This window comes from Pseudidiomarina aquimaris, from assembly GCF_003987395.1.
GTDB lineage: Bacteria > Pseudomonadota > Gammaproteobacteria > Enterobacterales > Alteromonadaceae > Pseudidiomarina > Pseudidiomarina aquimaris.
In genome coordinates, this window is record NZ_PIPT01000010.1 from 1 (window position 1) to 110,797 (window position 110,797).

Below are 110,797 nucleotides of genomic sequence, written 5' to 3' on the forward strand. Positions count from 1 at the left end.
TCGTTTTGTTTCAGAATCGCTAAGATCTGACTGTCTGTGTATCGTGATTTGCGCATAGAAAACTCCTTCGTTTTAGTTTAACGGAATTTTCTACTTATAACTGCTCCGATTTTTCGGGGGGATTACATTTTCAAGGCTCAACGTGCGGCTTTCGGTGACGTAACCACCAGTTTTAGCATCAGCTTCTGATAAACCCACCGTGGCGACTTGTGGATCAGTAAAGATAACCTCGGGCATTGCACTGAGATCAAGATGCGCATCACCGCCCGTCATGTTAATAGCGGCTCGGCTGCCGCCTGCGGCGGCGACATAGACAAACTGCGGCTGATTCGCACAGTCGCCTGCCGCATATACTCTTGAGTTAGAGGTTTGCATGCGCTCGTTAATCGTTATTGTACCGCGTTCAGTTTGTACACCGATGGTTTTTAAATCGAGGTTTTCCGTATTGGGCGTACGGCCTGTGGCCACGAGCAGTTGTTCTGCTTTTAATGTTCCGGCATTGGTTTTGAGAATGAAGTGTTGTCCGTCGTAACGCACTTCGCTGGCTTCTGTATGCTCAAGCACATTGATGCCTTCGCGATCAAAAACAGTCGCTATTGCTTCACCAATGGCAGGCTCGTCTTTGGATAACACCCGACTGCGAGCCAAAACAGTAACTTCACTACCGAGACGCGCGAAGGCCTGTGCTAATTCAAGAGCAACGACCGAGGCTCCAATAATAGCGAGGCGTTTAGGAATGTTACTTAGCTCTAATGCGCTTGTCGAAGTAAGGTAAGGGGTTTCAGCTAAGCCGGGGATGGGGGGTTGTGCGGGTCGGGCCCCGGTGCCGATAAAAGCACGGTCAAAGTAAACCGTTTGCTCACCGCCATCGCGAAGTGATACGGAAAGAGTTTCATCGTTTATAAAGCGGGCTTCGCCGTTAATAACGGTAATGGCGGAATTCTCTCTAAGAATACTCTGGTATTTGGATTCACGGAGTTCTTCTACCCGAGCCTGTTGTTGCTCGAGGAGAGCTGATCGATTTACCTTAAGAGTATGAGTACTTAAGCCTTTATCAAAAGGGCTTTCTCGCCGCAGTTGGGCGATATGAGCCGCTCGGATCATGATTTTAGACGGGACACAGCCAATATTGACACAAGTTCCGCCAATAGTACCTCTCTCAATGAGCGTCACTCGGGCACCTCTCTCGGTCGCTTTGAGTGCCGCAGCCATCGCACTGCCGCCGCTACCAATGACAGCAATGTGTAAATTGTTATTACTCATAACGGTTACTCCTTGGTCTTTCAGTTTTACAGCAGCTATAAGGCATTGTGATGTTTCATGACTGATTTTTTGGTGCCGTTGCTTTCAGTGTTGATGGGTATCCTGCATTTGTCGTTGCTTCAGTGAGCTGCTTAACTGACGTTTTTTCGTCGTCGAATGTCACGGTTGCATCCCGCTCTTCAAAACGGACATCGACGGCGCTCACACCTGCAACTTGGCCAAGTGCAGCTTTGACAGTAATTGGGCAGGTGACGCATGTCATACCGGGTACTGATAGCGTAACCGTTTTCTCAACCGCCAATGTGGGCATGCTAAACAGTAAAAATAAAATGGTTGTTATCATTGTTTTTTTCATCGTGTATTGCCTCCTAGTAAAAGAAAGGAACAACATAGGGGTAAGCCAATGCTGTTAAAGTAAGCACCGCAACGAGCCAAAACATCACTTTGTAGCTCTTACGAGCATTTGGCGTTGCGCAGGTGTTATCAGGGTTGCAGTCATCAGCACGCCGGTATATTCGACGCCAGGCAAAGAATATGGCAATCAATGCAATGGCAATAAAAATGGGTCGATAAGGCTCAAGTGCTGTGAGGCTCCCAATCCAGGCCCCGGATACACCGAGTGCAAGTAATATGAGGGGACCCAGACAACACGCAGATGCCAGAGTCGCTGCGATCCCTCCCGCGAGAAGAGAGCCCCGACCAGATTTTGAATTTGACATAAGAGTAACTCCTTCGGGCATTTTGCTTTAATGTGTTAATCTTAGACCCGTACCTCACTACGGAAGCAATAGCTATGTTAAAAAAACGCAACGTAATGACAATTGGCACGCTGGCCAAAACAGCCGGCGTGGGCGTGGAAACGGTGCGCTATTATCAGCGCCGAGGGCTAATGAGCGAGCCGGAGAAGCCGTATGGGGGGATCCGACATTACGACGAACAAGCGCTTGCTCGGCTTCATTTTATTCGCGCGTCTCAATGGCTCGGATTTAGTCTGGATGAAATTGGTGAGCTATTAACTCTGCAAGATGGCGCTCATTGCGATGAAGCACGGGAGCTTGGAGAGCAAAAGCTCACCAGTGTTCGTCGAAAGATATCGCGCTTACAGCAAATTGAACGAGCGTTGAATGAGCTGGTGCAAAAATGCAGCTCCGGACACGGAGATGTCTATTGTCCACTGATGGCGTCGCTTAATGACGGGGTTGAGGACGCTACCACGGACAAACATAAGGTGCGTTAGTCTGTGTAGTAAAACTTTTGAGCGTAGTTCTTTAACTGAATTGCTTTATAGCTAACGCCAGCCATACACAAGAATCCCCATACCGGTTAGCACAAACGCCGCCCCAATCAAGTCGAAGCTGGATAAAGGCGATTTATCGACAATTCGCAGCCAGACTATGGCAGTTAACACGTAAATACCGCCGTAGGCTGCGTAAACGCGCCCGCTTTCCGCCGGATGAAGTGTTAATAAGTAAGCAAATAAGGCTAAGCTTATTGCTGCCGGAATGAGCAACCAAACGGAATGACCCTCTTTGAGCCATAGGTAGGGTAAATAGCAACCGACAATTTCTGCAATTGCGGTTGCGATAAATAACCCGAGTGTCTTTATTAAAAATATTGAGCTCATTACGAATCCTGGTGATTACCCGCAACACCCAGAAATATCGTCTTTTTCACCTGTCTTTACAGCTATCGCGTCTTTGATGATGCGAATAGCAGAGTGCAGTACAATGATGGCTATGACAGTTGCGATGAGTAAGTCAGGCCATGCCGCATGGAGCTGGGCGACGAGCATCGCAGAGACAATAACACCGACATTCATGATCATGTCATTGCGTGAACAAATCCAGCTGGCGCGAATGTTAATATCGCCGTTTCGGGAGCGATATAGAAGGGCAAAGCAAACGATGTTTACCAGTAATGCAAGCCCCGCTATTGAGAGCATGACAAAGGTTTCGGGCTGACTACCAAATGCCAGTTTAAGGATGACATCCAATAACACCGCCAGAGCTAATAATGTTTGCAGTATGCCGTTTAAAATAGCGGCATTGACTTTATATTTAATGGCTTTGCCAACAGCGTATAAGCTCACAGCATAAACCAAAGTATCGGCAAGCATATCCAGCGAATCAGCAATAAGACCACTGGATTCAGCCATCCAACCCGCAATGAACTCAACAAAGAACATGACGCCATTAAGGACTAGAACCGTCCATAACAACCTGCGTTGAGAGTTATCCATTTCGGCTTGCGCTGAACTTCCGCAACATGATGACATTGGAACAACCTAAAACGATTTCGATATACCTACAGTTTATCACACGTTAACACGAGTTTCAGCGCTGGTTTTATGGTGGATTATTAGATAAAGTGGCCGTTACGAAAATATATTGGTTGCTCATATTGGTCTTATTAACACACAGCTTTTTTACCTCTGCATCTGCTTCTTTCCATATTTAAGACTCGGGTCACCAAAGTGTCGATGTTGTGTTTGGAGAATATGATATCGAGCATCAATTTCATGCGCACATCTGGTGTATTACTGGCTCGTCTTGAACAAAAATAATGCACTCATTATCAGTTGTCCCGGCACGCTTCATCAGGATCTTCGAGTTCTACCGTTGTATGGCTTAGAGCATAGGGCGCAAGGACGTTATCGATGTGCTGTTTTAAGTCGCTACGGGCCTCGATATCAAGATTTTCAGTTAACACCAAATGAACGGTTAATACATGCTCCTCGCCGTCTAGTGACCAAAAATGCAAATGGTGTAGGTCAGCAACATGAGGTAGCTCCAGTAAAGCGTCAGCGACTTGTCTGTAGGTTTTTTTGTCCGGAGTTGCTTGTATGAAGAGTTTCAGCGTTGCCCACAGGTTGCGCAGCACATTCACTAAAATAAATAGAGTAAAGCCAATCGACAATATAGGGTCGAGAATTGGCCAGTCTACGAACAACAAAACAATACCAACGATAAGTACAGCAACCCAGCCGAGAACATCCTCCAGCAAGTGCCAGTTAATAACGCGTTCGTTTAACGTTTTGCCCTCTGACAATTTGTAAGCGGCAAATCCATTAACTGTAATGCCAACGACGGCTAAAGCGATCATGCCATCAGCGATGGGCATTTGAGGGTTCCAGAGTCTGGGAATCGCTTCCACAAGTACCCAGGCAGAGCCTGCGATTAAAACAACGGCATTAATAAATGCACCGGCAAGATTGAGTCGCTTATAACCGTAGGTAAAGTGTTGGTTAGCCTGTTTTTTGCCCAGCTTATTAAGTACCCACGCCAGGCCAAGCGACAAGCTATCGCCAAGATCATGAACGGCATCAGCTAAAATGGCGGTACTGTTGGTAAGAAAGCCACCAATAAACTCGATAATGGTGAAAACAAAGTTAAGAACAAATGCCCACCCTAATCGGTTGGACGGCATGTCCTTTGAGTGATCATGGTTATGGTGATGCCCCATAATACGTTCCTCTTTGTAGTAGAAGGGGCGGCAATAACCGCCCCCTTAAGTGCTGAACCCTAACGGCTCAGATCCTTAATTTTTTGTTTCGAAAACCAAGGATAGAGCACGGGTAAGATAACCAGTGTTAGCAATGTCGCAGACACCAAACCGCCAACAATGACGGTGGCCAATGGACGCTGAATTTCAGCGCCTGCGCCGGTTGCAAACAGCATGGGAATGAGTCCTAACGCTGAGGTTATTGCCGTCATTAATACCGGGCGTAGTCGAGACCATGCGCCATCAAACACGGCATCATTAACTGCATGCCCATCGGTTATTCTCTGGTTTATACTTTCGACCAGAACCACACCGTTTAGTACCGCCACACCAAACAGTGTGATGAAACCCACGGCGCTGGGCACCGATAAGTACTGTCCTGACACATAGAGTGCCACAATACCACCGATGACTGCCAACGGTACATTCACCAAAATCAACATGGCTTGACCCATGGTGCCGAAAGCAAAATAAAGCAGCAGGGCGATGAGTGCCAGCGATATGGGAACGACAATGGACAAGCGCTCCTGTGCTCGTTGTTGACTTTCGAACTGGCCACCAATGTCGACTGAGTAACCGGTTGGTAAATCCACCTTCTCGTCAATCGCCTTCCTAATATCGGCAACCACGCTGCCCATGTCACGACCCTGAACGTTCGATTGAATTACAACGCGACGCTGTACATCATCACGACGGATTTGCGGTGGTCCTGATTCAATTGCAACGTTGGCGACTTCGCCTAAGGTTACCCAGGCCCCCGAGGGAGTTAACAAGCGTAACGAGCGAATAGACTCCGGCGTATCGCGGAATTGCTTGGCCAACCGCACGTAAATATCATAGCGCTCATTACCGCGAATGATCTGGCCTGCCGAAGCGCCACCCAAGCCATTGTCGACAACGCTAAGTACATCGGAGACATTTAAGCCGTAGCGTGAGAGTTGTTGGCGTTTCGGCGAAACCACCAGTTGTGCTTCACCTTTTATTTGCTCCATCGCTACTGCAACGGCCCCGTCAACCTGCTTGACGGCACTTTCTATTTCCTGGCCTTTACGGGCCAACACGTCAAGCTCGGGTCCAAATAGTTTGATGGCTAGCTGCGATTTTACACCTGAGAGCAGTTCATCAACCCGTGTTGCAATAGGTTGTGAAAAATTAAACAACAAGCCTGGGTGATCATCTAGTTTTGCCTCCATTTTTTCTTGTAAGGCGTAGCGATCCGATGCTGTTGTCCATTCAGACTGCGGCTTAAGACCCACATATATCTCGATGTTGCTGATAGGCTCTGGATCGCCGCCCACTTCGGCTCGTCCAATGCGGCTGAGTGCGTAGGTGGTTTCCGGGAACGACATCAGAATTTTTTCAAGCTTCGGAGCCACCTCTAAGGCCGTTTCAAGGTTAGAGGAGGGGGCTAATGTCACGCGAATATTAATCGTGCCTTCTTCCAGTTCGGGCGCAAACTCTGTGCCGAGACGAGGCACTAACACCAAAGCGCCGACAAACAGCACACCGGCCAGGGCAATAACAGCCTTTTTACTGCGTAACGCCACCGATAATAGTCTTTTATAACCATTATCTAGTGGTTTAAGCAGCTTATTTTCACGAGGCTTAATACCCCGACTGAAAAAGTAACTGGCTAATGCCGGTACAACCATGATGGCCACAAAAACCGCGGAGATAATGGCCAGCATAATACTGATAGCCATGGGCTCAAATAATTTAGCTTCAACACCCTGAAAACTAAACAGTGGCATAAAGACCACCAAGATAATCATGGCGGCAAAGAATACCGGTCGTGCCACTTCGTTAGCCGCTTCCTTAACTCGCAGCTTGATACCATGACTATCGAGTTTGGCTGCCTGAGGATCCGGGTCGCGGTGCTCTGTGCGTTGCTCGGCGTCGTCTTGGTGTTCACTATCCGGACGACTTAAGTGCTTAAAGATATTTTCAACCATCACCACGGAGCCGTCGACCAGCATACCAATGGCAACAGCAATCCCGCCCAGCGACATCAGGTTAGCCGACATGCCCATCGCGGACATTACCATCAGGGCAATGGCGATAGAAACGGGAATGGACAGTAACACTAAAAAAGTAGCGCGTATGTTGAGCAAAAACAGTGCTAATACTGCGATAATAAACACAAAGGCAATGAGCAGTGAATACGCGACCGTAGATACGGCTTTTTGTATTAAATCGGCCTGATCATAATACGGCTCAAAGGTAACACCCTCGGGTAATGCTTGCTGAATAAGCGGAATGCGCTTTTTAATACCGTCGATGGTGGCTTTGGTATTCGAGCCCATGCGTTTGAGCACAATACCCGACACCACTTCGCCCAACTGGTTGACCTCGCCGTCGACTTTACGCGACATTGAGACCGCCCCCTGGCGAATTTCACTGCCGATTTCGACGTCGGCAACCTGTCCCAGTGTTACGGAAACGCCGTCAACGGTTTTGAGCGGTATTTGTCGTATTTGTTGCAGGCCTTTTTTACCGCTATCCAACCAGCCGGTGCCGCGAATAACCAACTGCTCCTGACCGCGGGGCATATACCAACCACCAACGTTACCGTTATTCTTGTTGACCGCGCCCATGACGTCTTGCTGGGTAAGGTCGTAAGACAGCAGCTTGGCGGGATTGAGGTTAACCTGATATTGCTTAACTTCACCGCCAAAGGACAAGACTTCGGTAATTCCCTCAACGGGCATCAGTAGCAGTTTAACCACATAGTCGTTAAGACTGCGTAGCTCCATGCTACTGACACCAGAGCCCGGCTCGGCAAGTAGCAGATACTGATAAACCTGGCCGAGACCGGAAGAGTTAGGGCCCATTTCGGGCGTGCCGACTCCCTCTGGAATCAACTCCTTTGCCGCTTGCAGCCGCTCGAATACCAGTTGCCGGGCAAAGTAGATATCGACACTCTCGTCAAATACCACGGTAATGCCCGATAAACCTGTTTTTGAGATTGACCGAACTTCTTTGACGTCGGGCAGGGCATACATCACCGACTCTATCGGATAGGTAATAAGCTGCTCGACTTCGGTCGCTGCTAATCCTGGTGCTTCCGTATTTACCGTTACCTGAACGTTGGTAACATCGGGAAAGGCATCCAGATTAAGTTTGGGAATAATAAAAAATGACGCAATGCTGATGCTGAATAAAGCCAATACCAATAACAGGCGATTGGCGGCAGCAAACTGAATAATGCGCTGAAACATACAACCTCCTGTTAGTGGTTATGTGGGTCAAAACCGCCTTTAGCGATTTGTGAGCGAACGAAAAACGCGCCGTTGTCTACGTATTTTGTGCCTTCGTTAACGCCTCGAATAACTTTCCACGGACCCTTTTCATCAACCAATTCGACTTTCTTCGGTTCAAACTTTCCGGGTTCGTGCTCAATGAATATCTGCCAGTCACCATCAGGGGCCCGCATTAAGGCTGAGTCCTTAACTGCAAGCACCGGTCCATCCGACTTGACTGAGAAATAAACATCCGCAAATAAACCAGGGTGTAATTGGTCCTTTTCGTTATTTACCGCAAGTCGTACCGTTCGGGTGCGGGTTTTATGGTCTATTGTGTGGCCTTCCTGAATGACTTTTGCCGCAAAGCGCTGATTGTCGACACTCACTGTAACAGGATCACCAAACTGCACACTAAGGTCAGCTGAGCCTGGTAGACGAGCATTAACCCACAAGGTTTCTTCTTGCAGCACTTCAACCAAGTGATTACCGGCATTAACTTGCTGGCCTTGCTTGAAGTTATCGCTAACCACAATCCCGCCAATTTCTGAGGTCAGTTGGTATTCGCCGATAGGGTAGTTAGCTTTACTTAAACGCTTAATGTCGCTGGCTGACATACCAAATGCTTTGAGTTGCGCTTGCGCTGAGGTAAAGGCGTTTTTCGCTTCGACAAAGCGTTTTTCACCCACCGTTGACTCACCGAGTGACTGCACGCGTTGCCATTCGTTAAGTGTGACCAAATACTGACTTTGCGCCTCCGCCATGGTGGCGCTGAAGAGGGTTGCCAGTGGCTCACCTTTTTCGACGTGATCGCCAATACTGACAAAACGTTTGAGAACGGTCGAATCGATGCGCGGACTCACGATATAGCTATTAAAGTCGTTAGCAACCACCTCGCCCGGGGCATAAACCGGATATTCAATGACTTGAGTTTGCAAGGTTCGCGTGGTGATATCTGCCATGGATAGCTGCTTGCTGGATAGCTCCACGCCTGAGCTTTCCTTATGTTCACCTTGCTCGTGTTTGCCTTCTTCCTTGTGGGTATCTTCTTTTTCGTCGTGTCCGTGTTCATCCTGCGCCATAACCGAAAAGCTCAGCGCAAGTGCTATTGCTGCGTATAAAGGTTTTACTGACATCGTTTACTCTCCAATCTCTGCGTTTGTTGGCTGGCTTAACGGCGATAACGTCAGTGCTTTACTGAGTTCGCCCGAACGGTACAACCATTCAATGGCGGCCAACCGATATTGTGTTTGCAGCGCTATCCCTGCAAATTGGCTATCGAGCTGCTGTTGCACAGCGGTGAGGTAGTCTGTGGTGGATAGGTCACCGGCGAGCCAGGACTGCTCAATCACCTGCATCGACTCATCCTGCCGAGATTGAAAGTCTCTTTGCCAGCTTTGCCACTGTTTTTTCACAAAACGATAATTGTTAAGAGACGATTTCAGTGCTGCTTGCCATTGTTGCCTTAGTGCAATCAAACGTTTTTCTTCAGCAACAGCTTCGCTATTGGCTGCGCGCACCGCATCGCTGTAGTTATTGCGAACCTGTAGTGGAATGCTGAATGATAAGCCAATTACTGTTTCGTTATCGCTCTCGCCCGCTTCGACGCCTACGGTTGGGTTGGCGGTGGTTAACGAGCGTTTCCAGTCGACATCGGCGCGCTTTAATTGCCATTGCAGGTAAGCGGCTTTTAACGCTGGATGTTGTTGCCAACGAGCCGTTAACGCAGGTTCAACGTTAAATAGCTCCTCATTAATGGAGAGTTGACCGACATCAGACGTTGTTAGCAGAGCGTTTAACTCTGCTTCAGCGGATTGCAGTTGTTGATAAGCCGCTGCCGTTTGTTGCAGTTGCCGACTTAGCGCGAGTACCGTCAGTTGTTCGTCGACGGCACCTAAGTCACCGGCTTTACGTCGTTCGGCAACCAGGCTTATCGCCTGTTTAACGATTTTCTCTTGCTGCTCAGCCAGTGCGTAACGCTGTTTTGCGTCCAGCCATTGCACATAGGCATTCAACAAAGTTTTAGCATGCGATGTCGCCGACTGGCGATAAATACTCACTGCCATAGCCGTCATGGCGTCACTCTGACTGGCCCTTGCTTCATTGCGAGTGCTCCAGTCCAGCGTCTGGCTTAGACCAACAGCGTAATTATTGATGTCACCCTCGCGCTCTAAGCGTGACGATAAGCTAGGGTTGTACAAAGGCTGATTTAATTGTTTGCCCTGTTGGATCAGCGCTTCAGCCTGCTGTTGAGCGGCTTCAACACTGGGGTGTTGCTGCACAGTTTTTTGCCATTGCTCGGGCAACTGTTGTGCATTGGCGTAGCTTGAACTTATTGCCAGACTTACGGCAACAAACAAGCGTTTGCTATGTGTCGAAAACGGACCCATAGATAGACTCCTCAGTCATATTACTGCGTAAAATAATGATTTTTTTGCGCTGCTATAGCAGCTTATTAGGCAGTTATGAGGAGATGGGAGGCCGGAACAGCGGAGATGATAGAGGGTTAGTGTAAAACTCAGTATACCCAGGACGTATTGTGCCCATTCGTGGTAACGCGAGAGTTTTTTCAGTCTTCATGGCATATAAATGAAATGAGCCATGGCAGTGACAGCAGTGATGGCAGTCAAAGCTGATTTCTCCACTTTTAGGGAGATTGCGCTTATCGATGTGGGATTCGTCATGCTCAAAATTGAGGTGTTGCTCAGAAGAGGACTGGTGAGATTGATGCACATCAGCAACCGCCTGACTGATTTGAGTCAGAACAGCAACAAGCACCAGTATTAAAAATCCTAGTCTAAGCATCATTACCTACAGTTCTAAATAAGCAGCTTAATGGTACATTAATTAAAAATAGTTCTCAACTAGTGGCGATTCACACAAATACTTCTGCTGTATACCTATGCACGAATCAAGAGCTTCAGGTAGAAGCGCGAGAAGAAGGTTTTGATTTTATATTTGGTACCGATGTGGCAAATAATGAATTGAGTTTTTTATTCGAGTCAAAATTCGAGCCTTACCAAGAATATTCAAGGACAGACATTAAAGGAATTGATCTCGTACTAAAACTCGGTGACTCATTTATTCGAGCCTTGGAAGTTAAGCTTACAGTTATTCCGGACAATACCACTGCAAACGACAGAGAGTCTGACTGGGGTACCGAGTTGGTGATTAGACCTGCAAGTACTTCTTACGCCGCGCTAGGTATTTTTGATTCGATAAAACCATTTAGAGCGAGACTAAAGGAAATCTTAGAGCCTACCTGTTCGACAATTCAACATTGGGATAATACTGTTGAAATGTTGAGTAAAAGGGAGGAAATCATTGGGTGTTTAAATAAAATATTTACAGAGTTTAAAGACTACCAAAAACCTTTTTTATTACATCCAATATGGAAGACATTGGGTAAGTCACCGATTATTGATAAGGGTAATGCATATGATATTTTTGTTTGGAGCGACTTTGCTATTTGCCGTACCTTTATTGATTGCGCATCAAGAGAGCGAGATGTGGGGAAAGTTACAAGGCTTTATAGATCAACGCTAAGGCTTGCAAGGATTCTTTACGAACTAACACAAACAGATAAGGTAAATATTCATAATATTTATACTCAAATGGCTTTCAACCTGCAGACTGACAAAGAATTTGCTCTGAATGGTAAAATGACTCGTAGATTTATGAATCATCCTCGACGTTATAATCCAATTATGAAATTATCTAGCATCACAAATGTGATTATGAATGGCGGGCACAAAGAGTTAAGTCCAGAACGTCGTTTTGATCAAAGCTTGTATTATACAGCACAGGAATTATTTAAAGACGATGCTTAAAATTGAATATTGTTGTTTATGCTTAAGAGAAAACGACAGAATTTGCTTCCTAAATCGATTAAGAGCAAGAATGTTGTGCGAAGGTCATGAAACTTGGAGGCAAAACCTTAACAAGTCACAATTTTGGCACAGAATCGGCACAAAAGCCTCAAAGTTAGTACTTGCTATCAATGTCAGGCTATAGAATTATGGCGCACTCCGACAGGAGTCGAACCTGTGACCTCTGCCTCCGGAGGGCAGCGCTCGTGAAAACTCACGAAGCGCTGAATTTGTCACGTAAGTTTAGTGTCGCTTACCACGGCAACTCTTCGCCATTACTGTGGCGGAAGCAACCGGTAGTCGCGAGCGTGAGCTCGTCGATACGCTTGACCAAGCGCGAGGCGGCTTCTTCGGCGCTGATGTCGCCACGGTTGTTGACCATGTCGGTTTGAACGTAGCCTGGGTGTAGCATCGCGACGGCGATTCCGGCGTCTTTGAGGTCATTGGCCAGTGAAACGCCTGCGGCATTGAGTGCGGCTTTGCTCATGCGGTAGCCATATTGACCACCAGAGCCATTGTCGGCCATCGAGCCCATGCGCGAAGTGATCAGAATCAACTTGCTTTCTTTCTTCAATAATGGCCGCAGCGTGCGGCTCAGCTCAAGTGGTGCTACTGCATTCACAGTCAACTGGCGTTGAATGCTGTCGGTGGCAAAGCTGTCGAAGTTGTCGCCTTCGAGAATGCCGGCGTTGTTGATCAGAATATCAATAGGATCGTCAGCAAGGCGCTCGGCTAATAACTCACGCGCCTTTGCGTCGGTTACATCAATGCCATCAATGATAGCGACGCCGAGCTTCTCTAGTTCGGCTGATGGCTTGCGGCAGACAGCGGTGACGTTTGCCCCGCGTTGTTTAAATTGCGTCGCTAGAGCTAAGCCAATTCCGCGGTTCGCTCCTGTAATCACAACATGTTCGCTCATAATTACTCCTTCGATGAGATTAAATTAGTAGCCCCCAGGAATGCCTCCGTGGGTCAATTTCTTAGGATCCAGTAAGGTCTCAAGTTCTGCTCGTGAGAGGTCGGTCATTTCTTCGGCGACGTCGATGACGGGGCGCTGCTCTTGATACGCTCGCTTGGCGATTTTCGCTGCTTCGTTGTAGCCAATCACGGAATTCAACGCGGTCACCAGTATTGGGTTGCGCGCGAGTGCTTCCTCGAGGCGATCATGTTTGACGTTGAAGTCGGCAATCGCGTCATCGGCGAGGCTGCGCATGGCATTAGCGCTGATTTCAATACTTTCAATCAGGTGATACGCAATCAGCGGCAACATCACGTTGAGTTGAAAGTTACCTTGTTGGGCAGCGGTTGCGACGGTCTGATAACTGCCGGCAAGGTGCGCGGCAACCATGGCCACGGCCTCTGGGATCACCGGGTTGACCTTACCCGGCATGATGCTGCTGCCGGGCTGCAACGCTTTTAGTTCAATCTCGCCAAGACCAGCAAGGGGGCCGCTGTTCATCCAGCGTAGGTCGTTACTGATTTTCATCAGAACTGCCCCACATGAATTCAGTGCACCAGCTAGTTGTAAGCTTAATTCTTGCCCGGAGATACCGGCAAAGGCATTGGTCGCCGGATGAAAGTACTGCTCGGTTCGCTCACTTAGATGTTGGCAGAATTGCTGTCGAAAGGCTTGTGGGGCATTAATGCCGCTGCCGACAGCGGTGCCGCCTTGGGGCAGGGCGCGCAGGCGTTCGCAGACTTCATTGATGTTGAGCTGGCAGTGATGCAGTTGGGTGCTCCAAGCGCGCAGCTCCTGCGCCATGGTAATGGGCATAGCGTCCATTAAATGCGTGCGTCCCGTTTTGACGACATCCTCTAAACTTTGCGCTTTTTCTTCGATGGTACGCTGCAAATGCACTATTGCAGGCAGCCATTCGTCGTGCAAAGCTAATACGCAGCTTACTTGAATACTGGTAGGAATGACGTCGTTACTACTTTGACTGCAGTTGACGTGGTCGTTCGGATGTACGGTCGGCCCCTTGGCGCGGTGAACCATTTCTGCCAAAACCTCGTTCATATTCATATTGGTACTGGTGCCAGAACCAGTCTGAAAGATATCAAGAGGGAATTGGTCTAGATTTGGGGCATGCGCGATGCTATCCGCTGCTTTTATTATAGCGGAGGCTTGCTCTTCAGTGAGTAAATCTAAGTCAGCATTCGCCTGTGCCGCAGCGGCTTTGATGTGCGCCAACGCGCTAACGGTTCGCGCGGGAAAACGTAAGTTACTGATGTGAAAGTTTTGTCGTGCACGTTCGGTCTGCGCTCGCCACAACGCTTCTGCTGGTACCTCAATTTCTCCCATGCTATCTTTTTCGATACGAGCTTTCTTCGACATACCTGTTTCCTCTTGGTCAGGATTTACATTGGTTCTCATAAGCATGGGGTGCAAATGCTAAACTTTCAAATCGCCCAGCGGCTTTTTCTTCGCAGTCTTCTGGTCGTTGTGGGTCTCACCACAATGGTAGGCCAGGCACGAGAAGTAGAAGTCGTTGTGACCGACGCCAACGGAAAAGGACTGCCGCAAGCTGTTGTCTCAATCGACTTTCCTGCGCGTCAAGCCGTGGCAAATCAAACAGTCATTGACCAAGTTGATCGCCTGTTCACCCCATTCATTTCGACTGTTCGGCCAGGAGCAACGGTGAACTTCCCGAATAGCGATAATATTCGTCATCAAGTGTATTCATTTTCTCCGGCCAAAACTTTTGAACTGCCTCTTTATAGTAATCGCGAAGCACCAGCGATCACTTTTCCTGAAGCAGGTATCGTGGTGCTGGGCTGCAATATTCATGACCATATGCGTGCCTACCTCTACGTGAGTCCGCATGCGCAGTCACGATTGACGGATGGCGAGGGTAGCGTTGTGCTAGAAGCTCCCAGTGAAGCAAGCACAGTGCATGTTTGGTATCCAGGTCTCGGAGATGAGGCCACTGCTGAGCGTCAGTTCGCTATTGACGCTTCTCAGCAACAATTAAGCGTGTCGTTGCCGGTGACGCCGCAGCAGCAAACACCGCCGCCACCATCGCCGCTACAACAACGTTTTAATAAGTTAAAAAATGATTCGAATTAGTTTTCGCGCACGCTTATTGCTCCTGTTTATCGGTTTGGCCGGAGGTGTGCTCTTGGTCACTTTGGTCGCGGTGACCTTTGCCACTGATAAACAAGCTGAACTCACTGTTGAGCGTGAATTGGCGGTGAGTGAGCGTGTTTTAGGCGAGCTACTTAAGCGTCGCGGCGAGCAGTTAGAGCAAGCGGCGCAAGTGTTAGCCGATGACTTTGGCTTTCGTGAGGCCGTGGCAAGCGGTGACCAAGCGACTCTCGTATCGGCGATGGTAAATCATGGCGACCGCATCGGTACGCAGCTAATGGCGCTTTATAGTGTGAATGGCGAAGAGCTGGCAAGTACCCATCAACTGTCACCGGGCACGGACTTTAGTTTGTTACGGGGTGTGCGTTTAATTGATGGCGAATTATTCCAATTGGTCACGGTTCCGGTGCGCGCTCCTGACGTTATCGCTTACGCGACGCTTGGCTTTGTTATTGACGATCAGTTGGCCGACGGTCTCAAGCAACTTACCAATACTGATTTGACATTTTTTGACAGTCAGGGCCAGCGCGCGCTTGCCTCTAGCTTAGCCGGGCCCATGCAACGTGAACTTCTCGAGGCGGTCTCGCAGGAACAGGTGAATCAGTGGTTAACTGAAAACGAGTTGGCGGGGCATTTATCGCGGTTTAATACGGTTGAGTTGTTGGTGAGTACGTCACGCAGTGATGCAACGCAAGCGTTTCAGACGCTGCGCACCCAATACTTGGGATTTGGCTTGGCAACGTTACTGGTAGCGTTAATGTTGGCTATCGCAACTGCGCGTTACTTTAGTCAGCCCCTCGCGCGGCTGACGCAAGCAGCGGACGCGTTGCGCCGCGGACGTTATGACGCGCCGCTGAATTTGCAACGAAAAGATGAATTCGGGCAGTTGGGTGCCACTTTTGACACCATGCGCGAGGCGATTTCCGAGCGCGAACAGCGAATTGTCTATCAGCTCGAGCATGATTTACTCACAGGATTACCGAATCGCGAATCATTCTATAAACAACTTAATGAGCGCTTAGCTCAAAAGCAAAGTGGCGTCGTGGTCGTGCTAAATATTATGCGGTTTCGCTCATTGAATGACCGCCTCGGACAAAGTTTCGGTGATCAAGTATTGCAGCAGGTGGCACAGCGCTTGCGCGACAGTTTTGCCGAAGGCTGCTTTATCGCCCGTCTTGCGAGCGATGAATTCGTGGTGCTTTGTGATAGTGATCAAGCAGAAGACATTAAGTCGTCACTCAAAGCATTACAACGAACCCAATGGCGCATTGGTGAAGCCAGCTATCGGATTGAGTTTCGTAGCGGCGCCGTACGCTTTCCTGAGTTTGGTGCTGAGGTTGATGTGCTCTTGCGTCGTGGGCAGCTTGCAGCGCAGCTTGCGCGCTCTGAGAAGCAACTCCTAGCTGATTATCAACAGGGCAGTGACGAGAGTTACCTGCGGCGTCTGCAGATCTTGCAAGCATTGCCTGATGCGATCGTCAATCGTAAGTTACAGCTTCATTATCAGCCGAAAATGGATTGTGGGACTGGGCAAGTGAATGGTGCCGAGGCTCTGATACGTTGGCAACATGAGCAGTTGGGCGTAATCCGTCCCGATGAGTTTATCCCACTTGCCGAACAATCGGGCGATATTTTGCGGGTAACGCGCTGGGTGTGCCAAGCTGCGCTCGATCAGCAGCAATATTGGCTAGAGCAAGGCATCGACATACAAATGGCGGTGAATCTCTCAGCACTTGATTTGCAAGCAGACGATTTTGCGGAGTTCATCGCCACCGAATTGCGCGCACGCCATTTGTCACCTACAAAATTGACACTCGAGGTAACCGAGAGCGCGGTTATGGCGGATCTTGAGAAAGCGCAGAAGCGACTCAAAGAGTTACGTGAACTCGGTTGCAAGATAGCGCTTGATGACTATGGCACGGGCTATGCGTCTTTGGCACAACTTAAGCATTTGCCACTCGATAAACTGAAACTCGACCAGAGCTTCATTCGCGGACTTGATAGCGATGCAAATGATCGAATTATCGTGCAGTCAACGTTATCACTTGCCCATGAGCTGAAACTGCAAACAGTTGCCGAGGGCGTCGAAGAGCAAGCTGCATGGCGGCTTTTACGGCAAATGGGCTGCGATACGCTGCAAGGCTATTACTTTAGTCGACCTTTGGCAGCGGTTGAGTTTGAACAGTGGCTCAAAAATGAGGCTCCGCGTTTTACGAACCAGAATAAGAAGGCAATAACGAATGAGTAAGAGACTCCTACAAAGCATGAGTTTTATCCTGCTGGCTGGCGTTGGGCTGGCAAGTCCAACGGTATTTGCCGACGGTGGTAAATTGCTCGCAACTGGCGCCGCGACTTCAATTGAAGGAAGCGGCGGAGGCGGCATTGTGCCGTGGGCAACCACCGCGAGTTACGCTGAAGAAGGTGAGTGGGGCGTGACAGTGAATGCAAATTTCGCTGATGTGGAAGATTTTCAGCTAGGTGTGCAGAGCCTTAACTTCACCTACGATAATCGTGTTGAAGTGAGTTTTGCCCAGCAACGCTTGGGCTTGAACACTATTGGCGGAGATCTAAAACAAGATATCTTCGGCGTTAAGGTGCGACTCGCGGGCGATTTAGTCTATGGCGATATGCCGCAGCTAAGCGTGGGATTACAACACAAACGCAATCAAACTTACGACTTGCCCGCTGCGGTTGGTGCGCAAGACGACAGCGGTACGGATTTTTACTTTAGTGCCGCGAAAGCCTGGCTTGCAGGCCCTTTGGATAGAATCTGGGTGGCCAACTACACGTTACGCGCAACCAAAGCGAATCAACTAGGTTTGTTAGGTTTTGGCGGCGATAAGAATGACAGTTATGACTACGTGAGCGAAGCCAGTCTGGGCATGTTCGTCAATCGCCATTGGTTGGTCGGTGTTGAATACCGCCAGAAGCCCGATAATTTAGGTTTCGCCAAAGAGTACGATTGGCGTGATGTGTTTGTTGGCTGGTTCCCGACAAAGTCTGTTGCCTTGGTGGTTGCTTATGTTGATCTCAAATCGATTGCCGGCTTACCTGATCAAACCGGTGCCTATGCGTCATTACAGGTGAGCTTTTAAGGAGTAGCGGCGATGAAATTACTACAAATCACTTTGATGAGCTTCGTTCTACTGCTTGCCAGTGAGAGCGCTCATGCGAGTTCTCTTTACCAAGAACTTGGTGAGAAAGAAGGCATTGATGACCTCATGGCGGCCTTTGTACTGGAAATTGCGAAAGACGAGCGGGTGATTGAGCATTTTGAAAATGCCGATATTGATCGCTTCCACCGCATGATTAGCCTGCATGTTTGCGAGTTGGTCGGCGGACCTTGTACATATGACGGCGCGAATATGATCGAAGTACATACGGGCATGGGCATCACACGCACTGAATTTAATGCGATTGTTGAAAACTTAATTAGTGCCATGGAACAACAGGAGGTTCCTGTTTCTGCGCAAAACCAATTGCTTGATATCCTGGCCGACTTCCATGGCGAAATTGTAGGTCGCTAGTGATGACGCTGGTTTCAACCGAATGGCTCGCGGCACATCTAGGTGATCCAAAGGTCAAAGTTTTTGACGCTAGCATGAAGAAGATCGTGGGTCGCACGCCGATTGAATACGATCATTTGCAAGTGATTCCTGGCGCGCGCGATCTTGCGTTGGAGCAGGAGTTGACGGATACAACTGCGTCGCTACCTAATGCGTTTCCTTCGCCTGAGCAGGTCACACAATGGTTGCGTCAAAATGACGTCCATCCAGACGACACCCTCGTTTTGTACGACAATCAAGGCATTTACTCCGCGCCTCGAGCATGGGTGGTATTGCAGGCCATGGGGCTGTCGAACGCTGTTATTTTGGACGGCGGTTTGCCAAAGTGGTTGGCGGAGCAGCGGCCCGTTGCCAATGACTACCAAGCAGCAATGGACACCGGAACGGTCACTGCGCAATTACAGCGACAGTGGCTTGCCGACTGCGATGAAGTGCTGCAGGCCTCAACAAGCGGTGAGGCTGTCATTGTGGATGCGCGCTCAGCAGATCGGTTTGCGGGCAGGAAAGAAGAGCCGCGAGCGGGAATGCGTGCGGGGCACATGCCGAATGCAAAAAATTTGCCCTTTGCTGAGGTGCTGCAGGGAAACGTATATGCCGATGTTCAACAACTTCAGCGGACCTTCGCCGAGCTCAGCGACCAACAGCCTTTGATTACCACCTGTGGCTCCGGTATCACCGCTTGCATTTTGCTGGTGGCGGCACGACTCGCTGGCTATCAGCAGGTGAAGCTCTATGATGGCTCATGGTCGGAGTGGGGAAGTCGCGACGATCTACCTATCGAGACAGGCGAGCACTAAAAAGCCCACCGAAGTGGGCTTTTCTGAGGAGTCTTTGCGTTCGGCGCTTAGACGTTAAAGCGGAACAAAATCACATCGCCGTCTTTAACAATGTAATCCTTACCTTCTTCACGACGTTTACCTGCTTCTTTCGCGCCTTGCTCACCCTTGTAGGTGATGTAATCGTCATAGGCGACCACAACAGCACGGATGAAGCCTTTCTCAAAGTCGGTGTGGATTTTACCTGCGGCCTGCGGAGCCGTTGCGCCGACAGGAATCGTCCAGGCACGTACTTCTTTAGGACCCGCAGTGAAGTAGGTTTGCAGGTTCAGAAGTTCGTAACCACCACGGATAACACGATTCAAACCAGGCTCCTCGATACCTAAATCAGCCATGAACTCAGCTTTCTCGTCGTCATCAAGCTCGGCGATTTCGCTCTCAATTTCCGCGCAAACAGGAACCACGATAGCGTCTTCTTTCGAGGCGATTTCGCGCACTTTGTCCAGATACGGGTTGTTTTCAAAGCCATCATCGTTGACGTTAGCAATGTACATGGTTGGCTTTAAGGTCAACAGGTTGTACGAACGAATGGTTGCCCGTTCGTCTTTGCTGAGCTCAACTGAGCGTGCCATGTCGCCGTTTTCTAGCGCTGGCAATAACTTCTCAAGCACGGCGATTTCAGCAACAGCTTGTTTGTCGCCACCTTTGGCCTTTTTGCCTAAACGATGAATCGCTTTTTCTACGCTATCAAGATCGGCAAGTGCCAGTTCAGTGTTAATGACTTCGATATCTTCTTGAGGATTAACCTGACCGGCAACGTGCACGATGTTGTCGTTTTCGAAGCAACGCACAACGTGACCAATGGCATCGGTTTCACGGATGTTCGCCAAGAACTGGTTTCCTAGGCCTTCGCCTTTTGAGGCACCTTTAACAAGGCCAGCGATATCAACGAATTCCATTGTCGTCGGTAACGTGCGTTGTGGATTGACGATTTCTGCGAGCTTATCTAAACGCGGATCTGGTACTGCGACCACGCCAGTATTCGGCTCAATGGTACAGAAAGGGAAGTTGGCAGCTTCAATGCCAGCTTTGGTTAAGGCGTTAAACAAGGTAGATTTACCAACGTTAGGTAAACCAACGATACCGCATTTGAATCCCATATTAACTCTCGCTCTGTGCTTTAAAACTATGCAGCTGTTGTTGTGCAGCACGCATATCTTGATCGAGCAACAATTCAATACTGTTGCAGGCGTGCGCAATGGTATCGTCCATCAAGTGTTGGTCTTGTGCAGGCGCTTTGCCGAGCACGTAGCCGGTCACTTTACTTTTGTGGCCGGGATGACCGATACCAATACGTAAGCGATGAAAATCAGGGCTACCAAGGGCTGCTATCATGTCCTTGATGCCATTATGACCGCCACTACCGCCGCCAGTTTTAAACTTGGCAACACCAGGAGGCAGATCTAATTCGTCATACGCCACCAGAATTTCTTCTGGTTTGATTTTGAAGAAATTCGCCAAAGCGCCAACCGCTTTACCACTCTTGTTCATAAACGTCATCGGTTCGAGCAGACGTAAGTCCCATGCACCTTTTTGTAAGCGCGCGGTATGTCCAAAGAATTTTGTTTCGGGTTGCATGCTCAGGTTATAGCGGCGGGCGAACTCTTCGACCAACCAGAAGCCTGCATTGTGGCGGGTTTGGGAATATTCGGGGCCTGGATTTCCCAGGCCCACGAGTAGACGAATTGTCGACATAATGCCTTATTCTTCGTCTTTTTTGTCTTCTTCTTCACTTTCTTTAGCAGTTGGTACTTCTGGAGAAACTTCTTCAGTCTCTTCAGTTTCTTCTTTCTCTACACGTGGTGCAGTGATAGAAACAACCGCTTGGTCATGGTCTTCACCTTTAGTTAACTCGACCAATTCAACGCCGTTTGGCAAGGCAAGGTCAGTTAAGTGTAAGGTGTCGCCAATCGCCATGCCTGCTACGTCAACTTCCAAGTACTCTGGTAAGTCTTTCGGCAAACAAGTGATTTCAACGTCATTCACGTGGTGTACAACTACACCGCCTTCGTCTTTCACGCCTTTCGCAGTCTTCTCGTTCAAGAAGTGCAATGGAACGTGGGTGTGTAGCTTCTGACCTTTTTCTACGCGTTGGAAGTCAAGGTGAGTTAACTTAGGCTTGTAAGGGTGACGTTGTACGTCTTTCAAGATAGCCTGATGCTTCTTGCCATCGATGACCAAAGTCAGGATGTGCGAATAGAAAGCTTCGTAGTCAGCCATGTTGTTCACTTTGTTGTGATCAAGGGTGATTGACACAGCTTCTTTGTTCGCACCGTACAAGATTGCAGGCACTTTGTCTGCGCGACGCAGGCGGCGGCTCGCACCTTTCCCTGTATCAGTACGCAGTTCTGCTTGAATAGTAAAATCGATATCCGACATGTGGAGTGTCTCCGTTAAATAAAAATAAGTCGGTGATTCGCGACCAAATCCCGACACTTTTCCTCGCTCATTTTCGAGGGCGCGGAATAGTACCACCCGCGCCCACAAAATTCAATCAATACTCGAACATTGCCGAGATAGATTCTTCGTTGCTCACACGACGCAGCGCTTCTGACAACATGCCGCTCAGCGTTAGCTGGTGAACCTTGTCTAGTGCTTTCATGTCGGGGCTCAACGGAATGCTATCGGTTACGACCACTTGGTCGATGTTCGATTCGCGGATGTTGGCAACCGCGTTACCTGAGAAGACCGGATGCGTCGCATAAGCAAACACGCGTTTTGCGCCATTTTGCTTCAATGCATCAGCGGCTTTACAGAGTGTGCCGCCGGTGTCGATCATGTCATCAACAATGATGCAGTCACGATCTTGCACGTCACCGATAATATGCATGACTTGTGATTCGTTGGCGCGTGGACGACGCTTGTCGATGATGGCCAAGTCGATGTCATTAAGTAACTTCGCAACGGCGCGTGCACGTACGACACCACCAATGTCAGGTGAAACCACAACAGGGTTGTTGAAGTCTTGCTTACGCAGATGTTCAAGCAATACTGGGCTACCAAATACGTTGTCGACCGGCACGTCGAAGAAGCCTTGGATTTGTTCTGCGTGCAAGTCGACCGTGAGCACGCGATCCACACCCACGCTTGATAAGAAGTCGGCCACTACTTTAGAGGTAATAGGTACCCGCGCAGAACGTACGCGACGGTCTTGGCGAGCGTAGCCGAAGTAAGGCATTACGGCGGTAATACGGCCCGCTGAAGCGCGACGTAACGCGTCAACCATAACAATCAATTCCATTAGGTTGTCATTGGTCGGTGCACAGGTCGATTGAATGATAAAAACGTCAGAACCACGGACATTTTCGTTGATTTTAACGCTGATTTCACCGTCGCTAAAACGGCCAACTTCGGCATCGCCGAGTTTGATATAGAGTCGGTCAGCAATCTTTTGGGCGAGTTCTGGCGTGGCGTTGCCAGCAAAGAGCTTCATGTCAGGCACACTAAACCTCAATCTTGGTTGGTCAGGTTGTCAGTTGAAGCCTGCCGCAGTTGCTGGCAGACCGGAGATTCATTTAAACCGCGTGCGACAAAGCCATTCCATTGAGCGGGCATCCGTGCGAGCGCTGCACGCGCTAATTCTTGGCTCTCGAAAGCGCCAAAAAGGCAGGCGCCAGTACCGGTAAGCCGAGTTGGCGCGTATTCTACCAACCAGTCGAGGGCCTTGGCAACTTCGGGATACAGTTGGCGGACCAGTGGCTCGAACACGTTTTGCGTTGTTTGCTGTTGCCAGGTTTCGCGCGCAAGAGGCACGCAGTCGCGTTTTAATTCCGAGTGTTGAAAGAGCTCCGCGGTACTTATGTGTACGCGTGGATCAATGACCAAATACCATGGACTGGTTGGCTGCACAGGATATAGCCGTTCGCCAACGCCCTCGGCAAAGGCCGCATGACCGCGCACAAAGACTGGTACATCGGCACCGAGTTGCAGGCCTAGCTCGGCCAGTTGGTCGGTCGTTAGATTGAGCTCCCACAGCTGGTTCAGGGCGAGGAGGGTGGTGGCTGCATCCGATGAGCCACCGCCGAGTCCACCGCCGTAGGGTAAGCGTTTGTCCAAAATAATGCGTACGCCTTGTGCAACACGCTGGTAACTTTGTAGTAACTGTGCCGCGCGCACAACGAGATTGTCTGGCGTATCTAGTTGCGCATCCGAACACTGGAATTCAATGTCGATAGAGCTGATGCGGGTAAAGCTCAATACGTCATGCAAGTCGAGAAATTGAAAGACGCTTTGTAACTCATGGTAGCCGTCCGCGCGCCGTCCGGTAATATGCAAAAACAGGTTGAGTTTTGCCGGCGCCGGTAAAACTAAAGTTTCCATTCTCTCACCCGTAATTTGATCCGCCAATCGTTACTGCGTAGTTCAACATTATGAGGTAGGAAAACCGTCCCCTGACTTTGCTCGTAGTCGTGGAGTTGCACCTGCCATTGTTGTTCGTTGCGCGAGACCTGATAACTGAGTAACGGCGCCAGTGGAAGTTCGGGCTGTTCAAGTAGTTGGTAGCGTTGCTGCTGTGCGCCTTGCGGTAATTTGCCCGTGACCACTTGCTGCAACAAGTTAATCGGTAGCTCAAAATTGAATAAGCGAGCCACCAGTGACTCGGCGTCATAACCATAAAAGGCTTGCTCGTCCTCGTCGTAGTAAGTTGCGCCTTGCGCGTCTTGCTCTAAGCGGGCAAGGGTGCCTTTTAACGGATGATAAAAGCGCAATTGCAACGTGTTCGGGCTCTGACGCCATTCAAGGTAAACCGAGTCACGTTCATCGGCATTGAGATTAAAGAGGGCGAGTTGGCCACGTAGCTGCCATTGCTCAAGGGCACCCACTTGTTGTTGGTGCCGTGCAACCGCATTACTATCGATTGCACTCATCGGAATTTCTTTGGGGGGTGTTGCGCAGCCCACTAAAATAAGGGAAAACAACAGCAATAAGCTAAGTTTCATGGACTTGTCCAAGGTCTGGTGTGCTTTTCATCATGCGGCCTTTAACGTACAATTAGCGGCGTTTTGCTGTGCCAGAGGCTCGCTTTTTTCCATTATGACTATTTTTGCACTCGGTGTTAACCATAAAACCGCTTCCGTTGACTTGCGCGAGCAGATCGCTTTCTCGCCTGAGCAACTCCATAGTGCGTTGCCTGCGCTCCGCGAGCAGACGGGTGTGCGCGAAGCTGTGATAGTTTCGACTTGTAATCGCACCGAGATATATTGTCATGCCGACGGTGTTAGCGGTCCCTCCAGCGATCTCTTATTAGGCTGGCTGGCGGGCTATCATGGCATTCCAGCAACCACCTTACAAAGTCACAGCTACTGCCATACCGATGCTGCAGCGATTGACCATTTGATGCGCGTGGCTAGCGGCCTCGACTCACTCATTTTGGGCGAGCCACAGATTCTTGGGCAAGTGAAACAGGCTTATCAGTTTGCTAAAAACCAAGCGAGCGTAGGCGGTATTTTAGAGCGTCTGTTTCAGCAAACCTTTCATATTGCGAAACGCGTGCGTAGTGAAACGGCAGTCGGCGAGAATGCCGTCTCGGTGGCTTTCGCTGCAGTGAATTTGGCGCGGCATATTTTTGCTGACTTAGAGCAGGCCTCAGTGCTGTTGGTAGGCGCTGGTGATACAGCAGAGTTAGTTGCCCAGCACTTAACAGAAATTGGTGTGCAAAAGTTGATGGTCGCGAATCGCACCTTGATGCGTGCGGAGACGGTCGCCAGCAAGTTTGAGGGGCAAGCACACACCCTTGGCGAATTGCCTGAATTGCTGCCCCAAGCTGATATTGTCATTTCTTCGACGGCAAGTACCTTACCTATTATTGGTAAGGGTTTAATTGAAAGCGCGTTAAAGCAGCGCAAACGTAAGCCGATGCTGCTGATTGATTTGGCGGTGCCACGTGACATCGAGGCGCAAGTTGACGAGCTTAGCGACGCCTACCTCTACAGCGTAGATGACTTGCAGGGCATTATTCAGGAGAATATGCGTAACCGCGAAGAAGCAGCGGCGCAAGCGCAAGCAATGATCTTGGAGCAAACCGAGCAATTCATGACCTGGTTGCGTGGTCTCGATCACGTCGATGTCTTACGCGATTACCGTCAGCACACTGAGCAACTTGCGCAGGAACAACTCCAACGTGCGCGCAACCAACTCGCGGCGGGGAAGCCTGCCGATGAAGTCATGGCGGAACTTACCCAACGTTTGACCAAGCAATTTTTGCATGCCCCAACAAGAACATTGCGTGAAGCCGGTGCCAAGGGTGATTACCAGACCCTCGCGGTATTTCAGCAACTCTATAACGATAACGATTAAGGTTTCTTAAGCTATGATGAATCCTTCGATTACCCGCAAACTCGAAGCTTTGCTCGAGCGCTACGAAGAAGTGCAGCACCTGCTCAGCGATGCCGGCATTATTGCGGACCAAGAGCGCTTCCGTGCGTTGTCGCGTGAGTACGCCCAGTTGGAAGAATTGGTGAAATGTTTCCGTGAATATCAGCAAGCGCAAGAAGACGCTGCTGCTGCGGAAGAAATGATCGCTGAAGATGACGCCGAAATGCGCGAAATGGGTCAGCTGGAATTAGAAACCGCACAAGAGAAACAAGAAACGCTTGCGCAAGAACTGCAAATCCTATTGTTACCGCGTGACCCGAACGACGATCGTCCTTGCTATCTGGAGATCCGTGCGGGCGCAGGTGGTGATGAAGCTGCGATTTTTGCCGGTGACTTATTCCGTATGTATAGCAAATATGCTGAGCAACATGGCTGGCGCGTGAGCATTGTCAACGCCAACGAAGGTGAACATGGCGGCTATAAAGAAGTTATCGCGCATGTTTCGGGCGATGGTGCCTACGGTCGCATGAAATTTGAATCGGGCGGGCACCGCGTGCAGCGCGTACCGGAAACCGAATCGCAAGGTCGTGTGCATACCTCTGCCTGTACGGTGGCGGTGTTGCCGGAAGTGCCGGAAGCCGAAGCCATCGAAATTAATCCAGCGGATTTGCGTGTCGATACGTTCCGTGCTTCAGGCGCGGGTGGTCAGCACGTTAACCGGACGGATTCTGCTATTCGTATTACGCACTTGCCATCGGGAATTGTGGTGGAATGTCAGGACGAACGTTCGCAGCATAAAAACCGCGCTAAGGCGATGTCAGTGTTGCAGGCGCGCTTACAGCAGGCTGCTGATGACAAGCGCTTAGCGGAAGAGCAAGCGACGCGGCGTAGTTTGGTCGCGAGTGGCGATCGCTCTGAGCGCATTCGTACCTATAACTACCCGCAAGGGCGCGTCAGCGACCACCGTATTAACCTTACACTTTACCGTTTAGATGAAGTGTTGAATGGTGCCCTTGATTTGATTCTCGATGCAATCGTGCAAGAGCACCAAGCTGATCAGCTTGCCGCCTTGGCCGAGCAGCAGGGTTAAACGTGCAACTACAGGTGTGGTTACGCGCTGCGCGTGAACGCTTGCAGGCGAGTGAAACGCCGCAGTTAGATGCCGAAGTACTTTTGGCGCACGTACTTGCCTGTTCTCGCACCTATTTGCATACCTGGCCCGATAAAGAGCTAACGCCCGAACAACTAAGCGCTGCCGAGCAATTTCTTGAGCAGCGCGAACGAGGTGTGCCAGTAGCGCATTTGCTGGGCGAACGTGAGTTTTGGTCATTACCGCTACAAGTGAATGCCAGTACGCTTATTCCACGCCCTGATACCGAGTGCCTCGTCGAGCAAGCGCTGAGTTTACCGCTACCGCCGCAGGCGCGAGTTCTTGATCTCGGCACTGGTACCGGCGCCATTGCGTTGGCGCTGCAGAGTGAGCGTCCGCAGTGGCAAGTTGTTGCGGTAGATCGCGCTGCCGATGCGGTTGCGCTAGCCAAGCGGAACGCTAGCAACTTGAACTTGTCGATTGACGTAAAGCAAAGCGATTGGTTTCAGGCAGTTAGCGGAGAGCGTTTTGATTTAATCGTCAGCAATCCACCCTATATCGCCGCCGACGATCCGCATTTACAGCAAGGTGATGTGCGTTTTGAGCCGCACACAGCATTGGTGGCCAGCGCGGAGGGGTTTGCTGATCTCGGCCACATTATTGCAACCGCACCCGCTTATTTGCAGCCTAATGGGTGGTTGCTGCTAGAACATGGCTGGGAGCAGGGCGCACAGTGCCGCCAGGCGCTTGAAGCAGAGGGTTATGTACAGGTTCAAAGCCTGCCTGATTATGCTAATCTGGAGCGCATGACGATTGGCCAGTGGAACCCTGCAAGCGAGAAAAGGAGCGAGAAGGATGTCGAATGAGTTTCTATTTGCCCATGAAAAGCCGCAAGAGAAAAGCTCTGCAACGAGTGAGCAGCGTCCGAAATGGAAGATTTTGATCGTTGATGACGAGAAGGAAGTACACGCTGTTACGCGACTGGCGCTCATGGATGTTACCTTTGAAGGTGCAGGGCTTGAATTTCTGAGTGCGCATTCGGTTGCAGAAGCAAAATCGCAGATTGATAGCCATGGCGACTTGGCTTTAGTTCTGCTTGATGTGGTGATGGAAACGGATGACGCGGGTTTACAGGTTGCCAATTATATTCGTCAGCAAAAAGGTAACCAGCAGGTACGAATTATCCTTCGTACCGGGCAGCCAGGACAGGCTCCCGAGCGTGCTGTTGTACTGAATTACGATATTAATGACTATAAAGCCAAAACCGAGCTGACCTCGCAAAAACTTTTCACTAGTGTAATGTCAGCACTGCGTTCGTATCGCGATATTATGCAGGTTGAACAGCAGCGACAACGACTCGAAGCGCGTTTAGAAAAAGTGCTAGCATTGCTGGAAAGTGACTTTCCAGCGGCCGCGACAGCGGTACAACAACAATTAGAACAAGAGGACTCAAAGTGATCCCATACATTGCCTTAAAACATCTGCATGTCACGTTCGTAGCTATAAGTGTGTTATTATTTGTGCTTCGTTTTTTTTGGCGCAGTATCGATGCCAAAGTAGCGCAACAGAAGTGGGTGAAGATCGTCCCCCATGTGATAGATACGTTTTTGCTGCTGACCATTGTCGGCTTATTGCTGCACTGGGGACAATGGCCATGGGAAACGCCTTGGCTGCTGAATAAACTCCTTGGCTTGGTCGGTTATATCGCCTTTGGCCTCGTTGCCATGAAAGCACAAACGGCGGCCTTCCGTTTCGGTGGCTTTATTATCGCCTTGGGCTGGATAGGTTTCTTGTTCCATGTAGCGTTTAGTAAACAAGCGCTTATTGGCTAATTATTTTTTAAAGGATGCTATGCAAAGTACTATGCAGTTTTCGTACTTAGAACATGTTGATCATGAACTTTTGCCGACCATTGAAATTTTGTGGGAGGTGAGTCGTGTGTTTCATGCCGATAGCGACCATTATGTCAGCTCTTTTTACCAGCAATTGGGTGGTTTGAAAGAGCACTCAGAGCTGAGTGAGCTTGAGGGTGTCGAGCGCTTACGCGAGCTCTGCCGCGTGTTTTATTGGCAGCTCGGTTTTAGTAAAGCACCCGAACAATTGCTAACCAACAAGCGCGTGTTAGTTGATCGTGCCATTCGACTACGTACCGGCGAACCGTTCACGCTGGCTCTGTTGCTGCAAGAGGCAGCAAGTTACTTTAGCCTGGAACTCGAGCTGATCGATTTCCCAGATTACCCGTTGCTGCGTTTTGATCATGACCAGCATAGTTACTTTGTGGACCCGAGCAGCGGTGATTTGTTGCTCGGTGAGCAAGTGCAAGAGCGCTTCGAAGATGCCACTGAGGGCAGCGAAGATTTCAGTTGGGACAAACTTGAGGCTGCGGAACAAAAACATATTCTGGTACGCTACTTGAGTGAATTGAAGCACGCATTTATCAGTGATCGGCGTTTTGCCGACGCACTGACCACGGTGCATATGCTGTTAGCGATTTTGCCTGACGACCCTTATGAAATCCGCGATCGTGGCTACATTTTAGAAGAGCTTGATTGCAATCACGTGGCGGTTGACGATTATCAATACTTTGTCGAACAATGCCCCGATGACCCAAGCGCTCAGCTATTGCGCTTGCAATTAGAGAATTGGACAACCCCGCAAACCGTTTTGCATTAATTATAATAACGATAAGAGGTGAACGTGGAAGCTGCTCCCTTGATTACCAATGATGGCATCATTTTCGGTCTGCTGGCCGTTATTCTAGGTGCCATTTTTTATACCCAACAAAGCACGAATTCGTTTTGGCAAAAGTTTTATCAGTGGGTACCAGCCCTGTTGCTATGTTACTTCGTGCCTTCGCTGCTAAATACTTTCGGTGTCGTCAACGGTAGTGAGACTGCTATCTATCCACTCGTGATGGATTATCTATTGCCGACCTGTTTGGTTCTGCTCACTTTGAGCCTCGATTTGAAAGCTATTTTCCGCCTAGGTCCTAAGCTGCTAATTCTCTTCCTTACGGGTACCTTAGGTATTGTCATTGGCGGTCCAATCGCGTTGCTGATTGTCTCTGCGATCTTCCCTGAAATGCTCGGTGGTGCTGGTCCTGATGCTGTATGGCGCGGGATGACCACGATTGCCGGTAGCTGGATCGGCGGTGGTGCAAACCAGGCGGCGATGAAAGAAGTTTATGAAGTCGGTGGTGAGATCTTCTCTGCCATGGTTACCGTCGATATCATTGTCGCTAACCTTTGGATGGCAGTGTTGCTCTACATGGCGGCCAATAGCAAAAAGATCGATGCGCGTATTGGCGCTGACACCAGCGGTATCGAGGCGATTAAAGAGCGCGTTGAAAAATACGAAGCCGAACATCGCCGTGAAGCGAAGTTACCTGATTTGGTGTTCATTCTTGCGGTCGGTTTTGGTGTTGCGGGGCTTGGCCATTTAGGCGCTGACCTTATTGCACCTTACATCAGCGAGAATATGCCCGTACTAAAAGATTTCAGTCTCGACAAGAAATTCTTCTGGCTCATTGTTATTGCGACCACGCTTGGGGTGGCCTTGTCGTTCACTAAAGCGCGTAAACTTGAAGGCGTTGGTGCTTCGAAAATCGGCTCGCTGTTTGTCTACATTTTGGTTGCGACCATCGGTTTACATATGGATGTAAGTGCCATTATGGAGGTGCCTAAGTACTTCTTGATTGGCGGTATTTGGATGCTTATTCACGCCGGACTGATGTTGTTGGTTGCGCGTCTATTGAAAGCGCCGGTGTTCTACATGGCCGTGGGTAGCCAAGCCAATGTCGGTGGTGCCGCATCGGCGCCGGTGGTGGCGTCGGCGTTCCATCCGTCGCTTGCGCCGGTAGGTGTGTTACTGGCCGTGCTCGGTTATGCACTTGGTACCTATATGGCCTATATTTGTGGACAAATTCTACGCGTTATCGCAACCGGATAAGGATCCAACGTGTTTAATACTGAAGTGATTAAAGTAGGTGACGTGCAAGTGGGAAACCACTTGCCGTTCGTTTTGTTTGGTGGCATGAATGTGCTTGAGTCGCGCGATATGGCGATGCGAGTTGCAGAGCATTATGTCGAAGTGACCCAGCGTTTGGGTATTCCTTACGTATTCAAAGCGTCTTTTGACAAAGCCAACCGTTCATCGATTCATTCCTATCGCGGCCCAGGCCTTGATAAAGGCCTAGAAATCTTTGCTGAAATCAAGCGTACCTTCAATGTGCCGGTGATCACCGACGTGCATGAACCACACCAAGCTGCGCCGGTCGCAGAAGTGGCTGATATTCTGCAGTTACCAGCATTCTTGGCACGCCAGACTGACTTAGTCGTAGCGATGGCAGAAACCGGCGCGGTGATCAACGTGAAGAAGCCACAGTTTTTGGCGCCACACGAGATGCGCCACATTTTGAAAAAATTCGCTGAGGCGAATAATCATCAAGTGATTCTATGCGAACGCGGCAGTTGCTTTGGTTACAACAACTTGGTCGTCGACATGCTCGGCATGGACGAAATGCGGCAAATGGCTCCGGTCATGTTTGATGCGACGCACGCTTTGCAGCGTCCAGGCGGTCGCGCAGATTCTGCTGATGGCCGTCGCGCACAAGCGGCAGTTTTAGCACGCTCGGGTATGGCGTTAGGGCTCGCGGGCCTGTTCATCGAAGCTCATCCTGACCCCGATCAAGCAAAATGCGATGGTCCTTGTGCTCTTCCACTGAGTAAACTTGAGCCGTATTTGCAGCAAATGCAGGCGGTTGATAACCTCGTCAAAGGTTTTGCGCCACTCGATACAGCTAATATCTGAGGTAAAAGCTGCTAGCATCACCTTGCACCCATTGCCAACATGCTTTAAATTAAAACGCATGTTTAAAATGGATGTTCCAAACGGTGGTGAAGATGGCTAAGCGCATCACAACCCAAGAAAAAATTCTTAATGCTGCCGAAGCCTTGTTCGCTGAGCAGGGCTTCGAGCAGACCTCCCTACGCCAAATTACCACTGAAGCCGATGTCAATTTAGCTTCGGTGAATTATCATTTCGGCTCAAAGAAAGCACTGATCCAAGCGGTCATGGCGCGTTACCTTGAAGTCTTTATGCCCAAGCTTGCAGAGCAGCTCGTGCAGCTAGCCGAACGGGGCAATTTCACGACACGAGACGTTTTTGACTGCTTCCGCGAGCCGTTATCTGAGCTTCGGCAGGTGCGTAAACATGGGCCAACTTTATTTCTCAGTTTGCTCGGTTTCGCCTATGCTGAAATACAAGGGCATTTACGCCGCTACACGATGGACCACTTCGGTGATGTCATGGCGTTATTGCTGGATACCTTGCATCAAGCGAATCCGCAATTAAGCCCTGTCGATATGTTCTGGCGCTTGCACTTTGTCTTAGGTGCAACCGTTTTTGCGCAGGTATCTGGACCGGCGCTACGAGAAATTGCCGCAGCAGATTTTGGTGAAGCCGTCGCTGCCGATCAAGTGATAGATCGACTCATTCCATTTCTTGCTGGCGGTGTCGACGCTGCAAGTCATTCGTCAACTGTGGAGTAAACAAAGCTATGGAAATCCTTATTCTTCTGATTGTCGCCGTGGTGTTGTTGTTTGCGGTGAAAGAGATCCGTCGTAGCCTGATAAGCCGGCCGATGTTTAGCTTTTTTAAGCGGGTATTACCGCCGTTGTCGAATACCGAACGTGAAGCGATGACCGCTGGTGATGTTTGGTGGGACGCCGAGTTATTCAGTGGACGTCCGGACTGGCACAACTTTCATAAAACCAAGCCGCCGCAGTTTAGCGAAGATGAACAGGCGTTTATCGACAACCAGCTCGAGCAGCTGTTGGCAATGTTGGATGACTTTAAAATTGTGCAACAAGACCGCGACCTGCCGAAAAAGGTGTGGGACTTTATTCGTAAAGAGAAGTTCTTTGCCATGATTATTGGTAAAGAGTTCGGTGGTTTGGATTTCTCGCCAGCCGCTAACTCCTATATTGTTTCGCGCATCGCTACGCGCTCTATCAGCGCAGCGGTGACGGTAATGGTACCGAACTCGCTCGGTCCTGGTGAACTCTTAACGCATTATGGTACCGACGAACAGAAAAACTATTGGTTACCCCGTTTAGCTGACGGCACCGATATTCCTTGTTTTGCACTCACCGCACCGGAAGCTGGTTCTGACGCAGGTGCGATTCCTGATACCGGTATTGTTTGTAAGGGCGAGCACGATGGCAAGGAAGTTGTCGGTATCCGTTTGAATTGGGACAAACGCTATATCACCTTGGCACCGGTTGCGACCGTGCTGGGCTTAGCGTTTAAGCTTTATGACCCAGAAGGATTGATGGGTGACAAAGAAGACCTCGGCATTACCTGTGCGTTGATCCCTACGGATCATCCGGGCGTGGAAACCGGTGAACGTCATTTCCCGTTGAACCAAGCCTTTATGAACGGTACCACCTACGGTAAAGATGTTTTCATTCCGCTCGACTGGATTATTGGTGGTAAGGACTACGCGGGCAAAGGCTGGCGTATGCTCATGGAATGCTTGTCAGCTGGGCGCGGTATTTCCTTGCCGGCATTGGCTACAGCGACCGGGCATGTCGCACAGCGTATGACGGGTGCCTACGCTTATGTACGTCAGCAGTTCGGCTTGCCAATCGGTAAGTTTGAAGGCGTGCAAGAGGCGATGGGACGCATCGGTGGTTATAACTACAGCATTGAGTCGATGCGGCGTTTAACCGTAGCAGCTTTGTGTGAGGGCAAGAGCCCATCGGTGATCACTGCGATGACCAAATACCACATGACGGAAATGGGCCGCCAAGTAATTGAAGACGCGATGGACATTCATGCCGGTAAAGGAATTCAGTTGGGTCCGAAGAACTATTTAGGCCACGGCTACATGGCGACACCGGTATCGATTACCGTCGAAGGAGCCAATATCCTCACTCGTAACCTGATGATCTTTGGACAAGGTGCGACCCGCTGTCACCCTTATGTTCTGAAGGAAATGGACGCGGCAGCGAACTCAGACGAAGAACAAGGTTTGCGTGACTTCGATGAACTGTTGATTAAGCACATTGGTTTCGCCGCAAGTAACTTCTTCGGTAGTTTATGGATGGGCTTAACCGGCGCGCGTTTCAACGCCAGTCCGATAAGCGGTCCTACCGCACGTTACTATCAGCATTTGACGCGTATGAGTCGGGCCCTAGCGCTTACCGCAGACGTTGCCATGCTGATCCTTGGCGGTGATTTGAAACGCAAAGAGATGCTTTCGGCGCGTTTAGGTGACGTTCTAAGTCACTTATATATGGCCTCGGCGGTATTAAAGCGCTATGAGGACGATGGCCGCCAAAATGGTGATATGGCTTACGTCGACTATGCGGTGCAACGTCATCTATTTGAAATTGGTGAAGCCTTCCGTGGTTTCTTTGCCAACTTCCCGAATCGCTTTATTGCGTGGACGTTACGTTTGGCAATTTTCCCATTGGGCATTCATTACGAAGCGCCTAACGATGAGCTGCTGCAAGATATCGCGGACGATATGATGGTGCCAGGCGTGACCCGCGATCGCCATACTTTCTTGTGCTATTGGAAAGATGATCCGAAAGACATGACAGGGCACATGGAGCTTGCGTTTGTTGGTATGAAGCAGCATGAAGACGTTTATAAGCGACTGCAAAAAGCCGAAAAACGTGGCGAAATTCCGCCTGATCTCGCTGGCGATGCGTTAATTAAAGCGGCGCGTAAGGCTGACGTGATTACGGCAGATGAAGCGAAAAGCTTGAAGAAAGTGGAGCAATTACGTTTAACTGCAATCGCGGTGGATCAATTTGCCCCTGGTAGTCTAGAAAAGAAAAAGTTCGCCTCCTCGTAAGAGCAGGCGAACTTTGCGTTCACTTCAGTAAGCTTTTAACCAATCGGCTTATAACGCATGCGGTGGGGTTCCATCGCTTGCTCGCCGTGGGTTTGCTTCATGTAAGCTTCATAGTCGGTGTAGTTACCTTCGTAGAAGTTCACTTGGCCTTCGTCACGGTAGTCAAGAATGTGCGTTGCAACGCGGTCTAAGAACCAACGGTCGTGCGAGATCACCATGGCTGAGCCTGGGAACTCGAGCAACGCTTCTTCTAGTGCTCGTAAGGTTTCAACGTCAAGGTCGTTGGTTGGCTCATCGAGCAGCAACAGGTTACCACCCGCTTTGAGAAGCTTGGCCAAATGAACACGGTTGCGCTCACCACCTGATAACTCACCAATGCGTTTTTGCTGGTCGTTACCACGGAAATTAAAGCGGCCCACATAAGCGCGGCTGTTAATTTCAAAAGTGCCAATCCGCAGTACGTCTTGACCATCCGAAATCTCTTGCCATACGGTGTTGCTGTCGTCCATGTCATCACGGAACTGGTCAACGCTCGCCAGCTGCACGGTCTCGCCAAGCTCAATTGTACCGGCGTCTGGTTGTTCTTTACCTGTCAGCATGCGGAAGAGGGTAGATTTACCTGCGCCGTTGGGACCGATGATACCGACAATCGCACCTTTTGGAATGCTGAAGCTTAAGTCGTCAATCAAAAGACGATCATCGTAAGACTTTTTCAAGCCATTCACTTCAACTACTTTGTCACCAAGGCGAGGACCTGGCGGAATGAAAAGCTCATTGGTTTCATTACGCTTCTGATAATCACCGCTTTGCAACTCTTCAAAACGTGACATACGCGCCTTGCTTTTTGCTTGGCGGCCTTTAGGGTTTTGGCGTACCCATTCAAGCTCTTGCTTAATGCTTTTCTGACGTGCTTTCTCAGATTTCTCTTCTTGTTCAAGGCGCTTTTCTTTCTGCTCGAGCCAAGATGAGTAGTTGCCTTCCCATGGAATACCGTAACCACGGTCGAGTTCAAGAATCCAACCGGCAACATTATCGAGGAAGTAGCGGTCGTGGGTAATGGCAACCACGGTACCGTCATAGTCATGCAAGAAGCGCTCTAGCCAAGCAACGGACTCGGCATCCAAGTGGTTAGTCGGCTCATCGAGAAGCAGCATGTCAGGTTTGCTAAGTAACAGGCGGCAAATGGCAACACGACGACGCTCACCACCGGAAAGTACACCAATTTTGGCATCCCACGGTGGCAGACGTAGTGAGTCCGCGGCACGCTCGAGAATATTTTCGAGATTATGGCCATCTTTCGCTTGGATGATAGCTTCGAGTTCACCTTGGCGTTTAGCTAAGGCGTCAAAGTCAGCGTTTTCATCCGCATAAGCGGCATAGACTTGGTCGATTTCGGCCAAAGCATCTTTCACTTCGGCAACGGCTTCTTCAACGGTTTCACGAACCGTCTTTTCTTCATCGAGCTGTGGCTCTTGCGGCAAATAACCAATTTCAATCCCTGCTAACGGACGGGCTTCACCATCGATCTCTTTGTCGATGCCCGCCATGATGCGTAACAGAGTCGACTTACCTGCACCGTTTAAGCCCAAGACGCCAATTTTTGCGCCGGGGAAAAAGGACAGTGAGATGTCTTTTAGAATAGTCTTTTTCGGCGGGACCACTTTACTAACCCGCGACATGGAATAGATATATTGTGCCATAACAGCAACGGTTCCTTTTTAAGGGTAAGACAATGGTCGCTATTTTAACCCTTAAGTTGGCGTGAACCCAAGTATATTGGTAAACTACCGCCACAATTGTTGTCCCGTTAGAAGTCAGGAGCCCCGATGTTAAAAAACAGCATGAATATTGCCGATTATGATGCAGATCTTTGGCAAGCGATGACCGGTGAAGTTGAACGCCAAGAGCAGCACATTGAACTTATCGCTTCAGAAAACTACACCAGTCCACGGGTGTTGCAAGCTCAGGGCTCGCAGCTGACAAATAAATATGCCGAAGGCTACCCACATAAGCGCTACTACGGTGGTTGTGAATACGTGGATGTAGTGGAAGATTTAGCTATCGAGCGTGCTAAGCAACTGTTCGGCGCGAAGTACGCAAACGTGCAGCCGCATGCTGGTTCACAGGCGAACTCGGCGGTTTTCTTGGCCTTGCTAGAAGCGGGTGACACAGTATTAGGAATGAGCCTCGCGCATGGTGGTCACTTGACCCATGGTTCGGGGGTTAACTTCTCAGGTAAATTGTACAACGCGGTACAGTACGGTCTTGATGAAAGCACTGGCGAAATTAACTACGCCGAAGTACGTGAGCTGGCACATGAGCACAAGCCTAAATTGATCGTTGCCGGTTTCTCGGCCTATTCAGGTATCGTCGACTGGGCTAAGTTCCGTGAAATCGCTGATGAAGTAGGTGCATACTTGTTGGTTGATATGGCCCACGTTGCTGGCTTGGTTGCCGCTGGCCTGTATCCAAGTCCTATCCCACATGCTGACGTGGTTACGACAACAACGCACAAGACCCTTGCGGGCCCACGCAGCGGCTTGATTTTGTCAGGTAAAGACGACGAAGCGCTGCACAAGAAGCTCAACAGCGGCGTCTTCCCTGGTAGCCAAGGCGGTCCTCTGTGCCATGTTGTTGCAGCGAAAGCGGTAGCCTTCAAAGAAGCCATGGAGCCTGAATTTAAAGCCTATCAGCAACAAGTGCTGGATAACGCCAACGCAATGGTCAAAGTGATGCAAGAGCGTGGTTACAAAATCGTCTCTGGCGGTACGCAGAACCATTTGTTCTTAGTCGACTTAATCGACAAAGATATCACTGGTAAAGACGCTGATGCAGCACTAGGTCGCGCCTTCATCACAGTTAACAAAAACTCTGTGCCGAATGACCCACGCTCACCGTTTGTAACCTCAGGTTTACGCTTAGGCACGCCAGCTATCACGCGTCGCGGTTTCAAGGTGGCAGAGGCTGAGCAAGTTGCCAACTGGATGTGTGATGTGTTGGATGACATTAATAACGAAGACACTATTGCCCGTGTCCGTGACGAAGTGAAAGCGCTGTGCAAGCGTTTCCCTGTCTACGGCTAAGGCACGCACCTAAATAGCCAAAGGAAATTTTATGCATTGTCCGTTTTGCGGTACTCAAGATACGAAAGTAATCGATTCGCGATTAGTGGCCGATGGCGCGTCAGTGCGTCGCCGTCGTGAATGTACTGACTGCAAAGAGCGCTTTACGACCTTTGAGACCGCAGAACTGATCATGCCGCGGGTGATTAAATCCGATGGCTCACGTGAACCTTTTAATGAAGACAAGCTGCGTGCAGGTTTACTGCGCGCACTTGAAAAGCGCCCGGTGAGCCTCGAGGCCATGGAACAAGCGATTCAGAACGTGAAGTCGGCACTGCGTGCCACTGGTGAACGAGAAATTACCAGTCAAGTCATTGGTGGCTTGGTCATGGATAATTTAAAAGCGCTGGATAAGGTTGCCTATATTCGTTTTGCATCGGTCTATCGAGCGTTTGATGATATTCGCGAATTCGGTGAAGAAATCGCCCGTCTTAATGACTAAGCGAGGAGCCACTCATGGCCCAGCTTAACAAGCCAACGAAACAACAAGATGAACACTTCATGCAGCAGGCGATTGAGCTTGCTGCGCGCGGTGCGTTTGGCACTACGCCCAATCCGCAAGTAGGTTGTGTGATCGTGGCCGCAAGCGGCGAAATTGTTGGGCAGGGCTGGCACGAACGCCCAGGCGAGCCGCATGCCGAAGTCTATGCCTTGCGTGAAGCTGGCGCCGCCGCGGCTGGTGCGACTGCCTATGTGACGCTTGAACCCTGTAGCCACCATGGCCGCACGCCGCCCTGTGCCGACGCGCTAGTAAAGGCCAAGGTTGCACGTGTGGTGGTTGCCATGCAAGATCCCAATCCGTTGGTCGCCGGCGAGGGTATCGCACGTTTGCGTGAAGCTGGAATGCAAGTCGATGTGGGTGTCATGGAAATCCAAGCGCGCGCGCTGAATCGCGGTTTTATCTCACGGATGGAACGCCAACGACCTTGGTTACGTTTAAAAATGGCCATGACGCTTGATGGACGTACGGCTTTAGCGAACGGCCAAAGCCAATGGATTACTGGGAGCGAAGCTCGTCAGGATGTGCACCGTTATCGTGCGCAAAGTGGGGCGATCTTAACCAGTGCACGGACCGTAATCATGGACCAAGCGCAAATGACGGCAAGGCACCCCAATACCGAAAAGCAGCCGCTGCGAGTAGTGTTAGATAGAAACGCACAACTGCAGCCGAGCGCCAATTTCTTTGCGTTGGAAAGCCCCGTGTTGCGAGTCATCGATGCGGCTTATCAGGTACCTGATGAAGCCCAGCAATGGCCGGCACACGTTACGACATTAGCATTACCAGTAAGTAATGAACGTTTGCCGTTACGTAGCTTGTTCGACAAGCTCGGTGAATTGGAGATTAACGAAGTTTGGACAGAATGCGGTGCTGAATTAGCAGGCGCTTTAGTTGCCGCCGATTTAGTCGATGAGTACGTAATTTATATGGCGCCCAAATTGTTTGGTGCGAGTGGTCGCGGCTTATTGCAGTTGCCAATTTTTGAACGGATAGCGCAGGCACCTGAACTGGTTTTCGAGAGTGTCACGATGCTTGACACTGATCTACGAATTATTGCTCGTCCGCAACACAGCGGCGGAGCAAGCAGAGGAGAATTAACGTCGTGAGTCAACTACATAGTGCGGCTGAAATTATTGAAGATATTCGCCAAGGCAAAATGGTCATCCTGATGGATGACGAAGACCGCGAGAATGAGGGCGACCTGATTATTGCGGCCGATTGCATCACGCCTGAAGCGATTAACTTTATGGCCCGTTATGGTCGCGGCTTGATTTGTTTAACCTTGACCGAAGAACGCTGCGCGCAACTCCGCTTACCATTAATGGTAAATCAAAATAATGCGCCTTATGCCACCAACTTCACTGTTTCGATTGAAGCGGCCGAAGGTGTGACCACCGGTATCTCTGCGGCGGATCGCGCGCGTACCGTGCAAGCTGCCGTTGCCAAAGACGCAAAACCTGATGACTTAGTGATGCCAGGCCATATCTTCCCGTTGAAAGCGAAAGAGGGCGGTGTTCTTAACCGTGCAGGCCATACCGAAGCAGGTTGTGACTTGGCCCGCCTAGCGGGCTTTGAACCGGCGGCGGTGATTGTCGAAGTGTTGAATGAAGATGGTACGATGGCCCGTCGCCCGGATTTAGAAAAATTCGCTGCGGAGCACGATTTAAAAATCGGTACGATTGCCGACCTCATTGAATATCGCTCGATGACTGAAAAAACCGTCGAACGTAAAGCACAGTGCAGTTTGCCGACGCGTTATGGTGAATTCGAACTGATCACCTTCCAAGATACCATTGATAAGCAGGTTCACTACGCACTTATTAACGGCGAAATTAAAGAAGATGAAGCAGTGAACGTACGCGTGCACTTGCAGGATACTTTCAATGATTTGTTCTCCACGGACCGAGCAAGCCAACGCAGTTGGCCTTTGGGTCATGCCATGGAATACATTGGGAGTCATGGTGGTGTGTTGGTCGTGATTGGACGCACGCAAACCACGGCCGATATTCTTGAGCAAGTGCAAAGCTTCGCTGCCGAAGATCGCGGTGAGAAAAAGCCAAGTGCCGCAGCATCAAACGCATCACGCAATGTGGGCATTGGCTCGCAAATTTTGGCAGATCTAGGTGTGCATAAGATGCACTTGATGAGTTCACCGAAACGTTATTCGGCGTTATCGGGCTTCGGTTTGGAAGTTATCGACTTTATCGAAGACAACGACTGAACCTGTTCGCACAAGCGCTCGTTAGCGGGCGCTGACCATCCTGCTGCGGTGCTCGCCGCAGCGACAAAACCATTTAGATAATCAATTTCTAATGGCCGCTGGTGCAGATAATCCTGCAGCATGGACGAGCGGTTGAGAGCGGTCTGCTTGACGACCTGCTGTGCTTGCTGAAGTAAATCATCAGGGTTTAATTCGACGCCGTGATGCGCCGCAAGTCGCGTGATTTCTTGCGCAACATCTTGCCACTCTTGTTGTGTTACGAGATGTGCGAGTTCGCCATTACAACATTCATGAATCACAGTGTAGGGATTGATCAGGCAATTAATTGCGAGTTTTTGCCAGCGGCGCTGGCGGATATCGGCCTGCCAATGGAGTGGCGGAAGGGCTTGCTCCAAGTCAGCAAAAAAATCGGGCTTCGCCGTTTGTCCGTGCAGACTGCCTAGCCAGCTTTGCCCTTGGCCACCATGAATGACTTCGTTTCCCTCGCGGTAGGCACCGTGAGTGGTCACCCAGTGCCAATCGTTGGGCCGCAGTAACTCCGCTTCGTTAGTGAGTATGCCGTTGTAGCTCAATATCAGCGTTGATTTGTGGAATACCGCTTGCGCCTGAAACTCAGCAAGGAGTGGAGCGACCTGGTAGGCCTTAACAGCCGCAAAAATAATGCTTGGCTGCTGAATTTCTTGGACGGCGTCAAATGACCACGTATGGTCAGCAAAGCGAATGTCGCAGGAGCCGGCGTGGCGCAGCTTTAGGGTGACGCGCTGCTGTTGTTTGGCAAGGTGCACAGCCATAAGACTACCGAGCGCACCTTGCCCAACCACGCACCACTGCCGCTTAGTTGTCACGTGCCATCTCCGTGTCGGCTGCAGGTGCCTGAATACGGTGCAAGGCCTTACGCAACACGACCAGCAGCAACAAGCCTGGGGTGACCATGACGGCAGTCAGGATAAAGAACAGTGACCAATCGCCATTCAGCCAATCGACGACAAAGCCACTGTAGGACGACAGCAACGTCCGCCCGAGATTGCCAAGCGACGCCAACAAGGCATACTGGGTTGCGGTAAAAGCACGGTTGCAAAGCAGGCTAATAAACGCCACAAAGGCAACTGTTGACCAAGCACCGGTGAAGCCATCAATGATCACTGCAGCTAGAAGCAAGTTGGTGTCCGGGCCAACCACCGCAATCCATGCAAACATTAGGTTACTCGCGGCCATTGCGATACCACCAATAAACAGACCGCGCATGGTCCCGAGGCGCACATTGACCATACTACCGATGATGGCGAAGACAATGGTGACCCACCAGGTGACCATTTTCGAATACACGGCAATGTCGTCGTTAGTAAAGCCTACTTCTTTGTAGAAAACGATACTCATGCGACCCAAAAACGCTTCGCCAATCTTGAATAAGAAAATGAAACTCAAGATGGCCACAGCTAAGCGCCACCCGGCGCGTTTAAAAAACTCTGCTATCGGATCGACGAGGGTGGTGCGGAACCAATCTTGCCAACGCGTGAAGGGCTTGAGTTGGGCACGGTACCGCTTCGATTCGCGTACCGCTAAAACAATGATAAGTTGCACCGCAAGCACACCCGCCATGACTTTATAGGCGGCCTGCCAATCCCAGGTTGCGCCATCCACTAAGAAAAATGGCAATGCCCCTAAACCGCTGTAGCCCGTCCACCAGCCGGCAGTTGCCATGGCGGCACCGGCGGATTGTAAATGGCTCTCATCTTGGCTAAAGGTTTCGATACGGAAAGCGTCGATGGCGATGTCTTGGGTTGCCGAAGCGATGGCGATGACGAGCGCGCCGAGTGCGACCCAAAAGGCATGCTCGGCAAGGTTGATACCGCTTAAGCCAAGAGTGCCAGCCATCAGCACTACCAAGCATAACGCCAGCCAGCTTCGCCGTTGACCAAGCCAGGTTTGCAGTAACGGCAATTTGACGCGGTCCACCAGCGGTGACCAAAGGGCGTTGACCGAGTAGGCGACGAATACCATGCCAAACAGACCAATTTCGCTGCGTGACACTCCAGCTTCTTGCAACCAGGCTGATAACATTGAACCGATGAGTACCCACGGAAAGCCACTCATGATGCCAAACAGGAAAATTACCCAAATGCGTGGCTCTAGGTAGACGCGGAAGTCCTTGTACCAAGATTGTTGTGCGTTATCAGCACTCATTGTTGTGGTAATACTTCAGCGCGGATAAGCATCGGTGGCTCTTCAGGGAAGTCACGCCAGCCGGTTTCGGCATGAAATGGCATGGACTTCACTTCTGCCAGTTTATCGAGTACCTCATAGCCCTCAGCAATGGTACCGAATACCGCGTAGCCCCAACCATCCTCAGGGTCGAGTGAGGGATTGTCGGCAACATTGAAAAAGAATTGACGTGTTGCCGTGTGTGGATCATTTTCGCGGGCCATGGCAATGCTAGCGTATTTGTTCTTTAAGCCGTTGCCTGATTCGTTGGGAATGGGCGCGCCGGCTTTTTTCGCCACGAGCTCTTCGTCATAGCCGCCGCCTTGCACCACAAAACCCGGCACGATGCGATGGAAAATAGTGCCGTTGTAGCTGCCGATATCGACATACTTTAGGAAATTCTCAACGGTTAAAGGGGCGCGGTGACGATTAAGCTCAACAATAATGTCGCCATGACTGGTTACCAGTTTAACGCGTGGAAATGGGTTGTCGGGCTGCACATCGGCGTGTGCGCTAGTGCTGAATGTGAAACTCGCCAACACCAGCAGCAAAGAGCTGAACAACGCTTTCATAATTCACCTTACTGTTTTTGAGTTAGTTCAAGCAGCTGTAGACCACGAATTTAGCGTTACTGGCTACTTGATTGACTTGTTTAAAGAGGCGTTTTAAAGGGTGATAATACGGTAGATGGCGGTTCGCTACCAGTCGCATTTCGCCGCCTTTACGCAATACCCGTTTGGCATCACGAAACATCTGCCGAGCGATATGTTCGGTAATGGCGTGTTCTTGGTGAAACGGTGGATTACACAGGACGAGGTCAACGCTAGCACTGGCAAACTGGCTTAAGCAATCATCCACACGCGTTTGGTATTGCTCTTTAACGCCAAGATTTAGTTCGATGTTCGAGGCGCATGAAGCGACCGCTAAATGGGACTCATCAACCCAAGTGATAGCGCTCGATGGCGACCGCTTGGCATAGACCAGCCCAAGTACGCCATTGCCACAGCCAAGATCGATAACTTCTTGCGCGCCCGCTGCGGGCAAATGTTCTAGGAGTAAACGTGCGCCAATATCAAGTTGATTACGTGCGAATACTCCGACGTGGTGTTGCAGGGTAAGCCCATGTTCGGCAAGTTGCCATTCGCTCATATATTTCTCAGGCACGAACGGTACATGGCGAATACGAGCCTTCAGTACTCGACACTTGCGTTGAATTAACGAAATGTCGACGTCTTCGCAATAGCGGGAAAAGAGTTCACGAACCGCAGGGGTAAAAAGCTTGCTCTTGGCCGCCGCAACGATAGGAGTTCCGGGGTTAAGCTCACCGCTTAACTTGGCTAGTTGATACTCCAATAAACTTTGACTCTTGGGCAGCTTGAGCCACACACTGTCAATGTTTGCTGAAAGTGGCGCAAGCGGACTTATTTGCTTTAATGCAGAGTCCAATTGATTTAACTTTAGATTGGCAAGTTGGCCTTGTTGGCTCACAAACGAATCGTTCATGGTGGTGACCTGGCAGTGCGCAAAGGGCATTAACAACGCGCCCCATTGATCATTGAGCACTAATGGCTGATAGGAACTCGCAACCGCAGCTGCCTGTTCGGCGATAGCAATGTGCAGGAGCTCATCGGCGGCATCCCACGCTTGCAGTGGATCGTTGGTACGTTGAGGAAAACGCCGTAACTGCCAGCGCCCAGCTGGGCTCATAAGTAACGTCGGGGCACTGGTAGGGGTTGTTGAATTAGCCATTGGTCGGACATTTCTCTTGTTAACATTCGTGCTATGATAGCGAAAAACGTGCAGTGACTATAGGTTTTAAACAGTGAAAAAATACGCAGAAATTACAGGTTGGGGTAAATGTTTGCCGCCTGCCGTTATGACCAACGAAGACTTGGCAACCTTTTTAGACACCTCGGATGAATGGATTCGTACCCGCACGGGTATCGAAGAACGCCGTGTGAGTGCGGTCGGTACGTCAAAGCTCGCAACTGTAGCTGGCCGCAACGCCTTGGCGGCAGCTGGACTCGATGCCAATGATCTTGATCTAATTTTGGTTGGCACCTGCACACCTGACGAAATTATTCCCAATGTCGCGTCGGCAGTACAACGGGACCTTGGCGCCAAGTATGCTGCTGCTTTTGACTTAAACGCAGCCTGTAGCAGCTTTCTTTACGGTATGCACTACGCGACTCAAGCAATCAAAACCGGTGTGCACAAAAAGGTGCTGATTATTGGCGCCGAACGCTTAACGCGAATTCTCGATTGGACCAAACGCGAAAGTGCCGTACTGTTTGGTGACGGCGCGGGGGCGATGGTACTGGAAGCGTCGGACGAAGAGTGTGGTTTGCTTGCTTCGCATGTGACCTGTGACGCGGATGCTCGCGACGTTCTCGCACTTGAATTTGGTATGAGTTTCGACCGTTTTGGCTTTGACGGCATTATGCCGTTCAATTTCGTTGGCCAAGAAATTTTTAAACGCGCCGTGAAAGGCATGAACTTGGCTGTCGAGAAAGTGTTTGCGGAAACAGGCCTCACTACTGCCGATATCGACTCGTTGATTCCGCACCAAGCTAATAAGCGTCTGATCGACTATCTAGCGAAGATGTGTAAAGTGCCGGAAGAAAAGACCGTAATCAATATTCAGAAGTATGGCAACACCTCTTCGGCAACGTTGCCCATTGCGTTCTGTGAAGCAGTGGAGCAGGGGATTGTTAAGCCCGGTGATACCATAGTTTCAGCAGTTTTCGGTGGCGGACTCACCTGTGGTGCCGGAATTATTAAATGGGGCCAGCGCGTGACGCCATTGCAACCGAATGACGAGCAACTCCCAAGTGATGGTCAGACTGCACTTGATCTGATTTTACCTATGCACCAGAAAACCAAAGCAGCCTGGGAGCGCCGCGAACATGAGTGAGCACATTTTAGTTGAACAGCGTGATGGTATCGTTTGGATCACTTTGAACCGACCTGAGAAAAAGAATGCGCTTACGCAACAGATGTACCTCGACTTGAGTGCTGCACTCGAACGTGCCGAGCGTGATAGCAGTGTCGCTGCAGTTGTGTTTCAAGGGGCTGGTGGCAATTTTTCTGCGGGTAATGACTTGCATGACTTTTTAGCTGCGGACGAGCTTGATGAAAACTCACCGCCGTTTGAGTTCCTGTTTACCCTGAGCCGCCTGAGTGTTCCAGTCATCGCCAGCGTTGAGGGTGTAGCCATCGGCATCGGCACTACCATCCTACTGCATTGTGATTTAGTACTCGCCAGTGACAACGCACAATTTGCACTGCCGTTTATTCATTTGGGCCTCGTCCCTGAAGCCGCTTCAAGTCAGTTATTGCCGCTACTTTGTGGTCACTTACGGGCCGCAGAGTTGCTACTTTTAGGCGATACTATTGATGCGACCACAGCGCTTACCTATGGCTTGCTCAATAAAGTCGTTGCTCAAGATCAGTTGGCCGCAACAACCTCGGCGCTAGCGGATCAGTTCGCACAAAAACCGGTAAGCGGGCTACGGGCAACCAAAAACCTGTTAAAGCAACCCACGGAAGCCGTTGCCGACCGGATCTCGCGTGAAGCCAAGGTATTTATCAAGGCGTTGCACTCTGATGCAGCACGTGAAGCTATTGCGCAACGTTTGCACAAAAAGAAATAATTTCCGCAAAACGGTTGTTTTCTAAGCAAGCGCACCCACTTTACTTGCGAGGCGCATGAGGATAGTGGATAATGCGCGCCGTTATGGTGGCCCTGTTGGTCCCCCCGCAACACGAACTGGCGAACCCGGTCAGGCCCGGAAGGGAGCAGCCGTAGTCAGGGATGTGGGTGCCGGGGTGTGGCTGGCAGGGCCGCCACCCTTCCTAAAAGCGAAGAGCGATGTTTGCTATTTGCTATTCGATGTTTGTTGAAAGCTTAAAAGCAAATGCGTTGTTTGCTATTTGCTGTTCGTTGTTTGTTGAAAGCCAAGACTAGATCGTTTTTAATCACCATCGAACAGCGAACAGCGAACAGCGAACAGCGAAGGGAACCATGCCTAAGAATAAAGATGCTGTGTATTACAGCGACTATCTCAAACTCGATACCTTACTTGCCGCACAACAGCCGCACAGCCCAAAATACGGCGCCGAAGCACACGATGAAATGCTTTTTATCATTGTGCATCAAGTTTATGAATTGTGGTTCAAGCAAGTACTGCACGAGCTGCGTGCGATTCATGCCGATTTCAGCAAACCGCAGCTAGACGATAAAGCACTCTATCTGGTTGCGCATCGTTTGCGCCGAGTCCTTACCATTCAGGATTTGATGAATGATCAAGTGGCCGTTATTGAGACCATGACGCCGCAGGAGTTTCTCGAGTTTCGTGACTACTTGGTGCCAGCATCGGGATTCCAAAGTATTCAATTTAAAGAGCTTGAAATTCGCTTAGGCCTTACGCGAAAAACGCGTATTGCTTTTGATCAGCAGTCGTTTTACAACCGCCTCAATGACCACGATCGCAGCTATCTAGAAGAGCTTGAGCAACAACCAACCTTGTTTGATTGCGTGGATGCTTGGTTGGCACGTATGCCATTTCTTGAATTCAAAGATTTTAAGTTTTGGGATATGTATCAGAAGGCGGTGAATGAGGCACTGGACCATGATGAAGCGATCATTCGTGAGAATGCGGTCGATGACGATCAACTTGCTACCGAGCTCAAAGGTATTCAAGCAAACCGTGATAATTTTGCGGCCTTATTTGATAACGATCGTTATAAAGTGTTGCAAGAAAACGATGCAGTCCGTTTGTCGCAGCGTGCCATGTTGAGTGCATTATTCATTACACAGTACCGCGAAGAACCAGCGTTTAATCTAGCGTGGCAGGTGATTACGTCACTCGCTGAAGTCGATGAGAAATTGACGATTTGGCGTTATAAACACGCAATGATGGTGCAGCGTATGCTAGGTACGAAGATTGGTACCGGGGGGAGTTCCGGGCACGATTATTTGCGTCGTACAACCGAGCAAAATAGGGTATTTAAAGACTTCTTTGCGATGTCGACCTATCTGTTACCGAAAAGTGCATTGCCGATACTTCCAGAGCGGGTAAGGGAGGCTTTAGGCTTTTCGTCTTTATCGGCGCTGGAAAAAGGTCACGGCGCGACTTAGTGCCAGCATTTGTTGCTCGATACGTAACGCCAGCCACTCTTGCTGTGCGTTACCTTGTCCTCGTTCAAGCTGGCGTAGATTGTATGCCAGCTCATCACAATACTGCTCTGGCGCGCTGTGGGTTGTCTTAAACAGCTGCCCATCGAACCAGTCCTGAAACTGTTCCTCGCTCACGTTTAATCTTTCTATTTGTTGCCGAAGTTGCTCGATTTGCTGTTCAAGCTTTTGGAATACAGTCGGTTCTTTTGCCATGTGACACCTTGGTAACTTTGCGCGCTAAGCGTAGCCCAGAGCGTAGTCTAGAACAACAGAAAGAATGCAAATTGACCGCACTGAACTTTTTTTAGTCAATTTCGTCAAAGTTGTAGGATTAAAGCTCAAGGATTTCGGAAATAAAATGAAGCTTTGTTAATAACCTGTAATTGCATGTTTATGCAGCTTTAGGCTAGGAATAATCTCATTTCACAGGTTGACAGGCTTTGCCAGATCGTGGGAGTATTGAGCAGATTATTGCTCTCAATATCGTGAGCAATAGCTGCAAGTGTTGATTAAACTCTTTTCGTCACTCAAATAACTGGGAAGTTGACGGCCTTAGTTGTTGTCAGCAGAAAGTTAAATCAAATTGGTTGGGAACTATGACCAAAGTAATCAATAAAAGCAAAGTTGCAGCGGCCCTCGTTGGTGCGCTCGCAATGGCAGGCGGCTCTATCGCTGCTGCACAATCTGTATCTACGCTGCAAAGCGAAGAAGCGAAAACGCATCAAGCTGATGTACGTTCACAAGAAAAAATCAACTCGTTGTTCGAGCAATCAAACGAATTGCTTTACGAATACCGTGGGATTGTAGATCAGTACGAACAACTGAAAGTCTACAACGATCACGTACAACGTTTGGTTGATGGTCAGAACGAGCAACTGGCTTCTCTACAGCGCCAGATCGATGGCATCGAAGACACCAAGCAAGGTGTTGTTCCTTTGATGTACAAAATGATCGACGCTTTGGAGCAGTTTGTTAAGTTGGATATTCCAATTCATCGTGACCGTCGTCTTGAGCGCGTTCAACGTCTTCGTGATGTAATGGAAAACCCGAACGTAACGACCTCTGAGCAGTTCCGTCAAATTACCGAAGCTTATCAAGCTGAAATGGACTACGGTTCAGGCTTGATCGCTTATGAAGGTAAGCTGAACTTCGAAGGTGAAGAAATCTCTGTTGACTTCTTCCACCTTGGTCGTGCTGCGCTGATGGCGCAATCGCTGGATCTGAAAAACGGCTGGATTTACAACCAAGACGCAGGTCAGTGGGAAGTCCTTGACGACGCCTACCTTGCGCCTTTAACGAAAGCCATCCGTATGGCGCGTAAGCAAAGCGCACCAGATCTTCTTCAATTGCCAATCTATGCAGCGGAGCGTGCAGAATGAACAAACTAGTGAAATCTTTGCTGGTAGCTACAGCATTCTCTCTAACGGTAGGCGCGAGCTCTGCATATGCGCAAGAGCAAGAAGTCTCCGAAGCAAAATCACTTGAGCAATTGCTTGAGTTGGTAAAAGAAAACCGTGCAGCTTCTCAGCGTATCAATGCTGAGCGTGAAGCTGAGTTCACTTCTGAGCGTGCCGACAAACAAGCTTTGTTGAATCGTGCAAAGAAACAACTTGCCGATGAGCGTGCACGCGGTGAGCGTTTGCAAACACAATTCTCTGAAAACGAAATTGCACTTGCAAACAAAGAAACCGAATTGCAAAACCAACTAGGTACTCTTGGTGAGATCGTTGGTGTTGCACGTGGTGCAGCGAGTGACACAATCGGTCGTATCGCTACTTCAATCGTGAGCTCGCAGTATCCAGGTCGTGAAGACGTACTGGAAAGCATTGCGGAAGCGCGTGAAGTACCTACTATCAAAGAACTTGAAGAACTTTGGTTAGCTTGGTTAACCGAAATGAAAGAGTCGGGCAAAGTTGTTACTTTCCCAACTGAAGTTACTTTGTTAGACGGTTCTACTGAACAGCGTGACGTAACGCGTATCGGCGTATTCAACCTGTTGTCTGACGGCGAATACTTCGTATACAACGACCAAGCTGAAGAAATTCAACCGTTGGGTAAACAGCCTGAAGGTTACATTCTTTCTGCTGCTGAATCGTTCTTAAGCAACGAATCAGGCTACGAAGGTGTGTACATTGACCCTGCACGTGGCCAAATCTTGAACCTTGCTACTCAGAAAGCAACGCTTGAAGAGCAGTATCACCAAGGTGGCACCGTAGGTTACGTTATCACTGTCGTTCTTATCCTCGGTATCCTGATTGCTATCTGGAAAATCGTTACCTTGGGTTCAGAAGGCGCGAAAATCCGTGCTCAGTTGAAGAACACTGGTAACCCTTCAGAGAAGAACTCTCTGGGTCGTATCTTGAAAGTCTACCATGACAACAAGAATGACGACGTTGAGAACCTAGAGTTGAAACTTGATGAAGCCATCATGCGTGAAACACCACGTATCGATTCTGGTGTAAACATCATCAAGATCTTCGCGGCCATCGCACCACTACTCGGTCTATTGGGTACGGTAATCGGTATGATCGGTACCTTCCAATCAATTACCTTGTACGGTACGGGTGACCCGAAAATCATGGCAGGCGACATCTCAATGGCGTTGGTAACAACGGCTATGGGTCTTATCGCTGCATTGCCATTAATTCTGATCCACGCAGTTGTTGCGGGTCGTGCTAAGAAGATCGTTCACACGTTGGACGAACAAGCTGCCGGTATTGTAGCCGCGCACGCGGAGAAGGAGTAATCCTATGCTTTACCTGATGGGCCTTTGGGAAACTATCAGGGATTTTCTGAGCACCGGTGGCGACGTTTTATATTTCGTCATGGGAGCGCTCTTTCTCATGTGGGTACTCATGATTGAGCGCTTCTGGTTCCTTACCGCTGTGTTCCCGAAGATGAAGAAAGACATCATCGCTAAATGGGACGCGCGGAAGGACACCACCTCTTGGTACGCTCACAGGATCCGTGAAGCATGGATTTCCGAAGCAGCTGATAAACTGAATGCACGTATGTTGTTGATCAAAACAACCATTGCCATGTGTCCTCTTATCGGACTATTGGGTACGGTAACCGGTATGATTACCGTATTCGAAACTATGGCAACGCAGGGTACTGGTAACCCGCGTTTGATGGCCGACGGTATCTCGATGGCGACGATCCCGACAATGGCTGGAATGGTTGCAGCACTGTCCGGCATGTTCTTTGCGACTCGTTTAGAGTCAAAAGTGAAACGTGCTCGTGATAAGTTGGTCGACAGTTTGCCACATCATTAAGAGAGAAGAATTATGGCACGTAAACGTATTCGTGAAGAGGAAGATGCAGCGATCGACATGACGCCGATGCTTGACATCGTATTCATCATGTTGATCTTCTTCATCGTAACCACCTCTTTCGTTAAAGAAGCTGGTATTGACGTGAACAAGCCAGAAGCTAATCAGGCGCAGAAGAAGCCTTCTGCCAACATCTTCATCGCTATTCGCGCGAATGGCGAAGTATGGATGGATAAGCGGATGGTTGATGTTGAGCGTGTAGGCGCGAACATCGAACGTCTATTGGCAGAACAGCCAACTGATATCGTAGTGATTCAGGCGGACAAAGAAGCCAAACATGGTGTTGTCGTTGAAGTCATGGATCAAATCAAGGAAGCGGGTATTGACAAGATATCCATAGCCGCAGAGGACGATTAATATGGTGCGCTTTATAGTATCAATACTATTAGGTGCTGCAGCTACGTTCCTTCTGTTCGCGTTCATGGCGTTCTTGATCAGCGGGGGCGAAGGGCGAAATGCACCGCCTCCACCGTCATCAGTCATTGAGATTGTGACTCAGCCGCCGGATTCGGAAGTGGATCAGCGTCGTCGTACGCCGCCACCACCTCCGCCGCCGCCGGCACAGCCGCCAGAAACGCCGCCAAACGAGCCTGATACATCAGATGCTGATGGTATGAATCTCGACCTTGGCTTCGATGTGGATGTAGGTGGTACCGACACAGGCTTCGATGCCAGCGGTGCAATGATGCGAGACGGTGAAGCCGTACCTGTGGTACGTATTAACCCGCGCTATCCGCCTGCTGCAGCTCGAGATGGCGTTGAAGGTTGGGTAATGTTGCGCTTTACCATCGATAAGACCGGTGGTGTGACTGACGTCGAAGTTATCGACTCAAACCCTCGTCGGGTATTCGACCAAGAAGCACGTCGTGCACTCTTGCGTTGGAAGTACAATCCGAAGATGGTTGATGGCAAGCCTGTAGAGCAGCCTGGCCAGACAGTCCAGCTCGACTTCAGCCTGGATCAGGAGTAATGATTATGATGCACAAAAAACTCTCTATGCTGCTTAGCGCGAGTGTATTGTGTGGTGCTTTAGCGGCGGGCGTGCCTGTCGCTAATGCGCAAGACATCAATTACAACTTGCCATCGGCAGAAGAAATCCAACAGCGTAAAGATAATCGTCGTAACTTAACGGTATCTGAGCGTGTTGGGCGTCGTATCATGAGTGCTTTTGAACTCTACAGCGAGCAGGAAGACATTAAAGGCGCTATCGCAGAACTCGAAGATACCGAGCCACGCGAAGCATTTGACCAAGCTTACGTTGATCGTTTTCTTGGCAACCTTTATGCAGCTGACGACCGCATTGATGACGCTTACATGCGTGTAACGCGTGCAGCAGATGCAGACGTACTCGGTTGGTCAGATCAAGCGTCGGCGCTGAAACTAGCGGCGGACTTGAGCCTGCAGGTCGAGGACTACGAAGCAGCACTGAAGTACTACGGTAAGTGGTTGCAGTTCACTGGCGAATATAATGCTGACGTATTTTTGCGAATCGCGAACTCATACTACGAGTTGAAGCAATTCGACAAAGTCATTCGCCCAGCGGATATGGCGATTCAATACTACGAAGAGCCAAACAAGAACCCTTACGTCTTGAAAGTTGCTTCGTACTACGAACGCAAAATGTATAGTGATGCGATCGATGTACTTGAAGCTGGCTTAGAAGTCATTCCAGGTGAGAAAAACTGGTGGAACCAACTGGGTATGATTTACATGTTAGAAGAGAAGCTTGATAAAGCACTTCAAACATTGGAAATCGCATACTTAGCTGGATACTTCGATAAAGAAAGCCAGTTCAAAGCACTTGTACAGTTGTATTCAAATAACGGTATTCCTTATGATTCAGCACGCTTGATGGTGAAACATTTGAATGCTGGTGACATCGAGAAGACGTCGCGTAACTACCAAAACGCGGCAAACAACTTCGAGATGGCACGTGAATACAGTCGTGCAGCGGAAGTCTATGCATTAGCTGCAGAGCTTGCTGAAGAGCGAGAAGACCGCGCTGACCTTTATCGTAAAAAAGGTACTGCCCACTTGCGTGCGGAAGAATACCCGCAAGCAGCTCAGGCATACTTGAATGCGATTGAGCAGGGTTATGACGAACCAGGTCCGGTGTATATGTCACTCACTGAAGCGTATTTCTATCAGAACAAATTCAGCGAAGCGCTGAGATATGTTAAAGAAGCGCAGAAGTTTGAAAGCCAACGCCGTAACGCGCGTAGCTGGGAATCTTACATTCGCAGCAAAGCGAGCAACTTAGGCGTGTCGCTTTAAGCACTTCATAGCTAACTACGCAAAAAAGTTGTAAAGCCCCGCTAGCCAAGCGGGGCTTTTTTTTGTAAAACAGCTATAATTAAACTATGTCGTAAGGCATAAAACAAACAGAGGACTACATTATGAGCAACATGAAGAAATCAATGGCGGTCACCGTAGGTGCATTATTAGCAGGTGGTCTTTCTATGCAAGCTACAGCTAATCCTTTTAGCTACTCAGACATGCCTTCAGGCTATCAGCAAGAACAAAGCAAAGAGCGTGAAGCGAAATGCGGCGAAGGTAAGTGTGGTGAGAAGCACAAGGAAGAAATGAAAGAGCACAAAGAAGAAATGAAAGAAAAAGCCAAAGAAGGCAAATGTGGTGAAGGGAAGTGCGGTGAAGGGAAATGCGGCGAAGACCACAAAGCCAAAATGAAAGAAAAAGCCAAGGAAAAAGCCAAAGAAGGTAAGTGTGGCGAAGGAAAATGCGGCGAAGGTAAGTGCGGTGGTGCATAAGTAATGCAGAACACCGTAGGACTCGGATTACGTCGTGAGTTTCTGGACGAGGTCCTAACGCAGGCTCCCAATGTTGGTTTTTGGGAGCTTGCGCCAGAAAACTGGTTCCCGCGGGGAAATGAAGCTTACCGAACGCTTGATCGCATTCGCGAGCAAGCACCATTAACAAGCCATGGGCTGTCGTTGTCAATTGGTAGCCCAGATGCGCTTGATATTGAGTTCATAAAAAAGGTTAAAACCTTTCTCGATCGCTTCGATATTGCCATTTACAGTGAACATTTGAGCTATTGCTCGGCTGGTGGGCACCTTTACGATTTGTTACCGATACCTTTTACCGATGAGGCAGTCGCACACGTGGTAGAGCGTATTCGCCAAGTGCAGGACATTATTGAGCGACCTTTGGTACTCGAAAATGTTTCGTATTATGCGAGCTTTGCTAATGAGTTGAGTGAGCTCGACTTTATTAATGCGGTGCTCGCGCAAGCGGACTGCAAGTTACTACTCGACGTCAATAACGTTTTCGTTAACAGCGTCAATCACCGTTATGATCCATACGACTTTATTGCGGGTTTACCAAGTAAGCGGATCATCTATGGCCATATAGCGGGGCATACCGAAGAGTATGATGACCTGTTCGTCGATACCCACGGTGCAGATGTAAAACAAGAAGTGTGGGACTTACTCGATTTTGCGTATCAACAGCACGGTTTATTTCCTACAGTACTTGAACGCGATTTTAATATTCCACCGCTACCGACCTTGCTTGCTGAGATGAATAAGATTACCACCCATCAACAACGAGTCGTAGGCGCACGTGAACAAAGATTTCAAAAGCATTCAGCATGAATTGGGCGCTTGGCTGCGCGGCCAAGACAGCTCACGTCATCCATTCGATAACGTCGAACCTCGCCGCTTAGCTATCTATAAACGTCTCATTCATAACAATATTCAGCAGTTCTTACGGGCAGGGTTCCCGGTTTTACAAACTGTCCTGAGCGATACGCAATGGCAGCTATTGTGTGCTAAGTTCATCGCTCAACATCAAGCACACTCTCCACTTTTTTCAGATATTGGTGCAGAATTTGTTGATTTTCTCGCCACTCTAGATGAGCCGCAACGGCTTCAAAACGAATTACCGCCTTGGTTATTTGAGCTTGCGCACTATGAGCGCGTTGAGGTTGACGTGTTGCATGCTCACTTCGATGACAGCCTGCAAGAAGTTGAGACGATTACGGAAACAACCGTCCTTTATCTTAATAGCACTGCACAAGTAGCCATTTATAATTATCCGGTTGCTAGCATTAGTCGCACACAACTGCCAGATGAGGTGCTCGCTGAGCCTTATTGCGTTTTGGTTTATCGTGAACCGGGCGCAGAGCAGGTAAGGTTTATGCAATTAAATCATATGACTGCTGGTGTACTCGCTGAATTACAGACTAATCCGCTTACTTTTTCGCAACTCTTTGAAGATCTATTGGTCCAATACCCAGAGCAAGAACCACAAGCCTTGGCGTCGGGGCTCTTGCAGCTCGTGCAGGATTTTTGTGAGCGCTTTGTGTTGTTCACGCGACCGTAATCGAGTATGATCCGCCCCGCTAAAATTAGCTGCAGTTATGAGGAATTCCCATATGGCTAACAATGAAAGATTCCACGATCCATCATGTAAACCGTGGATTGGCTGGTTGGCGGTCCTAGTTGTTGTAGGTGTACCGTGTTTACCAGCAGTTTTGCAGTGGTTTAAACACCTGTCTGCTTAAACATTCATCTCAATAAGGCAACTTATGTCTCGCAAACTTTTGTTGGTCGAAGACAAACCAGCGACTCGCGCACAGCTTCTAGATATATTAGCGGAAACCCCGTTTGTGGTGACCTGCGCTGAAGACGGTTTAGATGGACTTAACCGCGCTAAAGCAGACACTTTTGACGTCGTCTTAGCAGATCACAAAATGCCGTTATTAGACGGGATGAATCTGTTGCGCAACTTGCGTAGTTTAGATGCTTACAAGCAAACACCATTGCTGTTAATGTCGACTCAAGATGTAAAAAACATTGAGGACAGTGCGCGCCGCAGTGGTGCTGACTTGTGTCTGCCAAAGCCCATTGAAAGACAGCGCTTGTTAGAGCTGCTCGCTGATTTGTGGCAAACCATGCATCCACAGACGCATCCAGATCAACGTTCAGCGGCCTCATGAGTGATTTAATTAAGAACTCAATTAGGGCGATTCACGACTACCCTAAAGCGGGTATTGTTTTTCGGGATATAACGCCGCTGCTCGCCGACGGTGCTGCCTTCAAGGCAACAATCGATGCTTTCGTGCAGCGCTACAGCGACAAAAACCTAACCAAAATTGTCGGGATGGAAGCCCGTGGCTTTATTTTTGGTACCGCACTGGCTTACGCCCTCGGTATTGGTTTTGTGCCTCTGCGCAAGCCCGGAAAACTCCCGTCCAAGACGCTTTCACAAAGCTACGCACTTGAGTACGGTGAAGACGCTTTAGAAATGCATGTCGATGCCTTAAGTGCTGATGATCATGTGCTGGTCATTGATGATTTGCTGGCGACGGGAGGGACCGTGTTGGCAGCAATCAAACTCATTAAACAGACCGACGCAAGCGTTGAAGAATGCGCGTTTGTGATCACTTTGAAGGACTTGCCAGGTGCGCAACGCCTGCAAGAAGCATCGATTCCGTACTATACCCTGTGTGAATTTTGAGGTAACGTAAGGGCATCTTAATGTCACCGATTACCCGAGTTCGACAAGGAATCTAAGCATGAGTTATCAGGTGCTCGCCCGTAAGTGGCGCCCGCATACTTTTAAAGAAGTGGTTGGCCAACAGCACGTTCTAAAACCCGTTATGAACGCGCTCACCTCAGGTCGACTGCACCATGCTTGGCTGCTTACCGGAACGCGTGGCGTCGGTAAGACAACCATTGCCCGAATTCTCGCCAAAAGTCTTAACTGTGAACAGGGCATCACTGCCGAACCTTGTGGTCAATGTGGTGCTTGTAAGGCAATTGACGAGGGGCGTTTTGTCGATTTGTTGGAAATCGATGCGGCGTCTCGTACTAAAGTCGAAGATACCCGTGAACTGCTGGATAACGTGCAATACAAGCCGACTCACGGGCGCTACAAAGTTTACCTCATTGACGAAGTTCACATGCTGTCACGGCATAGTTTTAATGCGCTGCTCAAAACGCTAGAAGAGCCGCCGGAACATGTGAAATTTTTGCTGGCGACGACCGATCCGCAAAAACTGCCCATTACGGTGTTATCGCGCTGCTTGCAGTTCAATTTGAAGGCCTTGGATCGCCAAGAGATTGCCAATCATCTCGGCTACGTGTTGCAACAAGAAGCGATCCCTTTCGATGAAGCAGCGTTGGTTGCAATTGCTCGTGCCGCGCGTGGCAGTATGCGTGATGCCTTGAGTCTTACCGACCAAGCGATTGCGCAGGGCGAACAACAGGTCACCATGGCCGGCGTGCAGCAAATGTTGGGTGCCGTACCTAGCTTTGAACTAGCGACCTTACTCGAGCAAATAGTCGCGGGACAGGGCGCTGATTTATTGACGACGTTAGCGCGGATAGCCGGACAGGTTCCTGATCTGAGTAACTTGTTGGGTGAAATGCAGAACTATGTGCATCAACTAGCCCTATATCAAGCGGTGCCAGAAGTGGCGGAAACCCTTGGATTGTCGGTTGAAGACCAACATTTGGCGCAACAGTTGCCGGCCGAGTTACTGCAAGTTTATTACGATATCCTCATTCAAGGTCGACGTGACCTCGACTACGCTGCTGAGGTTCGAAGCGGCGTTGAGATGACTTTGTTGCGCATGATGGCGTTTCGTCCCGAGCGTATTGAGCTTATGGAGCGCACGCCCGTAGATACGACAACGGTAACGACGACTAAGGCCGCACCTGCGAGTGCAGCTAAAGCCGCTCCCGAATCGGCACAGGGAACAGAACCTGCGCCCGCAACAGAGCCTGAGGTACCGCAGGAACAATTGTCCGAACCGGATCTGCCGCCTGAACCTGAATTTACAGCAGAGCCAGAGCTGCACGCGGAGCCACAAGTTGACCATGCTCCAGAGCCGCAGCCACAGCAACCGTCTGAGCCAGCTGCAACCACTGAAAACTCGCAGGATAGCTTGGCCTCGTTGTTGGAGACGCGGGCGATGCTGCAGCAAAAAAAAAATTCTGAGAAGCTGAAGGGCAACGAGGCTGCTGCGTCGGTTGTTAAGCCAACGCCCGTAGCTGCGCAGCCAGAACCCGAACCAGAACCAGAACCAGAGGTGTCGCCGAAGCCAGAAGCGCCAGAAGCACCAGCTCACGCGAGTGCAAAGCCAACACAAATGCAGGCGCCTCAGGCTGAAGCAGCATCACTGGAATCCCTAGCCATACCTGATGACACGCGCAGTGCAGCAGAAATCGACCGTTGGTCGGCTCTCATTGATAATCTTGAATTGACTGGCTTAGCACGGCAGTTGGCGCGCAATAGCGTACTAGAGAAACAAAACGAAAGTTACGTGCTGTGGGTGCGCGAGGAATGGCAGCACTTACTCAATGAATCGGTTGCGCAAGCAATTACGCAAGCATTGCAGGAAAATTTAGACCTGAAGTTAGCTGAAATTGCCTTGAAAAATACACCGCAGCCCACACCTTTTGAAATTCAGCAAGCCATTGACGCCAAGCGACTCACTGACGCCAAACAAAAATTGGCTGCAGATCCGCTAGCCCAAGCGCTACAACAGAACTTTGGTGCTGAGCTGTTAGACGACTCAGTACAACCGCTTTAAGAAACCAGACGAGGTAGATATGTTTAAAGGTGGAATGGGAAATATGATGAAGCAGGCGCAGCAAATGCAAGAGCGCATGCAAAAGGCCCAAGAAGAAATCGCGAACCTTGAAGTCACCGGCGAAGCGGGGGCTGGTATGGTGAAAGTAACCATGCTCGGTAACCATAACGTACGTCGTGTGCACATCGATCCAAGCTTGATGGAAGATGAAGACCAAGAAATGCTGGAAGACTTAATCGCGGCAGCGATTAACGATGCTGTGCGTCGTGTAGAGCAGACAACCAAAGAACGTATGGCTGAAGTGACTGGCGGTATGAACTTGCCACCAGGTATGAAGTTACCGTTTTAAAGGCTCAAGCAATGCGACTTAGTCCCGCAATCAGTGAACTTATAAGAGCATTGCGCATGCTCCCGGGCGTTGGGCCGAAGTCGGCGCAGCGGATGGCGTTCCAAATATTGGAGCGCCAACGTGAGGGTGGTCTACAACTGTCCCAAGCCTTGGCTCAGGCAGTTGAACGCGTAGGCCATTGTGAGGTGTGTCGCACGCTTACCGAAGCTCAAGTATGTGAGCTATGCAGCGACGACGCGCGGCGCAATAGCGGTCTGCTGTGTATCGTTGAGACGCCTGCCGATGTGTTGGCGATAGAGCAAACCGGTCAATATGCTGGTTGCTACTTTGTCCTCATGGGGCATCTTTCGCCGCTTGACGGCATTGGGCCGGAAGATATTGGTCTCGATCGTTTAGCAGAACGTCTCGCCGCCGACACGATTAGTGAGATTATTTTAGCAACCAACCCAACCATTGAGGGTGAGGCAACCGCGCACTACATCGCTGAATTAGCCCGCCAGCACAATGTTTCCACGTCACGTATCGCTCATGGAGTGCCGGTCGGCGGAGAACTGGAGTATGTCGATCAAGCTACACTAGGACATGCCTTCAGTGGACGTAAACGCGTCGAATTTGATTAAATTTTTCCTTGAAAACCCGCCAGGTGTCCCCATCTCTGTCTGAGTGTTAGCAACAATAGTGCAGGAGAGATCACTATGGCGGAGACCCGTCAAGCCGAAACCCATGGCTTTCAGACCGAAGTGAAGCAATTGCTTCATTTGATGATTCATTCGCTTTATTCAAACAAGGAAATCTTCCTACGCGAGTTGGTATCGAATGCCTCAGATGCCGCTGATAAATTGCGTTTTAAGGCACTGAGCGACAGCAATTTAATAGCTGATGATGCTGAACTGCGTGTCCGCGTGAGTGCCGATAAAGACGCCGGCACCATTACGATTAGTGACAACGGCATCGGCATGTCACGTGACGATGTTATGAGTAATCTCGGTACCATCGCCAAATCCGGCACCGCCGAGTTCTTTAGCCAGCTGTCAGGTGATCAAGCGAAAGATAGTCGTTTGATTGGTCAGTTCGGCGTAGGTTTTTATTCTGCATTTATCGTTGCCGATAGCGTGACAGTGCGCACCCGCGTTGCTGGAGCCGCAGCCAACGAAGCTGTGGAATGGCATTCCAAAGGCGAAGGCGAATTTGATATTCGTGTCATCGAGAAGGCCCAGCGCGGTACCGATATTATTTTGCATGTCCGTGAAGATGCGAACGAATTCCTCGACGAATTCCGTCTGCGCGGTATTATCACCAAGTATTCCGACCATCTCAGCATTCCAGTGGAAATGCCTGAGCGTGATGACGACGGCAAGCTAACTGAATGGAAAGCCGTGAACTCAGGTCAAGCGCTATGGACGCGGGAAAAAGCTGAGATTAGCGATGAAGAATACCAAGAGTTCTACAAAACCATTGCGCATGACTTTGAAGATCCACTGCTGTGGAGCCACAATAAAGTTGAGGGTACGCAGGAATACACCAGCCTACTGTACATTCCGAAGCGTGCGCCGTGGGATTTATGGAATCGCGAACAACAGCACGGCATTAAACTCTATGTGAAGCGCGTGTTTATCATGGATGATGCACAGCAGCTGATGCCGACTTATTTGCGTTTCGTGCGTGGTTTGATGGACTCGAATGATTTGCCATTGAACGTGTCACGGGAGATCTTACAAGACAACAAGATCACGCGTGCAATGCGCAGTGGCAGCACCAAGAAAGTCTTGGGTATGCTAAGCAAACTCGCAAAAGACGATCCTGAGCAGTATCAAGAGTTTTGGAATACCTTCGGTACGGTGTTGAAAGAAGGCCCAGCTGAAGACCACGCAAACCAGGAGAAAATTGCGGCGTTGCTGCGTTTTACCTCAACACATGAGGACAAAGCGGAAGCGACGGTAAGCTTAGATGCTTACCTAGAGCGCATGGCTGAGAAGCAAGATAAGATCTATTACATCGTTGCTGATAGCTATGAAGCTGCGCGTGATAATCCTGCACTCGAGATTTTCCGGAAAAAGGGTATCGAAGTCTTGCTGCTGTCAGAACGTATCGACGAGTGGTTGATGAGCCATCTTAGCGAATACAAAGAGAAGCAGTTCCAAAGCGTTACCCGTGGTGATCTCGACTTGGGCGACCTTGATGATGCAGAGGATAAAAAGCAGCAAGAAGAGCTGGAAAAATCCTTTGAGGATCAGGTCAAACGTTTTGAAAAAGCGCTTGGTGATAAAGTGAAGTCAGTGCGTGTTACTCACCGTTTGACGCAATCGCCAGCCTGTATTGTCACGGACGAGAATGACATGAGCACGCAAATGGCTAAGCTGATGGAAGCTGCCGGGCAAAAAGTGCCAGAAACTAAGTACATCTTTGAACTGAACCCTGAGCATAGCCTAGTGCAGCAGGTGGCCGCTTTGGATAATGACGAGAAGTTTGCCGAGTGGGCGAATCTCTTGCTTGACCAAGCAACCCTTGCCGAGCGTGGTAGCTTAAAAGACCCGGCTCAGTTTGTGACGCGTTTGAATCGACTGATGATGGAATTAAGCGCCGGCAAATTAAGCTAAAACATGGAGCATTGTCGACGAAAGTCGGCAATGCTCGGACTTGTATTGCACGCCGCTAGGCGGTAAAGTTCGACCTTAATCCAACGCACACCAACAAAACTAGGAAAGAGGGTTGTAAATGCGCATTATCCTGTTGGGCGCACCTGGCGCCGGGAAAGGTACTCAAGCGCAGTTCTTGATGAAAACTTTTGGGATTCCGCAAATCTCAACGGGTGACATGTTACGAGCTGCAATTAAGGCCGGTACTGAGTTAGGGCAACAAGCAAAAGCTGTCATGGACGCGGGTAAGCTGGTGTCTGATGATATTATGATTGGCCTAGTGAAAGAGCGTATTGCGCAACCTGATTGCCAAAACGGCTTCCTTCTTGATGGCTTTCCGCGCACCATCCCGCAAGCCGATGCGATGCAAGAAGCTGGCATCGATGTTGATGTAGTGCTGGAATTCGCTGTTCCTGATGACGTGATTGTCGATCGTATGAGCGGTCGTCGCGTGCACCCAGGTTCAGGTCGTGTTTACCACGTGGAGCACAACCCACCGAAGCAGGAAGGTAAAGACGACGTTACTGGCGAAGACTTGATTATTCGTGATGATGATAGAGAAGCAACAGTGCGTAAGCGCTTAGCTATTTATCATGAACAAACCGAGCCATTAGTGGCGTATTATCGTACACTAGCAGAGCAGGGCAAAACGGCGTTCCACAAAGTTGATGGTACCCGTAATGTTGAAACGATTAGTAAAGAGCTAGGTGAGTTGCTGGGTTAAGCAGCGCGTCAGCAAAGAATGTTTCGAAGCCCACCTTGTGTGGGCTTTTTTGTAGTCGACTTAAAAGGAGAATAACAATGGCTGTCGAATTACAAATTAGTATGATGTATGCAGGTCTTCTGACGCTGCTCTATTTCGCCTTGTCAGTGGCTGTCATTCGATTACGCTGGCGCGATCGCGTGGGTATCGGTACTGGCGATTCCAAAGACCTTGAAGTTGCCACACGTATTCACGCTAATTTCGCTGAATATGTGCCATTGATGCTATTGCTATTGGTGCTCATGGAACTGAGCGGGGCACCGGTGATGTTATTGCACGCAATGGGCGGCTTGTTATTTGTCGCGCGTATTTGTCATGCCTTAGGCCTGCGCATGAGCATTGGGCCATCGTGGGCACGCACGGTGGGTGTTCTTGGCACCTTTATTGTCTTGTTATTGCAAGCGGGTTACTTGTTGGGCTACGCATTCGGGATGGCAGTATGACCACGGACTCAATGCAGGGGATCCAGCGTTTCGGTAACAGTAACGGCCCCAGCTTGGTGTTGTTGCATAGCTCGCAAAGCAATACCAGCCAGTGGCGAGCTTTGATCCAGCAGTTGCAAGCCGACTACGACATCATTGGTGTTGATTTAATTGGCTATGGTAAAGCACCGAAAGCTGAGGTTGAACAAGTTGAAGCGTTTCGCTTTAGCGATGAAGTTCCACGCATTGTGGCGGGTGTTAAAGCTTTGCTTGGCAGCAAACCGGTGACGCTTATCGGCCATTCCTACGGTGGTGCTCTAGCACTGAAGTTAGCGCTGGAAAACTTGCTAAATGTGCAAGCGGTTGCGGTGTTTGAACCGGTCGCTTTTCACGTACTCGAAGCAAATGAACCGGCACGACAGGAAATTGAAGCCATTGCGACGCAAATGGACGCGACCGATCCGGTCGGCAGCACTGCAACCTTTGTTGATTATTGGAACCAACCAGGCTTTTTTGCAGCATTGCCCGCAAAAGTACAACAGTTGATGGCCAGCCAAGCAGAAAAAGTGGCGATGGATTTTGCCGCGTTAATGGGCGAGCCGCACAAGTTAGTGGATTACAGCAAGTTGGCGCAACCGGTGTTATTGCTAACCGGAAGCAAAACCCAACACAGCGCTCAACGCGTGGCTGAGCAGTTGCAGCGGGTGTTGCCTGATGTTCGTACTAAACAGCTTGATTGTGGCCACATGGGGCCACTGACGCATCCGCAGCTCGTCAATCCAGAGTTATGTGGCTTTATTTCCACGTATGCGAGTACGGCGGAGGCGGTCCGTGACTGATGCCTACGTTGCCGGCGGCAAAGCCGCACGGGAACAGTTCGCCTTATGGCGCTCGCAACCGCAATTCGTCTATTTAGACAGTGCGGCGAGTTGCCAAGTGCCAGAGACGGTGTTGCAGGCTTACCTCGATTATTATCAACACGGCCATGCAAATGCGCACCGCGGTAGCTACCCGCTGGCGCAACAGGCGACCGCACAACTCGAGCAAGCGCGTCAAGAGTTAGCAAACTGGATCGGAGCTCAGGCCAACGAAGTCGCATTTACCGCTGGTGCAACGCACAGCCTGAACATGCTCGCACAAGGCTTACAGCTAGACTGGCAGGCCGGCGATGAAATTGTGTTGTCACGGGCCGAACACCACTCGAACTTTTTACCCTGGCTACGCCTGGCAGAAAAACACGGGCTAACGATCCGTTGGCTTGATTTGGATCCTTGCACTGGGAACCTTGCGGCTGATTGGCAAGACGTCGTGACAGAGCGCTGTAAGCTCGTCGCCGTAACTTTAGCGAGTAATGTCACCGGACAAGTTTTACCGGTGGCGGAAATCGCAAAGCGAGCGCGAGCGCAGGGGGCTTTGACCATTGTTGATGCGGCGCAAGCGGTTGGTTCTCTAACACTCGATGTCGTCGCCTTAGGTTGCGATGCACTGACTTTTTCAGCGCACAAAATGTACGGAGTTACTGGCTGCGGCGTGTTGTATTTGACCACCCAACTCCAGGCGCAGCTTGAGCCATGGCTGGTCGGTGGCGGGATGGTGACGGAGGTTACTGAAGCCAGCTCGCAATGGGTAAGTGGTGTGCAGCAATTCGAAGCAGGGACACCGAATACCGCCGCGATTATTGCCTGTGCTGCAGCGGCGCGTTGGCTCAACGAGCAACGTGAGGCGGGCTTAAGTTGTTATTTACAAAGGCTCACGCATAACCTGCGCGAGCAGTTATCCCAACGGCAATGGTTGCAGTTAGTGCCGCCACAGTCGGACAGCACAAGCTTACCCTTGATAAGTTTTTTTAGCTCTGAAGTACATGCTTTTGACTTGGCGAGTTATCTTGCTGAACATTCGATTGCCGTGCGGGCCGGTAGCCATTGTGCACAGCCATTATTGCAGTTTTGGCAGCACACAGCGGTGGTCAGAGTGTCGCTTGCAGCCTATAATACCGCCGCTGATTGTGAGCGCTTATGCGCCGTACTCGATGAAGCCTATCAGCTTTTTACTGAAGCAGAATAAAAACCTACCGAAGAGAAATTTCCATGAGTAAGCTGTCATGAGCCGAACTGCGCAATTACCTCGCCCCGATCACTGGTGGCGCGAATCGAAAAAGCTTGCCCGTTTAACGGGGCCGATTTTGGTTGCGCAACTGACCCAAATGTTGATGGGGGTGGTTGATACCGTCATGGCGGGTCGTGTCAGTGCAACTGATTTGGCGGCTGTCTCGGTGGGTGGGAGTATTTGGTTTCCTTCGACCTTATTGGTGTTTGGCATGGGGCTTGCCCTCGCGCCCATCATTTCGCATTTCGATGGTGCGAATAAGCGCCATAAAGTCGCCAATATGGTGCAACAAGGCTTTTATGCAGCGTTGATTGGTAGCTTGCTGTGTGTCGCGGTGATTTTCTCTGCGCCGCTGATCCTTAACGCCATGGCGGTAGAAGATAACTTCCGCACCATTACCCTTGATTACTTAGGCTATTTGATTTGGGCGGTACCGGCTCTGGTGCTGTATATGGTGCTGCGTAACTTTTGTGAAGGCTTGTCGCACACGGTGCCCTCGCTGGTGATTGGCATCATCGGTTTATTAGTTAATATTCCCGCAAACTACATCCTTATTTATGGCAAGTTTGGCACGCCAGCAATGGGAGGAGCGGGTTGTGGATTAGCCACCGCAATCGTATTGTGGGTAATGGCTCTCGGCTTGCTGGTCTATGTGTTGTGGGCCAAGCGTTTTAAAGCCATTGGGGTGTTTCAACAATGGTTTAAGCCTGATTGGGACGATATTTGGTACATCGTACGTCTCGGCTTTCCAATTGCCACCGCAATGTTCTTTGAAGTTAGCTTATTTGCCGCCGCCGCGCTCGTCATCGCCCCTCTAGGTGCGACCATGGTTGCGAGCCACCAAATAGCGCTGAATATTTCATCGTTAGTTTATATGGTGCCATTGAGCCTCTCGATGGCGGTTACGCTGCGCGTCGGTTTTGCGCTGGGCGCCGGCAACCCTGCCAATGCCATGCTCAGCCATAAGTTGGCCACAATTTATGGGATGACCTTCGCTGCAGTCAATGGCTTGATCATGTGGTTGGCCGGCGGTTGGTTGGCGAGTTTGTATACGCCAGATCAGGGGGTTATAAACTTAGCTGCAACATTAATGGGCTTGGCTGCAATCTTTACTCTTTCAGATACCTTCCAAGCCGTGGCCATGGGGACCTTGCGCGGTTACAAAGACACCAAAGCGGTAATGTTTATCACTTTTGTGTCGTATTGGCCGTTTGGGTTAACCATCGGTATTTTACTGTCGCGGACAGATATCATCGTGCCGGCAATGGGCGCGGCGGGTATGTGGATTGGCTTTATTATCGGTTTGTCGATTGCCGCAGTGTTGCTCACTTGGCGTTTACGCAAAGTCAGCCAGCGCTACGACCGCAATCTATTAGCTGGAAACCTCAAAGAAAGCGCTGCCGATTAACGGCGGCGCTGTTCTAACACGGCAAGCACATCACTTAAATCCAGCCCTTCACTATGTAGCACCACGAGCAGGTGATACAGCAGATCGGCACTTTCGTTGAGTAGTTCCTCACGGTCATGCGTGGCAGCAGCCAACGCGACTTCTACACCTTCTTCACCCACTTTTTGCGCTGCACGCTTGGTACCTGCGGCGAGTAACTGTTCGGTATAGCTTTTGCTGTCAGCGTTGGCAACGCGCTGTTGTACGACGCGCATCAGCTGGGCCAAGGTCGGTTGTTCGCTAAACTGTTCACTGCTAAAACAGCTCTCGCTACCGAGGTGGCAGGTGGGGCCAGCGGGCAGAGCACGAATCAGCAAGCTATCCGCGTCACAGTCACTATGCACGCTGATTAACTTTAGGGTATTCCCTGAACTCTCACCTTTGCACCATAAGCGTTCTTTGCTGCGGCTGTAAAAAGTGACCAACTCACTCATTAACGTTTGTTCAAGCGCCGCAGGATTCATATAGCCCTGCATGAGCACCGTGCCATTATGTGCATGCTGCACAATGGCCGGCAGCAAATCATTTTGCTTAGCAAAATCGAGTTGGCTTAGGTTTTCTAGTGTGACTCGCATTATGTTGTCCTTCTCAGTAACGCATTGGAATGCCAGCAGCTTGTAGCTGTTGCTTTAATTCGGCAATAACTACGGTGTTTTTATGAAAAACCGAGGCCGCCAAGGCTCCATCGACGTTGGCTTGCTCGAACACCTGCTGGAAATGGTCGGCATGACCGGCACCACCTGAGGCAATCAGAGGCACTGGGCAGATCTTACGCATGGTCTGCAGTTGGGCAATATCATAACCTTTGCGGACACCGTCCTGATTCATGCAGTTCAAAACGATTTCGCCCGCTCCGCGAGCTACGACTTCTTGCAGCCATTCGGCGGTTTGCCAACGGGTGCGCTGGCTTTTACTTTCATCGCCAGTGAACTGATACACCAAATAACGGCCACTTTCGGCGTCAAAGAAACTGTCGATACCAATAACAATGCACTGTTGACCGAACTCATCGACCAAACGATTAATTAATTCAGGTTCGCGCAACGCTGGTGAATTGACGGATATCTTATCAGCCCCCATGGCCAACAGCTCGCGTGCTTGATCAATGGAGCTAATACCACCGGCCACAGTAAAAGGAATATCAATACGACGCGCGATGCGCTCAACCCAAGATTTGTCGACAACGCGCGCATCTGACGACGCGGTGATGTCGTAAAATACCAGTTCGTCGGCACCGGCCGCTGCGTAGCGCTCAGCTAGGGGCTCGATGTCACCGATGATCTCATGGTTGCGAAATTGCACACCTTTGACGACTTGGCCATCGCGCACATCGAGGCAAGGAATTATGCGTTTTGCCAGCATGCGAACGCCTCCTCTAAGGTGAATTTACCAGTCAATAATGCTTTCCCCAAAATTGCACTGTCACAACCAAAAGCGCGCAAGTGCTTGAGGTCTTCAAGCTGCGCGGCGCCACCAGAGGCTTGAATAACCAGTTGCGGATAGCGTTGTTTGAGGTTTTGATACAGCTCAAGATTGTAGCCGCCGAGCATACCGTCTTTGGCAATATCGGTGCATAAGACGTGACGCAATCCGTACGGCAAAAAGCGTTCAATCGCTTGCTCGAGGGTTAGCTCCGAGGTTTCCTGCCAGCCGTGCGTTGCCACATAGGCATTGCCATCGTCAGCAATGCTGACGTCAAGTGACAGCACAATGGCATCACTGCCAAACTCTTCAAGCCAAGCAGCCACCAGCTCAGGTTGTTTGACCGCTAATGAGCCGATAACGACGCGCTGGATACCGCAGGCAAAAAGCTGTTCGAGGTCCTGGCGCTGGCGGATACCGCCGCCTACTTGTAGCTTCATGGGCAGTTGTCCAGCGAGGCGCTTTAGGGTGGCCACTTGACGCTGTGAGGGGTCGCGGGCGCCATCTAAATCGACGACATGTAACCACTCGGCTCCAGCCTTTGCATATTTTTGGGCGATCGGCAGAGGGTCGCTGGCAAAGGTTGTTTGGCGAGCAAAATCGCCTTGCTGCAAACGTACGACTTCGCCGTTAATCAGATCAAGCGCGGGTATCAGCATCGCTCAACTCCATAAAGTTTTTCAAAATTTGTGCTCCGACTGCGCCTGAACGTTCTGGATGGAACTGTGCACCAAAGTAATTGTTCGAGTGAATCATCGAGGCGAAGCGTTGTCCGTAGTCGGTACTCGCAATGGTGTACTTGTCGGGAGCAACCGCAAAACTGTGGACAAAATAGCAATAGGCTGGCGCCGAAATACCACGCAAAAGTGGGTTTTCGCCGACTTCAGAGACGGTGTTCCAGCCCATGTGCGGTAGCGGTTGTCCGGTATTCTCCAGTGCTACGGTGCGGGCAGGGATCAGACCTAAACAATCCACATCGCCCTCGGCTGACCACTCTGTCATAAGCTGCATGCCAAGACAGATACCTAAGACCGGTTGCTGCAGTTCGCGCAAGGTAACGACCAAGTCTAAAGCTTGTAGGTTGCGCATCGCGGCTTTGGCCGTGCCAACGCCGGGCAATACCACGCGCTCTGCACTGCGGATCTGGGCTGCATCGGCGGTAATAAGCGGCTTCACACCCAGCCGCTCAAAGGCAAACTTTACCGAAGACAGGTTGGCACAAGAGGTATCGACAATGACTAAACTCATGCCAACATCCCTTTGCTCGATGGCAGTGCGCCATCGCCCGTGCGCGCGACAGCTTGACGTAGTGCCCGGCCAAAGACTTTAAACAGGCTCTCCACTTGGTGGTGACTGTTGCCCTCGGTGGTGCTGACGTGCAGCGAAACCGCCATGGCATCGGCAATCGAGCGGAAAAAGTGTGCAACCATCTCGGTCGATAGCTCACCGACTTGTGGACGGCTAAAATCTGCAGAGAATTGCAGATACGGGCGACCTGACAGGTCGATCAAACACTCCGCACGACACTCATCCATCGGCAGTGCAAAACCAAACCGGCCAATCCCTCGCTTATCACCCAAGGCTTGGCGCAGCGCTTGACCGAGTGCTAAGGCAGTGTCTTCGACGGTGTGGTGTTCGTCGATATGTAAGTCACCTTTTACCGCAATCTGCATGCTAATGCCGGCGTGTGTCGCGATTTGTTCTAACATGTGGTCGAAAAAGCCAACACCGGTGCTAATAGCAATAGGGCCTTGGGCATCAAGATCGACATCGATCTGGATCGCAGTTTCCTTGGTGGTGCGGTTCACGCTTGCGGTACGTGGACGATCCAAGAGTTGGTGTTGAATCGCTTGCCAATTCAGCTGCTCACGGTCGTAGCGTAAACCTCGGACTCCCATGTTTTCGGCGAGTTGAATGTCGGTCTCGCGATCGCCAATCACATAGGAATCGGTAAAGTCGATTTTCCCTTGTTGCAGGTAGTCTTTGACGAGGCCTAAATTCGGTTTGCGGCAGCTACAGTTGTCTTCCGGAAAGTGCGGACAAATCAACACTTCATCGAAGCGAACGCCCTGAGACTCAAACACTGCCATCATCAGATCGTGCGGCGCGTCAAAGTCGGCTTGTGGAAAACTGTCCGTGCCTAAGCCATCTTGATTGGAGACCATAACTAAGCGGTAGCCTTTTCCTTGCAAGGCTAATAAGGCAGGGATCACCCCAGGCTCAAAGACAAGCTTACTGATGCTGTCGAGTTGCTTATCCACCGGTGGCTCTTCAACCAATGTGCCGTCGCGGTCGATAAATAAAATACGTTGTGCACTCATGCGGGGAGTACCTCCAATAAACGGTCCATTTCGGCAGCATTACCGATACTAATACGAATACATTGGCCAAGGCCACGTTGACTTGATTGATTACGGATCAAGACACCTGCGTGTTGGCAATGCGTGACGAGCGCGGCTGCATCGGGCACATTGACCAAGACGAAATTGGTGACGCTCGGCCAAATCGCTTTTGCCCAGCTACGGTTTGTTAAGTCAGCCAGCAAACGCTCGCGTTGCTTCAGTGTTTGGGCAAGTTGCGCTTGCATTTCAGCTATCGCTGGCTCGGATAACGCTTGCGTTGCGCCTGCGATGGTTGGCTCTGGCAATGGATACGGAGCAATAACTTTGCGCAGTATTTCAATTAATTCAGGTTGGGCCAGCGCAAAACCGCAACGTAGTGCCGCCAAACCGAAAGCTTTCGATAAGGTTCGTAGCACGACCAATTGTGGGTAGCGTGCGAGCCATTCGGCGATGCGGCGTTGACTCGATTCGGTGGCAACGAACTCAATATAGGCTTGATCGAGCACCACTAAGGCGTCTTGGCCCACGGCTTCAAGCAGTTGCTCAATACGCGCGGCGTCGACCTCGTTGCCGAGTGGATTCGATGGGCTGCAAACAAAGATCAGCTTAACGCGCGTTTGGCTGGTATCGCGGACTCGACCCACCATCGCTTCGACGTCGAGTTGTAAACTACCGTCAGCGGCTTTCTGCAAAGGGCAGTCCACGACATCAGCACCATGGGTCGCCGCGCTAATGGCATACATGCCATAGGTGGGGGTGGTGATCATCACCGCATCCTCACGCGGCTCACAGAAACTGCGTATTAATAGTTCGATGGCCTCGTCGCTGCCCCGGCAACTTAGAACTTGCCCGAGTGCTATACCCGCATAATCAGCGTAAGCTTGATTCAACGCATTGCTTTGAAAACTCGGATAGCGGTTCCAGTCATTTTGTTGCGGAAAGGCCGGCGTTTGTGGCGCTTCGTTGGCATTGAGCCAGACGGAGCCTCCACTCATGCTGCGTCGCGCCGACTGATAAGGCGTGATGTCTGCTAAGTGCGCGCGCTGAAGTTGACCAATAAAGCTGTTTTGTGTGCTCATGAGTTCGACTCCTGTAAGCGCACCGTGACCGCTCGTGCGTGTGCATCGAGGCCCTCAGCTTCGGCCAGTGCGACGATGGCGTCGGCAAGTCCGACTAAGCCTTCGCGTGTCGCTTTTTGACTGGTGTAGCGACGGAAAAAGTCGAGCAAGCCAAGACTGCTGACGGTGTCAGCAAAACCGTAGGTCGGTAACACGTGATTGGTGCCGGTGGCGTAATCACCGCCTGATTCAGGAGTGAAGGCACCAATAAACAGCGAACCTGCATTCGTTAATTGCTCGGCCAGTTGTTCTGCATCTGCAGTTTGCACGGATAAGTGCTCGGGCGCATAAGCTTGACTGATAGCCACGGATTCTGCGAGGTCGCGCACTTGAATCAGTGCACTGTTAGAAAGCGCCTGTGCAGCTGTACTGGCGCGTGAAAGCTGCGCCAATTGCAGCTCTAACTGTTGCTGGACTGCAGTTAACTGTGCGGCAGAATCGGTTAATAGAACCACTTGTGAATCGGCGCCGTGTTCAGCTTGCGAGAGTAAATCAGCGGCAACATAGGCTGGATTCGCATCGGCGTCAGCAATCACCATTAACTCTGAAGGACCCGCCGGCATATCAATCGCTGCCCCTGCAGGATCTTGTGATACGGCCTGCTTAGCAGCGGTGACGAAGCTGTTGCCGGGGCCGAAGATCTTATTCACTTTGCCGATAGTTTCGGTGCCGTAGGCGAGGGCGGCAATGGCTTGTGCGCCTCCACAGCGGTAGATTTCGGTGATCCCACACTTCTGTGCCGCGTAAAGCAACGCTGGTGCCAGTTCACCTTGCTGATTCGGCGGGCTAACCAACACCACGCGCGGGCAGCCAGCTAATTGTGCGGGCACACCCAACATCAGCGCCGTAGAAGGCAATACCGCAGTGCCACCCGGAATGTACAAGCCCACAGCGCTCATTGGCGTGTAGCGCAGTTGACACTCAATTCCTGGTGCCGTTTCTAAGCAAATATTTTGCGGTTGCTGTGCCGCGTGAAATTTCTGAATGGTGCTGTAAGCCGTGTCGATGGCACTTTTCGTGCGGGCATCTAGTTTAGCTAGTTGTGCCTCGATGCGCTCGCGAGGGTAACGCAATTCGGTTAAGTCGGCACAATCAAACTGCTGGGTATAGCGCACGACGGCGGCATCACCTTCAGTGCGCACGGCAGTGATGATACTCGCCACGGTCGCATTTAATTCGCTCGACACCCGTTGCGTTGGGCGCTGCAATAACTGCGTTTGTTCAGCACTGCTTAACTCGGCCCAATTGAAGCAACGCTCTTGTAAACGAACATCGGTCGCTGACATGGTGATTACCCCATCATTTTTTCGATCGGTAGCACGAGAATCGAGCTACAACCAATCGCTTTAAGTTCTTCCATTGTTTCCCAAAAGAGGGTTTCGGTGCTGACCATGTGCACCGCAACAAGCTCATCGGTGTGGCTTAGTGGCAGAATCGTTGGATCCTCTGCTCCTGGCAGCAACGCCGCAACTTGTTCGAGCGCCTTGCGCGGTGCGTGCAGCATGATGTACTTGCTCTCGCGTGCCATCTGCACGCCATCTAAACGCGGCAACAACTGATCAATCATGGCTTGTTTTGCTGCGTTCAGTGACTCAGGACGCTGGATCAACTGCGCCTGACTGGTAAAGATCACATCTTTTTCGACCAAGCCATTCGCTTCGAGCGTGGCTCCTGTTGAGACGAGGTCACAAATAGCGTCGGCTAGACCAAGACGTGGCGCAACTTCAACGCTACCGGTCAAAATTGCAGTTGAAGCATTGACCCCTTGTTTCTTCAGGTAATTTTGCAAAAGGTAAGGGTAGGTCGTAGCAATACGCTTGCCGGCGAGATCTTGCACGCCTTGATAAGCGTCTTCTTTCGGTACTGCCAGAGATAGACGGCATTGGCCGAATTCCAACGCACGCAGGCGCTTTACTTCAGCGGGTAACGAGGTTGCGAGACGCTCGAGACGGACTTCTTCCAGTACGTTTTCACCGACCAAACCCAAATCAACCACGCCATCCATTACTAAGCCGGGAATGTCGTCATCACGAACGCGCAACAGATCGATAGGTTGGTTGTTGCTGTGCGCTAATAAACGTGATTCGTGCAGGGTAAATTTAACTCCACAGGCTTCCAGTAACTTAATCGACTCTTTGCTCAGTCGACCTGACTTTTGAATCGCTATCGTTAAACGTTTTGAGTTGGTATCTACAACCATGAATAAATCTCCTATAAAAAAACCCCGAAAGGTTGCCTTTCGGGGTTTTAAAGTGATGAAGGCAACCACCAACGTGTTAGCCTTCCGCGTTTACAACGAGGCTAACTCAAATGTCCGAAATGATGGTGGTGCCAAGTTGTATAACGCATAATAATTTCCCAATTGCTTTGCAATATTCAAAGTTGGAGCCAATTGTATAGATATGATTTGGTCGTTTCAACCTTGCTTTTGAAGGTTTTTGTTATTTCTTGTATGGCAACTTGTATAACTTTTATGGCGCCATTTTCCTCGACGGTTACATAGCCATTCAGCCCTTATTACGCTAATCTAGCCGGTAAAGTTCATCAGTGCTGTAGACACATCTTCATGACCCAAGTGACTTCCTATTTTAAGCCTGATAGTGCGCTCGCCAAGGCACTACCTGGTTTTGCCCCGCGTCCCGCGCAAACAGAGATGGCGGCGGCGATTGCCAAAACCTTGAAGAGTAAAGGGCAGTTGGTGGTTGAGGCCGAAACAGGAACAGGTAAAACCTACGCCTACCTCGTCCCGATCTTGAAGAGTTCGGGCCGAGCGATGATCTCGACCGGAACCAAGGCACTGCAGGAGCAACTTTTTCACCGCGATTTACCTGCCTTACGTGATGCGATTGCACCTGAAAAGCAAGTAAGCTTGTTAAAAGGTCGCAGTAACTATCTTTGCATCCATCGCCTCGAACAAGCGCAAGCGCAAGGCAATGATCTGTCACTGGTGGTGCAGAAACAGGTTATTGAGGTGAAGCGGTGGGCGCTGCACACAGAAGATGGCGACGTGGGCGGCCTAAGCAGCTTGCCTGAAGATGCCGAAGTGCTACCTCATGTAACCAGTACCGTGGATAACTGCCTCGGGCGTGACTGCCCCAGTTATGACGATTGCTACCTCGTCAAGGCACGCAAACGTGCCCTTGAGGCAGATATCGTAGTCGTCAATCATCATCTGTTTTTTGCCGATATGGCGCTCAAGGACGTCGGCTTTGGCGAATTAATCCCCCACGCCGACGCCTTGGTTTTTGATGAGGCACATCAGTTGCCAGATATTGCCAGTCAGTATTTTGGTGAAGCCCTCGGTAGCCGTCAGTTAAGCGAGATGGCACAAGACGCGAAGACGATTTATCTCACCGAGCTTAAAGATTTACGGCAACTCGATAAAGCCGCAGATAAACTCCTAGGTAGTTTGCGCGACTGGCGATTGGCGTTTCCACTGGATCCGCAACGTGGCAATTGGCGTCAGTTGGCACAGGATGACAAGATCGAAGCGGCAGCAGGGCAGCTTAGCGAAAGTCTCGAGTTCTTTCGCGAGGTGGTCAAAGGAGCATTGGGCCGGAGCCAGGACCTGGATACGCTGTATGAACGTTGCGTACAGTTCATCCATATTTGGCAGTTGCTACAAGACACCCAACGCACCGGATATAGCTTTTGGTTTGAGACGACTCCGCGGCATGTGGTCTTGCACCAAACACCGCTGCAAGTCGCTGACAAGTTTGGTAGTTATGTTCGTGCTTCTGAGGCTGCCTGGGTGTTTACTTCGGCGACACTAGCGATTGGCGATGACTTTGGTCATTTTACCCGCCTGCTTGGCTTGGAGACTGCGGAGACGTTGTGTTTGCCGAGTCCTTTTGCTTTTAGTGAGCAAGGGATCCTGTGCGTGCCACGCTTCTTACCGCAGCCGCAGCAACGTGAAATGCTTGATACCTTGCTCCAGATAACCACACAGGTGCTCGATGCCAACCCGCGCGGCGGCACCTTCGTGCTATTTACCAGTCATCGCATGCTGCAGCTCGTAGCGCGACAATTGGAAAACCTCACTGACCGGCCCTTGTTTGTTCAGGGCTCGACCAATAAGCGCGAACTGCTCGCAGATTTCATCGCTGCGGGGAATGGTGTGTTGCTCGGCACGTCTTCGTTTTGGGAAGGCGTCGATGTGCGTGGCTCAGCGCTCACCTGTGTGATCATCGATAAGTTGCCGTTTGGTTCGCCGGATGATCCTTTGTTGCAGGCGCGAATTGAAGACTGCCGCATGCGTGGAGCAGAGCCGTTTACTCAGGTACAATTACCGCCAGCCGTGATTGCTTTGAAACAAGGGGCAGGACGCTTGATTCGTGACCGCGGTGACCGTGGAGTGCTGATTGTTTGTGACCAACGCCTGGTTACCAAGCCCTATGGACAACTTTTTGTGGCGAGCTTGCCGCCTTTAAAGCGCACGCGCGACTTAACTCAAGCGCTCGAGTTTTTAACAGAAATAAACGGAGAAACATCTGCATGACCGCTGTCTTGCTTGCCATCGACACTGCGACTGAGCAGTGCTCAGTTGCCTTAAAAGTAGGCGATAAACTTTATCAACGTGCAGCAATCACCCCGCGAGAACACTCGCAGCGGGTGCTGGGATTTGTTGACGAAGTGCTTGCTGAAGCCGGCGTGACCCTCGGCGACGTTGAAGGCATCGTGTGTGGTTACGGACCAGGTAGTTTTACCGGCGTGCGGATTGGTGTGGCAATTTGCCAAGGCTTAGCTTTTAGTCACACTTTACCGGTTTATCCCGTCTCTACTTTAGCAGCGTTGGCACAACAGGCGGTGCGTTTGCATGGCGCGCAAAGCGTGCTAAGTGCCATTGATGCACGAATGAACGAAGTTTATCTTGCCGCTTACACAATGCAGGGTGAAAAATTGCTCGAGACTGTTGCGCCGCAAATGGCGCCGTTAGCTGCAGTGTCTGAACAACCTTGGTGGCAAACGCTGACCGCCAGCGGAAATGATGCTGAACTTAGTCAGCAGCAGGCTATCCAAGTAACAGGAGCCGGAACAGGTTGGCAAGCTTATGGTGAGGCATTAAACCCGAACCAACAGGTACACGTATTCGATGATGTGACCTTGCCATTGGCGGTTGATATGCTGACCCTGGCCCAAGACGTACAGCCGGTAGCAGCAGAACAACTCGAGCCATTGTATGTGCGCAATGAAGTTACCTGGCAAAAGTTACCCGGGCGTAGCTAAAAGGAGTACGAATGATGTTGAAATATTGGCTGGCAGCACTTGCAGCGTTAACCCTAAGTGCATGTTCGGCAGTGCCTGATGAGTTGGCAGTTGCTGAAAATACCAATTCGGTGAATTACACCACAGCGCTCGAGAACCCAGAAATGACGGAAGGACAAACAGCGCGTTGGGGCGGTGTCATTGCCGAAGTCCGTAACAATGATCGCGGTACTATCATTGAAGTGGTGAATTACGAACTCAATTCTTACGGTCGTCCAATTCCGTCCGATAGCAGTGATGGTCGTTTCCGTGCTCTGATTGACGGTTTCATAGACCCCATGGTTTATGAAAAAGGCCGCAGCGTAACTTTTACGGGTACCGTGGGCGCACCTATCGAAGACAAAATCGATGAATTCCCGTATTTATTTCCGACCTTGAATGTAAGTGGTAAGTACTTGTGGAAAGAAATCGAGAAAAACACAGCCGAAGTCGATTATAGCTCCCTTTGGTATCGTCACTACTGGTATTCACCGCCGTATCGCGTGTACTACCCTGTACCCGTGCGGACACAGCCCAAAACGGATAACGACGGCGGTAACTAAAAATGACGGAACATTTTGCACAGGCTCGGCACTCTGCCGAGCCTGTTTCATTTCAGCTAAACTGGGGCCAAGTGTCGGGGCTACGTTGGGGCGCTGCGAACGGCAAAGTGATTCTTGCCCTGCACGGCTGGCTTGATAACGCACACAGTTTTCTACCCATTGCTGAAGCCTTTGTTGCCAGCGACTTAGCGCAAGACTATCAACTGGTCGCTTTAGACTGGCCAGGGCACGGCCACTCAGATCATCGGCCGGCGGGCAACTATTATCCATTTCTTGATTACGTCTACGATGCAATCCAAATCTGTGAACAACAGCGCTGGCAGCAGGTTGCTTTACTAGCTCATTCGATGGGTGCTTTTGTCGGTAATCTATGGGCTGGCATCGAACCCGAGCGTATTACGCACTTATTGTCGATTGAAGCCTTTGGCCTGTTAAGTAGCCCAGAAAGCGCTATTCTTGAAGATATTCGGCAGGGGTTTCGCAGTCGCCTAAAACAACAAGGCAAACGGCGTCCACATTATCCTGATTTCTCGTCCGCTGTAGCGGCGCGTGCGCAAGCGGGAGATTTTTCTGCAGAACTCGCCAGTGTGCTGGTTGAGCGCGGGATCGAACAACTTGCAGAAGACGATTTTCGCTTTCGCGCCGACGGTCAACTGCGGACGAAGTCAGCGCTGCGGCTATCGCCATTGCAAATTCGCACTGTACTCGAAGCGATTCGTTGCCCATTTACGTTAATTCTTGGAACACAAGGGCATAAAGACCGGCTACAGATCGCTCTCAATGAATGGCGGCATGCCGTGCCACATTTAGAAGTGGTTGAAGTTGCAGGCGGTCATCATGTTCATATGGAACAACCAGATGCGGTGTGGCGCCTGTTTACTGCGTTGTTGGCAGGGCAAAACGGCTAGTCTAAACTGGTCGGATATGCGATGATTGGCAAAAACTAGAATGAGTCAGGAGCACAAGCGCGTGGAAAAAATTTGGTTAAAACGCTATCCGGCAGGGGTCCCTGAAGAAATTGACCCAAATCATTTTAATTCGCTGGTCGACATTTTTGAGCAGAGTGTTACAGCTTATGGTGATCGTCCCGCATACGTGAATATGGATCATGAGATGTCCTTTCACGAGTTGGATGAAGAGTCGAAAAAGTTTGCTGCTTACTTGCAGGCGAAAGGCCTGAAGAAAGGCGACGCAGTTGCTGTAATGATGCCGAATCTTTTGCAGTATCCAGTGGCTTTATTTGGGATTTTGCGCGCTGGTATGACAGTTGTGAATGTCAACCCACTCTACACACCGCGCGAATTAAAGCATCAATTAAGCGATGCCAAAGTTAAAGGCATTGTGATTTTAGAGAACTTCGCTCATACACTGGAAAAAGTCACAGCGGATCTTAACGAACTCAAACACATCATCTTGACCGGAATCGGCGATTTATTGCCAGCGCCGAAACGCTGGATCGTTAATTTCGTCGTGAAGTATGTAAAACGCATGGTGCCGAGCTATTCGCTGAAAGGTGCGGTAGCGTTTAATGACGTCCTAGCAAAAGGCGCGAAAGCCAAGTATGAACGTCCGAATATGACGGGCGATGATTTGGCCTTTTTGCAGTACACGGGGGGCACCACCGGGCTCGCGAAAGGGGCAATGCTTTCGCATCGTAATATGGTAGCTAACCTCGAGCAGGTTTCAGCGGTTGTTGCGCCGCTCGTCAACGACGGCGAAGAAACGATTATCACTGCGCTGCCGCTCTATCATATCTTTGCGTTGACGGCGAATTGCCTGACGTTCATGAAGCATGGTGGTAAAAACATTCTCATCACTAATCCGCGTGATATGGCTGGCTTTGTCAAAGAACTTAGTAAGCATCCATTTTCGATCATTTGTGGAGTTAACACGCTGTTTAACGGCTTGTTGAATACTTCCGGTTTTAAAGATTTGGATTTCTCCAATCTCAAGATCGCTTTGGGCGGTGGAATGGCGGTGCAACGCTCAGTTGCCGAACATTGGGAACGCGTTACCAAATCACGCCTGTTGGAAGGTTATGGCCTGACCGAGTGCTCGCCAGTGGTTACGGTAAACCCTACGGATATCGAACATTACAACGGTAGTATCGGTGTACCTTTACCTTCAACGTTGGTGCGCGTGGTCGATGTCGACACTGGCGAAGAAGTCGCGCAGGGTGAAGAAGGTGAGTTGCAGGTTCAAGGCCCGCAAGTAATGGTTGGTTATTTGAATCGCCCTGATGAAACCGACAAAGTCATGAAAGACGGCTGGTTCATGACCGGCGATATCGGCAAAATGGACGAAAACGGCTTCTTCAAGATCGTTGACCGCAAAAAAGATATGATTTTGGTCTCGGGCTTTAATGTTTACCCGAACGAAATCGAAGATGTCTTGGTTGCTCATCCGAAAGTGCTTGAGGCTGCCGCGGTAGGCGTGCCACATGATTCTTCAGGTGAAGCAGTGAAAGTCTTCATCGTGCGCAAAGACGACTCACTAACGGAACGTGAATTGATTGATTTTGCACGTGAAAACATGACCGGATATAAAGTACCGAAGTTCGTTGAATTCCGTGATGAACTACCCAAAACAAATGTTGGTAAAATCTTACGTCGCGAACTGCGTGACGAGGAAGAAGCCAAAGCTGGGGCGAGCAAAGACGCGTGAGTCAGTCGTACCAGTTAATCACCGATTCCGCTGCCTTGTTGGCCTTCTGCCAACAAGCGCAGCAGGCACAATTTCTCGCTGTTGATACCGAATTTGTCCGCACCCGCACCTATTATGCCAAACTAGGCCTCGTCCAGGTGCAGGCTGATGAAGTGATCGCCTTGATCGATCCGATTGCACTACAGGCCAATCGCACGGACGATGGTTTAACCCCGCTCTGGGATTTATTTGCAGATCCCCAAAAAACGCTGGTGATTCACGCTGGCGGAGAGGATTACGAGATCTTAAATCTGCATATGGGCACGTTGCCGAATGCGATCTTTGATACGCAAATTGCTTCAGCAATGTTGGGCGAGGGCGACGCCTTAGGTTACGCTGCGATGATTGAGCAGCGACTTGGGGTTGAATTGGATAAGTCGCAGTCGCGCACAGATTGGATGCAGCGGCCGCTGGCGCCTGAGCAACTCGACTATGCTGCGGCAGATGTACTTTACCTTTCGCAAGTTTACCCGCAATTGCTAAAGCAAGCTGAAGAACAAGGCAAGCTCGATCTCATTCTGCAAGAGAGTGCTTGGCAGGCGGAAAAACGCGCGCAGCAAATCCCCGATACTTGGTTATTTTTGCATTTTGGTAACGCCTGGCAGTGTAATCCTGAGCAGCTGAGTGTGCTACGTGAGCTGGTTGCATGGCGGGTTGAGCGCGCGCGAAACGCAGATTTACCGCTAGGGTTCATTGCGAAAGATCACGTACTACTCGACATCGCACGCCGTATGCCCAGTAGTAAAAGCCAATTGCACGGTATCAAGGAGTTATCGTCAGTAACGGTGCGCTATGCGGGTGAGCAAATGCTTGAAGCGATTCGTCGTGGCCAAGACAACGGACCACTCGAACTGAAGCTTCAGCGCATTAATGATATCCGCGGCTATAAGGTTCTGTTCAACAAAATCAAAGCGCTGGCGCAAGATGTTGCCAACGAGTTGGCTATTCCTGCTGCTTTGGTTGCCTCGCGTCGGCAAATTAACGATGTTTTGCATTGGTGTGTGCAAATTCCATCGCAAGCACAACACGAATTACCGCTACCTGACTTGTTTGCAAGCTGGCGTGGCGCTAAGCTAAGAGCATCGATTGAAGCCCTGATTAACGAGAGCGATTAACACATGTTGTGTGCGGTCTATCGCAGTCCCAAGCGTGCGGACACCTATTTGTATTTGGCGCATCCAGCCGACTTTTCCGTATTGCCTGAAACCTTAGCGAAAAGCTTTGGGAAGCCGCAACACGTAATGACCATCGCGCTGACCGAACAGCGAACTTTAGCCCGCTTGAGTGTGTCAGAGCTTAAGGAACATCTGAAAGATCCGGGCTTTTACCTACAGATCCCACCCCCGCCAGAAAATTTATTAAAAAAGGAGTTGGCAAAATGAGAAAGCTCATCAGTGTAGTGGTCCTAATGACCGCCTTTGTCGTGGCACCTAAAACTGCACTCGCAGCGGATGCAGCGGGGTTTGCCGACTATGTCGAAAAAATCAAAGCGGAAGCAATCGATAAGGGCTATAGCGAGGACACCTTAGCCAAGGCGTTTGCGAATGCAAAATTCTATGAACGCTCGGTCAGTGCTGACAAAAATCAACCCGAATTTAAGCTAACACTCGATACTTACTTGCCACGTGCGGTACCTGAGTGGAAAGCCAAACAAGCCGTTGAGAAATATAACGAACACAAAGAGTTACTTGAAGAAGTAGGTGCCAAGTACGGCGTGCAGCCACGCTTCATCGTTGCGCTGTGGGGAATTGAGACGAACTTTGGCGGCTACACCGGCGGTTTTGACGTAGTGTCAGCGCTAACGACTATGGCCTACGAAGGTCGTCGTGAAGAATTCTTTAAGAACCAATTATGGCAAGCGCTTACCATCATTGAAGAGGGCCATATTGACGTTGAGCAAATGAAAGGCTCTTGGGCAGGCGCGATGGGGCAAACCCAATTTATGCCAAGTTCGTTTATGGCTTACGCAGTGGACTACGATGGCGATGGTCGTAAAGACATTTGGAATTCAATGGGCGACGTTTTCGCTTCAGCGGCAAACTACCTGAAAAATGCTGGCTGGCGTGACGATGTGACTTGGGGGCGCCAAGTACAGTTACCGGCAGATTTCGACACCTCGTTGGCTGAACTGAAGAACAAAAAGACCTTGGCTGAATGGCAAGCTCTCGGCATACGTACGATGGAAGGGGAAGATCTTCCGCGCCGCGCTGATATCAAAGCTGGCTTAGTGATCCCGGATGATAAGGAAGGTCGCGTTTATTTAGCTTATGCGAATTACGACGCGTTAATGCGTTGGAACCGTTCGCATTACTTTGTCGCGGCAGTAGGTTACTTGTCTGACCGAATTCGCTTCCCGCGTTAATCTTGCCTTGAATGATGCTTCAGCGTCCGTCGAAAATCGTTTGTGTGGGCCGCAATTATGCGGCTCATGCGGCTGAATTGAATAATCCCATTCCCAGTGAACCGCTGTTATTTATAAAACCTCCCAGTAGCTGGGCGGTTCTGCCAAAGATTGCAATTCCTACGCAGCAAGGTGCCTGCCACCATGAGCTTGAAATCGCTGTTCGTATCGCCCAGCCGTTACGTCGTGCGACCTTGCGAGAGGCTCGTGAGGCTATTGATGCCGCAGCGTTAGCACTCGATCTCACCTTACGAGACGTGCAAGATAAGCTTAAGCAACAAGGCCAGCCGTGGGAGCGAGCGAAAGCTTTCGACGGTGCCTGTGTCATGGCACCGTGGATGGAATTTTCAAACCTCGACGTGCAACTGGAGCAGGTACAGCAGAGCACCTTTGTGTTGCGTCGCAATGGTGTTGAGCAGCAACGAGGCGACGCACGTCAGATGCTGATGCCGATTGCCGAGTTGGTGGCCCATATAAGTCATGTCTTTAGCCTAGAAGCAGGTGATGTGATTTTGACTGGAACCCCTGCTGGCGTGGGGCCTCTCACTCCGAGAGATATGCTTGAGCTAGAGTGGCAAATCGGTTCGCACTCCGAAAAGTGGTCAGGACAGGTCATTAAAAATGACTGAAACACCGTTTTGGGAGCGGAAAAGCTTCGATGAGATGAGCCATGAAGAGTGGGAGTCGCTGTGCGACGGCTGCGGTAAATGTTGTTTGCACAAGCTTATCGATACAGATGATGTCGATGAAACGATTCACTATACCGATGTCAGTTGTGTCCTTCTCGATACGGAAACTGCACGCTGTAGTAACTACGCAGAGCGAACCAAGCATGTTCCGGATTGTGTCGTTATCACGCCCGAGAATGTTCACGATCTTGGCTATATGCCGCCTTCATGTGCCTATCGACGCTTGGCGGAAGGTCGCGGCCTAGCCAGTTGGCATCCGCTACGCAACGGTGGTTCACAAGCGGCCATGATCGCTGCCGGTATCAGTGCGGCGCAGTGCGTGCAAAACGAAGACGAGGTCCATGAGGACCTCGAATTACGTATCGTGACTTGGCCGTTAAACGACAGCGATTAAATCGAACGGAATTTTATTAAGCGACTGAAGAGCACGACGATACCGACCCCTGCATAGCTAGCGAAGATAATTCGCATCCATTCCGGCATACTCAAACCAGCAAACTCCCAGCTAATATCACCACACAAGCCGGTGGCACTGAAAACTTCAGGAAACCAGCGGTGCAAGGCTAACCATTTCGGGAAGTTCGGAAAGGTGTCGCACACGGCGAAAAACGCATTAGCCGATTGTTGCGTTGCGACGTGTTCATTGGCGATTAAAAAGCCCCAAATCGCTGCGGTCAGCCAGCCGGCGAAGCCAACTAAACGGACGAGTCCTAACTTCGGTGCAATTAACGGTAAAATCGCGGCAACGCCGATCATCAAGATGGCAAAACGCTGATAAATACACTTCACACAGGGCTCAAGACCCATTTCGTATTGCATGTAGAGGGCGGTGGCAAATAATCCAAACGCCGTGGCAGCAAGTAATGCCCAGGCCGCACGTTGTTCGGGTAACTTAGCTAGAAAGCGCATGTTCTGACTCGTTCTTTTTCAGGCTTTAAACAAAGGGTTGCGTCAAAATAGCTAAGCTGAGGCCAGAAGTCGATAGATTTCTGTAAACAGAGTGCGACAAAACTTGTCCGACCATTGGAAACCCTGATAAAATCCAAGCTTGTTTTGATTTTAAAGCAATGTGAGTAACGTGGCCATTTCGGCGGCGTACAGACAAGAATAGGCCAATGAATGATCATTAAGGCACAAAGCCCAGCTGGGTTTGCAGAAGAATATATCGTTAAATCGATTTGGAATGGGCATTTCGCCCCGGGCACGATTTTGCCTGCAGAGCGCGAGTTATCAGAACTTATTGGCGTCACCCGAACGACCTTACGTGAAGTCTTGCAACGCTTGGCGCGCGACGGTTGGTTGACTATTCAGCATGGCAAACCTACGCGGGTGAATAACTTCTGGGAAACTTCTGGCCTTAATATTCTCGAAACATTGGCACGCCTTGACGAAGACGGCATGCCACAGCTTGTGGACCAGCTATTGTCAGCACGTACCAACATCAGTGCTATCTATATTCGCGGCGCTGTGCGCAATGCCCCCGATCGCGTCGCTGAGTTGTTAGAGGAAGCTGAAGGGTTAGAAGACTCGGCTGATGCATTTGCTGATTACGACTACCGCTTAAACCACGACCTTGCAATGGCCTCTGGAAATCCGATTTACGTGTTGGTGCTAAATGGCTTCAAAGGTTTGTACTCACGTATCGGTAACTTCTATTTCTCAAACCCTGAAGCACGCAAGCTTGCGCGCAAATACTACGCTGACTTGAAAGCTGTTGCGACCGAAGAAAAACGTGACGAAGCAGCGCTGCTTGTGCGTGATTATGGCTACGCTTCAGGCCGCATCTGGCATAGCATGCGCGGAGACATTCCAGCCAACCTCGTAGAATGATGTAGATAAAGAACCACCTCTGTAAAATGGTGGTTCTTTGATTGCGACTTTCTACTACTCGGGAGTCACGATACACCGACTGCCCTCTGCATTACACTCCATTGTCGTTTGTGAACCGATTAAGAATATAAGCAGACTTTGCATTCTCATGTAATTATAACTGCCAGCTCCCCCTGTAAATGAATATATGGTATCGCTTACGTCATCTTCGGAATCTGGTATTAAGTTACCGTCAGAATCAACAGATGAATTCGACAAATAGGACATCGCCAGATAATCATCTTCTCGAAGAATGAGTGAATTAGTTACAAATTGAGCGATTGAGCCGTCATCAAATTTAAAAATGATTCTTAACTGGAAGAGCTCAGCGGCATCGTCTAAACCCAAACTCTTTGTAATTGTATTTAGTAGCTTATTCAAGAAGTTGGATGTTTTATAAATGACCGAATTATCGAATTCATAAGTATAAAAGTAGTCGTACAGGTCGTGTTGTGCAGCAGGGGTATTTACAACGTCGTAAGCAGACTCAATAACTGTAGCTGGAACGTTTACTGGTATAACCGCGGTTCCTCCTCCGTATTCTGCTGCTAGAGCTAGATCTGACGAAGCCAATTCACTTTTTAATGATTGGAAATCGTTAAATAATTCCATTTCGGTTGTCGTTGGAGTCACATTTTGCCCACCCACGATTTGAAGAGATGGTAATCCCGGCTCATAATTTCTGAGGACTACGTAGGAGCTTACTGAGTTAGAATGAAAGTCAACAACACGAAAATTCTGATAATCGGTCATGCTTGAGTCGACTGCGTTAACTATACTCTGTTCTCTTTGATAGCTACTGCATCCATTACAAACCACTGTTTCCTCGGTAGATGCGTAGACGTTATCGCTGAATAGTCCGAGTGCTGCGCTTATGGAAATTGCGGTCGATAAAATTATTTTTCTTAATGACATATTAAACCTTTTTTGTCTTGAAAATTGATAGAAAATAAACTTTAATAACAAAAAAGCAAAAAAAAACAAGGGGTTATTAGCGTGCCTGTAGCGATTGCAAGCGAAAGAAGAGCGATGTTTGGAGTGATTCTTGCACCTTTGGCAATAGTCATTTTTGTAATACTCAACTATAAGGTTTTTGGTTATTTTCCGCCATTTATCCGTACGTTTGAAAATTACCCTTACTTATTGGTTGGAACACTTAGTATTGGATTTGGAATAATTGAAGGTACGGTTTGGTATTTGTTTGCAAAGTCTGAAGCAAATAACAATGGCGCATCAGGCAAGCTGATACAGAGGGTAGTAATATCTTATGTCGCGGTAACTTTAGCTGCTTTCAGTTGGTTTGGAGCAATTTTATTCATTGGTACGTCGGGCGTAAAATTTGGTCAGGAGTTTTGGAAATTTAGCATTGATTCTTTCATGCTCTACACATGGGCGATTTTATTTTTAATAAGGTGGGGCATCCAAATTTTCATGTCCTTCGTCATGATAAAGTTTGGTAGGAGTGGCTCTTGGGTTCGACTCATTGGTTTTCTTTGTCTCGGTACAGCGATCACCTATCTCAGTATCTTTTTGATGCCTATAGGCGCATATATTGGAACACCTTTACTGCTGCTAGCACTATGTAGATATTTTATGCTAGATAAGAAAAAACTATCTGCTTGCAACAACTCTGTTTCCTACTAACCCATAAAAAAGCCCGCTTTACGAAGCGGGCTTTTCTTTTCAGCAAAAAATATTGCTACGCGATTTAAGCGAAGTTTTTCGCTACGAAGTCCCAGTTCACCAAGTTCCAGAATGCGCTCAAGTAGTTAGGGCGCGCATTGCGGTAATCGATGTAGTAAGCGTGTTCCCACACATCTACCGTCATGATTGGTGTTACTGATTCATCAGTCAGAGGAGTTTCAGCGTTGCTGGTGTTGACGATAGCAACAGAGCCATCAGCTTTTTTCACCAACCAAGTCCAACCAGAACCGAAGTTACCGGCTGCTTGTGCGTTGAACTCTTCTTTGAATTTGTCGAAAGAACCGAACGCAGAGTTGATAGCGTCAGCTAGTGCACCAGTTGGCTCGCCACCGCCATTTGGGCTTAAGCAATGCCAGTAGAACGTGTGGTTCCAAACTTGCGCAGCGTTGTTGAATACGCCACCTGAAGAAGACTTGATGATCTCTTCAAGTGATTTGCTTTCCATGTCGGTGCCTTTCACAGCATCGTTAAGCTTGGTTACGTAAGCGTTGTGGTGCTTACCGTAATGGTACTCAAGCGTCTCTGCAGAGATATGCGGTTCTAGTGCATTTTTTTCATAAGGTAATGCTGGTAATTCAAATGCCATGTCTAGACTCTCCATTCATTGTTCTTGTGAATTTATTGAATTCGCTCTCATTTTACCATTGAAAACGAATCTTGCAGACTCAATATACTCAGATTGAGGCAGAAAAGATTATTTCAAGGGTAGTAGGCAATTATTTAATTGTCATTACAAAGGCCAATCGTCGGGTTGATATACTGCATTTGCCTGGTTGACTATGTTAAACTTGCTGTCTTGAAAACATGATCCGGCATTGCCGAGAATGCCTATTGAAGTGAGGATGAAAGCATGGAAACTGTAGAGAAAATTAAGCAGCAGATCGCTGAAAACCCGATTCTGTTGTATATGAAAGGCTCACCAAAATTACCAAGCTGTGGTTTTTCATCACAGGCTTCACAAGCATTGATGAGCTGCGGCCAGGCATTTGCCTATGTCGACATTCTACAGAATCCTGATATCCGCGCAGAACTGCCTAACTATGCAGACTGGCCGACATTCCCGCAATTGTGGGTAGAGGGTGAGCTTATTGGTGGTTGTGATATCATTCTTGAAATGTTCCAGAAGGGTGAACTGCAAGAACTTATTAATGAAGTTGCAGAGCGTCATCCTGCACCTTCTGAAGAGTAAAACTTTTAACGTTAAATTCTTTTAGTTAAAGCAACAAAAATGGAGAGTTAACATGGGTGTATTAGTAGGCCGTAAAGCTCCTAATTTCACTGCAGCAGCAGTTTTGGGAACTGGTGAAATCGTTGAAGACTTCAACTTGCATGAGCAAATCAAAGGTAAGAAAGCGGTTGTTTTCTTTTATCCACTTGATTTCACTTTCGTGTGCCCATCTGAGTTGATCGCGTTTGATCACCGCTTAGAAGAGTTCAAAAAGCGTGGCGTAGAAGTAATCGGTGTTTCTATCGATTCACAATTCACGCACAACGCATGGCGTAACACTGCTGAAGCTGACGGCGGTATCGGTGAAGTGAAATACCCACTGGTTGCTGACGTGAAGCACACTATCTGTAAGTCTTACGACGTTGAGCACCCAGAAGCAGGCGTTGCTTTCCGTGCGTCATTCTTGATCGACGAAGACGGCGTTGTTCGTCACCAAATCGTGAACGACCTACCATTAGGCCGTAACATCGACGAAATGATTCGTTTGGTTGACGCGTTGAACTTCCACCAGAAGCACGGCGACGTATGCCCAGCTGGTTGGAAAGAAGGCGACGAAGGTATGAAAGCTGACGCTAAAGGCGTAGCTGATTATCTTTCTAAAAACGCAGGTAAGCTGTAAAGACGAAGAGCGTTGTTAGCTATTTGCTATTCGCTGTTTGTTTGAATAATGAAGGGCCGCCCAGATGGGCGGCCTTTTTTGTTGGCTAAAACAAAATAATGGTGTACATTGTACATTATCTATTAAAGGGAAATGGTTATGTGTCACGGAATGACATTTATTGAGACTTCGGTGTTTACGAGGCAGATCAAAGAACTAGCATCGGATGATGATCTCAGGCGGTTACAAGAAGTGCTTATTGCTTTGCCAACTGCTGGGGCTGTAATCCCGGGTACGGGTGGGCTTCGGAAAATTAGAGTGGCGTTAGGCGCTCGAGGTAAGCGGGGAGGCGTTAGAGTTATCTATTACCTCGCGGATCGCGACTTTGTTTATCTGCTTTTAGCGTACGCGAAATGTGTGAAAGAAAACTTAAACGAAGCGGAGAAATCCGTCCTCAAGTCGCTGGCAAAACAATTGAAGGAGGCCCATCGGTGAATATGTTTGATGATTTAAAATCTTCGTTGGAAGAGGCTGTCGAAATAAGCAAAGGTGACGTTAAGGCTTCGCGTCAGGCAAACTATAAAATAGCTGATGTAAAAGCGATTCGCAGTCAATTACAGGTTTCGCAAGTTGATTTTGCGCATGCGCTGGGAATGAGTGTTGATACGGTTAAAAGTTGGGAGTCGAAGCGGCGTAATCCCACAGGGCTTGCCGCTAAGGTACTTTTGACTATTGAGGAGGAGCCTATTCTTTATCACGCGTTAGCTCAGCAATCATTGGATAAAGCGTAGGTGACGGCGGCGTTGGCGTGTAATTCGGTGGTGTCGTAGAGTGGTACTGTTGTATCTGTGGGCTTGATGAGCATGCCGATTTCGGTGCAGCCGAGAATGACCGCTTGCGCGCCTTGTTGATGCAAGTCGTCGATGATGTCGAGATAGGCTTGCTTTGACGCTGGTTTGGTCACGCCCAAGCATAATTCTTTGAAAATCACTTCATGTACTGTATTTCTTTGGCTTTCGTTGGGCGCGAGCACGTTGACGCCTTGTGCTTCGAGGCGTTCGCGGTAAAAAGCTTGTTCCATGGTGAATTTGGTGCCGAGTAGTCCAACGGTGGTAATGCCATCGGCTTTTAATGCGTCAGCGGCTGCATCGACGATATGCAATAGCGGAATAGTTACAGCTTTCTGTACCTCTGGAGCGACTTTGTGCATGGTATTGGTACAAATAAGCATAAAGTCGGCGCCGGCGGCCTCGAGTGATTGAGCTGCTTTAACCAAGATATCTGCGGTGCCTTGCCAATCGCCTTGATGTTGAAGTGGCTCGATTTCAGCGAAGTCGACACTGTTGAGAAGAACCTTTGCGGAGTGCAAGCCTCCCAAACGGTCACGAACCCCCTCATTGAGAAGTCGATAGTAAGTTTGTGTGGACTCCCAACTCATACCACCGATTAAACCGATTGTTTTCATCTTGCTCAAATACCTTGTTCTGGTTACATTGCCTCAGCTTAGGGCGCACTTGTTGCGATTGCAATCGCCATCAAAATAAGGAGAGTTCATTGTTAGTTCCATTGCAAAGAGACGACTACGCGTTGGTGTCAGGCTGGTTAGCGGACCCTGAAGATCACTTCAAGGTGTGTGGTAATGCTTTTAGTTACCCATTGAAACGTGAGGTGTTTGAACTCTTTTTTGTCGAAAGCGGGGGTGATCCTGATGTGCGCTTGTGTTTCAAATACTGTGTCGATGGTAAGGCGGTGGGAATGGTGCATTTCACGCGCATCGACCGCAAAAACGACTTTGGTCATATCGGCGTGGCGATGGTGAACCCTCAGCTACGCTCGGCAGGGCATGGAAAAGCGATGTTTAGTGCCATACTCAAGCTGGGTTTTGAAGAGCTGAACTTTCATCGTATTGACTTAAATGTATTTGAGTCAAATGACCGAGCTCTGCGCTTCTATCGTGAGGCCTTTGGTTTTCAAGTCGAGGGACTCGCGCGCGACACCATCAAAAAGGATGGCGAATATCAGGGCTGGTATACCTTGAGCCTACTCAAGCCTGAATGGGACGCTCGACAATGACGGATGTGAGCCTGCGTAGATTTCGCGATACTGATGCGGACGCACTGCGCAGCCTATTAACCGAAACCGTGCGACAGATAAACCAGCGTGATTACACAGCGGCGCAAATTGCCGCGTGGGCACCGGAAGATTACGATCGCCAAGCATGGCTTAAACGCTTGCAGCAAAACCAACCAATTATTGCCGAAGTAGACGGTGTGATCGCAGGCTTTGCCGATGTGCAAGCTGACGGCTATATCGACCATTTCTTCTGCAGCGCAGCTAAGCGAGGTCAAGGCGTTGGACGCGCGCTGATGGAACATCTACTCGCCCATGAGTATCCACGTTTTTATGCCAACGTAAGCATCACCGCACGGCCTTTCTTTGAGCGTTTCGGCTTTCGCTTAGTGCGGGAACAGCAAGTTCTGATTCGTGGCGAAACGTTAACCAACTACCTCATGGAAAAATTACTCTGACCAAATCGCATATTCGTTGCCACTTGGGCAAGTGAAATGAAAACGGCGGCCGCCGGGGAATTCAAATATGGGTTTGATCACGGTGCCGCCAGCTTGTTCTACCTGTTGTTGGGCTTGCTCGAGCTCAGTGCTGTACAGCACTACCAGTGCGCTGCCGTTGGCGGTCGTGGCTTTAAGTTCGGAGCGGTAAAAGCCGCCATCAAGACCAGCGCCTTGAATCGCTGCGTAATCAGGACCGTAGTCGACAAAATTCCAGTTAAAGGCGTCACTGAAGAACTTTTTCGTAGCTTCGATGTTTGTTGCTGGTAGCTCAACGTAATTAATTGATACACTAGCCATCCGGTTGTATTCCTTTTAGCGTTCGTTAATAGCCTGAGTATAGCCGTGGACTTCGATTAATTGCAGCACACACAGAGGTTTTATGCCTGAGTCGGCAGGAAAACGCTTAAATAAGTTTATCAGCGAAAGTGGTTTTTGCTCGCGACGCGAAGCGGATCGCTTTATTGAACAGGGTGCCGTTACTATTAATGGCAAGCCTGGGGTACTGGGCGATCAAGTGATGCCTGGTGACGAGGTAAAGGTTAATGGCCGTAATATCAAGCCTACCGATAAAGAGAAATTTGTCTTTATTGCGCTGAACAAACCCGTCGGTATTGTCAGTACCACAGACTCTGCTGAGCCCAAAAACATGGTCGATTTTGTCGGCCATAAAAGCCGCATTTTTCCGATCGGACGTCTTGATAAAGACTCATCGGGTCTGATTTTTCTGACCAGTAACGGTGATCTCGTCAATAAAATCTTGCGCGCCGGCAATAAGCACGAAAAAGAGTATGTGGTGACGGTGGATCGGCCTATTACGCCTGAGTTTATTAAAGGTATGGCCGGTGGCGTACCGATTTTGGGCACCAAAACGAAAAAGTGTAAGGTGCGCCAAGAGTCGCAATTTACCTTCCGAATGATATTGATCGAAGGCATGAACCGACAGATCCGTCGCATGTGTGAATACTTTGGCTATGAGGTGCGTAAGCTCGAGCGCGTGCGAATCATGAATGTGACGCTAGGGCGCTTGCAACCTGGCCAGTGGCGCAATCTGACGGATAGAGAGATGGCTGAATTGATGAAGTCGATTGAGAACTCGTCGTCGGAAGCGCCAGAAGGGCATCGGCGCCGCAAGCCACCACAGCGTGTTAAAGAAAAAGTCGGCCAAGGTGGTCTGAAACCTGCGCCCCGTGGTAAACGAGCTGAAGGCAAGGCGGGCGAGTCGCCGTGGTCACAGTCGCGCCATGCGAAAAAGCCAGAAGAAACAGGCGCAAGGCGCCGTAAGTTAAAGCTTAATAAGCCCGCCGACGATTAATGAAAAGGGCGTTTTATAACGCCCATGCGCGAAATCGTTTCGCTTTGATCTTATCGTTGTTGATCAGGGCGAGTGCGTGATTCACTTTTGTTGATTTCACCGCGACGTAGGCCCATTGTGCCTGCACTTTGATCTTGCCGATGTCATCCACATTGAGTTTTTTGTCACGGGTTAACGCGCCGACGATATCGCCCGGGCGTAGCTTGTGTTTTTTCCCGCCATTGATTTGCAATGTTACAAAATCAGCCGTTAATGGCGGCACTGACGTGTTCAAGGTTGGTAGTTCTAACAGTTTGATAGGCGCTGCGAGGGTATCTTCCAGCAAACGCATCTTGTAATCGTCTTTTGCACCGATAAGCGTAACCGCAAGACCTTCGGCACCCGCGCGACCAGTTCGACCGATACGATGCGTGTGGGTGGCAATATCGTGTGCCATACCTACGTTGATCACCAGATCTAATTCGGCAATATCAAGACCGCGGGCAGCGACATCGGTAGCGACAAGAATACGGCCACTTCCATTACTAAATTGCACCATGGTCTGATCGCGGTCTTTTTGTTCCATATCACCGTGCAGGGGCAGCGTACTAAAGCCTTTACTTTTAAGAGCAGCGGCAATGTTTTGGGTTTCAACTTTGGTGTTGCAGAACACCATGCAGTTGCCTGGCCGCAGATCCAACAAAAGTGTGCGCACAGCTTGCGCCGGCGCAACGTCACCGAGTTCATAAAAGCGTTGCTGAATGGACGTTTGCGTTCGGCTCGCTGCCACCTTGATGATTTCGGCGTTGTTGCACACTTCTTTGGTTAATTGCCGAATACCTTGCGGGTAGGTAGCACTAAACAGCAGCGTCTGCCGCTCGCTTGGCGTTTTTGCGATAATACCGGCAAGCTCATCCTGAAAGCCCATTTCAAGCATACGATCGGCCTCATCAAGCACCAGTGCGTTCACTTGTGACAGACTCAAGCGCTCAGCTTGTATATGATCGAGTACTCGACCTGGCGTACCGACAAGTACATGGGCACCATGTTCCAGCGACGCGGCTTGAACTTTTGTGGGCGCACCACCGCACAAGGTTAATACTTTGACATTGCCCATGACCCTTGCCAGCTTACGAATCGCCTCTGCGACTTGCTCAGCGAGTTCGCGTGTAGGGCACAGTACCAGCGCTTGCGGCGCAAAAGATTCGGTATCGAGTTTACTCAATAAGCCCAAAGCAAAAGCTACCGTTTTGCCTGAGCCAGTCTCTGCTTGCACAACCACATCTTCACCACGCAATATTTTCGGCAAACTATAGGCTTGCACCTGCGTCATCTCGGTGAGGCCTGCCTCCGCAACCCCATTTTGAAGGGCTGGAAGAAGGCTAAGTTCGGTAAATGGTTTGGCGGTCGACATGGCAAAGCAACTCTTGCTAAAAAATGAGCGCGGAGTATAGCAGAGCCATGCCAAAAGTATTCATTTTAATCGCATTGCCGGCTGACAATCATTATTAGTTGAGTACTACTCCAAGGCCCGCATGCGCAGTTCCGATGTTAAACGGAGATCACAACTTTGCCCATCGCATCACCACTTGCCAGTCGTTGATGTGCTTCGTTCGCTTGCTCGAGCGTATACGAAGTACTATCCAGCACTGGTTTCAATTCACCGTTATCAACCAAGGTGGCGAGCTTTTGTAGAATTTCGGTATGTGCTTCACGGCCGATATTGTGAATCATTGGTATCAGCATGAAGACGACGTGTAATGACAAGCCTTTGACGTGCGCTAAGGTAAGATCGAGTTCCACCATGGAAACGGTGGAGGCTATGTGACCATTGAGTTTTGCGGCGGCAAAGGAGTTCGCCATATTCGCGCCACCCACTGAGTCGAAAATAACATCGAAGCCCTTACCGCCGGTATGCGCAGCGACATAGTCATCAACCTGTTCTGTTTTATAGTCAATGGCTGTTGCGCCAAGCTTTCGAATCAAATCCAATTTTTGGCTGCCATGTCCTGTTGAAAAAACCTCCGCTCCAAAATGATTTGCTAGTTGTAGGGCAATATGTCCCACACCGCCAGAGCCACCGTGCACTAAGACTTTTTGGCCGGCAGTGACGCCTGCACGGGTAAGTCCTTCGTAAGCGGTAATACCAACAAGTGGTAGAGCTGCTGCTTCACGCATCGACAGTGAACGCGGTTTGTGCGCAATTAGATTCACATCAGCGACAATGTATTGGGCGAGGGTACCTGGTAAATCGCCTAAGCCGCCGGCACAGCCGTAAACTTCATCACCGACTTGGTAGCCCTTAACATCGCTTCCTACCGCTTCGACCACGCCAGCAAAATCCATGCCTAGCAAGGCGGGGGTATTCGGCGCAAAAGGTAGGTCTGGACCAGCGTCACGAATTTTCAAATCGACCGTGTTGACGCTCGAGGCCTCGATCTTTACCAGCACATGCCCAGGTTTTGGTAGTGGCGTATCGAGCTCAGCCAAAACCATTTCTGCACCATTGCTATAATCTTTAACAACCATTGCTTTCATAGGGTTCTCCTTAAAATGAAACTTTGTTCAGTCGAAGGAAAGTATAAGAGCTATCATTTGCGATGATAATTGCTATCATTATGGAATTACTTTTTAGATTTTGTTGATAATGAACATCGAACACCTTGAGCTATTGGTTCGCATCGCGAGCACTCACAATATCAGTCAAGCCGGTGCCGAGCTGGGCCTCTCACCAGCGGTCGCAAGTGCTCATATCGCGCGTTTGGAGAAGGACCTTGGCGTCCGACTCCTGCACCGAACAACACGTAAGGTTGCTTTAACGCAAGATGGCGCAGCATTTCTTCAGTATGCCGAGCAAATTATTGCCAGTATTAATGCGGCTAAAGCCGCGGTGGGAATTGGAAATTTACTGCCGAGTGGGCGCATTAGGTTAGCGGCACCAGCCTCGTTTGGGCGGATGCATATTGTACCAGCGCTGCCCGATTTTCTCGCTCAGTATCCCGATATCTCGATCGATTTAAAACTGTCCGACACCATGGTCGACTTGGTCGAAGGCGGTTTTGATCTCGCGATTCGCAATGCGGAATTACCGGATTCGAGTTTCGTGGCGCGCAAAATTGCCACTGATAGACGTGTGGTATGTGCTGCACCTGCGTACCTAGAACGATTTGGGACTCCACAGCAGCCAAGCGATCTCACTGAACATAATTGCATTACATTGGGCGGACATGATCACTGGAACTTCAACGAGCAAGGCAAAGTGACGACCGTTAAGGTTCACGGCAATCTCAGTACCGATAATGGCGAGGCCTTGCGCGATGCTTGCAAGAGAGGCATCGGACTCACCATCAATTCACGCTGGAGTGCCTATCAAGATCTCGCCAGTGGTGCGTTGGTCGAGTTACTGCGTGACACTCCTCTAGCGAGTCGAACCGCAATTTGGGCGGTGTACCCTAGTTCAAGACAATTGGCGCCCAAAGTACGGGTGCTGATCGATTATTTGTTGCACTATTTTGGTGAGACGCCCTATTGGGATTCTGAAGTATCTTGATTTTTGTAGACGGTTAGTCTAATTTGTGCGCATGACTTCTATTCAGCCTATAAAACGACGTCGTGGACGTCCGCCCAAAGATGCGAGCGGGCACAATGAAATTCGGCAGCAACTCGTTCGAGCGGGTGTTGAGCTGCTGACTGAGGCCGGCTATTCGAGTACCGGCTTAGATGCCATTTTAAAACGCGTACAGATCCCGAAAGGCTCGTTTTATCATTACTTCAAGAGTAAAGAAGCCTTTGGTGAGGCACTCATCGCCAATTACAACAGCTTCTTTAAAGCCAAAATTTCCAAGCACCTCAAAGCAACTCAGGAGCCCTTGCATGGGTTCTTTGCGTTTGTTGACGACGCAGTTGCGGGACTTGAGAAGTATCATTTTCGTCGCGGGTGTTTAGTTGGCAATTTAGGGCAAGAGCTAAATACGTTGCCAGTACATTATCGGCAACTACTCATTGAGGTGTTCGGCGAATGGCAAAGCCTCGTTGCTGATTACTTAGCGACCGAGCAGAAACTTGGGCATATTTCCGCAAACCGTGATTGCCAGCGAGAAGCTGCACTATTTTGGACAGGTTGGGAGGGGGCAATCCTCCACGCAAAGCTTCAGCAGAGCGCCGAGCCTATGCGGCAATTTAGTGATTATTTTGCTGCTACCTTACAAACCTAATTTTTATTTTAATTAAATTAGACGATCGGTCTAATAAAGGAGATCCACTTATGAAAGCTATCATTATCGAGAAACAGGACGATCAACAGACTACGACCTTGCGAGAGGTTGGTGACGAACTACTTAGTGCTGGCGATACGCTGATTGAGGTAGAGTATTCTGGTTTGAATTACAAAGATGCCTTGGCGATTTGTCACAAACCAGGCGTTATTCGCAAATGGCCAATGATTCCAGGGATTGATTTAGCGGGTACCGTAAAAAGTTCTGATGACAGCTCTTTTAAGCCAGGTGACAAAGTGCTGCTCAATGGTTATGGCGTCGGCGAAGTCCATACCGGTGGACTTGCTCAGCAAGCAAACGTTAAGAGTGAGTGGCTCGTACGGTTACCAAAAGGAATAGATGCAGAACAGGCCATGGCGATTGGCACGGCAGGTTATACGGCAATGCTATGTGTATTGGCACTTGAAGAGCAGGGCATCACCCCCGAAACCGGAGAAGTTTTGGTAACCGGAGCCGCCGGAGGCGTCGGTTCTGTTGCGATAGCGATACTCGCCAAGCTAGGCTACTCAATTACCGCCGTTTCTGGGCGTCAGGAATTGAAAGATTATTTGCAGCGACTTGGTGCAAAAACAATCGTATCGCGTAGTGACTTTGAAGGAAAAGTGAAGCCCCTAGATAAAGCCCGTTTTGCCGGTGTGGTTGATGTTGCTGGCTCTACCGTCTTGGCAAACGCTATAGCGCAAACTGAGTATGGTGGCGTCGTAACAGCTTGTGGGCTTGCTGCTGGTATGGATCTGCCGACTTCCGTTGCACCTTTCATATTACGTGGGGTAAAGCTCATCGGTATCGATAGCGTCATGGCGCCCATGAGCAAACGTGTAGAAGCATGGCAGCGTTTAGCGCGAGATCTTGATCTATCATTGCTCAAAGAAATGACGCATGTTATTGGCATGGGCGACGTAAAGGAAACAGCTCAACATCTTCTTGCTGGCCAACTTCGCGGTCGTACGGTGGTCGATGTCAATCGCGATTGAACTAGAGTGTAAAGCGTGGCTTAAAAAAATCGATAAAAGCACTAATGCGTGAGGAAAGCGCTGTATTTCGATAGTAAACCGCGTTTACCTGTTCGCGAGGATTATTTTCCATGCGGTTGGTGTCGGTGAGCACGGGAACCAGCTTGCCGGCACGGATGTCGTCAGCGATCATAAAGTTAGATAGGCACGCTAGCCCCGTCCCTTCGAGGGTCAGTCTGCGTATCAACTCACCGCTACTGACAGCGATATCCGGTGGAAGATACAGGCCTCCATCGAGGGGCCAGGTATTGAGTTGTTCAGTTTGCATGAAACCGATTTTAGTGTGATTTTTGAGATCGCTACTTTTTTGTGGTTTGCCATTTTTGCTCAAATAGTGCGGGCTTGCGACAATGTGCAATTTAGAGCGTCCTAAGGGAGTTGCGTGTAACGAAGAGTCTTCAAGTGCGCCAATTCGAATTGCAACGTCGACTTTACGCTGAATAAGATCGATAAAGCCTTCAGAGGCGGCAAGCTCGAGCTTAATATCTGGGTAAATTTCCCGGAATTCGCGCACATGCGGCGCTACCTGATGGATCAAGAATGGTGTTGCGGCATCAATACGTAGCAATCCCTGAGGTTTTTGTTTGCCCTCGATCAGCTTATGTTCAGCGAATTCAAGCTGTTCAAGAGCAGGACGCACTAAGGTGAGGTAGGTTTGCCCCTCATTGGTGAGTTCAATCCGACGTGTTGTGCGAGTAAAAAGATCCTCGCCTAAGCTTTTTTCGAGTCGCTTGATGGCACGTGAACATTGTGCCACTTCAATCTCAAGTAGGTGAGCAGCTTCCGTGAAGCTTCCCGCATCGGCAACTGCAAGAAAGATTTCAATATCACTTGACTTAGCGCGCATCAGGTCGCCTTTTATTGTTAAAAATGCAAAAGTGTTTTCTAAATACTAGCGTTTTTCGCATTAAAAACAAAACGCAAAATAGCCTCCACTAACTCAGGAGGACTATTTATGCCTATTGCATTATTCGCATTAACGCTGAGTGCCTTTGCCATTGGCACGACAGAATTTGTAATCGTGGGCCTCGTCCCAACCATTGCCGAGAGTCTCGGTGTCTCATTGCCATCCGCAGGACTGTTAGTAAGCCTTTATGCCGTCGGGGTTGCCGTTGGAGCGCCAGTTTTAACTGCACTTACCGGCAAATGGAATCGCAAAGCAGTATTATTATGGTTAATGGCGTTGTTCATAGGCGGTAATCTACTTGCTTGGCAAGCTCCAACGTATGAAACCTTAATTGTCGCGCGATTGCTCACCGGACTTGCTCACGGCGTTTTCTTTTCGATTGGCTCAACAATCGCAACTAGTCTTGTTGCGAAAGAGAAAGAAGCCAGTGCGATTGCCATTATGTTTACAGGACTAACTGTCGCGTTGGTAACTGGCGTACCTTTAGGAACTTGGATTGGGCAGAGTTTTGATTGGCGGACTACGTTCCTAGCGGTCAGTTTGCTTGGAATTATTGCTTGGATTGGAAGTGCTTTTTTGATTCCGGGCAACCTCAAACAAGCTCAGCCGGCGAGGCTACGCGATCAAGTTCAAGTTTTGACCCACCCTCGACTTTTACTGGTTTATGGCATCACCGCGTTGGGCTATGGCGGCACATTCACAACTTTTACATACTTAGCGTCAATTCTAGAAGATATTTCGGGCTTTAGCGCTGGTGCGGTAAGTCTTCTTATTCTGGCATATGGACTATCGGTTGCTGTCGGTAATATCTACGGTGGTAAGCTCGCTGACAAGTTGGGGCCGATTAAAGCACTGACAATTATCTTTGGTGGGTTGGCTCTTATCTTGGCAGTATTTTACTTCTCTGCACATAACTCGTGGACAGCACTACTGACGATACTGGTGTGGGGAGGCTTTGCCTTTGGAAACGTACCTGGTTTGCAAGTCTATGTAGTGCAATTGGCTGAAAAGTATACGCCAAAGGCGGTTGACGTTGCGTCTGGGCTAAATATCGCCGCATTCAATGTTGGCATTGCCATTGGCGCCTGGCTCGGGGGGCATATTGTGGCCGGTCTCGCACTTATGGATACAGCATGGATAGGAGCCATGATTGTCTTAGTGGCGCTGGTTTTGACGAGGCTCTCTGGGCGACTTGAGCAACAGAAAGTCGCTGCCGGGACTACTTAATTAGCACCTTAAAATTTAGATCGACCGAAGGTGATGTGCTTCGGTCGATTTGACGTGCCAGCGGTTTTAAAACTGTAGTGCTTAGCTAAAATGTCGTAATCTAATGTCATGTAACGCATTCATATGGCGAAGGAATAGCGATGATAGGTGTTTTGATCGAGTTTGATGTAGTGGAAGGTAAAGAGCAGGCGTTCATCGACGCTTGGGAGCGCACCACAGAGATAATTTATCAACGATTTGGCAGTCTTGGCTCGCGTCTACACAAAGAAGCTTCTGGGCTTTACGTGGCTTATGCACAATGGCCGAACAAAGAGCAATATCAAGCCGAGCATATTTGGTCTGAGGCTGATGCGGCTGTGCGTGCTGAAATGCGCAACACTCTTGTTGCAGGCAAGCCAAAGTCGGTCCGTGTGCTCGGTGTGGTATCTGACTTATTGAAGTCGGATGTGGCGCGCCTCTCCTAACAGGTATCTACGCGCCGTTGCTGGGCTAGCGGGCTTGTGCGCACCCAACGGAATAAATACATGATCACCAATTTGGTTATGGCACTGGTAGTAGCCAAAACGAGTAGTGGCCAACCATCCGCAAAGCCCATCGTTAGCGCAAACGCAATCGTTGATACATCCATTAGTAAAATGAATTGGCTCATTCGAATATTAACCGCGCCGGTGCTGCCGGAGTTATAAATCAATTTGATTTGGTGGTAATAGCCCTGGGCGATCATCACCGAGATCACAATAATCAGCGTGGTTGAAATGTAACGCCCCTGGTCTGCAATCGTCTTCCCCAAACATAAGCCAATCGTTGCCAGGCCAATCAGCGTTAAGGCTACTGTGAAGGTGACGAACGAAGTCTTTGTCTTGCGGTCACGCCATATTTCAAAAAGAATCATGCCGACGAGCAAGGCGGCTGTTAAGCGCGGCCATACAATGTAATGGTTAAATGGAGAAATCGAGTAGCCGTAAACAAAAAATGAGAGATAGGCGAGGAAACTAACGGAAAACTGATTTAGCGATAATAGCAAAGTCGCTTCGCCGGTTGAGGTGTTTTGTTGTTTTCGGTCCCAGATTGTTTTCAGCTGAGCATATACGCCAATAAGGCTAACGACGATAAGGATGGAATTGAGTAAGCCGGTAAAAGTGTAGAGGTTCATCAAAGTAGATCGTTGTTAATTTGTCGACAATATACCGTTTAAATAATCAAATAGTTAATCAATAAGTCTTATTGTTGGTATAATTGTCGACAATACGCGGTCCGCTTTGCATGTCATTAAGGCGTGCCAGTGAAACTATCCGCAGTTAGGACCCATCACCTCTTTTAACTGCGATAACACCTTATGCATGGTGTTGCGATCATAACTGTAATGGTCACCTTCAAGGGCAATGTGTAAGGTCGGCTTGGAATAACCTTGTTGCTTGAGGTGTTCTTCGATTTGCAAAGCCATGTCGTACGAAGGCCATATCTGGTCTTGCTTACTTGAAACCAACGTGACCGATCCTTGAATCTGCTCAACCGGAATCCGGGCTGCGTCGATGTCGGCGGGTGAAGCTTCAGCCAGGGCATCGTTGAAGGCGTCGACGTACTCGCCGGTGATCATGCCCGAAAGCATGTCAAAGGAGACTAACGGCGCGTCGATATAGGCTAAGGGCTCACCGTTTAAACGCCACCCTGATTGGCTGGACGGGCTTTTCACCGCATTCCAAGCAACGTGGCTAGGGAAGGCTGCGACGATATGATTGGCGGTATCAAAGTGACTACCTAGCAGTAACGCCAGCTCGGCGCCTTTGGAAAAGCCGAGAAGAACAACGCATTCATCTTTAACTGCCGGGTCAGCTGCCAGTAGGGCAATCCTCTCATTAATCGCCTCTAACGAAAGCTCTCGCGGTTTATCGGGCGTATTTTCTGTGCCGAAATAGCCAAGTGAAGCGACGGAAAAACCGTAATCATGATAACGCTCGAGCAAGGGCTTCATTTGTGGTGCAGCAAAATAATTTCCACCGTCGCTGCCACCAAGCAACACCACCAACGGGTGCGCTTGCTCATCGTTGATATAGAGCTTGTGTAAATCGGGAGCTGGCGCCTGACTGCAGGCCGCAAGAAGTCCCACCAAGAGGGTTGGTGTAATTAACTTTTTCATGGTTGTTCCTCAGTTTTAAGAGTTTTAAGAGTTTTTAGGGGAATGCACTACATCTTTAAGTGCCGTTTTAGTTCGCGGGCGCCGTTACGACTGGTGAGCACCTCTAAGTCCGAATGTATAAAGCGCAGCAGCAAACGACCATTGAGCCAACGTTCGACTTCGCTAAGCCGATAACGATTGACAATGGCACCACGATGAACCCGCAAGAAATGGGGCGGTAGTTGGTCAGCTAACTGTTTGAGTGTGTGCTCGAGCGGGTAGACCTGTGAACCGCTGTGCGCAAGTTGTATACCGTCTTGGGTGACAATGGCATCAATGGCTTCGACTTTAAGCGGGCGCGCACGTTGGCCAACGTGACTGATGAGTTCTTGCTGCGTCTGTTGAAGTTGTTTTACATGAAGCTTTTGTGCGGCGCGCTCGAGGGCTAGCTGCAAACGATTACCGTCGAGGGGTTTAAGAACATAGTCGGCGGCGGCTTCAGCAAAGGCATCGACGGCATAGCGGCTGTGTGCGGTGGTAAAAATGACCTCGCCGGTAAAACCTTGTGCGTTCAGCGTCGTGAGCACTTCGATACCGTTCATGCCTGGCATATTGATGTCAAGCAGAACGACGGCGGTGGCAGACTTATTTAGGGTCTCTAGTAGTGCTTGCCCAGAATTTAATTCGGCGACGATCTGCCACTCCGAGAGGCTGGCCAGCAGCTGTCGCAGTTTCAGGCGAGCCGCTTGTTCATCGTCGACAATCACAATGCGTTTAGTCATGCTCGGCCTCCAGTGCAATAGAAATCACCGCCCCGTGGTTATTCATGAGCTGGTACTCTGCATTGCCGAGCAAACGTAAACGTTGCAGCGTTGTGGTTAAACCGACACCTATGCCAGAGCGGTGCTCCTGAGTGCGAAGTATCTCGTCGGGAAAACCCGGTCCGTTATCGCTCACGCGGAGGTAAAGCTTATCTTCACTTGTCGTACAGTTGATAGCTATGGTGATAGGAAGTTGCCGCGCATGCTTAATCGAGTTTTCAATAAGTGGTTGCAGTAAAAACGGCGGCAACTGCCAGTTCAATGCGTCGTCATCAACATTGAGCCCAATGCGGAGATCATCCCCCAAGCGGGCCTGCTCAATGTTAAGCCATTTTTGCAGTACCAATAGTTCATGCTTCAAGCTGATGGTTGCTTGGTTGTCGGTATCCAAGCTATGCCGCAGCACACTGGCAAGATCTTGGGTCAGTTGCTCAGCTTTCTGTGGATCAGCCACAATAAAGGCCGAGAGCGTGTTTAGACTGTTGAACAAGAAGTGCGGGTGCAGAGTTTGCTTTAACTGATTAAGCTCTGCTTGCTTACGTAATAAGCGTTCCGCTTGCAGGGTCTTGTAGGTGATGTAAGCACGATAAATGACGTAGGTTCCAACCGCCCAAGGTAGTGACATGAAAAAGGTATCGAGCCAGCCCAGTTGCATCGACGGATAGATCAACGACAGGGTAAAGCCCCAGAAACGGTATCCAAAATAAAAACAAAGCAACCACACCGGTAGCGCCTGCACGGTTTTATGCAATTTGAGCTTTTTTAGTGAGAAGAGGGCGACTGACAAGGGCAGCCAAAATAGCAACACAATTGCGATGCCGCCGGCAAGCAAGGCTTCGCTTATGCCGCTTTGACCACGCTGCCACCAGTCGACAAAGGTGATGCTGGCACTAAGAAAAGCGAGACCACCAAGGGCAATAAAATATTCTTTTCGAGTCAGTTGTTGCATAAAGCTTCGCAGTTGTCCGAATCAATAGTGCCATTATTGAAAGGACAACCGGAACTGTCACTTACTTTCTGCGTGAATGGTCGAAATAAGTGAGTGAGTGGTAGCTGCTAAAGAGCAACTTGACTTTAAAAGATGATTTTACAATACTTGAAGTACGACTCACCCCTCACGGCAGACATTTCAATGGTTGCAGTTTGGGGCGGAAAAACCGCCACTTAGGCGGTTTTTTCATTTTTGCATAAGGAAAGTGCATGAAACCAATCATTTATGTCGATGGATACAACCTATTTTATGGTTGTTTGAAAAACTCGCCCTACAAATGGCTCGATTTGTATAAGTTATTTGCTCAGCAGATACTGTACGCTCAAGATCCTCTCGCAAAGCTATACCCCTCATATATTCAAATAATAAAAGGGTCCTACTCACTTGAGCGCGCTCGTTTGCCTCTTTTCAGGAATCCCCCCGACAAAAATCAAAGTGTCGAAGTGTGGAAGCTAGAGGAGAAGGAAACCGATGTGAATATTGCGCTTACTTCCTACCGAGACGTTGTCAGAGGGGCGGCCGAGGTGGTCGTTTTTGTCTCCAATGATACTGATCTGACGCCAGCGCTGGCAGCAATAAGAGAGGACTTTGGTGAAAAGCTAAAGATAGGCGTCATTATTCCGGTACGAAAGGGAGATTCGGGGCGTCCCGCCAACGCTAGATTGAGTCTTTATGCTGACTGGACGAGAAAATATATCACTCCGGAAGAATTGCTTGCAGCACAATTACCTTCACTAATTCCAACAGGCAAAAAGCCGATTAACAAACCAGGCTACTGGTGAAATCCTATCTTTTTGCAGTAAAGACCTGAATCGTATCGAGTGCTGGGCCTTTGGTGTCGGTCGTGCCGCCAATGACAAAGATCTCGTTACCGAATGTCACCGCGGTATTGTGGCGACTCGCTTGGTACGGCAAATCAGCCGTTGACCATTGCTGCGTAGCGAAATCAAATACCAGCGCTTGATCGAGCTTACTGTAATTGCCGAACACGTAGAGCTTGTCGCCATGCACCGCAACGGAGTGAGCGCTGGTTGCTGATGGCATGTCAGGCATGGCTTGCCACGTATCGGTCGCAGGGGTGTAACAGTCGAAGCGAGCAAACGTATTTTTGTGGTTGTAGCCGCCCACGGCACAAAGCTGGTCACCGTAGGTAAAAACTTTGGTGTCGCGCGCATCGGGTAAGTCAGCGCGGCGGTTGAGTTGCTCATTTGCGAAATCATAAGCAGTCACCAACGACATTGCATGAAATTCACCGTTCCCACTGGCATCGGTCTCGAGTTTGGAGCCACCCACCACAAAGATGTGTTCGCCTAGGCGCGCCGCGCTGTTGAGTCGGCGGGGCAGGAGCATCTTTGTGCGACTAACTTTGCGTGTACGGGTATTAAAAATCTCAATCGTTGGTTCGATTCGATAATGCCCTTCATGCACACCCACACCACCAAAAATGTAAATTAACTCATTACCATCCCACACGGCTGAACCATAGCGCCGTGGCAGCATGCGGACGGGCAGCACGGTTGAGATCTTGGTGACGGGATCAATACGTTCGATATTACCGATAAAGCCATTTTCACTTGCGCCACCAAACACGTAAATCGCCTCGTTATCTGCCACCGCAGCATGGCCGAAGCGTGCATAGTTTAGCGTTGCTGATTCTGGTTCAGGCGCTGGCGCTTCGGGTGCGCTGGCACAGCCAACTGCAACAAGCACAACAACAACAACACTGAAGAGCGATTTGATTGACGTTAGCGGGGGAGGCATGGTGATTCCTTATTAGTTTTTACGCTTTCCTTATTAACCTCAAGCCTATACAGGCTCACTTTTAATGTAAACATAAAGTTGAAAAATGGGAGCGCGATGATTACCCTTAACTGGAGTGGTAATGAAAGGCACCGATGTTAAAGCAAAGCAGGTCTGGAGGTGAAAATGAGTAACGACTATTTTGTACGGAAATCTTCAGGTCGTTTGCTTGGCGGTGTCTGCGCTGGCATAGCTAGCTATTTTAAGGTCGATAAACTCGTCGTACGATTGCTCACCCTGCTTTTATGTTTCTTTGCGCCGGCATTAGTTATTTCGTGCTATGCCGTTGCTTGGCTGCTGATCCCCCTAGAGCCAAAATGGGACTTTGAAAAGCGTGTTTTCTACCGCCTCCGCAAAGACAGCGCTAAGGTTCCACTTTTCAAATCGTCAGACAGCGTGTTTCTCGGTGTTTGCAAAGGTCTTGCCTATAAACTCAATGTCAATCAGAACGGCCTACGGGTCGTATTTTTGGTAAGCTCACTTTGCTTAGGTCTCGGTGCTATTGTCTATTTTGTTTTTGCCCTATGTATGCCGTACCGGAGTGATTACGAGATTAAGCTTATGAAACGTATTGAAACCTTACGGTCGTGACTTTGTGAGTTTCGAGTCTATGCTGGTATTCACAATGTCTTTGCTAGTCTGATTCAAAATATACCCGACAAACCCACCATAAACGTCGACTAATGCATGCAACGTAATTACCACCCACAGCGACTCGGTCAAAATGAAAATTACACCGAGAACCAAGCCAATTACGCCGGTGCGCAGCACGTTCGTCCACCCTTGGTAAAGGTGGCAAATGCCAAATAGCAGACTGCTGACGACGAGACTTGCGGACACGCCGACTTCATGACTCATTACACCGATTAGAAAACCTCGAAACAGTAGTTCCTCGCAGACGCCCGCAGATATCGACAAACCTGCTGTAAACCACTGAAGCTCGCGTTTATTAGTTGGCAACATCCAGTCGTGGCTTTGTGCCGCTTGGCGGTATTGGTCGCACAGCTCGGCGTTTTTTGAGAGCGAGGTTGCCGAGTAAAGAAAGTAAATCGCGATGGCTCCCACGAATCCGATTCCGAGCCAATTAGCGAGGTGACCTTGCCATTTAAGTCCTAGGGTCGTAGCTGAAACTTCACCGTATGCAACCAAAGCCAGTAAAAGCAAGGTTGGCAACCACATAAAAAGCATCGCTTCTTGATAGGCTCGCACGCGTGTTTTCGTTCCGGAGAGTACCGCATTTTTTACGCGGTCGGCTTCCCATAGACTATAAAGTGGCATGGCAATAATACTGGCTAACATAAGCCATTCAGTTGCTTGAAAGATCATAAATACTCCGCACTAAGTAGGTTTGGTCGTGTGTTAAGCCTATTTACTTGTAGTTAATAAATAAATGTATTAAAAATATATAAAAACTAAACTAAAGGTTTATAAGTGCTGCATCCCAGAGATCTGAGCATATTCTGTAAAGTTGCTGAAACCGGAAACATGTCGCGTGTTGCCGAAGCTGAGGCGAAGACGGTTATGGCGATCAGCAAGGTTATTGGCAGGCTTGAGGCCGAGCTCAACCAAGCTCTGTTCATTCGTACGCGGCGGCAATTGGTTCTCACCGAGTTCGGCATTGGATTTAAAAAGAAAGCCGAAGACTTTTTGGAGCATTACCAAGAGCTTAAGAACTGGGGGGAGCGTCACGAATCCACAGTACGGGGTGAGCTTCGGGTAGTATGTCAATCCAATGAGGTTATCACCGAGACCATAGTTCCATGGCTTGCCGAATTTTGCGAGCAGTACCCCGAACTTGGCATTGCGATTGACGTAAAAGAGTCGCTTATTGACGTTATTGATGATGATTTTGATGTTTTCTGGGCGGTAGGACCTTACTTGGGGCAGCGCTATCCAGGCTTAAAGCGCCGTACATTGTGGTCGTCGCCTTATGGGATTTACGCATCGCCAGCCTATTTAAAAAAGATGGGTACTCCAGAAACGCTGGCTGATCTCGAAGCGTACAACGTCATTGGCTATTTGCATAACCAGCCAAGCAACGTATTAGTGGCAAAGGATGAAAATGGACAGCCACACTATGTAACGCCGCAAAGCCAAATCAAAACCGTCGCCGGTCACATAGAGCTTGCCGAGGCCGGGCTTGGGCTTATCAATGCTCCCGCTACAACCCAAGCAATTCGTGACCTAGTGGATGACGGACACCTTTGCCCTGTACTCGAAGAACATTGGTGGGAGGGGGCAGAGGTCTACGCTTACTACCACCCCTCACGCCCGGTGCAGGCAAAGGTGCGAGCCTTTCTTGATTTCTTTGTCGCCAAGCGTGAGGAATGGGCGCTCTAAGCTAAAGCTCGATTTGATGTGACTCAGACCAAACGCGCACTTGTTCAAGAATACTCAAAGCACTGGCGCCAAAGTCGGTGAGTTGATAAGTGACTGCGATCGGGCGTTCATTCAATACGGTGCGCGTAACCATTCCACGGCTTTCCAATTCTTTCAGGCGCTGGTCAATCATTTTCTTGCTGGCGCCACCGAGCATCCGTGCCAGGTCATTGAATCGAACTGGCTCGTCTTTCAAATGATAGAGAATCGATCCCGTCCATTTACTGCCAATTAAGCGCATTCCTTTTTCGATCGCGCACGGCTCCAAGCATGGTTTCTCGACCGTTTTTCTTCCCTTACTATCTGTCTTTATTGAACTTTCCACTTCGAACTCGCTTTTGCTTAACAGGTTACCAAAAGTATACTAGTTGATTTTGGTTTTTTAGGCAATACCATACTCTCTATTGACTTTATTTTGCTTTAAGGAACCAACGATGAAGAACGTTTTAATAATTAATGCCCACCACTACTACCCCTTCGCCGAGGGAAATTTAAACCAAGCCATGGTTGAGCTTGCCGAGCGGGAGTTAGAGGACAAAGGCTATACTGTGAAAACCGTTAAGCCTTCGGAGGGATACGATGTTGAACAGGCGCTAGCCGATCATACTTGGGCTGATATTGTGATCTTGCAGTCGCCGGTAAACTGGATGGGCGTACCTTGGTCATTCAAAAAGTATATGGATGATGTTTATACCGCTGGCATGGGCGGGGCAATGTGTAATGGTGACGGGCGTTCAGAAGACGCACCGAAGAAAAATTATGGTCGCGGAGGTACCTTAAGTGACACCAAGTACATGCTCTCGTTGACGGCCAATGCACCGGCTGAGAGTTTTAATGATCCCGATGAGTTCTTTGAGGGCAAAAGTGTCGATGATCTTATGTTCCCGATGCACATGAATTTCAAGTTTTTCGACATGCAGCCTATGCCGACTTTCATGGCTTATGACGTTATGAAAAATGCCGAGCCCGAGAAAGACTTCGAACGCTTTAAGCAACACCTTCACGAGAACTTCTAAGGAGCGAATGACATGTCAAACTATACTCAGAAAATTCATCCGGGTGCAGAGTTTCCGGTTATAAATCTACCGACGCTTGACGGCACTGAAGTAGAAATCGGCAAACCGGGTCAGGGATTTGATTGGCGTCTCGTTGTTGTATATCGCGGTCGACATTGTCCAATGTGTACAAAGTATTTGAACCAATTGACGCGTTTTGTTGATCAATTAAAGGACATCAAAGTTGACCTTATTGCAGTTTCAGGTGACAGCAAAGCCCAATTGGAAAGTCACATGGCAAGTCTTGAGATTAACTTCCCAATTGCCTACGGGCTTTCGACCGAGCAGATGAAAGCGTTAGGTGCTTATATCTCGGATCCGCGCTCTCCTGAAGAAACGGACCATCCGTTTGCTGAGCCAGCGCTTTATGTCATTAACGAAGACGGCCGAGTTCAGGTTGTCGATATATCGAATAATCCATTCGTTCGACCCGATTTGGCAACCTTAACGCGCGGTCTGGGGTGGATTAAGGACCCAAGCAATAATTATCCTATACGTGGCATGCACAACTGATACTCAGCTTTGCCACCTTCCGTCGACTTAAAGCTGCCACTTCTGCCGAGCAAGGAAGCATCGGCGCTGCTGGCAACGACGGTAAACTGACTTGAGGCAATCCCGTTTTTGAATGCGCCACTATGCTGCAAAACAAGGATCGCTGGCGCGTGGTCGGCGTTAAGCGTAAGGGTTTCAAAGCCGACGAAGATGGCATCGCCATGAGCGTCATAGCAGAGCTGATAACGCACTTCACTGCTACCAGTGAGGTCACCAGTGTAGCTTTGTTGGACAACGGCGGTGCTTAATTTAGCACCATCGCTTAATTCTTTATCGACGTTTTCTTGCCAGTCAGTGATTTGAAAGGTTCCGCTGAGTTCCATCTTCTATCTTCTTGGTTATGGGTACGTTGTGTTGCAACCCTACCACAGCGCTGACATAGTTCAGAAATTCTGGTTGGTCGACTGGAACTTGGCTGACGGCAAGATCCTTATCCAGCAAAATGTCCCTCCCCAAACTATTGGCCCTATTAGCAAGGTTTATGCGTAAGAGATGAAAGGCGAGGAACGGAGGCGGAATCGATTGGATCTAATAACTTATTGTTTTATCGTGGATAAAAAATATTAAGGTTCAAGCGTGTTACTTACCTTGTTACTAAAACTTCAGCTTTAATTTTTCAGTAGACCTAATGCTCGCCCAGCAATTGGGAGATAGCTAATAATGGGCTATAACTTTTGTAAAGTAGAGTGGCCAATAAATTTGGCCACTTAGCTAGAGGTGAGCAGCTATACCTGTCACTTTGGTTAAAGTGAATTTGTTATTTATCAACACTTTTCCATGGCCCAAAAGCAATGAAATACAGAAGCACTATGTTTGCAAAAGGGACGACGATTAATAAACCCAATGGGCCAGGATAGCCAATTCGTTGGCAGATACGCCATGCGGGAACAATAAAAATAGCTCCCACAATCAGCATCCATAGAAAGCCCATACCTGCGAACATTTCGTGATTCATCATTATCTGCTCCTTATTTGACATGCGTAAAAATGACGTTAGACTAAAGTTTATTAAATTGCAAAAAGCAGGGTGCTCGTGCTAATTCGAATTCTGTTATTAATGACAGTGCTATTGGTGTCGATGTCGTTTTCGCAAACGGCAGATGCTCACGCATGCCATGATGACGGGCAAATGCAGCACAGCATGATGCAGGAAGCAGACGCAAGCGATTGTGAACATGAGGCGCAAAAGAATAACTCGTGCTGTGCTGACATGACCATTCGGCATTGCTCCGGCGGCTCGGTTTTGTTTGTCGGACAGTCTTCTTCGGTTAATGCCACTGCAGTTAATCTCTCTGCCAAAGTCGATGCGCCCGTTGACACCTCCATTCGTGCTAAACACACGTCTAATTTGTTCCGCCCTCCAATAATTATCGGTTAATAAGTTACTAAAAATTCAGCACACGCTCGGCGTGTTCCCTTAAAACTTATTAATCGGTGAATAATTATGTCTATC

123 protein-coding genes, 1 tRNA gene, 1 other RNA gene and 1 pseudogene (1 of these 126 cut by a window edge) are annotated in these 110,797 nt (G+C 49.5%); 77 read left to right on the top strand and 49 right to left on the bottom strand.

The features are described 5' to 3' along the window. Positions 1-90 precede the first annotated feature (90 nt). The 3 genes from merA to merT are packed head-to-tail and all read right to left on the bottom strand — an operon-like array spanning position 91 to position 2,003. Complete coding sequence (gene merA, locus CWE21_RS11820; RefSeq protein WP_476704269.1) at positions 91-1,329, bottom strand: mercury(II) reductase; 1,239 nt, start codon at positions 1,327-1,329, stop codon at positions 91-93. Further along, complete coding sequence (gene merP / locus CWE21_RS11825) at positions 1,319-1,618, bottom strand: mercury resistance system periplasmic binding protein MerP (protein ID WP_126834662.1); 300 nt, start codon at positions 1,616-1,618, stop codon at positions 1,319-1,321. Before merP ends, merA begins: the two co-directional genes overlap by 11 nt. 13 nt (positions 1,619-1,631) lie before the next feature. Further along, a complete protein-coding gene (merT, locus tag CWE21_RS11830; RefSeq protein ID WP_445936691.1) occupies positions 1,632-2,003 on the bottom strand; it encodes a mercuric ion transporter MerT in 372 nt (123 codons plus the stop codon). A 53-nt stretch (positions 2,004-2,056) separates the two neighbouring features. On the opposite strand from merT, the gene merR reads away from it, so the two are divergent. Next, positions 2,057-2,500 (top strand): Hg(II)-responsive transcriptional regulator, encoded by a 444-nt coding sequence (gene merR / locus CWE21_RS11835; protein ID WP_092857846.1) that lies wholly within the window; start codon positions 2,057-2,059, stop codon positions 2,498-2,500. Between the two features lie 51 nt (positions 2,501-2,551). On the opposite strand, the gene CWE21_RS11840 is transcribed toward merR, so the two are convergent. From CWE21_RS11840 to CWE21_RS11865, 6 genes are all read right to left on the bottom strand, one after another. Continuing rightward, entirely contained in the window at positions 2,552-2,887 is a 336-nt protein-coding gene (locus tag CWE21_RS11840; RefSeq protein WP_126834663.1) for a YnfA family protein, read from the bottom strand. A 15-nt stretch (positions 2,888-2,902) separates the two neighbouring features. Then, positions 2,903-3,538 (bottom strand): cation efflux transmembrane domain-containing protein, encoded by a 636-nt coding sequence (locus tag CWE21_RS11845; protein WP_034734464.1) that lies wholly within the window; start codon positions 3,536-3,538, stop codon positions 2,903-2,905. 299 nt (positions 3,539-3,837) lie between these two features. Continuing rightward, positions 3,838-4,725, bottom strand: a complete 888-nt coding sequence (locus CWE21_RS11850) for a cation diffusion facilitator family transporter (RefSeq protein WP_092857844.1) — start codon at positions 4,723-4,725, stop codon at positions 3,838-3,840. A gap of 59 nt (positions 4,726-4,784) precedes the next feature. Next, a complete protein-coding gene (locus CWE21_RS11855) occupies positions 4,785-7,982 on the bottom strand; it encodes an efflux RND transporter permease subunit (protein ID WP_092842010.1) in 3,198 nt (1,065 codons plus the stop codon). Between the two features lie 11 nt (positions 7,983-7,993). After that, positions 7,994-9,139: an efflux RND transporter periplasmic adaptor subunit gene (locus CWE21_RS11860; RefSeq protein WP_055437779.1), complete on the bottom strand. Its 1,146-nt coding sequence runs from the start codon at positions 9,137-9,139 to the stop codon at positions 7,994-7,996. A 3-nt stretch (positions 9,140-9,142) separates the two neighbouring features. Next, the gene (locus tag CWE21_RS11865; RefSeq protein ID WP_006956205.1) at positions 9,143-10,393 is read right to left on the bottom strand and encodes a TolC family protein; all 1,251 of its coding nucleotides are present in this window, start codon (positions 10,391-10,393) and stop codon (positions 9,143-9,145) included. 211 nt (positions 10,394-10,604) lie between these two features. Between CWE21_RS11865 and CWE21_RS11870 the strand changes: the two genes are divergently transcribed. Continuing rightward, positions 10,605-10,790 (top strand): hypothetical protein, encoded by a 186-nt coding sequence (locus tag CWE21_RS11870; protein WP_034733748.1) that lies wholly within the window; start codon positions 10,605-10,607, stop codon positions 10,788-10,790. Between the two features lie 80 nt (positions 10,791-10,870). Then, positions 10,871-11,833: a HindVP family restriction endonuclease gene (locus tag CWE21_RS11875; protein WP_157980884.1), complete on the top strand. Its 963-nt coding sequence runs from the start codon at positions 10,871-10,873 to the stop codon at positions 11,831-11,833. A gap of 189 nt (positions 11,834-12,022) precedes the next feature. On the opposite strand, the gene CWE21_RS13385 is transcribed toward CWE21_RS11875, so the two are convergent. From CWE21_RS13385 to CWE21_RS11885, 3 genes are all read right to left on the bottom strand, one after another. Continuing rightward, a tRNA-Ser gene (locus tag CWE21_RS13385) sits at positions 12,023-12,097 on the bottom strand. A gap of 28 nt (positions 12,098-12,125) precedes the next feature. Next, entirely contained in the window at positions 12,126-12,791 is a 666-nt protein-coding gene (locus CWE21_RS11880; RefSeq protein WP_126834664.1) for an SDR family oxidoreductase, read from the bottom strand. Between the two features lie 24 nt (positions 12,792-12,815). Further along, the gene (locus CWE21_RS11885; protein ID WP_126834665.1) at positions 12,816-14,207 is read right to left on the bottom strand and encodes a class II fumarate hydratase; all 1,392 of its coding nucleotides are present in this window, start codon (positions 14,205-14,207) and stop codon (positions 12,816-12,818) included. 54 nt (positions 14,208-14,261) lie between these two features. Here CWE21_RS11885 and CWE21_RS11890 point away from each other — a divergent pair, with 54 nt between their 5' ends. Genes CWE21_RS11890 through CWE21_RS11910 form a run of 5 tightly spaced genes read left to right on the top strand, consistent with a single transcriptional unit; the run spans position 14,262 to position 19,320 of the window. Next, complete coding sequence (locus CWE21_RS11890; RefSeq protein ID WP_126834666.1) at positions 14,262-14,939, top strand: methylamine utilization protein; 678 nt, start codon at positions 14,262-14,264, stop codon at positions 14,937-14,939. After that, positions 14,926-17,205 carry a putative bifunctional diguanylate cyclase/phosphodiesterase gene (locus tag CWE21_RS11895; protein WP_126834667.1) on the top strand — a complete coding sequence of 760 codons (2,280 nt, stop codon included), beginning with the start codon at positions 14,926-14,928 and terminating at the stop codon, positions 17,203-17,205. The genes CWE21_RS11890 and CWE21_RS11895 overlap by 14 nt, the downstream gene beginning before the upstream one ends. Beyond that, positions 17,198-18,052, top strand: coding sequence for a DUF3034 family protein (locus CWE21_RS11900; protein ID WP_126834668.1), 855 nt, complete (start codon positions 17,198-17,200; stop codon positions 18,050-18,052). The genes CWE21_RS11895 and CWE21_RS11900 overlap by 8 nt, the downstream gene beginning before the upstream one ends. 12 nt (positions 18,053-18,064) lie before the next feature. After that, positions 18,065-18,484, top strand: coding sequence for a group I truncated hemoglobin (locus tag CWE21_RS11905; protein ID WP_126834669.1), 420 nt, complete (start codon positions 18,065-18,067; stop codon positions 18,482-18,484). A gap of 2 nt (positions 18,485-18,486) precedes the next feature. Continuing rightward, entirely contained in the window at positions 18,487-19,320 is an 834-nt protein-coding gene (locus CWE21_RS11910; protein WP_126834670.1) for a sulfurtransferase, read from the top strand. Between the two features lie 47 nt (positions 19,321-19,367). Here the strand turns inward: CWE21_RS11910 and ychF are convergent, their stop codons facing one another. The 6 genes from ychF to lolB form a co-directional block, all read right to left on the bottom strand. Next, positions 19,368-20,459, bottom strand: a complete 1,092-nt coding sequence (ychF, locus tag CWE21_RS11915; RefSeq protein ID WP_126834671.1) for a redox-regulated ATPase YchF — start codon at positions 20,457-20,459, stop codon at positions 19,368-19,370. Between the two features lies 1 nt (position 20,460). Further along, positions 20,461-21,054: an aminoacyl-tRNA hydrolase gene (gene pth, locus CWE21_RS11920; protein ID WP_126834672.1), complete on the bottom strand. Its 594-nt coding sequence runs from the start codon at positions 21,052-21,054 to the stop codon at positions 20,461-20,463. 6 nt (positions 21,055-21,060) lie between these two features. Further along, entirely contained in the window at positions 21,061-21,738 is a 678-nt protein-coding gene (locus tag CWE21_RS11925) for a 50S ribosomal protein L25/general stress protein Ctc (RefSeq protein ID WP_126834673.1), read from the bottom strand. 115 nt (positions 21,739-21,853) lie between these two features. After that, the gene (locus tag CWE21_RS11930; protein WP_126834674.1) at positions 21,854-22,801 is read right to left on the bottom strand and encodes a ribose-phosphate pyrophosphokinase; all 948 of its coding nucleotides are present in this window, start codon (positions 22,799-22,801) and stop codon (positions 21,854-21,856) included. A gap of 8 nt (positions 22,802-22,809) precedes the next feature. Next, positions 22,810-23,679, bottom strand: a complete 870-nt coding sequence (gene ispE, locus CWE21_RS11935) for a 4-(cytidine 5'-diphospho)-2-C-methyl-D-erythritol kinase (RefSeq protein ID WP_126834675.1) — start codon at positions 23,677-23,679, stop codon at positions 22,810-22,812. Further along, positions 23,667-24,299 (bottom strand): lipoprotein insertase outer membrane protein LolB, encoded by a 633-nt coding sequence (gene lolB, locus CWE21_RS11940; protein WP_126834676.1) that lies wholly within the window; start codon positions 24,297-24,299, stop codon positions 23,667-23,669. The genes ispE and lolB overlap by 13 nt, the downstream gene beginning before the upstream one ends. Before the next feature lie 94 nt (positions 24,300-24,393). Here lolB and hemA point away from each other — a divergent pair, with 94 nt between their 5' ends. From hemA to CWE21_RS11990, 10 genes and pseudogenes are all read left to right on the top strand, one after another. Further along, positions 24,394-25,656, top strand: coding sequence for a glutamyl-tRNA reductase (hemA, locus tag CWE21_RS11945; protein WP_126834677.1), 1,263 nt, complete (start codon positions 24,394-24,396; stop codon positions 25,654-25,656). 16 nt (positions 25,657-25,672) lie between these two features. After that, positions 25,673-26,764 carry a peptide chain release factor 1 gene (gene prfA / locus CWE21_RS11950; protein ID WP_126834769.1) on the top strand — a complete coding sequence of 364 codons (1,092 nt, stop codon included), beginning with the start codon at positions 25,673-25,675 and terminating at the stop codon, positions 26,762-26,764. Positions 26,765-26,766: 2 nt separating this feature from the next. Further along, complete coding sequence (gene prmC / locus CWE21_RS11955; protein ID WP_126834678.1) at positions 26,767-27,630, top strand: peptide chain release factor N(5)-glutamine methyltransferase; 864 nt, start codon at positions 26,767-26,769, stop codon at positions 27,628-27,630. Beyond that, positions 27,620-28,126: pseudogene (locus tag CWE21_RS11960) on the top strand (response regulator); the annotation flags it as partial. The gene prmC and the pseudogene CWE21_RS11960, both read left to right, overlap by 11 nt. Before the next feature lie 92 nt (positions 28,127-28,218). Beyond that, positions 28,219-28,596: a SirB2 family protein gene (locus CWE21_RS11965; protein ID WP_276567304.1), complete on the top strand. Its 378-nt coding sequence runs from the start codon at positions 28,219-28,221 to the stop codon at positions 28,594-28,596. Between the two features lie 19 nt (positions 28,597-28,615). After that, complete coding sequence (locus CWE21_RS11970; RefSeq protein ID WP_126834680.1) at positions 28,616-29,437, top strand: tetratricopeptide repeat protein; 822 nt, start codon at positions 28,616-28,618, stop codon at positions 29,435-29,437. Between the two features lie 24 nt (positions 29,438-29,461). Then, complete coding sequence (locus CWE21_RS11975) at positions 29,462-30,712, top strand: DUF819 family protein (RefSeq protein WP_126834681.1); 1,251 nt, start codon at positions 29,462-29,464, stop codon at positions 30,710-30,712. 24 nt (positions 30,713-30,736) lie between these two features. Continuing rightward, positions 30,737-31,573, top strand: coding sequence for a 3-deoxy-8-phosphooctulonate synthase (gene kdsA, locus CWE21_RS11980; RefSeq protein WP_417683125.1), 837 nt, complete (start codon positions 30,737-30,739; stop codon positions 31,571-31,573). A 92-nt stretch (positions 31,574-31,665) separates the two neighbouring features. Then, on the top strand, positions 31,666-32,313 hold the full coding sequence (gene psrA / locus CWE21_RS11985) for a TetR family transcriptional repressor PsrA (RefSeq protein WP_126834683.1): 648 nt from the start codon (positions 31,666-31,668) through the stop codon (positions 32,311-32,313). An 8-nt stretch (positions 32,314-32,321) separates the two neighbouring features. Further along, positions 32,322-34,628 (top strand): acyl-CoA dehydrogenase, encoded by a 2,307-nt coding sequence (locus tag CWE21_RS11990; protein ID WP_126834684.1) that lies wholly within the window; start codon positions 32,322-32,324, stop codon positions 34,626-34,628. 35 nt (positions 34,629-34,663) lie between these two features. On the opposite strand, the gene ettA is transcribed toward CWE21_RS11990, so the two are convergent. Further along, positions 34,664-36,328, bottom strand: a complete 1,665-nt coding sequence (ettA, locus tag CWE21_RS11995) for an energy-dependent translational throttle protein EttA (protein WP_126834685.1) — start codon at positions 36,326-36,328, stop codon at positions 34,664-34,666. A 126-nt stretch (positions 36,329-36,454) separates the two neighbouring features. Between ettA and glyA the strand changes: the two genes are divergently transcribed. The 4 genes from glyA to ribBA are packed head-to-tail and all read left to right on the top strand — an operon-like array spanning position 36,455 to position 40,470. Then, on the top strand, positions 36,455-37,711 hold the full coding sequence (gene glyA, locus CWE21_RS12000) for a serine hydroxymethyltransferase (protein ID WP_126834686.1): 1,257 nt from the start codon (positions 36,455-36,457) through the stop codon (positions 37,709-37,711). A gap of 31 nt (positions 37,712-37,742) precedes the next feature. Next, the gene (gene nrdR / locus CWE21_RS12005) at positions 37,743-38,192 is read left to right on the top strand and encodes a transcriptional regulator NrdR (protein WP_126770866.1); all 450 of its coding nucleotides are present in this window, start codon (positions 37,743-37,745) and stop codon (positions 38,190-38,192) included. Between the two features lie 14 nt (positions 38,193-38,206). Beyond that, positions 38,207-39,355 (top strand): bifunctional diaminohydroxyphosphoribosylaminopyrimidine deaminase/5-amino-6-(5-phosphoribosylamino)uracil reductase RibD, encoded by a 1,149-nt coding sequence (ribD, locus tag CWE21_RS12010; protein WP_126834687.1) that lies wholly within the window; start codon positions 38,207-38,209, stop codon positions 39,353-39,355. After that, on the top strand, positions 39,352-40,470 hold the full coding sequence (gene ribBA / locus CWE21_RS12015; RefSeq protein WP_126834688.1) for a bifunctional 3,4-dihydroxy-2-butanone-4-phosphate synthase/GTP cyclohydrolase II: 1,119 nt from the start codon (positions 39,352-39,354) through the stop codon (positions 40,468-40,470). The genes ribD and ribBA overlap by 4 nt, the downstream gene beginning before the upstream one ends. Here the strand turns inward: ribBA and CWE21_RS12020 are convergent. The 4 genes from CWE21_RS12020 to CWE21_RS12035 are packed head-to-tail and all read right to left on the bottom strand — an operon-like array spanning position 40,410 to position 44,421. After that, positions 40,410-41,315 (bottom strand): ketopantoate reductase family protein, encoded by a 906-nt coding sequence (locus CWE21_RS12020; RefSeq protein ID WP_126834689.1) that lies wholly within the window; start codon positions 41,313-41,315, stop codon positions 40,410-40,412. The two genes, ribBA and CWE21_RS12020, sit on opposite strands and share 61 nt — an antisense overlap. Further along, the gene (locus CWE21_RS12025; protein WP_126834690.1) at positions 41,305-42,654 is read right to left on the bottom strand and encodes an AmpG family muropeptide MFS transporter; all 1,350 of its coding nucleotides are present in this window, start codon (positions 42,652-42,654) and stop codon (positions 41,305-41,307) included. The genes CWE21_RS12020 and CWE21_RS12025 overlap by 11 nt, the downstream gene beginning before the upstream one ends. Then, positions 42,651-43,244: a peptidylprolyl isomerase gene (locus CWE21_RS12030; protein WP_126834691.1), complete on the bottom strand. Its 594-nt coding sequence runs from the start codon at positions 43,242-43,244 to the stop codon at positions 42,651-42,653. The genes CWE21_RS12025 and CWE21_RS12030 overlap by 4 nt, the downstream gene beginning before the upstream one ends. Positions 43,245-43,266: 22 nt before the next feature. Then, positions 43,267-44,421, bottom strand: a complete 1,155-nt coding sequence (locus CWE21_RS12035; protein ID WP_126834692.1) for a methyltransferase — start codon at positions 44,419-44,421, stop codon at positions 43,267-43,269. Between the two features lie 73 nt (positions 44,422-44,494). Between CWE21_RS12035 and CWE21_RS12040 the strand changes: the two genes are divergently transcribed. From CWE21_RS12040 to CWE21_RS12055, 4 genes are all read left to right on the top strand, one after another. Further along, a complete protein-coding gene (locus CWE21_RS12040; protein ID WP_126834693.1) occupies positions 44,495-45,586 on the top strand; it encodes a ketoacyl-ACP synthase III in 1,092 nt (363 codons plus the stop codon). After that, positions 45,579-46,325 carry an enoyl-CoA hydratase gene (locus CWE21_RS12045; RefSeq protein WP_126834694.1) on the top strand — a complete coding sequence of 249 codons (747 nt, stop codon included), beginning with the start codon at positions 45,579-45,581 and terminating at the stop codon, positions 46,323-46,325. The genes CWE21_RS12040 and CWE21_RS12045 overlap by 8 nt, the downstream gene beginning before the upstream one ends. Before the next feature lie 93 nt (positions 46,326-46,418). Further along, positions 46,419-46,515, top strand: an RNA gene (gene ffs / locus CWE21_RS12050) — signal recognition particle sRNA small type. A gap of 181 nt (positions 46,516-46,696) precedes the next feature. Then, the gene (locus CWE21_RS12055) at positions 46,697-47,812 is read left to right on the top strand and encodes a tryptophan 2,3-dioxygenase family protein (protein WP_126834695.1); all 1,116 of its coding nucleotides are present in this window, start codon (positions 46,697-46,699) and stop codon (positions 47,810-47,812) included. Here the strand turns inward: CWE21_RS12055 and priC are convergent. Beyond that, positions 47,777-48,064, bottom strand: coding sequence for a primosomal replication protein PriC (gene priC, locus CWE21_RS12060; protein ID WP_126834696.1), 288 nt, complete (start codon positions 48,062-48,064; stop codon positions 47,777-47,779). The two genes, CWE21_RS12055 and priC, sit on opposite strands and share 36 nt — an antisense overlap. 383 nt (positions 48,065-48,447) lie before the next feature. Here priC and CWE21_RS12065 point away from each other — a divergent pair, with 383 nt between their 5' ends. The 20 genes from CWE21_RS12065 (at position 48,448) to CWE21_RS12160 (ending at position 66,428) form a co-directional block, all read left to right on the top strand. After that, the gene (locus tag CWE21_RS12065; RefSeq protein WP_126834697.1) at positions 48,448-49,230 is read left to right on the top strand and encodes a DUF3450 domain-containing protein; all 783 of its coding nucleotides are present in this window, start codon (positions 48,448-48,450) and stop codon (positions 49,228-49,230) included. Next, the gene (locus CWE21_RS12070; RefSeq protein ID WP_126834698.1) at positions 49,227-50,597 is read left to right on the top strand and encodes a MotA/TolQ/ExbB proton channel family protein; all 1,371 of its coding nucleotides are present in this window, start codon (positions 49,227-49,229) and stop codon (positions 50,595-50,597) included. Before CWE21_RS12065 ends, CWE21_RS12070 begins: the two co-directional genes overlap by 4 nt. Positions 50,598-50,601: 4 nt before the next feature. Beyond that, on the top strand, positions 50,602-51,126 hold the full coding sequence (locus tag CWE21_RS12075; protein ID WP_126834699.1) for a MotA/TolQ/ExbB proton channel family protein: 525 nt from the start codon (positions 50,602-50,604) through the stop codon (positions 51,124-51,126). 12 nt (positions 51,127-51,138) lie between these two features. Next, positions 51,139-51,540 (top strand): ExbD/TolR family protein, encoded by a 402-nt coding sequence (locus CWE21_RS12080; RefSeq protein WP_126834700.1) that lies wholly within the window; start codon positions 51,139-51,141, stop codon positions 51,538-51,540. A 1-nt stretch (position 51,541) separates the two neighbouring features. After that, on the top strand, positions 51,542-52,153 hold the full coding sequence (locus CWE21_RS12085) for an energy transducer TonB (protein WP_126834701.1): 612 nt from the start codon (positions 51,542-51,544) through the stop codon (positions 52,151-52,153). A 5-nt stretch (positions 52,154-52,158) separates the two neighbouring features. Then, positions 52,159-53,457: a hypothetical protein gene (locus tag CWE21_RS12090; RefSeq protein ID WP_241970295.1), complete on the top strand. Its 1,299-nt coding sequence runs from the start codon at positions 52,159-52,161 to the stop codon at positions 53,455-53,457. Positions 53,458-53,579: 122 nt separating this feature from the next. Next, on the top strand, positions 53,580-53,951 hold the full coding sequence (locus tag CWE21_RS12095; RefSeq protein ID WP_126834702.1) for an HvfA family oxazolone/thioamide-modified RiPP metallophore: 372 nt from the start codon (positions 53,580-53,582) through the stop codon (positions 53,949-53,951). Positions 53,952-53,954: 3 nt separating this feature from the next. Further along, positions 53,955-54,797 carry an HvfB family MNIO-type RiPP peptide maturase gene (locus tag CWE21_RS12100; protein WP_126834703.1) on the top strand — a complete coding sequence of 281 codons (843 nt, stop codon included), beginning with the start codon at positions 53,955-53,957 and terminating at the stop codon, positions 54,795-54,797. Then, entirely contained in the window at positions 54,766-55,527 is a 762-nt protein-coding gene (locus CWE21_RS12105; protein ID WP_126834704.1) for an HvfC family RiPP maturation protein, read from the top strand. The genes CWE21_RS12100 and CWE21_RS12105 overlap by 32 nt, the downstream gene beginning before the upstream one ends. A 205-nt stretch (positions 55,528-55,732) precedes the next feature. Beyond that, the gene (locus CWE21_RS12110; protein WP_126834705.1) at positions 55,733-56,143 is read left to right on the top strand and encodes a response regulator; all 411 of its coding nucleotides are present in this window, start codon (positions 55,733-55,735) and stop codon (positions 56,141-56,143) included. Then, a complete protein-coding gene (apt, locus tag CWE21_RS12115; RefSeq protein WP_126834706.1) occupies positions 56,140-56,664 on the top strand; it encodes an adenine phosphoribosyltransferase in 525 nt (174 codons plus the stop codon). The genes CWE21_RS12110 and apt overlap by 4 nt, the downstream gene beginning before the upstream one ends. A 58-nt stretch (positions 56,665-56,722) precedes the next feature. Beyond that, positions 56,723-58,744, top strand: coding sequence for a DNA polymerase III subunit gamma/tau (dnaX, locus tag CWE21_RS12120; protein ID WP_126834707.1), 2,022 nt, complete (start codon positions 56,723-56,725; stop codon positions 58,742-58,744). A 19-nt stretch (positions 58,745-58,763) separates the two neighbouring features. Further along, a complete protein-coding gene (locus tag CWE21_RS12125; protein WP_126770825.1) occupies positions 58,764-59,093 on the top strand; it encodes a YbaB/EbfC family nucleoid-associated protein in 330 nt (109 codons plus the stop codon). Between the two features lie 11 nt (positions 59,094-59,104). After that, entirely contained in the window at positions 59,105-59,713 is a 609-nt protein-coding gene (recR, locus tag CWE21_RS12130; protein ID WP_126834708.1) for a recombination mediator RecR, read from the top strand. Positions 59,714-59,788: 75 nt separating this feature from the next. Beyond that, positions 59,789-61,690 carry a molecular chaperone HtpG gene (gene htpG, locus CWE21_RS12135; RefSeq protein ID WP_126834709.1) on the top strand — a complete coding sequence of 634 codons (1,902 nt, stop codon included), beginning with the start codon at positions 59,789-59,791 and terminating at the stop codon, positions 61,688-61,690. A gap of 118 nt (positions 61,691-61,808) precedes the next feature. After that, positions 61,809-62,453: an adenylate kinase gene (gene adk, locus CWE21_RS12140; RefSeq protein WP_126834710.1), complete on the top strand. Its 645-nt coding sequence runs from the start codon at positions 61,809-61,811 to the stop codon at positions 62,451-62,453. Positions 62,454-62,530: 77 nt separating this feature from the next. Further along, complete coding sequence (locus tag CWE21_RS12145) at positions 62,531-62,935, top strand: MAPEG family protein (protein ID WP_126834711.1); 405 nt, start codon at positions 62,531-62,533, stop codon at positions 62,933-62,935. Next, complete coding sequence (locus tag CWE21_RS12150) at positions 62,932-63,753, top strand: alpha/beta fold hydrolase (protein WP_241970296.1); 822 nt, start codon at positions 62,932-62,934, stop codon at positions 63,751-63,753. The genes CWE21_RS12145 and CWE21_RS12150 overlap by 4 nt, the downstream gene beginning before the upstream one ends. Then, on the top strand, positions 63,746-64,978 hold the full coding sequence (locus CWE21_RS12155) for an aminotransferase class V-fold PLP-dependent enzyme (protein WP_157982773.1): 1,233 nt from the start codon (positions 63,746-63,748) through the stop codon (positions 64,976-64,978). Before CWE21_RS12150 ends, CWE21_RS12155 begins: the two co-directional genes overlap by 8 nt. Before the next feature lie 37 nt (positions 64,979-65,015). Beyond that, positions 65,016-66,428, top strand: coding sequence for an MATE family efflux transporter (locus tag CWE21_RS12160; RefSeq protein WP_126834713.1), 1,413 nt, complete (start codon positions 65,016-65,018; stop codon positions 66,426-66,428). On the opposite strand, the gene hisIE is transcribed toward CWE21_RS12160, so the two are convergent. Genes hisIE through hisG form a run of 8 tightly spaced genes read right to left on the bottom strand, consistent with a single transcriptional unit; the run spans position 66,425 to position 73,549 of the window. Further along, the gene (gene hisIE / locus CWE21_RS12165) at positions 66,425-67,042 is read right to left on the bottom strand and encodes a bifunctional phosphoribosyl-AMP cyclohydrolase/phosphoribosyl-ATP diphosphatase HisIE (protein ID WP_126834714.1); all 618 of its coding nucleotides are present in this window, start codon (positions 67,040-67,042) and stop codon (positions 66,425-66,427) included. The genes CWE21_RS12160 and hisIE overlap by 4 nt on opposite strands. A gap of 13 nt (positions 67,043-67,055) precedes the next feature. After that, positions 67,056-67,829 (bottom strand): imidazole glycerol phosphate synthase subunit HisF, encoded by a 774-nt coding sequence (gene hisF, locus CWE21_RS12170; RefSeq protein WP_126834715.1) that lies wholly within the window; start codon positions 67,827-67,829, stop codon positions 67,056-67,058. After that, positions 67,811-68,548, bottom strand: coding sequence for a 1-(5-phosphoribosyl)-5-[(5-phosphoribosylamino)methylideneamino]imidazole-4-carboxamide isomerase (hisA, locus tag CWE21_RS12175; RefSeq protein WP_126834716.1), 738 nt, complete (start codon positions 68,546-68,548; stop codon positions 67,811-67,813). Before hisA ends, hisF begins: the two co-directional genes overlap by 19 nt. Continuing rightward, entirely contained in the window at positions 68,529-69,137 is a 609-nt protein-coding gene (gene hisH, locus CWE21_RS12180) for an imidazole glycerol phosphate synthase subunit HisH (protein ID WP_126834717.1), read from the bottom strand. Before hisH ends, hisA begins: the two co-directional genes overlap by 20 nt. Further along, positions 69,134-70,210 carry a bifunctional histidinol-phosphatase/imidazoleglycerol-phosphate dehydratase HisB gene (gene hisB / locus CWE21_RS12185; protein WP_126834718.1) on the bottom strand — a complete coding sequence of 359 codons (1,077 nt, stop codon included), beginning with the start codon at positions 70,208-70,210 and terminating at the stop codon, positions 69,134-69,136. The genes hisH and hisB overlap by 4 nt, the downstream gene beginning before the upstream one ends. Continuing rightward, positions 70,207-71,310 carry a histidinol-phosphate transaminase gene (gene hisC / locus CWE21_RS12190; protein ID WP_126834719.1) on the bottom strand — a complete coding sequence of 368 codons (1,104 nt, stop codon included), beginning with the start codon at positions 71,308-71,310 and terminating at the stop codon, positions 70,207-70,209. The genes hisB and hisC overlap by 4 nt, the downstream gene beginning before the upstream one ends. After that, positions 71,307-72,635: a histidinol dehydrogenase gene (hisD, locus tag CWE21_RS12195; protein WP_126834720.1), complete on the bottom strand. Its 1,329-nt coding sequence runs from the start codon at positions 72,633-72,635 to the stop codon at positions 71,307-71,309. Before hisD ends, hisC begins: the two co-directional genes overlap by 4 nt. Positions 72,636-72,640: 5 nt before the next feature. After that, positions 72,641-73,549: an ATP phosphoribosyltransferase gene (gene hisG, locus CWE21_RS12200; RefSeq protein WP_126834721.1), complete on the bottom strand. Its 909-nt coding sequence runs from the start codon at positions 73,547-73,549 to the stop codon at positions 72,641-72,643. A 366-nt stretch (positions 73,550-73,915) separates the two neighbouring features. On the opposite strand from hisG, the gene CWE21_RS12205 reads away from it, so the two are divergent. The 10 genes from CWE21_RS12205 (at position 73,916) to CWE21_RS12250 (ending at position 83,343) form a co-directional block, all read left to right on the top strand. Next, the gene (locus tag CWE21_RS12205; RefSeq protein WP_126834722.1) at positions 73,916-75,847 is read left to right on the top strand and encodes a DNA repair helicase YoaA; all 1,932 of its coding nucleotides are present in this window, start codon (positions 73,916-73,918) and stop codon (positions 75,845-75,847) included. Beyond that, positions 75,844-76,575: a tRNA (adenosine(37)-N6)-threonylcarbamoyltransferase complex dimerization subunit type 1 TsaB gene (gene tsaB / locus CWE21_RS12210; protein WP_126834723.1), complete on the top strand. Its 732-nt coding sequence runs from the start codon at positions 75,844-75,846 to the stop codon at positions 76,573-76,575. Before CWE21_RS12205 ends, tsaB begins: the two co-directional genes overlap by 4 nt. Positions 76,576-76,586: 11 nt before the next feature. Next, positions 76,587-77,156 carry a Slp family lipoprotein gene (locus CWE21_RS12215; protein WP_241970297.1) on the top strand — a complete coding sequence of 190 codons (570 nt, stop codon included), beginning with the start codon at positions 76,587-76,589 and terminating at the stop codon, positions 77,154-77,156. Between the two features lie 2 nt (positions 77,157-77,158). Then, positions 77,159-78,064 carry an alpha/beta fold hydrolase gene (locus CWE21_RS12220; protein WP_126834724.1) on the top strand — a complete coding sequence of 302 codons (906 nt, stop codon included), beginning with the start codon at positions 77,159-77,161 and terminating at the stop codon, positions 78,062-78,064. A 61-nt stretch (positions 78,065-78,125) separates the two neighbouring features. Then, positions 78,126-79,820: a long-chain-fatty-acid--CoA ligase FadD gene (gene fadD, locus CWE21_RS12225; RefSeq protein ID WP_126834725.1), complete on the top strand. Its 1,695-nt coding sequence runs from the start codon at positions 78,126-78,128 to the stop codon at positions 79,818-79,820. Beyond that, complete coding sequence (gene rnd / locus CWE21_RS12230) at positions 79,817-80,974, top strand: ribonuclease D (RefSeq protein ID WP_126834726.1); 1,158 nt, start codon at positions 79,817-79,819, stop codon at positions 80,972-80,974. The genes fadD and rnd overlap by 4 nt, the downstream gene beginning before the upstream one ends. Before the next feature lie 3 nt (positions 80,975-80,977). After that, positions 80,978-81,241: a YcgL domain-containing protein gene (locus tag CWE21_RS12235; RefSeq protein WP_126834727.1), complete on the top strand. Its 264-nt coding sequence runs from the start codon at positions 80,978-80,980 to the stop codon at positions 81,239-81,241. A gap of 26 nt (positions 81,242-81,267) precedes the next feature. Next, positions 81,268-82,221 (top strand): lytic murein transglycosylase, encoded by a 954-nt coding sequence (locus CWE21_RS12240; protein WP_420821132.1) that lies wholly within the window; start codon positions 81,268-81,270, stop codon positions 82,219-82,221. Between the two features lie 11 nt (positions 82,222-82,232). After that, positions 82,233-82,889: a fumarylacetoacetate hydrolase family protein gene (locus tag CWE21_RS12245; protein ID WP_198675129.1), complete on the top strand. Its 657-nt coding sequence runs from the start codon at positions 82,233-82,235 to the stop codon at positions 82,887-82,889. After that, positions 82,882-83,343, top strand: a complete 462-nt coding sequence (locus CWE21_RS12250) for a YcgN family cysteine cluster protein (RefSeq protein WP_126834729.1) — start codon at positions 82,882-82,884, stop codon at positions 83,341-83,343. The genes CWE21_RS12245 and CWE21_RS12250 overlap by 8 nt, the downstream gene beginning before the upstream one ends. On the opposite strand, the gene dsbB is transcribed toward CWE21_RS12250, so the two are convergent. Then, entirely contained in the window at positions 83,340-83,858 is a 519-nt protein-coding gene (gene dsbB, locus CWE21_RS12255; protein ID WP_126834730.1) for a disulfide bond formation protein DsbB, read from the bottom strand. The genes CWE21_RS12250 and dsbB overlap by 4 nt on opposite strands. A 210-nt stretch (positions 83,859-84,068) precedes the next feature. Between dsbB and fadR the strand changes: the two genes are divergently transcribed. Continuing rightward, on the top strand, positions 84,069-84,779 hold the full coding sequence (gene fadR / locus CWE21_RS12260) for a fatty acid metabolism transcriptional regulator FadR (RefSeq protein WP_126834731.1): 711 nt from the start codon (positions 84,069-84,071) through the stop codon (positions 84,777-84,779). A 54-nt stretch (positions 84,780-84,833) separates the two neighbouring features. Here the strand turns inward: fadR and CWE21_RS12265 are convergent, their stop codons facing one another. Continuing rightward, positions 84,834-85,571 (bottom strand): hypothetical protein, encoded by a 738-nt coding sequence (locus CWE21_RS12265; protein ID WP_126834732.1) that lies wholly within the window; start codon positions 85,569-85,571, stop codon positions 84,834-84,836. Positions 85,572-85,814: 243 nt separating this feature from the next. On the opposite strand from CWE21_RS12265, the gene CWE21_RS12270 reads away from it, so the two are divergent. Then, entirely contained in the window at positions 85,815-86,462 is a 648-nt protein-coding gene (locus tag CWE21_RS12270) for a hypothetical protein (RefSeq protein ID WP_126834733.1), read from the top strand. Between the two features lie 64 nt (positions 86,463-86,526). On the opposite strand, the gene sodB is transcribed toward CWE21_RS12270, so the two are convergent. Then, the gene (sodB, locus tag CWE21_RS12275; RefSeq protein WP_126834734.1) at positions 86,527-87,108 is read right to left on the bottom strand and encodes a superoxide dismutase [Fe]; all 582 of its coding nucleotides are present in this window, start codon (positions 87,106-87,108) and stop codon (positions 86,527-86,529) included. A gap of 264 nt (positions 87,109-87,372) precedes the next feature. On the opposite strand from sodB, the gene CWE21_RS12280 reads away from it, so the two are divergent. The 4 genes from CWE21_RS12280 (at position 87,373) to nadS (ending at position 89,139) form a co-directional block, all read left to right on the top strand. After that, positions 87,373-87,711: a Grx4 family monothiol glutaredoxin gene (locus tag CWE21_RS12280; protein WP_126834735.1), complete on the top strand. Its 339-nt coding sequence runs from the start codon at positions 87,373-87,375 to the stop codon at positions 87,709-87,711. A gap of 52 nt (positions 87,712-87,763) precedes the next feature. Continuing rightward, positions 87,764-88,369: a peroxiredoxin gene (locus tag CWE21_RS12285; protein ID WP_126770773.1), complete on the top strand. Its 606-nt coding sequence runs from the start codon at positions 87,764-87,766 to the stop codon at positions 88,367-88,369. A gap of 150 nt (positions 88,370-88,519) precedes the next feature. After that, a complete protein-coding gene (locus CWE21_RS12290; protein ID WP_241970298.1) occupies positions 88,520-88,843 on the top strand; it encodes a type II toxin-antitoxin system RelE/ParE family toxin in 324 nt (107 codons plus the stop codon). A gap of 2 nt (positions 88,844-88,845) precedes the next feature. Next, positions 88,846-89,139 (top strand): NadS family protein, encoded by a 294-nt coding sequence (nadS, locus tag CWE21_RS12295; RefSeq protein ID WP_241970300.1) that lies wholly within the window; start codon positions 88,846-88,848, stop codon positions 89,137-89,139. On the opposite strand, the gene CWE21_RS12300 is transcribed toward nadS, so the two are convergent. Continuing rightward, positions 89,115-89,813 (bottom strand): aspartate/glutamate racemase family protein, encoded by a 699-nt coding sequence (locus CWE21_RS12300; protein ID WP_126834738.1) that lies wholly within the window; start codon positions 89,811-89,813, stop codon positions 89,115-89,117. The two genes, nadS and CWE21_RS12300, sit on opposite strands and share 25 nt — an antisense overlap. A gap of 89 nt (positions 89,814-89,902) precedes the next feature. On the opposite strand from CWE21_RS12300, the gene CWE21_RS12305 reads away from it, so the two are divergent. Next, a complete protein-coding gene (locus CWE21_RS12305; RefSeq protein WP_157982774.1) occupies positions 89,903-90,421 on the top strand; it encodes a GNAT family N-acetyltransferase in 519 nt (172 codons plus the stop codon). After that, positions 90,418-90,876, top strand: coding sequence for a GNAT family N-acetyltransferase (locus CWE21_RS12310; RefSeq protein WP_126834740.1), 459 nt, complete (start codon positions 90,418-90,420; stop codon positions 90,874-90,876). The genes CWE21_RS12305 and CWE21_RS12310 overlap by 4 nt, the downstream gene beginning before the upstream one ends. Here CWE21_RS12310 and CWE21_RS12315 read toward each other — a convergent pair. After that, positions 90,868-91,215, bottom strand: coding sequence for a VOC family protein (locus CWE21_RS12315; protein WP_126834741.1), 348 nt, complete (start codon positions 91,213-91,215; stop codon positions 90,868-90,870). The genes CWE21_RS12310 and CWE21_RS12315 overlap by 9 nt on opposite strands. An 82-nt stretch (positions 91,216-91,297) precedes the next feature. Here CWE21_RS12315 and rluF point away from each other — a divergent pair, with 82 nt between their 5' ends. Continuing rightward, positions 91,298-92,230 carry a 23S rRNA pseudouridine(2604) synthase RluF gene (gene rluF, locus CWE21_RS12320; protein ID WP_126834742.1) on the top strand — a complete coding sequence of 311 codons (933 nt, stop codon included), beginning with the start codon at positions 91,298-91,300 and terminating at the stop codon, positions 92,228-92,230. 13 nt (positions 92,231-92,243) lie between these two features. Here rluF and dbpA read toward each other — a convergent pair whose 3' ends face one another. Further along, the gene (dbpA, locus tag CWE21_RS12325) at positions 92,244-93,623 is read right to left on the bottom strand and encodes an ATP-dependent RNA helicase DbpA (protein ID WP_126834743.1); all 1,380 of its coding nucleotides are present in this window, start codon (positions 93,621-93,623) and stop codon (positions 92,244-92,246) included. 137 nt (positions 93,624-93,760) lie between these two features. Continuing rightward, positions 93,761-94,747: a zinc-dependent alcohol dehydrogenase family protein gene (locus tag CWE21_RS12330; protein ID WP_126834744.1), complete on the bottom strand. Its 987-nt coding sequence runs from the start codon at positions 94,745-94,747 to the stop codon at positions 93,761-93,763. A 109-nt stretch (positions 94,748-94,856) separates the two neighbouring features. On the opposite strand from CWE21_RS12330, the gene CWE21_RS12335 reads away from it, so the two are divergent. The 3 genes from CWE21_RS12335 to acuI are packed head-to-tail and all read left to right on the top strand — an operon-like array spanning position 94,857 to position 97,457. Next, positions 94,857-95,759, top strand: a complete 903-nt coding sequence (locus CWE21_RS12335; protein WP_126834745.1) for a LysR family transcriptional regulator — start codon at positions 94,857-94,859, stop codon at positions 95,757-95,759. 31 nt (positions 95,760-95,790) lie between these two features. Beyond that, complete coding sequence (gene acuR, locus CWE21_RS12340) at positions 95,791-96,423, top strand: acrylate utilization transcriptional regulator AcuR (RefSeq protein WP_126834775.1); 633 nt, start codon at positions 95,791-95,793, stop codon at positions 96,421-96,423. Positions 96,424-96,473: 50 nt separating this feature from the next. Next, positions 96,474-97,457: an acrylyl-CoA reductase (NADPH) gene (gene acuI, locus CWE21_RS12345; protein WP_126834746.1), complete on the top strand. Its 984-nt coding sequence runs from the start codon at positions 96,474-96,476 to the stop codon at positions 97,455-97,457. A gap of 1 nt (position 97,458) precedes the next feature. Here the strand turns inward: acuI and CWE21_RS12350 are convergent, their stop codons facing one another. Further along, on the bottom strand, positions 97,459-98,343 hold the full coding sequence (locus CWE21_RS12350; RefSeq protein WP_126834747.1) for a LysR substrate-binding domain-containing protein: 885 nt from the start codon (positions 98,341-98,343) through the stop codon (positions 97,459-97,461). Positions 98,344-98,451: 108 nt separating this feature from the next. On the opposite strand from CWE21_RS12350, the gene CWE21_RS12355 reads away from it, so the two are divergent. Both CWE21_RS12355 and CWE21_RS12360 read left to right on the top strand, forming a co-directional pair. After that, complete coding sequence (locus tag CWE21_RS12355) at positions 98,452-99,630, top strand: MFS transporter (protein WP_126834748.1); 1,179 nt, start codon at positions 98,452-98,454, stop codon at positions 99,628-99,630. A gap of 140 nt (positions 99,631-99,770) precedes the next feature. Next, the gene (locus CWE21_RS12360; protein WP_126834749.1) at positions 99,771-100,094 is read left to right on the top strand and encodes an antibiotic biosynthesis monooxygenase family protein; all 324 of its coding nucleotides are present in this window, start codon (positions 99,771-99,773) and stop codon (positions 100,092-100,094) included. Here CWE21_RS12360 and CWE21_RS12365 read toward each other — a convergent pair. From CWE21_RS12365 to CWE21_RS12380, 4 genes are all read right to left on the bottom strand, one after another. Continuing rightward, the gene (locus tag CWE21_RS12365) at positions 100,091-100,783 is read right to left on the bottom strand and encodes a hypothetical protein (RefSeq protein ID WP_126834750.1); all 693 of its coding nucleotides are present in this window, start codon (positions 100,781-100,783) and stop codon (positions 100,091-100,093) included. The genes CWE21_RS12360 and CWE21_RS12365 overlap by 4 nt on opposite strands. 135 nt (positions 100,784-100,918) lie before the next feature. Further along, on the bottom strand, positions 100,919-101,767 hold the full coding sequence (locus CWE21_RS12370) for an acyl-CoA thioester hydrolase/BAAT C-terminal domain-containing protein (RefSeq protein ID WP_126834751.1): 849 nt from the start codon (positions 101,765-101,767) through the stop codon (positions 100,919-100,921). Between the two features lie 47 nt (positions 101,768-101,814). Next, entirely contained in the window at positions 101,815-102,528 is a 714-nt protein-coding gene (locus CWE21_RS12375) for a LytR/AlgR family response regulator transcription factor (protein WP_126834752.1), read from the bottom strand. After that, positions 102,521-103,516, bottom strand: a complete 996-nt coding sequence (locus tag CWE21_RS12380) for a sensor histidine kinase (RefSeq protein WP_126834753.1) — start codon at positions 103,514-103,516, stop codon at positions 102,521-102,523. Before CWE21_RS12380 ends, CWE21_RS12375 begins: the two co-directional genes overlap by 8 nt. Positions 103,517-103,767: 251 nt before the next feature. On the opposite strand from CWE21_RS12380, the gene CWE21_RS12385 reads away from it, so the two are divergent. Beyond that, entirely contained in the window at positions 103,768-104,340 is a 573-nt protein-coding gene (locus CWE21_RS12385; RefSeq protein WP_126834754.1) for an NYN domain-containing protein, read from the top strand. Positions 104,341-104,344: 4 nt separating this feature from the next. Here CWE21_RS12385 and CWE21_RS12390 read toward each other — a convergent pair whose 3' ends face one another. Further along, the gene (locus tag CWE21_RS12390) at positions 104,345-105,319 is read right to left on the bottom strand and encodes a Kelch repeat-containing protein (RefSeq protein WP_126834755.1); all 975 of its coding nucleotides are present in this window, start codon (positions 105,317-105,319) and stop codon (positions 104,345-104,347) included. A gap of 165 nt (positions 105,320-105,484) precedes the next feature. Between CWE21_RS12390 and CWE21_RS12395 the strand changes: the two genes are divergently transcribed. Next, complete coding sequence (locus CWE21_RS12395) at positions 105,485-105,949, top strand: PspC domain-containing protein (RefSeq protein ID WP_126834756.1); 465 nt, start codon at positions 105,485-105,487, stop codon at positions 105,947-105,949. Here the strand turns inward: CWE21_RS12395 and CWE21_RS12400 are convergent. Further along, positions 105,938-106,684 (bottom strand): CPBP family intramembrane glutamic endopeptidase, encoded by a 747-nt coding sequence (locus tag CWE21_RS12400; protein WP_126834757.1) that lies wholly within the window; start codon positions 106,682-106,684, stop codon positions 105,938-105,940. The two genes, CWE21_RS12395 and CWE21_RS12400, sit on opposite strands and share 12 nt — an antisense overlap. 105 nt (positions 106,685-106,789) lie before the next feature. Here CWE21_RS12400 and CWE21_RS12405 point away from each other — a divergent pair, with 105 nt between their 5' ends. Beyond that, complete coding sequence (locus CWE21_RS12405) at positions 106,790-107,698, top strand: LysR family transcriptional regulator (protein ID WP_126834758.1); 909 nt, start codon at positions 106,790-106,792, stop codon at positions 107,696-107,698. Between the two features lies 1 nt (position 107,699). Here the strand turns inward: CWE21_RS12405 and CWE21_RS12410 are convergent, their stop codons facing one another. Further along, a complete protein-coding gene (locus CWE21_RS12410) occupies positions 107,700-108,062 on the bottom strand; it encodes a winged helix-turn-helix transcriptional regulator (RefSeq protein WP_126834759.1) in 363 nt (120 codons plus the stop codon). 109 nt (positions 108,063-108,171) lie between these two features. Between CWE21_RS12410 and CWE21_RS12415 the strand changes: the two genes are divergently transcribed. Then, positions 108,172-108,753 (top strand): NAD(P)H-dependent oxidoreductase, encoded by a 582-nt coding sequence (locus CWE21_RS12415; protein ID WP_126834760.1) that lies wholly within the window; start codon positions 108,172-108,174, stop codon positions 108,751-108,753. A 12-nt stretch (positions 108,754-108,765) separates the two neighbouring features. Then, the gene (locus CWE21_RS12420; protein ID WP_126834761.1) at positions 108,766-109,305 is read left to right on the top strand and encodes a redoxin domain-containing protein; all 540 of its coding nucleotides are present in this window, start codon (positions 108,766-108,768) and stop codon (positions 109,303-109,305) included. Here the strand turns inward: CWE21_RS12420 and CWE21_RS12425 are convergent. Together CWE21_RS12425 and CWE21_RS12430 are read right to left on the bottom strand one after the other, a co-directional pair. Further along, positions 109,278-109,667, bottom strand: coding sequence for a DUF3224 domain-containing protein (locus CWE21_RS12425; protein ID WP_126834762.1), 390 nt, complete (start codon positions 109,665-109,667; stop codon positions 109,278-109,280). The two genes, CWE21_RS12420 and CWE21_RS12425, sit on opposite strands and share 28 nt — an antisense overlap. A 434-nt stretch (positions 109,668-110,101) precedes the next feature. Further along, positions 110,102-110,302 (bottom strand): hypothetical protein, encoded by a 201-nt coding sequence (locus tag CWE21_RS12430; protein WP_008490106.1) that lies wholly within the window; start codon positions 110,300-110,302, stop codon positions 110,102-110,104. A 75-nt stretch (positions 110,303-110,377) separates the two neighbouring features. Here CWE21_RS12430 and CWE21_RS12435 point away from each other — a divergent pair, with 75 nt between their 5' ends. Then, complete coding sequence (locus tag CWE21_RS12435; RefSeq protein WP_126834763.1) at positions 110,378-110,722, top strand: hypothetical protein; 345 nt, start codon at positions 110,378-110,380, stop codon at positions 110,720-110,722. 66 nt (positions 110,723-110,788) lie between these two features. Further along, positions 110,789-110,797, top strand: the start of a protein-coding gene (locus CWE21_RS12440) for a DUF411 domain-containing protein (protein ID WP_034732809.1). It continues 483 nt past the right edge of the window; the window shows 9 of its 492 coding nt (coding positions 1-9); the start codon lies at positions 110,789-110,791; its stop codon lies beyond the right edge, outside the window.

What these genes read in the sequence shown, in the direction of transcription:
- psrA (WP_126834683.1), top strand. Translation starts at nt 31,666, where the DNA reads ATGGCTAAGCGCATCACAACCCAAGAAAAAATTCTTAATGCTGCCGAA.
- CWE21_RS12420 (WP_126834761.1), top strand. Translation starts at nt 108,766, where the DNA reads ATGTCAAACTATACTCAGAAAATTCATCCGGGTGCAGAGTTTCCGGTT.
- CWE21_RS12290 (WP_241970298.1), top strand. Translation starts at nt 88,520, where the DNA reads ATGACATTTATTGAGACTTCGGTGTTTACGAGGCAGATCAAAGAACTA.
- CWE21_RS11970 (WP_126834680.1), top strand. Translation starts at nt 28,616, where the DNA reads ATGCAAAGTACTATGCAGTTTTCGTACTTAGAACATGTTGATCATGAA.
- CWE21_RS11850 (WP_092857844.1), bottom strand. Translation starts at nt 4,725, where the DNA reads ATGGGGCATCACCATAACCATGATCACTCAAAGGACATGCCGTCCAAC.
- dsbB (WP_126834730.1), bottom strand. Translation starts at nt 83,858, where the DNA reads ATGCGCTTTCTAGCTAAGTTACCCGAACAACGTGCGGCCTGGGCATTA.
- CWE21_RS12035 (WP_126834692.1), bottom strand. Translation starts at nt 44,421, where the DNA reads ATGGCTAATTCAACAACCCCTACCAGTGCCCCGACGTTACTTATGAGC.
- nrdR (WP_126770866.1), top strand. Translation starts at nt 37,743, where the DNA reads ATGCATTGTCCGTTTTGCGGTACTCAAGATACGAAAGTAATCGATTCG.
- pth (WP_126834672.1), bottom strand. Translation starts at nt 21,054, where the DNA reads ATGTCGACAATTCGTCTACTCGTGGGCCTGGGAAATCCAGGCCCCGAA.
- acuR (WP_126834775.1), top strand. Translation starts at nt 95,791, where the DNA reads ATGACTTCTATTCAGCCTATAAAACGACGTCGTGGACGTCCGCCCAAA.
- CWE21_RS11895 (WP_126834667.1), top strand. Translation starts at nt 14,926, where the DNA reads ATGATTCGAATTAGTTTTCGCGCACGCTTATTGCTCCTGTTTATCGGT.
- CWE21_RS12145 (WP_126834711.1), top strand. Translation starts at nt 62,531, where the DNA reads ATGGCTGTCGAATTACAAATTAGTATGATGTATGCAGGTCTTCTGACG.
- CWE21_RS12285 (WP_126770773.1), top strand. Translation starts at nt 87,764, where the DNA reads ATGGGTGTATTAGTAGGCCGTAAAGCTCCTAATTTCACTGCAGCAGCA.
- nadS (WP_241970300.1), top strand. Translation starts at nt 88,846, where the DNA reads ATGTTTGATGATTTAAAATCTTCGTTGGAAGAGGCTGTCGAAATAAGC.
- hisH (WP_126834717.1), bottom strand. Translation starts at nt 69,137, where the DNA reads ATGAGTTTAGTCATTGTCGATACCTCTTGTGCCAACCTGTCTTCGGTA.
- CWE21_RS12380 (WP_126834753.1), bottom strand. Translation starts at nt 103,516, where the DNA reads ATGCAACAACTGACTCGAAAAGAATATTTTATTGCCCTTGGTGGTCTC.
- CWE21_RS12430 (WP_008490106.1), bottom strand. Translation starts at nt 110,302, where the DNA reads ATGATGAATCACGAAATGTTCGCAGGTATGGGCTTTCTATGGATGCTG.
- CWE21_RS12250 (WP_126834729.1), top strand. Translation starts at nt 82,882, where the DNA reads ATGACTGAAACACCGTTTTGGGAGCGGAAAAGCTTCGATGAGATGAGC.
- tsaB (WP_126834723.1), top strand. Translation starts at nt 75,844, where the DNA reads ATGACCGCTGTCTTGCTTGCCATCGACACTGCGACTGAGCAGTGCTCA.
- CWE21_RS12030 (WP_126834691.1), bottom strand. Translation starts at nt 43,244, where the DNA reads ATGAAAGCGTTGTTCAGCTCTTTGCTGCTGGTGTTGGCGAGTTTCACA.
- CWE21_RS12160 (WP_126834713.1), top strand. Translation starts at nt 65,016, where the DNA reads ATGAGCCGAACTGCGCAATTACCTCGCCCCGATCACTGGTGGCGCGAA.
- CWE21_RS12205 (WP_126834722.1), top strand. Translation starts at nt 73,916, where the DNA reads ATGACCCAAGTGACTTCCTATTTTAAGCCTGATAGTGCGCTCGCCAAG.
- CWE21_RS12245 (WP_198675129.1), top strand. Translation starts at nt 82,233, where the DNA reads ATGATGCTTCAGCGTCCGTCGAAAATCGTTTGTGTGGGCCGCAATTAT.
- CWE21_RS12240 (WP_420821132.1), top strand. Translation starts at nt 81,268, where the DNA reads ATGACCGCCTTTGTCGTGGCACCTAAAACTGCACTCGCAGCGGATGCA.
- ychF (WP_126834671.1), bottom strand. Translation starts at nt 20,459, where the DNA reads ATGGGATTCAAATGCGGTATCGTTGGTTTACCTAACGTTGGTAAATCT.
- CWE21_RS12310 (WP_126834740.1), top strand. Translation starts at nt 90,418, where the DNA reads ATGACGGATGTGAGCCTGCGTAGATTTCGCGATACTGATGCGGACGCA.
- CWE21_RS11890 (WP_126834666.1), top strand. Translation starts at nt 14,262, where the DNA reads ATGCTAAACTTTCAAATCGCCCAGCGGCTTTTTCTTCGCAGTCTTCTG.
- CWE21_RS12280 (WP_126834735.1), top strand. Translation starts at nt 87,373, where the DNA reads ATGGAAACTGTAGAGAAAATTAAGCAGCAGATCGCTGAAAACCCGATT.
- CWE21_RS11840 (WP_126834663.1), bottom strand. Translation starts at nt 2,887, where the DNA reads ATGAGCTCAATATTTTTAATAAAGACACTCGGGTTATTTATCGCAACC.
- CWE21_RS12265 (WP_126834732.1), bottom strand. Translation starts at nt 85,571, where the DNA reads ATGACCGATTATCAGAATTTTCGTGTTGTTGACTTTCATTCTAACTCA.
- CWE21_RS12375 (WP_126834752.1), bottom strand. Translation starts at nt 102,528, where the DNA reads ATGACTAAACGCATTGTGATTGTCGACGATGAACAAGCGGCTCGCCTG.
- CWE21_RS12055 (WP_126834695.1), top strand. Translation starts at nt 46,697, where the DNA reads ATGCCTAAGAATAAAGATGCTGTGTATTACAGCGACTATCTCAAACTC.
- adk (WP_126834710.1), top strand. Translation starts at nt 61,809, where the DNA reads ATGCGCATTATCCTGTTGGGCGCACCTGGCGCCGGGAAAGGTACTCAA.
- CWE21_RS12415 (WP_126834760.1), top strand. Translation starts at nt 108,172, where the DNA reads ATGAAGAACGTTTTAATAATTAATGCCCACCACTACTACCCCTTCGCC.
- hisD (WP_126834720.1), bottom strand. Translation starts at nt 72,635, where the DNA reads ATGTCAGCGACCGATGTTCGTTTACAAGAGCGTTGCTTCAATTGGGCC.
- CWE21_RS12335 (WP_126834745.1), top strand. Translation starts at nt 94,857, where the DNA reads ATGAACATCGAACACCTTGAGCTATTGGTTCGCATCGCGAGCACTCAC.
- CWE21_RS11865 (WP_006956205.1), bottom strand. Translation starts at nt 10,393, where the DNA reads ATGGGTCCGTTTTCGACACATAGCAAACGCTTGTTTGTTGCCGTAAGT.
- CWE21_RS11885 (WP_126834665.1), bottom strand. Translation starts at nt 14,207, where the DNA reads ATGTCGAAGAAAGCTCGTATCGAAAAAGATAGCATGGGAGAAATTGAG.
- CWE21_RS12390 (WP_126834755.1), bottom strand. Translation starts at nt 105,319, where the DNA reads ATGCCTCCCCCGCTAACGTCAATCAAATCGCTCTTCAGTGTTGTTGTT.
- ettA (WP_126834685.1), bottom strand. Translation starts at nt 36,328, where the DNA reads ATGGCACAATATATCTATTCCATGTCGCGGGTTAGTAAAGTGGTCCCG.
- ribD (WP_126834687.1), top strand. Translation starts at nt 38,207, where the DNA reads ATGGCCCAGCTTAACAAGCCAACGAAACAACAAGATGAACACTTCATG.
- merR (WP_092857846.1), top strand. Translation starts at nt 2,057, where the DNA reads ATGTTAAAAAAACGCAACGTAATGACAATTGGCACGCTGGCCAAAACA.
- CWE21_RS12085 (WP_126834701.1), top strand. Translation starts at nt 51,542, where the DNA reads ATGGTGCGCTTTATAGTATCAATACTATTAGGTGCTGCAGCTACGTTC.
- ispE (WP_126834675.1), bottom strand. Translation starts at nt 23,679, where the DNA reads ATGGAAACTTTAGTTTTACCGGCGCCGGCAAAACTCAACCTGTTTTTG.
- hemA (WP_126834677.1), top strand. Translation starts at nt 24,394, where the DNA reads ATGACTATTTTTGCACTCGGTGTTAACCATAAAACCGCTTCCGTTGAC.
- CWE21_RS12070 (WP_126834698.1), top strand. Translation starts at nt 49,227, where the DNA reads ATGAACAAACTAGTGAAATCTTTGCTGGTAGCTACAGCATTCTCTCTA.
- merT (WP_445936691.1), bottom strand. Translation starts at nt 2,003, where the DNA reads ATGCCCGAAGGAGTTACTCTTATGTCAAATTCAAAATCTGGTCGGGGC.
- dnaX (WP_126834707.1), top strand. Translation starts at nt 56,723, where the DNA reads ATGAGTTATCAGGTGCTCGCCCGTAAGTGGCGCCCGCATACTTTTAAA.
- CWE21_RS12065 (WP_126834697.1), top strand. Translation starts at nt 48,448, where the DNA reads ATGACCAAAGTAATCAATAAAAGCAAAGTTGCAGCGGCCCTCGTTGGT.
- CWE21_RS12300 (WP_126834738.1), bottom strand. Translation starts at nt 89,813, where the DNA reads ATGAAAACAATCGGTTTAATCGGTGGTATGAGTTGGGAGTCCACACAA.
- acuI (WP_126834746.1), top strand. Translation starts at nt 96,474, where the DNA reads ATGAAAGCTATCATTATCGAGAAACAGGACGATCAACAGACTACGACC.
- CWE21_RS12395 (WP_126834756.1), top strand. Translation starts at nt 105,485, where the DNA reads ATGAGTAACGACTATTTTGTACGGAAATCTTCAGGTCGTTTGCTTGGC.
- merP (WP_126834662.1), bottom strand. Translation starts at nt 1,618, where the DNA reads ATGAAAAAAACAATGATAACAACCATTTTATTTTTACTGTTTAGCATG.
- CWE21_RS12095 (WP_126834702.1), top strand. Translation starts at nt 53,580, where the DNA reads ATGAGCAACATGAAGAAATCAATGGCGGTCACCGTAGGTGCATTATTA.
- CWE21_RS11880 (WP_126834664.1), bottom strand. Translation starts at nt 12,791, where the DNA reads ATGAGCGAACATGTTGTGATTACAGGAGCGAACCGCGGAATTGGCTTA.
- CWE21_RS12220 (WP_126834724.1), top strand. Translation starts at nt 77,159, where the DNA reads ATGACGGAACATTTTGCACAGGCTCGGCACTCTGCCGAGCCTGTTTCA.
- hisF (WP_126834715.1), bottom strand. Translation starts at nt 67,829, where the DNA reads ATGCTGGCAAAACGCATAATTCCTTGCCTCGATGTGCGCGATGGCCAA.
- CWE21_RS12215 (WP_241970297.1), top strand. Translation starts at nt 76,587, where the DNA reads ATGATGTTGAAATATTGGCTGGCAGCACTTGCAGCGTTAACCCTAAGT.
- CWE21_RS11905 (WP_126834669.1), top strand. Translation starts at nt 18,065, where the DNA reads ATGAAATTACTACAAATCACTTTGATGAGCTTCGTTCTACTGCTTGCC.
- priC (WP_126834696.1), bottom strand. Translation starts at nt 48,064, where the DNA reads ATGGCAAAAGAACCGACTGTATTCCAAAAGCTTGAACAGCAAATCGAG.
- CWE21_RS12425 (WP_126834762.1), bottom strand. Translation starts at nt 109,667, where the DNA reads ATGGAACTCAGCGGAACCTTTCAAATCACTGACTGGCAAGAAAACGTC.
- CWE21_RS12315 (WP_126834741.1), bottom strand. Translation starts at nt 91,215, where the DNA reads ATGGCTAGTGTATCAATTAATTACGTTGAGCTACCAGCAACAAACATC.
- lolB (WP_126834676.1), bottom strand. Translation starts at nt 24,299, where the DNA reads ATGAAACTTAGCTTATTGCTGTTGTTTTCCCTTATTTTAGTGGGCTGC.
- CWE21_RS11910 (WP_126834670.1), top strand. Translation starts at nt 18,487, where the DNA reads ATGACGCTGGTTTCAACCGAATGGCTCGCGGCACATCTAGGTGATCCA.
- CWE21_RS12370 (WP_126834751.1), bottom strand. Translation starts at nt 101,767, where the DNA reads ATGAAAAAGTTAATTACACCAACCCTCTTGGTGGGACTTCTTGCGGCC.
- CWE21_RS12150 (WP_241970296.1), top strand. Translation starts at nt 62,932, where the DNA reads ATGACCACGGACTCAATGCAGGGGATCCAGCGTTTCGGTAACAGTAAC.
- CWE21_RS12100 (WP_126834703.1), top strand. Translation starts at nt 53,955, where the DNA reads ATGCAGAACACCGTAGGACTCGGATTACGTCGTGAGTTTCTGGACGAG.
- CWE21_RS12385 (WP_126834754.1), top strand. Translation starts at nt 103,768, where the DNA reads ATGAAACCAATCATTTATGTCGATGGATACAACCTATTTTATGGTTGT.
- CWE21_RS11900 (WP_126834668.1), top strand. Translation starts at nt 17,198, where the DNA reads ATGAGTAAGAGACTCCTACAAAGCATGAGTTTTATCCTGCTGGCTGGC.
- CWE21_RS11845 (WP_034734464.1), bottom strand. Translation starts at nt 3,538, where the DNA reads ATGTCATCATGTTGCGGAAGTTCAGCGCAAGCCGAAATGGATAACTCT.
- glyA (WP_126834686.1), top strand. Translation starts at nt 36,455, where the DNA reads ATGTTAAAAAACAGCATGAATATTGCCGATTATGATGCAGATCTTTGG.
- prfA (WP_126834769.1), top strand. Translation starts at nt 25,673, where the DNA reads ATGAATCCTTCGATTACCCGCAAACTCGAAGCTTTGCTCGAGCGCTAC.
- CWE21_RS12080 (WP_126834700.1), top strand. Translation starts at nt 51,139, where the DNA reads ATGGCACGTAAACGTATTCGTGAAGAGGAAGATGCAGCGATCGACATG.
- CWE21_RS11860 (WP_055437779.1), bottom strand. Translation starts at nt 9,139, where the DNA reads ATGTCAGTAAAACCTTTATACGCAGCAATAGCACTTGCGCTGAGCTTT.
- CWE21_RS12400 (WP_126834757.1), bottom strand. Translation starts at nt 106,684, where the DNA reads ATGATCTTTCAAGCAACTGAATGGCTTATGTTAGCCAGTATTATTGCC.
- CWE21_RS11855 (WP_092842010.1), bottom strand. Translation starts at nt 7,982, where the DNA reads ATGTTTCAGCGCATTATTCAGTTTGCTGCCGCCAATCGCCTGTTATTG.
- recR (WP_126834708.1), top strand. Translation starts at nt 59,105, where the DNA reads ATGCGACTTAGTCCCGCAATCAGTGAACTTATAAGAGCATTGCGCATG.
- CWE21_RS12330 (WP_126834744.1), bottom strand. Translation starts at nt 94,747, where the DNA reads ATGAAAGCAATGGTTGTTAAAGATTATAGCAATGGTGCAGAAATGGTT.
- CWE21_RS12125 (WP_126770825.1), top strand. Translation starts at nt 58,764, where the DNA reads ATGTTTAAAGGTGGAATGGGAAATATGATGAAGCAGGCGCAGCAAATG.
- htpG (WP_126834709.1), top strand. Translation starts at nt 59,789, where the DNA reads ATGGCGGAGACCCGTCAAGCCGAAACCCATGGCTTTCAGACCGAAGTG.
- CWE21_RS12045 (WP_126834694.1), top strand. Translation starts at nt 45,579, where the DNA reads ATGAGTGAGCACATTTTAGTTGAACAGCGTGATGGTATCGTTTGGATC.
- hisA (WP_126834716.1), bottom strand. Translation starts at nt 68,548, where the DNA reads ATGCTGATACCCGCGCTTGATCTGATTAACGGCGAAGTCGTACGTTTG.
- hisB (WP_126834718.1), bottom strand. Translation starts at nt 70,210, where the DNA reads ATGAGTGCACAACGTATTTTATTTATCGACCGCGACGGCACATTGGTT.
- CWE21_RS12075 (WP_126834699.1), top strand. Translation starts at nt 50,602, where the DNA reads ATGCTTTACCTGATGGGCCTTTGGGAAACTATCAGGGATTTTCTGAGC.
- sodB (WP_126834734.1), bottom strand. Translation starts at nt 87,108, where the DNA reads ATGGCATTTGAATTACCAGCATTACCTTATGAAAAAAATGCACTAGAA.
- apt (WP_126834706.1), top strand. Translation starts at nt 56,140, where the DNA reads ATGAGTGATTTAATTAAGAACTCAATTAGGGCGATTCACGACTACCCT.
- hisC (WP_126834719.1), bottom strand. Translation starts at nt 71,310, where the DNA reads ATGAGCACACAAAACAGCTTTATTGGTCAACTTCAGCGCGCGCACTTA.
- CWE21_RS11870 (WP_034733748.1), top strand. Translation starts at nt 10,605, where the DNA reads ATGGCAGTGACAGCAGTGATGGCAGTCAAAGCTGATTTCTCCACTTTT.
- dbpA (WP_126834743.1), bottom strand. Translation starts at nt 93,623, where the DNA reads ATGTCGACCGCCAAACCATTTACCGAACTTAGCCTTCTTCCAGCCCTT.
- CWE21_RS11990 (WP_126834684.1), top strand. Translation starts at nt 32,322, where the DNA reads ATGGAAATCCTTATTCTTCTGATTGTCGCCGTGGTGTTGTTGTTTGCG.
- CWE21_RS12090 (WP_241970295.1), top strand. Translation starts at nt 52,159, where the DNA reads ATGATGCACAAAAAACTCTCTATGCTGCTTAGCGCGAGTGTATTGTGT.
- CWE21_RS12025 (WP_126834690.1), bottom strand. Translation starts at nt 42,654, where the DNA reads ATGAGTGCTGATAACGCACAACAATCTTGGTACAAGGACTTCCGCGTC.
- fadR (WP_126834731.1), top strand. Translation starts at nt 84,069, where the DNA reads ATGATCATTAAGGCACAAAGCCCAGCTGGGTTTGCAGAAGAATATATC.
- CWE21_RS12350 (WP_126834747.1), bottom strand. Translation starts at nt 98,343, where the DNA reads ATGCGCGCTAAGTCAAGTGATATTGAAATCTTTCTTGCAGTTGCCGAT.
- hisG (WP_126834721.1), bottom strand. Translation starts at nt 73,549, where the DNA reads ATGGTTGTAGATACCAACTCAAAACGTTTAACGATAGCGATTCAAAAG.
- CWE21_RS12235 (WP_126834727.1), top strand. Translation starts at nt 80,978, where the DNA reads ATGTTGTGTGCGGTCTATCGCAGTCCCAAGCGTGCGGACACCTATTTG.
- CWE21_RS12355 (WP_126834748.1), top strand. Translation starts at nt 98,452, where the DNA reads ATGCCTATTGCATTATTCGCATTAACGCTGAGTGCCTTTGCCATTGGC.
- CWE21_RS12365 (WP_126834750.1), bottom strand. Translation starts at nt 100,783, where the DNA reads ATGAACCTCTACACTTTTACCGGCTTACTCAATTCCATCCTTATCGTC.
- rluF (WP_126834742.1), top strand. Translation starts at nt 91,298, where the DNA reads ATGCCTGAGTCGGCAGGAAAACGCTTAAATAAGTTTATCAGCGAAAGT.
- CWE21_RS12360 (WP_126834749.1), top strand. Translation starts at nt 99,771, where the DNA reads ATGATAGGTGTTTTGATCGAGTTTGATGTAGTGGAAGGTAAAGAGCAG.
- CWE21_RS11925 (WP_126834673.1), bottom strand. Translation starts at nt 21,738, where the DNA reads ATGTCGGATATCGATTTTACTATTCAAGCAGAACTGCGTACTGATACA.
- CWE21_RS12110 (WP_126834705.1), top strand. Translation starts at nt 55,733, where the DNA reads ATGTCTCGCAAACTTTTGTTGGTCGAAGACAAACCAGCGACTCGCGCA.
- hisIE (WP_126834714.1), bottom strand. Translation starts at nt 67,042, where the DNA reads ATGCGAGTCACACTAGAAAACCTAAGCCAACTCGATTTTGCTAAGCAA.